This is a genomic window from Pseudomonas sp. SORT22 (assembly GCF_018417635.1).
Classification (GTDB): domain Bacteria; phylum Pseudomonadota; class Gammaproteobacteria; order Pseudomonadales; family Pseudomonadaceae; genus Aquipseudomonas.
The window spans coordinates 57,672-168,746 of sequence record NZ_CP071007.1 but is presented as its reverse complement, the minus strand read 5'-3'; the positions used below and the strand labels follow the sequence as shown (position 1 = coordinate 168,746).

General features: G+C 61.9%; 111 protein-coding genes and 1 pseudogene (2 of these 112 running past the window's edge). 52 read left to right on the top strand and 60 right to left on the bottom strand.

Translation table 11 applies throughout. The features are described from left to right. From atpA to rpmH, 15 genes are all read right to left on the bottom strand, one after another. A protein-coding gene (atpA, locus tag JYG36_RS00765) for a F0F1 ATP synthase subunit alpha (protein WP_010222735.1) crosses the window boundary here: on the bottom strand, positions 1 to 1,067 show its 5' portion. Its footprint begins 478 nt before the window's first position; the window shows 1,067 of its 1,545 coding nt (coding positions 1-1,067); its start codon is at positions 1,065 to 1,067; the stop codon falls past the left edge of the window. A 21-nt stretch (positions 1,068 to 1,088) separates the two neighbouring features. Further along, the gene (locus JYG36_RS00760; protein WP_045199409.1) at positions 1,089 to 1,625 is read right to left on the bottom strand and encodes a F0F1 ATP synthase subunit delta; all 537 of its coding nucleotides are present in this window, start codon (positions 1,623 to 1,625) and stop codon (positions 1,089 to 1,091) included. 12 nt (positions 1,626 to 1,637) lie between these two features. Further along, positions 1,638 to 2,108, bottom strand: a complete 471-nt coding sequence (locus tag JYG36_RS00755; RefSeq protein WP_010222733.1) for a F0F1 ATP synthase subunit B — start codon at positions 2,106 to 2,108, stop codon at positions 1,638 to 1,640. 57 nt (positions 2,109 to 2,165) lie between these two features. Continuing rightward, the gene (gene atpE / locus JYG36_RS00750) at positions 2,166 to 2,423 is read right to left on the bottom strand and encodes a F0F1 ATP synthase subunit C (RefSeq protein WP_003097235.1); all 258 of its coding nucleotides are present in this window, start codon (positions 2,421 to 2,423) and stop codon (positions 2,166 to 2,168) included. 143 nt (positions 2,424 to 2,566) lie between these two features. Beyond that, complete coding sequence (gene atpB / locus JYG36_RS00745; protein WP_045199403.1) at positions 2,567 to 3,436, bottom strand: F0F1 ATP synthase subunit A; 870 nt, start codon at positions 3,434 to 3,436, stop codon at positions 2,567 to 2,569. A 16-nt stretch (positions 3,437 to 3,452) separates the two neighbouring features. Beyond that, on the bottom strand, positions 3,453 to 3,860 hold the full coding sequence (locus JYG36_RS00740; protein WP_010222722.1) for a F0F1 ATP synthase subunit I: 408 nt from the start codon (positions 3,858 to 3,860) through the stop codon (positions 3,453 to 3,455). Between the two features lie 149 nt (positions 3,861 to 4,009). Beyond that, positions 4,010 to 4,882: a ParB/RepB/Spo0J family partition protein gene (locus JYG36_RS00735; protein WP_045199401.1), complete on the bottom strand. Its 873-nt coding sequence runs from the start codon at positions 4,880 to 4,882 to the stop codon at positions 4,010 to 4,012. A gap of 9 nt (positions 4,883 to 4,891) precedes the next feature. Then, the gene (locus JYG36_RS00730; protein WP_010222720.1) at positions 4,892 to 5,683 is read right to left on the bottom strand and encodes a ParA family protein; all 792 of its coding nucleotides are present in this window, start codon (positions 5,681 to 5,683) and stop codon (positions 4,892 to 4,894) included. An 18-nt stretch (positions 5,684 to 5,701) separates the two neighbouring features. Then, positions 5,702 to 6,346, bottom strand: coding sequence for a 16S rRNA (guanine(527)-N(7))-methyltransferase RsmG (gene rsmG, locus JYG36_RS00725; RefSeq protein ID WP_045199399.1), 645 nt, complete (start codon positions 6,344 to 6,346; stop codon positions 5,702 to 5,704). Then, complete coding sequence (gene mnmG / locus JYG36_RS00720; RefSeq protein ID WP_213602836.1) at positions 6,343 to 8,235, bottom strand: tRNA uridine-5-carboxymethylaminomethyl(34) synthesis enzyme MnmG; 1,893 nt, start codon at positions 8,233 to 8,235, stop codon at positions 6,343 to 6,345. Before mnmG ends, rsmG begins: the two co-directional genes overlap by 4 nt. 518 nt (positions 8,236 to 8,753) lie before the next feature. Next, positions 8,754 to 10,124, bottom strand: a complete 1,371-nt coding sequence (gene mnmE / locus JYG36_RS00715) for a tRNA uridine-5-carboxymethylaminomethyl(34) synthesis GTPase MnmE (protein WP_093377774.1) — start codon at positions 10,122 to 10,124, stop codon at positions 8,754 to 8,756. Positions 10,125 to 10,207: 83 nt separating this feature from the next. Next, positions 10,208 to 11,890, bottom strand: coding sequence for a membrane protein insertase YidC (gene yidC, locus JYG36_RS00710; protein WP_213602835.1), 1,683 nt, complete (start codon positions 11,888 to 11,890; stop codon positions 10,208 to 10,210). Between the two features lie 2 nt (positions 11,891 to 11,892). Then, the gene (gene yidD, locus JYG36_RS00705) at positions 11,893 to 12,138 is read right to left on the bottom strand and encodes a membrane protein insertion efficiency factor YidD (RefSeq protein ID WP_080764817.1); all 246 of its coding nucleotides are present in this window, start codon (positions 12,136 to 12,138) and stop codon (positions 11,893 to 11,895) included. Next, positions 12,131 to 12,535: a ribonuclease P protein component gene (rnpA, locus tag JYG36_RS00700; RefSeq protein WP_213604342.1), complete on the bottom strand. Its 405-nt coding sequence runs from the start codon at positions 12,533 to 12,535 to the stop codon at positions 12,131 to 12,133. The genes yidD and rnpA overlap by 8 nt, the downstream gene beginning before the upstream one ends. A gap of 13 nt (positions 12,536 to 12,548) precedes the next feature. Continuing rightward, positions 12,549 to 12,683: a 50S ribosomal protein L34 gene (gene rpmH / locus JYG36_RS00695; protein ID WP_002551315.1), complete on the bottom strand. Its 135-nt coding sequence runs from the start codon at positions 12,681 to 12,683 to the stop codon at positions 12,549 to 12,551. Between the two features lie 592 nt (positions 12,684 to 13,275). Between rpmH and dnaA the strand changes: the two genes are divergently transcribed. From dnaA to gyrB, 4 genes are read left to right on the top strand one after another with little or no spacing between them, the layout of a single operon-like run. Beyond that, the gene (dnaA, locus tag JYG36_RS00690; protein ID WP_093377769.1) at positions 13,276 to 14,793 is read left to right on the top strand and encodes a chromosomal replication initiator protein DnaA; all 1,518 of its coding nucleotides are present in this window, start codon (positions 13,276 to 13,278) and stop codon (positions 14,791 to 14,793) included. Positions 14,794 to 14,833: 40 nt separating this feature from the next. After that, a complete protein-coding gene (dnaN, locus tag JYG36_RS00685; RefSeq protein WP_038997897.1) occupies positions 14,834 to 15,937 on the top strand; it encodes a DNA polymerase III subunit beta in 1,104 nt (367 codons plus the stop codon). A gap of 19 nt (positions 15,938 to 15,956) precedes the next feature. Further along, positions 15,957 to 17,060 (top strand): DNA replication/repair protein RecF, encoded by a 1,104-nt coding sequence (gene recF, locus JYG36_RS00680; RefSeq protein ID WP_010222707.1) that lies wholly within the window; start codon positions 15,957 to 15,959, stop codon positions 17,058 to 17,060. A 4-nt stretch (positions 17,061 to 17,064) separates the two neighbouring features. Further along, the gene (gene gyrB, locus JYG36_RS00675) at positions 17,065 to 19,482 is read left to right on the top strand and encodes a DNA topoisomerase (ATP-hydrolyzing) subunit B (protein ID WP_045199388.1); all 2,418 of its coding nucleotides are present in this window, start codon (positions 17,065 to 17,067) and stop codon (positions 19,480 to 19,482) included. Positions 19,483 to 19,572: 90 nt separating this feature from the next. On the opposite strand, the gene JYG36_RS00670 is transcribed toward gyrB, so the two are convergent. The 3 genes from JYG36_RS00670 to JYG36_RS00660 all read right to left on the bottom strand — a co-directional run bounded on the left by JYG36_RS00670 (position 19,573) and on the right by JYG36_RS00660 (position 23,449). Further along, positions 19,573 to 20,463 (bottom strand): DUF2950 domain-containing protein, encoded by an 891-nt coding sequence (locus JYG36_RS00670; RefSeq protein WP_213602834.1) that lies wholly within the window; start codon positions 20,461 to 20,463, stop codon positions 19,573 to 19,575. A 14-nt stretch (positions 20,464 to 20,477) separates the two neighbouring features. Beyond that, complete coding sequence (locus JYG36_RS00665) at positions 20,478 to 21,983, bottom strand: DUF3300 domain-containing protein (protein ID WP_093377754.1); 1,506 nt, start codon at positions 21,981 to 21,983, stop codon at positions 20,478 to 20,480. A gap of 152 nt (positions 21,984 to 22,135) precedes the next feature. Beyond that, positions 22,136 to 23,449, bottom strand: a complete 1,314-nt coding sequence (locus JYG36_RS00660; protein WP_093377751.1) for a sigma-54 interaction domain-containing protein — start codon at positions 23,447 to 23,449, stop codon at positions 22,136 to 22,138. A gap of 239 nt (positions 23,450 to 23,688) precedes the next feature. On the opposite strand from JYG36_RS00660, the gene JYG36_RS00655 reads away from it, so the two are divergent. The 3 genes from JYG36_RS00655 to JYG36_RS00645 are packed head-to-tail and all read left to right on the top strand — an operon-like array spanning position 23,689 to position 26,702. Then, positions 23,689 to 24,573, top strand: a complete 885-nt coding sequence (locus tag JYG36_RS00655) for an MBL fold metallo-hydrolase (protein ID WP_045199380.1) — start codon at positions 23,689 to 23,691, stop codon at positions 24,571 to 24,573. Between the two features lie 36 nt (positions 24,574 to 24,609). Next, entirely contained in the window at positions 24,610 to 25,887 is a 1,278-nt protein-coding gene (locus JYG36_RS00650) for an NAD(P)/FAD-dependent oxidoreductase (RefSeq protein WP_213602833.1), read from the top strand. Then, the gene (locus JYG36_RS00645; RefSeq protein ID WP_213602832.1) at positions 25,884 to 26,702 is read left to right on the top strand and encodes a sulfite exporter TauE/SafE family protein; all 819 of its coding nucleotides are present in this window, start codon (positions 25,884 to 25,886) and stop codon (positions 26,700 to 26,702) included. Before JYG36_RS00650 ends, JYG36_RS00645 begins: the two co-directional genes overlap by 4 nt. Positions 26,703 to 26,706: 4 nt before the next feature. Here the strand turns inward: JYG36_RS00645 and JYG36_RS00640 are convergent, their stop codons facing one another. Further along, positions 26,707 to 27,594: a LysR family transcriptional regulator gene (locus tag JYG36_RS00640; RefSeq protein WP_045199374.1), complete on the bottom strand. Its 888-nt coding sequence runs from the start codon at positions 27,592 to 27,594 to the stop codon at positions 26,707 to 26,709. Positions 27,595 to 27,731: 137 nt separating this feature from the next. Between JYG36_RS00640 and JYG36_RS00635 the strand changes: the two genes are divergently transcribed. Then, positions 27,732 to 29,381 (top strand): GMC family oxidoreductase, encoded by a 1,650-nt coding sequence (locus JYG36_RS00635; RefSeq protein ID WP_213602831.1) that lies wholly within the window; start codon positions 27,732 to 27,734, stop codon positions 29,379 to 29,381. 100 nt (positions 29,382 to 29,481) lie between these two features. Beyond that, positions 29,482 to 31,104 carry an MFS transporter gene (locus tag JYG36_RS00630; RefSeq protein ID WP_045199370.1) on the top strand — a complete coding sequence of 541 codons (1,623 nt, stop codon included), beginning with the start codon at positions 29,482 to 29,484 and terminating at the stop codon, positions 31,102 to 31,104. Positions 31,105 to 31,278: 174 nt separating this feature from the next. Here JYG36_RS00630 and JYG36_RS00625 read toward each other — a convergent pair whose 3' ends face one another. From JYG36_RS00625 to glyQ, 4 genes are all read right to left on the bottom strand, one after another. Continuing rightward, positions 31,279 to 32,049, bottom strand: a complete 771-nt coding sequence (locus tag JYG36_RS00625) for a lysophospholipid acyltransferase family protein (RefSeq protein ID WP_045199369.1) — start codon at positions 32,047 to 32,049, stop codon at positions 31,279 to 31,281. Positions 32,050 to 32,110: 61 nt separating this feature from the next. Beyond that, a complete protein-coding gene (gene gmhB, locus JYG36_RS00620) occupies positions 32,111 to 32,644 on the bottom strand; it encodes a D-glycero-beta-D-manno-heptose 1,7-bisphosphate 7-phosphatase (protein WP_213602830.1) in 534 nt (177 codons plus the stop codon). Between the two features lie 3 nt (positions 32,645 to 32,647). Next, on the bottom strand, positions 32,648 to 34,702 hold the full coding sequence (gene glyS / locus JYG36_RS00615) for a glycine--tRNA ligase subunit beta (protein ID WP_045199365.1): 2,055 nt from the start codon (positions 34,700 to 34,702) through the stop codon (positions 32,648 to 32,650). Next, complete coding sequence (glyQ, locus tag JYG36_RS00610; RefSeq protein WP_045199646.1) at positions 34,699 to 35,646, bottom strand: glycine--tRNA ligase subunit alpha; 948 nt, start codon at positions 35,644 to 35,646, stop codon at positions 34,699 to 34,701. Before glyQ ends, glyS begins: the two co-directional genes overlap by 4 nt. Before the next feature lie 82 nt (positions 35,647 to 35,728). Between glyQ and JYG36_RS00605 the strand changes: the two genes are divergently transcribed. Together JYG36_RS00605 and JYG36_RS00600 are read left to right on the top strand one after the other, a co-directional pair. Beyond that, complete coding sequence (locus JYG36_RS00605; protein WP_045199362.1) at positions 35,729 to 36,280, top strand: DNA-3-methyladenine glycosylase I; 552 nt, start codon at positions 35,729 to 35,731, stop codon at positions 36,278 to 36,280. Positions 36,281 to 36,319: 39 nt separating this feature from the next. Continuing rightward, positions 36,320 to 37,207, top strand: a complete 888-nt coding sequence (locus JYG36_RS00600) for a lysophospholipid acyltransferase (protein WP_093377718.1) — start codon at positions 36,320 to 36,322, stop codon at positions 37,205 to 37,207. Between the two features lie 75 nt (positions 37,208 to 37,282). Here JYG36_RS00600 and JYG36_RS00595 read toward each other — a convergent pair whose 3' ends face one another. The 5 genes from JYG36_RS00595 to def are packed head-to-tail and all read right to left on the bottom strand — an operon-like array spanning position 37,283 to position 41,804. After that, positions 37,283 to 37,594 carry a tetratricopeptide repeat protein gene (locus JYG36_RS00595; protein ID WP_213602828.1) on the bottom strand — a complete coding sequence of 104 codons (312 nt, stop codon included), beginning with the start codon at positions 37,592 to 37,594 and terminating at the stop codon, positions 37,283 to 37,285. Positions 37,595 to 37,607: 13 nt separating this feature from the next. Continuing rightward, positions 37,608 to 38,981, bottom strand: coding sequence for a Trk system potassium transporter TrkA (gene trkA / locus JYG36_RS00590; protein ID WP_010222685.1), 1,374 nt, complete (start codon positions 38,979 to 38,981; stop codon positions 37,608 to 37,610). A gap of 19 nt (positions 38,982 to 39,000) precedes the next feature. Further along, entirely contained in the window at positions 39,001 to 40,311 is a 1,311-nt protein-coding gene (rsmB, locus tag JYG36_RS00585; protein WP_213602827.1) for a 16S rRNA (cytosine(967)-C(5))-methyltransferase RsmB, read from the bottom strand. Next, positions 40,308 to 41,240 (bottom strand): methionyl-tRNA formyltransferase, encoded by a 933-nt coding sequence (gene fmt, locus JYG36_RS00580; RefSeq protein ID WP_195885363.1) that lies wholly within the window; start codon positions 41,238 to 41,240, stop codon positions 40,308 to 40,310. Before fmt ends, rsmB begins: the two co-directional genes overlap by 4 nt. A 57-nt stretch (positions 41,241 to 41,297) precedes the next feature. Next, positions 41,298 to 41,804, bottom strand: a complete 507-nt coding sequence (def, locus tag JYG36_RS00575) for a peptide deformylase (RefSeq protein WP_038605133.1) — start codon at positions 41,802 to 41,804, stop codon at positions 41,298 to 41,300. Positions 41,805 to 42,045: 241 nt separating this feature from the next. Between def and dprA the strand changes: the two genes are divergently transcribed. Both dprA and tsaC read left to right on the top strand, forming a co-directional pair. Continuing rightward, complete coding sequence (gene dprA / locus JYG36_RS00570; protein WP_213602826.1) at positions 42,046 to 43,146, top strand: DNA-processing protein DprA; 1,101 nt, start codon at positions 42,046 to 42,048, stop codon at positions 43,144 to 43,146. A gap of 37 nt (positions 43,147 to 43,183) precedes the next feature. Further along, entirely contained in the window at positions 43,184 to 43,741 is a 558-nt protein-coding gene (gene tsaC / locus JYG36_RS00565) for an L-threonylcarbamoyladenylate synthase type 1 TsaC (RefSeq protein WP_045200754.1), read from the top strand. A 90-nt stretch (positions 43,742 to 43,831) separates the two neighbouring features. On the opposite strand, the gene JYG36_RS00560 is transcribed toward tsaC, so the two are convergent. Then, positions 43,832 to 44,809 (bottom strand): NADPH:quinone reductase, encoded by a 978-nt coding sequence (locus tag JYG36_RS00560; protein WP_213602825.1) that lies wholly within the window; start codon positions 44,807 to 44,809, stop codon positions 43,832 to 43,834. 131 nt (positions 44,810 to 44,940) lie between these two features. On the opposite strand from JYG36_RS00560, the gene hemF reads away from it, so the two are divergent. After that, complete coding sequence (gene hemF, locus JYG36_RS00555; protein ID WP_045200751.1) at positions 44,941 to 45,867, top strand: oxygen-dependent coproporphyrinogen oxidase; 927 nt, start codon at positions 44,941 to 44,943, stop codon at positions 45,865 to 45,867. 54 nt (positions 45,868 to 45,921) lie between these two features. Further along, on the top strand, positions 45,922 to 46,746 hold the full coding sequence (gene aroE, locus JYG36_RS00550) for a shikimate dehydrogenase (RefSeq protein WP_213602824.1): 825 nt from the start codon (positions 45,922 to 45,924) through the stop codon (positions 46,744 to 46,746). On the opposite strand, the gene JYG36_RS00545 is transcribed toward aroE, so the two are convergent. Then, a complete protein-coding gene (locus JYG36_RS00545) occupies positions 46,743 to 48,314 on the bottom strand; it encodes a SulP family inorganic anion transporter (protein WP_213602823.1) in 1,572 nt (523 codons plus the stop codon). The two genes, aroE and JYG36_RS00545, sit on opposite strands and share 4 nt — an antisense overlap. Positions 48,315 to 48,379: 65 nt before the next feature. Then, positions 48,380 to 48,997, bottom strand: a complete 618-nt coding sequence (locus JYG36_RS00540; RefSeq protein ID WP_045200745.1) for an NAD(P)-dependent oxidoreductase — start codon at positions 48,995 to 48,997, stop codon at positions 48,380 to 48,382. A gap of 77 nt (positions 48,998 to 49,074) precedes the next feature. On the opposite strand from JYG36_RS00540, the gene JYG36_RS00535 reads away from it, so the two are divergent. Beyond that, positions 49,075 to 49,404 carry a DOPA 4,5-dioxygenase family protein gene (locus JYG36_RS00535; RefSeq protein WP_045200742.1) on the top strand — a complete coding sequence of 110 codons (330 nt, stop codon included), beginning with the start codon at positions 49,075 to 49,077 and terminating at the stop codon, positions 49,402 to 49,404. Between the two features lie 105 nt (positions 49,405 to 49,509). Here the strand turns inward: JYG36_RS00535 and trpA are convergent, their stop codons facing one another. Together trpA and trpB are read right to left on the bottom strand one after the other, a co-directional pair. Then, a complete protein-coding gene (gene trpA, locus JYG36_RS00530; RefSeq protein ID WP_045200740.1) occupies positions 49,510 to 50,322 on the bottom strand; it encodes a tryptophan synthase subunit alpha in 813 nt (270 codons plus the stop codon). Beyond that, positions 50,319 to 51,536, bottom strand: a complete 1,218-nt coding sequence (gene trpB, locus JYG36_RS00525) for a tryptophan synthase subunit beta (RefSeq protein WP_045200738.1) — start codon at positions 51,534 to 51,536, stop codon at positions 50,319 to 50,321. The genes trpA and trpB overlap by 4 nt, the downstream gene beginning before the upstream one ends. Positions 51,537 to 51,645: 109 nt before the next feature. On the opposite strand from trpB, the gene JYG36_RS00520 reads away from it, so the two are divergent. Further along, complete coding sequence (locus JYG36_RS00520) at positions 51,646 to 52,542, top strand: LysR family transcriptional regulator (RefSeq protein ID WP_176794201.1); 897 nt, start codon at positions 51,646 to 51,648, stop codon at positions 52,540 to 52,542. Here the strand turns inward: JYG36_RS00520 and JYG36_RS00515 are convergent. Beyond that, positions 52,539 to 52,865 (bottom strand): ElaB/YgaM/YqjD family protein, encoded by a 327-nt coding sequence (locus tag JYG36_RS00515; protein WP_045200734.1) that lies wholly within the window; start codon positions 52,863 to 52,865, stop codon positions 52,539 to 52,541. The genes JYG36_RS00520 and JYG36_RS00515 overlap by 4 nt on opposite strands. Before the next feature lie 153 nt (positions 52,866 to 53,018). Here JYG36_RS00515 and JYG36_RS00510 point away from each other — a divergent pair, with 153 nt between their 5' ends. After that, the gene (locus tag JYG36_RS00510; protein ID WP_213602822.1) at positions 53,019 to 53,234 is read left to right on the top strand and encodes a dodecin; all 216 of its coding nucleotides are present in this window, start codon (positions 53,019 to 53,021) and stop codon (positions 53,232 to 53,234) included. Between the two features lie 104 nt (positions 53,235 to 53,338). Further along, the gene (locus JYG36_RS00505) at positions 53,339 to 53,563 is read left to right on the top strand and encodes a DUF1161 domain-containing protein (protein WP_093377672.1); all 225 of its coding nucleotides are present in this window, start codon (positions 53,339 to 53,341) and stop codon (positions 53,561 to 53,563) included. Positions 53,564 to 53,664: 101 nt separating this feature from the next. On the opposite strand, the gene JYG36_RS00500 is transcribed toward JYG36_RS00505, so the two are convergent. Continuing rightward, on the bottom strand, positions 53,665 to 54,669 hold the full coding sequence (locus JYG36_RS00500; protein ID WP_093377667.1) for an LLM class flavin-dependent oxidoreductase: 1,005 nt from the start codon (positions 54,667 to 54,669) through the stop codon (positions 53,665 to 53,667). A gap of 186 nt (positions 54,670 to 54,855) precedes the next feature. Here JYG36_RS00500 and JYG36_RS00495 point away from each other — a divergent pair, with 186 nt between their 5' ends. Together JYG36_RS00495 and JYG36_RS00490 are read left to right on the top strand one after the other, a co-directional pair. Continuing rightward, positions 54,856 to 55,281, top strand: a complete 426-nt coding sequence (locus JYG36_RS00495; RefSeq protein WP_213602820.1) for an OsmC family protein — start codon at positions 54,856 to 54,858, stop codon at positions 55,279 to 55,281. A gap of 73 nt (positions 55,282 to 55,354) precedes the next feature. After that, entirely contained in the window at positions 55,355 to 55,588 is a 234-nt protein-coding gene (locus tag JYG36_RS00490) for a DUF1161 domain-containing protein (protein WP_045200726.1), read from the top strand. Positions 55,589 to 55,591: 3 nt separating this feature from the next. On the opposite strand, the gene JYG36_RS00485 is transcribed toward JYG36_RS00490, so the two are convergent. Together JYG36_RS00485 and JYG36_RS00480 are read right to left on the bottom strand one after the other, a co-directional pair. Further along, positions 55,592 to 56,005, bottom strand: a complete 414-nt coding sequence (locus JYG36_RS00485; protein ID WP_045200724.1) for a PA0061/PA0062 family lipoprotein — start codon at positions 56,003 to 56,005, stop codon at positions 55,592 to 55,594. Positions 56,006 to 56,058: 53 nt separating this feature from the next. After that, the gene (locus JYG36_RS00480) at positions 56,059 to 56,472 is read right to left on the bottom strand and encodes a PA0061/PA0062 family lipoprotein (protein ID WP_213602818.1); all 414 of its coding nucleotides are present in this window, start codon (positions 56,470 to 56,472) and stop codon (positions 56,059 to 56,061) included. A 66-nt stretch (positions 56,473 to 56,538) separates the two neighbouring features. Here JYG36_RS00480 and JYG36_RS00475 point away from each other — a divergent pair. After that, positions 56,539 to 57,615 (top strand): annotated as a pseudogene (locus tag JYG36_RS00475) (aminopeptidase); the annotation flags it as partial. 56 nt (positions 57,616 to 57,671) lie between these two features. On the opposite strand, the gene JYG36_RS00470 reads toward JYG36_RS00475, so the two are convergent. The 3 genes from JYG36_RS00470 to JYG36_RS00460 all read right to left on the bottom strand — a co-directional run bounded on the left by JYG36_RS00470 (position 57,672) and on the right by JYG36_RS00460 (position 60,076). Then, positions 57,672 to 58,601, bottom strand: a complete 930-nt coding sequence (locus JYG36_RS00470; RefSeq protein WP_213601769.1) for an IS110 family transposase — start codon at positions 58,599 to 58,601, stop codon at positions 57,672 to 57,674. A gap of 246 nt (positions 58,602 to 58,847) precedes the next feature. Continuing rightward, positions 58,848 to 59,498, bottom strand: coding sequence for an HAD family hydrolase (locus JYG36_RS00465; RefSeq protein ID WP_213602816.1), 651 nt, complete (start codon positions 59,496 to 59,498; stop codon positions 58,848 to 58,850). Positions 59,499 to 59,527: 29 nt separating this feature from the next. After that, positions 59,528 to 60,076 (bottom strand): gamma carbonic anhydrase family protein, encoded by a 549-nt coding sequence (locus JYG36_RS00460; RefSeq protein ID WP_045200720.1) that lies wholly within the window; start codon positions 60,074 to 60,076, stop codon positions 59,528 to 59,530. A gap of 91 nt (positions 60,077 to 60,167) precedes the next feature. Between JYG36_RS00460 and prlC the strand changes: the two genes are divergently transcribed. From prlC to JYG36_RS00435, 5 genes are all read left to right on the top strand, one after another. Further along, positions 60,168 to 62,219 carry an oligopeptidase A gene (prlC, locus tag JYG36_RS00455; RefSeq protein WP_045200718.1) on the top strand — a complete coding sequence of 684 codons (2,052 nt, stop codon included), beginning with the start codon at positions 60,168 to 60,170 and terminating at the stop codon, positions 62,217 to 62,219. Continuing rightward, a complete protein-coding gene (locus JYG36_RS00450; RefSeq protein WP_045200716.1) occupies positions 62,216 to 62,494 on the top strand; it encodes a YheV family putative zinc ribbon protein in 279 nt (92 codons plus the stop codon). Before prlC ends, JYG36_RS00450 begins: the two co-directional genes overlap by 4 nt. A 97-nt stretch (positions 62,495 to 62,591) precedes the next feature. Further along, on the top strand, positions 62,592 to 63,653 hold the full coding sequence (locus JYG36_RS00445; RefSeq protein ID WP_213602815.1) for a PA0069 family radical SAM protein: 1,062 nt from the start codon (positions 62,592 to 62,594) through the stop codon (positions 63,651 to 63,653). Positions 63,654 to 63,898: 245 nt separating this feature from the next. Beyond that, entirely contained in the window at positions 63,899 to 64,618 is a 720-nt protein-coding gene (locus tag JYG36_RS00440) for a carbonic anhydrase (RefSeq protein WP_045200712.1), read from the top strand. A gap of 189 nt (positions 64,619 to 64,807) precedes the next feature. Next, a complete protein-coding gene (locus JYG36_RS00435; RefSeq protein WP_249744386.1) occupies positions 64,808 to 66,340 on the top strand; it encodes a SulP family inorganic anion transporter in 1,533 nt (510 codons plus the stop codon). Positions 66,341 to 66,352: 12 nt separating this feature from the next. On the opposite strand, the gene JYG36_RS00430 is transcribed toward JYG36_RS00435, so the two are convergent. Next, entirely contained in the window at positions 66,353 to 67,000 is a 648-nt protein-coding gene (locus tag JYG36_RS00430) for a hypothetical protein (RefSeq protein WP_213602813.1), read from the bottom strand. A gap of 368 nt (positions 67,001 to 67,368) precedes the next feature. Here JYG36_RS00430 and coxB point away from each other — a divergent pair, with 368 nt between their 5' ends. Genes coxB through JYG36_RS00410 form a run of 4 tightly spaced genes read left to right on the top strand, consistent with a single transcriptional unit; the run spans position 67,369 to position 71,634 of the window. Continuing rightward, a complete protein-coding gene (gene coxB, locus JYG36_RS00425; RefSeq protein WP_213602812.1) occupies positions 67,369 to 68,496 on the top strand; it encodes a cytochrome c oxidase subunit II in 1,128 nt (375 codons plus the stop codon). A 52-nt stretch (positions 68,497 to 68,548) separates the two neighbouring features. Beyond that, complete coding sequence (ctaD, locus tag JYG36_RS00420; protein ID WP_045200704.1) at positions 68,549 to 70,138, top strand: cytochrome c oxidase subunit I; 1,590 nt, start codon at positions 68,549 to 68,551, stop codon at positions 70,136 to 70,138. Between the two features lie 25 nt (positions 70,139 to 70,163). Further along, a complete protein-coding gene (locus tag JYG36_RS00415) occupies positions 70,164 to 70,733 on the top strand; it encodes a cytochrome c oxidase assembly protein (protein ID WP_038997842.1) in 570 nt (189 codons plus the stop codon). Between the two features lie 13 nt (positions 70,734 to 70,746). After that, positions 70,747 to 71,634, top strand: a complete 888-nt coding sequence (locus tag JYG36_RS00410) for a cytochrome c oxidase subunit 3 (RefSeq protein ID WP_045200702.1) — start codon at positions 70,747 to 70,749, stop codon at positions 71,632 to 71,634. Between the two features lie 6 nt (positions 71,635 to 71,640). On the opposite strand, the gene JYG36_RS00405 is transcribed toward JYG36_RS00410, so the two are convergent. Then, on the bottom strand, positions 71,641 to 71,844 hold the full coding sequence (locus tag JYG36_RS00405; protein ID WP_045200700.1) for a twin transmembrane helix small protein: 204 nt from the start codon (positions 71,842 to 71,844) through the stop codon (positions 71,641 to 71,643). Between the two features lie 63 nt (positions 71,845 to 71,907). Here JYG36_RS00405 and JYG36_RS00400 point away from each other — a divergent pair, with 63 nt between their 5' ends. The 5 genes from JYG36_RS00400 to JYG36_RS00380 are packed head-to-tail and all read left to right on the top strand — an operon-like array spanning position 71,908 to position 75,812. Next, entirely contained in the window at positions 71,908 to 72,648 is a 741-nt protein-coding gene (locus JYG36_RS00400; RefSeq protein WP_093377631.1) for an SURF1 family protein, read from the top strand. After that, positions 72,614 to 73,207, top strand: coding sequence for a PA_0111/PP_0108 family redox-active disulfide protein (locus tag JYG36_RS00395; protein ID WP_093377627.1), 594 nt, complete (start codon positions 72,614 to 72,616; stop codon positions 73,205 to 73,207). Before JYG36_RS00400 ends, JYG36_RS00395 begins: the two co-directional genes overlap by 35 nt. Positions 73,208 to 73,216: 9 nt before the next feature. Further along, on the top strand, positions 73,217 to 74,299 hold the full coding sequence (locus tag JYG36_RS00390) for a COX15/CtaA family protein (RefSeq protein WP_045200695.1): 1,083 nt from the start codon (positions 73,217 to 73,219) through the stop codon (positions 74,297 to 74,299). Then, positions 74,284 to 75,183: a heme o synthase gene (gene cyoE / locus JYG36_RS00385; RefSeq protein ID WP_195885379.1), complete on the top strand. Its 900-nt coding sequence runs from the start codon at positions 74,284 to 74,286 to the stop codon at positions 75,181 to 75,183. Before JYG36_RS00390 ends, cyoE begins: the two co-directional genes overlap by 16 nt. Further along, positions 75,180 to 75,812: an SCO family protein gene (locus JYG36_RS00380; RefSeq protein WP_045200691.1), complete on the top strand. Its 633-nt coding sequence runs from the start codon at positions 75,180 to 75,182 to the stop codon at positions 75,810 to 75,812. Before cyoE ends, JYG36_RS00380 begins: the two co-directional genes overlap by 4 nt. Positions 75,813 to 75,891: 79 nt before the next feature. On the opposite strand, the gene JYG36_RS00375 is transcribed toward JYG36_RS00380, so the two are convergent. From JYG36_RS00375 to JYG36_RS00365, 3 genes are all read right to left on the bottom strand, one after another. Next, complete coding sequence (locus JYG36_RS00375; protein ID WP_093377617.1) at positions 75,892 to 76,662, bottom strand: MetQ/NlpA family ABC transporter substrate-binding protein; 771 nt, start codon at positions 76,660 to 76,662, stop codon at positions 75,892 to 75,894. Positions 76,663 to 76,724: 62 nt separating this feature from the next. Further along, entirely contained in the window at positions 76,725 to 77,396 is a 672-nt protein-coding gene (locus JYG36_RS00370) for a methionine ABC transporter permease (RefSeq protein WP_045200686.1), read from the bottom strand. Next, complete coding sequence (locus tag JYG36_RS00365; RefSeq protein ID WP_045200684.1) at positions 77,396 to 78,403, bottom strand: methionine ABC transporter ATP-binding protein; 1,008 nt, start codon at positions 78,401 to 78,403, stop codon at positions 77,396 to 77,398. Before JYG36_RS00365 ends, JYG36_RS00370 begins: the two co-directional genes overlap by 1 nt. A gap of 231 nt (positions 78,404 to 78,634) precedes the next feature. On the opposite strand from JYG36_RS00365, the gene katE reads away from it, so the two are divergent. Then, a complete protein-coding gene (gene katE, locus JYG36_RS00360; RefSeq protein ID WP_213602811.1) occupies positions 78,635 to 80,773 on the top strand; it encodes a catalase HPII in 2,139 nt (712 codons plus the stop codon). A gap of 37 nt (positions 80,774 to 80,810) precedes the next feature. On the opposite strand, the gene JYG36_RS00355 is transcribed toward katE, so the two are convergent. From JYG36_RS00355 to zur, 4 genes are all read right to left on the bottom strand, one after another. After that, positions 80,811 to 81,524 (bottom strand): PA5502 family lipoprotein, encoded by a 714-nt coding sequence (locus tag JYG36_RS00355; protein WP_045200680.1) that lies wholly within the window; start codon positions 81,522 to 81,524, stop codon positions 80,811 to 80,813. 132 nt (positions 81,525 to 81,656) lie between these two features. Continuing rightward, positions 81,657 to 82,439, bottom strand: a complete 783-nt coding sequence (gene znuB / locus JYG36_RS00350) for a zinc ABC transporter permease subunit ZnuB (RefSeq protein WP_038997827.1) — start codon at positions 82,437 to 82,439, stop codon at positions 81,657 to 81,659. After that, positions 82,432 to 83,211, bottom strand: a complete 780-nt coding sequence (znuC, locus tag JYG36_RS00345) for a zinc ABC transporter ATP-binding protein ZnuC (protein WP_213602810.1) — start codon at positions 83,209 to 83,211, stop codon at positions 82,432 to 82,434. The genes znuB and znuC overlap by 8 nt, the downstream gene beginning before the upstream one ends. Next, on the bottom strand, positions 83,211 to 83,693 hold the full coding sequence (gene zur, locus JYG36_RS00340; protein ID WP_045200675.1) for a zinc uptake transcriptional repressor Zur: 483 nt from the start codon (positions 83,691 to 83,693) through the stop codon (positions 83,211 to 83,213). The genes znuC and zur overlap by 1 nt, the downstream gene beginning before the upstream one ends. Positions 83,694 to 83,759: 66 nt before the next feature. Here zur and JYG36_RS00335 point away from each other — a divergent pair, with 66 nt between their 5' ends. Then, positions 83,760 to 84,677 (top strand): zinc ABC transporter substrate-binding protein, encoded by a 918-nt coding sequence (locus tag JYG36_RS00335; protein ID WP_045200771.1) that lies wholly within the window; start codon positions 83,760 to 83,762, stop codon positions 84,675 to 84,677. A gap of 64 nt (positions 84,678 to 84,741) precedes the next feature. On the opposite strand, the gene JYG36_RS00330 is transcribed toward JYG36_RS00335, so the two are convergent. Beyond that, positions 84,742 to 85,692 (bottom strand): homoserine kinase, encoded by a 951-nt coding sequence (locus JYG36_RS00330; RefSeq protein WP_045200673.1) that lies wholly within the window; start codon positions 85,690 to 85,692, stop codon positions 84,742 to 84,744. Positions 85,693 to 85,756: 64 nt separating this feature from the next. Next, on the bottom strand, positions 85,757 to 86,047 hold the full coding sequence (locus JYG36_RS00325) for a DUF2782 domain-containing protein (protein ID WP_045200671.1): 291 nt from the start codon (positions 86,045 to 86,047) through the stop codon (positions 85,757 to 85,759). A 74-nt stretch (positions 86,048 to 86,121) separates the two neighbouring features. Here JYG36_RS00325 and polA point away from each other — a divergent pair, with 74 nt between their 5' ends. Next, the gene (gene polA / locus JYG36_RS00320) at positions 86,122 to 88,884 is read left to right on the top strand and encodes a DNA polymerase I (protein WP_213602808.1); all 2,763 of its coding nucleotides are present in this window, start codon (positions 86,122 to 86,124) and stop codon (positions 88,882 to 88,884) included. 302 nt (positions 88,885 to 89,186) lie between these two features. Here polA and yihA read toward each other — a convergent pair whose 3' ends face one another. Beyond that, positions 89,187 to 89,819 carry a ribosome biogenesis GTP-binding protein YihA/YsxC gene (gene yihA / locus JYG36_RS00315; protein ID WP_045200667.1) on the bottom strand — a complete coding sequence of 211 codons (633 nt, stop codon included), beginning with the start codon at positions 89,817 to 89,819 and terminating at the stop codon, positions 89,187 to 89,189. 193 nt (positions 89,820 to 90,012) lie between these two features. Here yihA and JYG36_RS00310 point away from each other — a divergent pair, with 193 nt between their 5' ends. The 7 genes from JYG36_RS00310 to JYG36_RS00280 all read left to right on the top strand — a co-directional run bounded on the left by JYG36_RS00310 (position 90,013) and on the right by JYG36_RS00280 (position 97,190). After that, entirely contained in the window at positions 90,013 to 90,315 is a 303-nt protein-coding gene (locus tag JYG36_RS00310) for a c-type cytochrome (protein ID WP_045200664.1), read from the top strand. A gap of 33 nt (positions 90,316 to 90,348) precedes the next feature. Beyond that, entirely contained in the window at positions 90,349 to 90,966 is a 618-nt protein-coding gene (locus JYG36_RS00305; RefSeq protein WP_045200661.1) for a c-type cytochrome, read from the top strand. Between the two features lie 167 nt (positions 90,967 to 91,133). After that, complete coding sequence (gene dsbA / locus JYG36_RS00300; protein WP_213602806.1) at positions 91,134 to 91,763, top strand: thiol:disulfide interchange protein DsbA; 630 nt, start codon at positions 91,134 to 91,136, stop codon at positions 91,761 to 91,763. Positions 91,764 to 91,775: 12 nt separating this feature from the next. Beyond that, on the top strand, positions 91,776 to 92,630 hold the full coding sequence (locus tag JYG36_RS00295; RefSeq protein WP_045200657.1) for an endonuclease/exonuclease/phosphatase family protein: 855 nt from the start codon (positions 91,776 to 91,778) through the stop codon (positions 92,628 to 92,630). 27 nt (positions 92,631 to 92,657) lie between these two features. Further along, positions 92,658 to 94,655 (top strand): GGDEF domain-containing protein, encoded by a 1,998-nt coding sequence (locus JYG36_RS00290; protein WP_213602804.1) that lies wholly within the window; start codon positions 92,658 to 92,660, stop codon positions 94,653 to 94,655. A 62-nt stretch (positions 94,656 to 94,717) separates the two neighbouring features. Then, complete coding sequence (locus JYG36_RS00285; RefSeq protein ID WP_045200653.1) at positions 94,718 to 95,494, top strand: N-acetylmuramoyl-L-alanine amidase; 777 nt, start codon at positions 94,718 to 94,720, stop codon at positions 95,492 to 95,494. Positions 95,495 to 95,570: 76 nt separating this feature from the next. Then, on the top strand, positions 95,571 to 97,190 hold the full coding sequence (locus JYG36_RS00280) for an EAL domain-containing protein (RefSeq protein ID WP_045200651.1): 1,620 nt from the start codon (positions 95,571 to 95,573) through the stop codon (positions 97,188 to 97,190). A 12-nt stretch (positions 97,191 to 97,202) separates the two neighbouring features. Here the strand turns inward: JYG36_RS00280 and JYG36_RS00275 are convergent, their stop codons facing one another. Beyond that, on the bottom strand, positions 97,203 to 98,990 hold the full coding sequence (locus JYG36_RS00275; protein WP_249744385.1) for a KinB sensor domain-containing domain: 1,788 nt from the start codon (positions 98,988 to 98,990) through the stop codon (positions 97,203 to 97,205). Beyond that, positions 98,987 to 100,333, bottom strand: a complete 1,347-nt coding sequence (gene algB / locus JYG36_RS00270; protein ID WP_038997810.1) for a sigma-54-dependent response regulator transcription factor AlgB — start codon at positions 100,331 to 100,333, stop codon at positions 98,987 to 98,989. The genes JYG36_RS00275 and algB overlap by 4 nt, the downstream gene beginning before the upstream one ends. Positions 100,334 to 100,540: 207 nt before the next feature. Between algB and JYG36_RS00265 the strand changes: the two genes are divergently transcribed. The 6 genes from JYG36_RS00265 (at position 100,541) to JYG36_RS00240 (ending at position 105,964) form a co-directional block, all read left to right on the top strand. Then, entirely contained in the window at positions 100,541 to 101,377 is an 837-nt protein-coding gene (locus JYG36_RS00265) for a BON domain-containing protein (protein ID WP_213602802.1), read from the top strand. Positions 101,378 to 101,550: 173 nt separating this feature from the next. Then, positions 101,551 to 101,835 (top strand): hypothetical protein, encoded by a 285-nt coding sequence (locus tag JYG36_RS00260; protein WP_093377582.1) that lies wholly within the window; start codon positions 101,551 to 101,553, stop codon positions 101,833 to 101,835. 45 nt (positions 101,836 to 101,880) lie between these two features. Continuing rightward, positions 101,881 to 102,045, top strand: coding sequence for a DUF1328 domain-containing protein (locus JYG36_RS00255; RefSeq protein WP_010222609.1), 165 nt, complete (start codon positions 101,881 to 101,883; stop codon positions 102,043 to 102,045). A 2-nt stretch (positions 102,046 to 102,047) separates the two neighbouring features. Next, positions 102,048 to 102,518 (top strand): inhibitor of vertebrate lysozyme family protein, encoded by a 471-nt coding sequence (locus JYG36_RS00250; RefSeq protein WP_213602800.1) that lies wholly within the window; start codon positions 102,048 to 102,050, stop codon positions 102,516 to 102,518. 748 nt (positions 102,519 to 103,266) lie between these two features. Next, positions 103,267 to 104,598 (top strand): glutamate/aspartate:proton symporter GltP, encoded by a 1,332-nt coding sequence (gene gltP / locus JYG36_RS00245; protein WP_195885386.1) that lies wholly within the window; start codon positions 103,267 to 103,269, stop codon positions 104,596 to 104,598. 136 nt (positions 104,599 to 104,734) lie between these two features. After that, positions 104,735 to 105,964 carry a spore maturation protein gene (locus tag JYG36_RS00240; protein ID WP_093377573.1) on the top strand — a complete coding sequence of 410 codons (1,230 nt, stop codon included), beginning with the start codon at positions 104,735 to 104,737 and terminating at the stop codon, positions 105,962 to 105,964. On the opposite strand, the gene JYG36_RS00235 is transcribed toward JYG36_RS00240, so the two are convergent. The 6 genes from JYG36_RS00235 to JYG36_RS00210 form a co-directional block, all read right to left on the bottom strand. Then, positions 105,946 to 106,569, bottom strand: coding sequence for an ABC-type transport auxiliary lipoprotein family protein (locus JYG36_RS00235; protein ID WP_213602798.1), 624 nt, complete (start codon positions 106,567 to 106,569; stop codon positions 105,946 to 105,948). The two genes, JYG36_RS00240 and JYG36_RS00235, sit on opposite strands and share 19 nt — an antisense overlap. Further along, on the bottom strand, positions 106,566 to 107,504 hold the full coding sequence (locus JYG36_RS00230; RefSeq protein WP_213602796.1) for an MlaD family protein: 939 nt from the start codon (positions 107,502 to 107,504) through the stop codon (positions 106,566 to 106,568). Before JYG36_RS00230 ends, JYG36_RS00235 begins: the two co-directional genes overlap by 4 nt. Before the next feature lies 1 nt (position 107,505). Then, complete coding sequence (locus JYG36_RS00225) at positions 107,506 to 108,300, bottom strand: ABC transporter ATP-binding protein (protein WP_176794308.1); 795 nt, start codon at positions 108,298 to 108,300, stop codon at positions 107,506 to 107,508. Positions 108,301 to 108,305: 5 nt separating this feature from the next. Further along, entirely contained in the window at positions 108,306 to 109,451 is a 1,146-nt protein-coding gene (locus JYG36_RS00220; RefSeq protein WP_045200628.1) for an ABC transporter permease, read from the bottom strand. 38 nt (positions 109,452 to 109,489) lie between these two features. Continuing rightward, positions 109,490 to 110,509, bottom strand: a complete 1,020-nt coding sequence (locus JYG36_RS00215) for a DUF5924 family protein (protein WP_045200627.1) — start codon at positions 110,507 to 110,509, stop codon at positions 109,490 to 109,492. Between the two features lie 72 nt (positions 110,510 to 110,581). Beyond that, positions 110,582 to 111,075: the 3' end of a M16 family metallopeptidase gene (locus JYG36_RS00210; protein ID WP_195885388.1), read on the bottom strand. The gene runs 883 nt beyond the window's last position; only the last 494 of its 1,377 coding nucleotides appear in the window; the start codon falls outside the window, past its right edge; the stop codon is at positions 110,582 to 110,584.

The window sequence follows — 111,075 nt, the reverse complement described above, 5'->3', positions numbered from 1 at the left end:
AGGAAGATCTGACCGTCGGTGATGGAAATCACGTTGGTCGGAACGAACGCGGAAACGTCGCCAGCCTGGGTTTCGATGATCGGCAGTGCGGTCAGGGAACCGGTCTTGCCAGTTACAGCACCGTTGGTGAACTTCTCGACGTACTCTTCGGAAACGCGCGATGCACGCTCCAGCAGACGGGAGTGGAGATAGAACACGTCACCTGGGTACGCTTCACGTCCTGGTGGACGGCGCAGCAGCAGGGAGATCTGACGGTAGGCAACGGCCTGCTTGGACAGGTCATCGTATACGATCAGCGCGTCTTCACCGCGGTCACGGAAGAACTCGCCCATGGTGCAACCGGCGTATGGCGCCAGGAATTGCAGTGCGGCGGATTCCGAAGCACTGGCAACCACCACGATGGTGTTGGCCAGGGCGCCGTTTTCTTCCAGCTTGCGAACGATGTTGGCAACGGTGGAACGCTTCTGGCCGACAGCAACATAAACACAGAAAATACCGGAGTCTTTCTGGTTGATGATGGCGTCGATCGCCATGGCGGTCTTACCGATCTGACGGTCACCGATGATCAGCTCGCGCTGGCCACGGCCGACCGGGATCATGGCGTCGACGGATTTGTAGCCAGTCTGTACAGGCTGGTCTACCGACTTACGCCAGATCACGCCCGGAGCAACTTTCTCGACCGCGTCGGTCTCGGTGTTGCCCAGTGGGCCTTTGCCGTCGATTGGGTTGCCCAGTGCGTCAACAACGCGACCCAGCAGTTCCTTACCAACTGGAACTTCGAGGATGCGGCCGGTGCACTTGGCGCTCATGCCTTCAGCGAGGGTGTCGTAGGCGCCCAGGATTACCGCACCAACGGAGTCTTGCTCCAGGTTGAGGGCCATACCGAACACGCCACCTGGAAACTCGATCATTTCGCCGTACATGACGTCGGCCAGACCGTGAATCCGCACGATACCGTCAGAAACGCTGACGACGGTACCCTCGTTGCGGGCTTGGGAGGTCACGTCGAGTTTCTCGATGCGACCCTTGATGATTTCACTAATTTCGGAAGGATTGAGTTGCTGCATTGCTCTGCTGCCCCTTCAAACTCAAGATTTCAATGCTTCGGCCAGTTTCGCGATTTTGCCGCGAACCGAGCCATCGATTACCAGGTCGCCGGCGCGGATCACGACACCACCGATAAGGGAGGCGTCCTCCGTCGCATGCAGGCGCACTTCCCGGCTGAGCCGTGCACTGAGAACCTTGGCGAGTTTGTCTTGCTGTTCTTGGTCCAACGCAAAAGCACTAGTGACTTCCACGTCCACGGATTTCTCTTGTTCAGCCTTGTACAGGTCGAACAAAGCCGAAATCTCCGGCAACAGCAGGAGACGGTCGTTTTCCGCGGCAACATGAATGAAATTCTGTGCCTGTGCATCGAACTTGTCACCGCACACGTCAATAAACGTGGCGGCCTTTTCTGCGCTCGTCAGTCGCGGGGCCTTGAGCAGGCGCTGCATCGTGTCGTCTTCCGACACTGCAGCAGCCAGGCCGAGCATGGCTGACCAATTGGCCAGTTGCTGATGGGCCTGGGCGTGCTCAAAGGCCGCCTTAGCGTAAGGTCGGGCCAACGTGGTCAGTTCTGCCATGATCGCCCTCGCTTAAATTTCAGCGGCCAGTTTATTAACCAGCTCCGCATGCGCGTTTTGATCGATTGTGGCGCCAAGGATCTTTTCAGCACCGCCGACAGCCAGCAGACCCACTTGGGCACGCAGGGCGTCTTTGACACCGTTAATTTCCTGTTCGATCTCGGCCTGAGCCTGAGCCTTCACACGGTCAGCTTCGACGCGGGCCTGATCACGGGCTTCCTCGACGATCTGAGCACCGCGCTTCTTGGCTTGCTCAATGATTTCGGCTGCCTGAGCTTTCGCTTCGCGCAGTTGCTGACCCGCTTTGTCTTGGGCCAACTCCAGGTCGCGAGCTGCTCGGTTGGCAGCGTCCAGTCCATCCGCGATCTTCTTCTGACGTTCTTGCAATGCCGCGATGACCGGAGGCCACACGAACTTCATGCAGAACAGCACAAAAATGAAGAACGCAACGGACTGACCAATCAGGGTTGCATTAATGTTCACGCCAACACCTCGCTCGTTCTTTGTCCATCACACCAAACCACTCGAGAATTCGAGTGATTAGCCGGCGATTTGACCAACGAAGGGATTAGCGAAGGTGAAGAACAGAGCGATACCAACACCGATCATGGTTACGGCGTCGAGCAGACCGGCAACGATGAACATTTTAACTTGCAGCATTGGAACCATCTCTGGCTGACGAGCAGCGCCTTCCAGGAACTTGCCGCCCAGCAGGCCGAAACCAATGGCGGTACCCAGAGCACCCAGGCCGATCAGCAGAGCAACAGCGATAGCGGTAAGACCAACTACAGTTTCCATCTTTCCTCCCGACTTTTACGTCGTATTGGTTAGGTTTTTTAGTTTGAAGCGGTAAAACAAAATCGTTTGGTACAGCTGCCCTTGCGGACTTTTTCGACCCTCCCCCGTGCTGGCGGAAGGGTCATCAGACACGCCAGGCGGTCTTAATGGTTATCTTCGTGAGCCATCGACAGGTAGACGATGGTAAGCATCATGAAGATGAACGCTTGCAGGGTGATGATCAGGATGTGGAACACAGCCCACGCCCACTGCAGCACCACGCCCAGGCCGCTGAGCCAGAGCAGGCCGCTGCCGAACATCACGGCAATCAGGATGAACACCAGCTCGCCGGCATACATGTTGCCGAACAGACGCAGGGCCAGCGAGATTGGCTTGGCAATCAGGGTGACGAATTCGAGCAGGAAGTTGACCGGAATCAGCAGGATCTGAACGAAGATGTTCTTGCTGCCGAACGGGTGCAGGGTCAGTTCGCCGAGGAAGCCGCCGATGCCCTTGACCTTGATGCTGTAGAAAATGATCAGGGCGAACACGCTGAAGGCCATGGCCAGGGTCGCGTTCGGGTCGGTGGTCGAAACGGCACGGAACGGAATGTGCGGATCACCGGAGATCAGGATGGCCAGCTGTGGAATCCAGTCGACCGGGATCAGGTCGACGGCGTTCATCAGGAAGACCCAGACGAAAATGGTCAGCGCCAGTGGGGCGATCACCGGGCTGCGGCCGTGGAAGCTGTCCTTGACGCTGCCGTCGACGAACTCAACCAGCACTTCTACGAAGTTCTGCAGGCCGCCAGGCTGGCCGGAAGTCGCCTTCTTGGCTGCCATGCGGAACAGGAATACGAACAGCAGACCCAGTGCGACCGACCAACCCAGGGTGTCCAGGTGGAAAGCCCAGAAGCCCATTGCCTTGGCTTCTGCTGCGGAATGGGCAAAGCCCCAACCGCCGTCTGGTAGTTGACCGAAGGTCAGGTTCTGCAAGTGGTGCTGGATATAGCCCGAAGCGGTTTCTGCTGCCATGGTTGCCTCAAACGCCCTAAGGTCTCGAAAGTCTTATATTCATCAGCAGGGGCGCGAACCAGCTGACCAACTGGGTCAGCAGAAAGACACCGAAGACTGCTAACGGCGCCAATGGCTTCACTCCTGCAAACGTCAGTGCAAAAAGCACTGCCGTCAAAATCAATTTGCCTGCCTCGCCAGCGTAGAACGACTTGACGATGGCCTGCGCTGCCCTGGCTCCGGTATACCGAAAAGCCTTCCAGGCGAAATACACATTCGGCAGCCAGGCAATCAGCCCTCCGCAGAGTGCCGAATATCCACTGACCGCCCCGTGCCACTGCCACAACGCCAAAGTTGCCAGCAGAAACACGACACATTGAGCCAACAGTACCGGAAAAACCGCCCAGCGATGGAAAGGCAAGCGGTTTGGCGTGCGGGTTTCCATCACAACTGCTCCTCGAAAGTCGACCAACCAGTCAGCTATGACTTGGCATAATTTGTGCCGACAAAATGCGCGCAGAGTATAGGGGCGGTTTAACCCCTATTCAACTGCCGGGTAGTGATTTCCGACTGCGCGCTACAAAAGGAATTGTTTCAGCGGATGTGAGCAAGGACACCTTGCAACTCATCTAGTGAGTTGTAACGGATAACTAACTGGCCCTTGCCCTTGTTGCCGTGGCGAATCTGTACGGCCGAGCCCAGACGCTCTGCCAGACGCTGTTCAAGGCGGGTGATGTCCGGGTCCGGCTTGGCAGGTTCTGCAGCCTCAGGCTTGCCGTTGAGCCACTGGCGAACCAGTGCTTCGGTCTGGCGTACGGTCAGGCCGCGTGCGACAACGTGACGCGCCCCGTCGACCTGCTGTTCATCCGGCAATCCGAGCAATGCCCGGGCGTGACCCATCTCCAGGTCGCCGTGGGACAGCATGGTCTTGATCACTTCCGGCAACGAGATCAGGCGCAGCAAGTTGGCCACAGTAACCCGCGACTTGCCCACGGCATCGGCGACCTGTTGCTGGGTCAGCTGGAACTCCTGCTGCAGGCGCTGCAGGGCAATGGCCTCTTCCACCGGGTTGAGGTCTTCGCGCTGGATGTTCTCGATCAGGGCCATGGCGATGGCCGCTTCATCGGGCACATCGCGGACCATGGCCGGGATGGTGTCCATGCCGGCCTGCTGGCTCGCGCGCCAGCGGCGTTCACCGGCGATGATCTCGAATTTGTTGTCGGCGATCGGGCGCACCACGATCGGCTGCATCACGCCCTGGCTCTTGATCGAGTGGGCGAGTTCTTCCAGTGCCTGCGGGTCCATGTCCCGGCGCGGCTGGTACTTGCCGCGCTGGATCAGGTCGAGCGGCAGGTGTTGCAGTTCCTTTTGGTCGACCTGGACAGCCTGCTCTTCGAGCGCGCTGACGGTCGGACCACTGAGCAGTGCATCCAACCCACGTCCGAGACCCCGTTTCTTAACGGCCATGCGGATTCCTTACGTTGTCTGTGCAGTGCGGGTTTGACGACGTTGGCGACGAACCAGTTCCCCGGCCAGGGCCAGGTACGCCAGGGCGCCACGCGATTGCTTGTCGTAGGCCAGGGCCGGCATGCCGAAGCTCGGAGCCTCGGCCAGGCGGATGTTGCGTGGAATCACGGTGTCGTACAGCTGGTCGCCGAAGTGTTCCTTGAGCTGCGCGGACACATCGTTGATCAGGCTCAGGCGCGGGTCGTACATGGTCCGCAGCAGGCCTTCGACCTTGAGCTGCGGGTTCAGACGCTCGCCGATCCGCTTGATGTTATCCACAAGGTCGCTCAAGCCTTCCAGGGCAAAGTATTCACATTGCATCGGAATGATCACGCCATCGGCAGCGACCAGGGCGTTGAGGGTCAGCATCGACAGCGACGGCGGGCAGTCGATCAGGATGTAGTCGTAATTCTCGCGGATCGGCGCCAGCGCGGTGCGCAGGCGGCTCTCCTTCATCTGCATTTCCAGCAGAACCACTTCGGCAGCGGTCAGGTCGCGGTTGGCCGGCAGCAGTTGATAGCCGCCGTGCTCGGAGAAGTGCATGGCCTGGGCCAGGTCGCATTCGCCGATCAACAGGTCATAGACCGAATGTTCCAGGACGTGTTTATCCACACCGCTACCCATGGTGGCGTTGCCCTGTGGATCGAGATCGATCAGCAGCACGCGGCGCTTGGTTGCCACCAGCGATGCTGCGAGATTGATACAGGTGGTGGTTTTGCCCACACCACCTTTCTGGTTCGCGATAGCGAATACCTTAGCCATTCTTGCTTGTGTTCCCAATCATGCCGTGCGGCGCAGTATCAGCAGATGGCGTTGGCCTTGGCAACCCGGAACGGTCAAGGCCTGCTCGCTATCCACTCTGAAATCTGCCGGCAATGCTACCAGCTCATCGGCAGGATGCAGCCCTTTCATTGCCAGCCACTGCGTCTGGGCGTCGCCGAGGTGGCGCGTCCAGTTGGTGAAGTTCTCCATGCTGCTGAAAGCACGGGAAACAATTCCGGTGAAAGGCAGCTCCGGTTGGAACTCCTCGACCCGCTTGTGGATAACTGTGAGGTTATCCAGTTTGAGCTCCAGCTTTACCTGGGTCAGGAAGCGGGTTTTCTTGCCGTTGCTGTCGAGCACCGTGACTTGCTTGTGCGGATGCAGGATAGCCAATGGAATGCCCGGCATGCCACCGCCGCTGCCGACATCCAGCCAGCGCTCGCTGTGGATAAACGGCATGACGCTGAGGCTGTCGAGCAGATGGCGGGACACCATTTCGTCCGGATTGCGCACGGCGGTCAGGTTGTAGGCCTTGTTCCACTTGATCAGCAAGGCCAGGTAGGCCAGCAGTTGTGCATGCTGGGCCTCGCTCAGCTCGACACCGAGCTGGCGGGCGCCTGTGGACAACTCTTCGGCGTGTTGAGGGGTGACCTGAGAACTCAAGCGCTTTGCTCCAACTCGCGGCCTGCGCCGCGTTTTTTCAGATGAATCAGCAACAGGGAAATCGCCGCCGGGGTCACGCCGGGGATACGCGAAGCCTGGCCCAGGGTCTCGGGCCGGGTCTGGCCGAGCTTGCCCTGGATTTCCTTGGACAACCCGGAAATACCGCTGTAGTCGATATCGTCGGGCAGGCGGGTGTCTTCGCTGGCGCGCAGCCGGGCGATTTCTTCCTGTTGCCGGTCGATGTAGCCGGCGTATTTGGTTTTGATCTCGACCTGTTCGGCGACTTGCTGGTCGATATCCGAGCCGCCGGTGACTTCCATCAGCCCGGCGTAATCGATTTCCGGACGGGTCAGCAGGTTGAGCAGGTTGTATTCATGGCTCAACGGCGTGCCAAATTTTTCGGCAATTGCCTGGCCTTGCGCGGTGTCTGGGCGTACCCAGGTGGACTTCAGGCGCTGCTCTTCCAGGGCAATGCCTTCGCGCTTGGCGCTGAATGCGGCCCAGCGCGCGTCATCGACCAAGCCCAGCTCGCGGCCTTTTTCGGTCAGGCGCAGGTCGGCGTTGTCTTCGCGCAGGATCAGCCGGTACTCGGCCCGCGAAGTGAACATACGGTAGGGCTCCTGGGTACCCAGGGTAATCAGGTCGTCGACCAGCACACCGATATACGCCTCGTCGCGACGCGGGCACCAGCTTTCACGGCCCTGGGCGCGCAACGCGGCGTTGGTCCCGGCAAGCAAACCCTGGGCGCCGGCTTCTTCGTAACCGGTGGTGCCGTTGATCTGGCCAGCAAAGAACAGGCCGCCGATGACCTTGGTTTCCAGGCTGTACTTGAGATCACGCGGATCGAAGTAGTCGTACTCGATGGCATAGCCCGGGCGCACGATGTGGGCGTTTTCCATGCCGCGGATCGAACGCACGATCTGCAACTGCACATCGAACGGCAAGGATGTGGATATCCCGTTCGGGTACAGCTCGTGGGTGTTCAGGCCTTCCGGCTCGATGAACACCTGGTGGCTTTCCTTGTCGGCAAAGCGGTGGATCTTGTCTTCGATCGACGGGCAATAGCGCGGGCCGATGCCTTCGATGACGCCGGAGTACATCGGCGAACGATCGAGGTTCGAGGCAATGATCTCGTGGGTACGGGCGTTGGTATGGGTAATCCAGCAGCTGACCTGACGCGGGTGCTGTTCCTTGGAGCCCATGAACGACATCACCGGAATCGGCGTATCCCCCGGTTGCTCGGTCATGACCGAGAAATCCACCGAGCGACCATCGATGCGTGGCGGCGTGCCGGTTTTCAGCCGGCCAACACGCAGCGGCAATTCCCGCAGGCGGCGCGCCAGGGCAATCGAGGGTGGATCGCCGGCACGGCCACCGGAGTAATTCTGCAAACCGATGTGGATAAGTCCGCCAAGGAAGGTGCCGGTGGTCAATACCACGGAGTCGGCGAGAAAACGCAGACCCATTTGTGTCACGACGCCGCGTACCTGGTCCTGCTCGACAATCAGGTCGTCGCACGACTGCTGGAATATCCACAGGTTGGGCTGGTTCTCGAGAATCTCGCGCACCACCGATTTGTAGATGGCGCGGTCGGCCTGGGCGCGAGTAGCGCGCACGGCCGGGCCTTTGCGGTTGTTCAACACACGGAACTGGATACCGCTCTTGTCAGTGGCCAGTGCCATGGCACCGCCGAGCGCATCGATTTCCTTGACCAGGTGGCTCTTGCCGATGCCACCGATGGCTGGGTTGCAACTCATATGACCGAGGGTTTCCACGTTGTGGGTCAGCAGCAGGGTTTTTACACCCATGCGTGCAGACGCAAGCGCAGCCTCGGTACCGGCATGGCCGCCGCCGATGACGATCACTTCAAAACGGGAAGGGAAATCCACCACGCACCTCGTGCCTGTTTCGGGAATAGATAGGGATAACGCACAAGTATAGGGACTTACCCCCCTCTAAAGGAACCTTTTGCACAAAATTTAACCAGGCTGTGGATGAATGGCGTGCAATAGAAATTAAAAGAGAGAAATTTATTAAAGCTTTGTTTTTATGTTTATTCTTAGTCAGCCACCTTTCTGTGGATAAGGTTCTACAGGCCTTTATTTATCTTATGTACAGAGATTCAAAACCCTGTGGTCTACCGGACATGAGCGTTCTGGATAAGCGCTTTAAGCCTGTGGATTAAATGGCCAGTTACCCACAAGCGCAGTTATCTCCAGCTTTGAAGGCCAGTTATCAACGGAGCTGAAGGTGGGTTTTCCACAGGGCTTATTTCAGAGAATTGTGGATAGACACGCAGGAGTGAGTACAGCGCGAGCACTGTGGCTGTACTGACCAGGAGAGAGGATTGGTGAAAATTTGATGCTGCAGCCGGGTCCGTTGCAGACCCGGCTGTGGATAACGACCTTTACTTGCCGATGCAGAAGCTGGAGAAGATTCGCCCGAGCAAGTCATCGGAGCTGAAAGCCCCGGTAATTTCACCCAAGGCCTGTTGTGCCTGGCGTAGATCCTCTGCCAGCAGCTCACCCGCACCGGCCAGGGTCAACTGCGCACGACCGTGCTCCAGGTGCGCGCTAGCCTGGCGCAATGCCTCCAGATGGCGCCTGCGGGCGCTGAAGCTGCTTTCGGCAGTCTGTTCATAACCCATGCAGGCCTTCAGGTGCTCGCGCAGCAGCTCCAGGCCCATGTCGCTGTCCTTGGCACTGAGGGTAATGGTGACGTGGCCATCTTCGCTCTGCTCCATGGCAATGGCTTCGCCGCTCAGGTCAGCCTTGTTGCGAATCAGCGTGACCTTGGCCGGATCCGGACGCAGATCGAGGAATTCCGGCCACAGGGCAAACGGATCACTGGCTTCCGGCGCTGTGGAATCCACCACCAGCAACACCCGGTCGGCTTCGTTGATGGCCTTGAGGGCGCGCTGCACACCGATCTTTTCCACATGATCGTCGGTGTCGCGCAACCCGGCGGTGTCGACCACATGCAGCGGCATACCGTCGATGTGGATATGTTCGCGCAGGATGTCGCGGGTGGTACCGGCGATATCGGTGACAATCGCTGCCTCGCGACCCGCCAGTACGTTAAGCAGGCTCGACTTGCCGGCATTCGGCCGGCCGGCAATCACCACTGTCATGCCGTCACGCAGCAAGGCGCCCTGCCCGGCTTCACGCTGCACTGTGGATAAATTATTGCGCACGTCATCGAGCATGCTCAGTACATGACCGTCGGCGAGAAAGTCGATTTCCTCCTCGGGGAAGTCGATCGCAGCTTCCACGTAGATGCGCAGGCTGATCAATTTCTCCGTGAGGTTATCCACACGACGGGAAAATTCGCCCTGCAGCGAGCGCAAGGCATTACGCGCCGCCTGTGTAGAACTGGCTTCGATCAGGTCGGCGATTGCCTCGGCCTGGGCCAGGTCGAGTTTGTCATTGAGGAACGCACGCTCGCTGAATTCACCCGGGCGCGCCAGGCGGCAACCCAGTTGTACACAGCGCTGCAGGAGCATATCGAGCACCACCGGGCCGCCGTGGCCCTGCAGCTCCAGCACGTCTTCACCGGTGAAAGAGTTGGGCCCGGGGAAAAACAGCGCGATGCCTTCATCCAGCACCAGGCCATCTTCCGCGCGGAACGGGCCGTAATGGGCGTGCCGCGGTGTTAGCGGTTTTCCACAGATGGCCAGCCCGGCTTGTTTGGCCAGAGGCCCGGATAGCCGCACGATCCCCACACCCCCACGTCCCTGGGCGGTAGCGATGGCGGCAATGGTTTCACGCACAGTGTTCATGCTCGAAGGCCTCACGACAAAAACGACAGATAGCAAAACGCCCCACGAGGGGGCGTTTATCCACAGGTTAGCTGGCTAACCCGTCAAGCAGCGGCTTTCTTGGTAGCCTTTTCGATGCTGCGGGTGATGTACCACTGCTGTGCGATCGACAGGCAGTTGTTCACAACCCAGTACAGCACCAGACCTGCAGGGAACCACAGGAAGAAGAAGGTGAAGATGATTGGCATCAGCTTCATCACCTTGGCCTGCATCGGATCCGGCGGAGTCGGGTTCAGTTGCTGCTGGATGAACATGGTTGCGCCCATGATGATCGGCAGGATGAAGAACGGATCCTTGATCGACAGGTCAGTGATCCAGAACATCCACGGCGCCTGACGCATCTCGACGCTTTCCAGCAGAACCCAGTACAGCGAGAGGAAGACCGGCATCTGCACCAGGATCGGCAGGCAGCCGCCCAGCGGGTTGATCTTCTCTTTCTTGTACAGCTCCATCATGGCTTGCGACATTTTCTGCCGGTCATCGCCATGCTGCTCTTTGAGGATTGCCAGTTTCGGCGCAACGGCACGCATGCGCGCCATCGAACGGTAGCTGGCAGCCGACAGCGGGAAGAACAGACCTTTGATCAGCATGGTCAGGACGATGATCGACCAGCCCCAGTTGCCGAGCAGGCTGTGGATATGTTGCAGCAGCCAGAAGATTGGCTGGGAAATGAACCACAGGATGCCGTAGTCGACGGTCAGTTCCAGACCTGGGGACAACTCTTTGAGCTTCTCCTGGATCTTGGGACCGGCGTACAGCATGGTGCTGGTTTCGCCTTTGCCACCAGCGGCAACGTTCAGTGCCGGGCCGGTGAAACCGATGATGTAGTTGCCCTGGCTGTCTTTACGGGTCTGAACGATGTTGTTGTCAGACTTGTTTGGAATCCAGGCAGTTACAAAGTAGTGCTGCAGCCAGGCAACCCAGCCGCCGGTAACATTTTCTTTCAGATTTCCCTTGTCGATGTCTTTCATCGACACCTTTTTGTAGGGCTCCGAACTTGTCCACAGGGCCGCACCGAGATAAGTCGCGGTACCGGTTGCGGTGCTCGAGGAAGGATCCGAGCTCGCGTCGCGCTTGAGTTGCGCGAACAGGTTACCGGTCCAGGGCTGGGCGCTCTGGTTGTCGATCAGGTAGGTGACGGTCAGGTCGTACTCACCGCGCTTGAAGCTGAAGCGCTTGATGTAGTTGACGCCGGCATCGCTGAACTTCAGGTCGACGACCAGTTGGTCCTGACCATCGGCCAGTTGGAAACTTTTCTGATCAGCGGCATACAGCGGACGGCCGGACGAACGCGCATCCGGGCCGTTGGCGCCAGTCAGACCGCTCTGTGCCAGGTAAGTACGCTCGCCACCGTTGTCGAACAACTGGAACGGAATGTCCGGATGATCCTGGCGGCGTGGGTATTTCGGCAGCGTCAGCTGGGCGATATCACCACCGTTTGGATCGATAGCCAGATCGAGGACATCAGTCTTGACCCGAATCAGGTCCTTGCTGACCACTACCGGGGCAAGTTCTGCTGGGCTGGATTCAGCGTTGGCGCTCGGTACATCGGCGCTGGCGCCAGTGTTACCGGCCTGCGCGGTGTCCGGCAGGGCCGGGGCAACGTTGCTGGCAGCAGTATTCTGAGTCGGCAGGGCAGCCTGGCCATAGTCCTGGTTCCAGTTAAGGACCATGACGTAGGACACGATTGCCAGGGCGACGATCAGGATCGTGCGTTTAATATCCATGATTACTCGGCTATCGAAGAAGTACGGGAAGAGGAGGCAGGTGGAACCGGGTCAAAACCACCGGCATTCCACGGATGACAACGCCCCAGGCGACGAACGGTAAGCCACCCGCCGCGTAAAAGGCCATGTGTTTCGATGGCTTCGTACGCATAGCAGGAGCAACTGGGGTAGAAACGACAGTGACTGGCCATCAGTGGACTAATGGCATAGCGGTAAAACTGGATCGGAACGAGCGCCAGTTTACGCATCTTGACTGTCTACCCCCACAGAGTCGGTGTTAACCACTGGAGCGGGCCGACTGCGTGCAAGGCGCTTCCAGAGCTTGCCAAAATGTTGGTGCAATTCTGGGTTTTCAATCTCGCCCAACCCTTTGCGCGCGACGATCACGATATCCCAACCAACAAGCGAATGCTGGTTCAGGCGAAACGAATCGCGCATCAGGCGTTTCAGGCGATTGCGTTGAACGGAGAGCTTGACGCTCTTTTTCCCGATCACAAGCCCCAGGCGGGGATGATCAAGACCGTTCTCGCGAGCAAGGATCAGCAGGCATTTCCCTGGAACCTTGCCGGTTGGGGAGTCGAAGACCGCTTTGAAGTGTCGGGGAACAAGCAGACGCTTTTCCCGACTGAAGTCCTGACTCACCACCAGTGCCGAAAAATCAAACTGCCAGGCGCTTACGGCCTTTGGCACGGCGACGCGACAGAACGGCACGACCGTTCTTGGTGGCCATACGGGCACGGAAACCGTGAGTGCGAGCGCGCTTGATGGTGCTTGGTTGGAAAGTACGTTTCATGGCGTGTTACCTGGTTCGTCGACAACGGGCCGGAATGGCCCCCGTTTTAAGAGACCGGCGATTCTAGAGAAAGCAGGGCCGTAGGTCAATTTCCAACCAGCTTTTCCTTATGGACGGAAAATCGGCTTCGTTCCAGGCACCGCTCGGGGTGTGCTGACAGGTTGCGAGTAACGGATCACTTAAACATAGAAAAAAAGAGAGGACTTATTTAAAGCTTTTTAGTGAATCTTATAAAGCTTATGTGGAAGATTTCTGTGGATAACACGCTACAGCCCTTTAAATATCGTATGTACAGAGAAAAGAAACTCTGTCGAGAAGAGGTGCTCTGACTGTGCTGTAGCCTCGGAAAAGCTGTGGATCAAATGGCCTGTTATCCACAGGCGGGTTATCCACCGATTTCGACCCCCAGTTGTGCAAAGACCTCAGGGTCGGTTATCCACAGGGCTTATTCACAAGCTCAAAACGACATTTTGGTCACTAAACTGCTGATTTATCGCCATCCTCAACGCAGCTGCATGTGGATAACTGCGCTGGCGCTGGGTACAATGGGCGCTTGTTTTTGCCTCACCGGCTTTCAACTCAGGGGATATCCGTGTCAGTGGAACTTTGGCAGCAGTGCGTGGAGCTTCTGCGCGATGAACTGCCTGCCCAGCAATTCAACACCTGGATCCGTCCGCTACAGGTCGAAGCCGAAGGCGACGAGTTGCGCGTCTATGCGCCTAACCGTTTCGTTCTCGACTGGGTCAATGAAAAGTACCTGAGCCGTCTGCTCGAACTGCTGGGTGAACACGGCAACGGTATTGCGCCTGCCCTTTCCTTATTAATAGGCAGCAGACGCAGTTCGGCACCACGTGCCGCACCCAATGCGCCGCTGGCTGCAGCCGTCGCCGCCTCGCAGGCCCAGGCTGCCCAAACCGCGGTGGTCAGCGAACCGGTCGCCGCACCTGTTGCAGCGCCGGCACCGGTGGCAGAAGTCGAGCAAGCGCCTTCGCGTGACAGCTTCGATTCCATGGGCGAGGCCAACGCCGCGCCAGCTCCAAGTGGCCGCACCGAACAACGCACCGTGCAGGTCGAAGGTGCGCTCAAGCACACCAGCTACCTGAACCGCACCTTTACCTTCGAGAACTTCGTCGAAGGTAAGTCCAACCAGCTGGCCCGCGCCGCGGCCTGGCAGGTTGCCGACAACCCCAAGCATGGCTACAACCCGCTGTTCCTGTACGGCGGCGTGGGCCTGGGTAAAACGCACTTGATGCATGCTGTGGGTAACCACCTGCTCAAGAAGAACCCGAATGCCAAGGTGGTGTACCTGCACTCCGAGCGTTTCGTCGCCGACATGGTCAAGGCGCTGCAGCTCAATGCCATCAACGAATTCAAGCGCTTCTACCGTTCGGTCGACGCGCTGCTGATCGATGACATTCAGTTCTTTGCCCGTAAAGAGCGTTCCCAGGAAGAGTTTTTCCATACCTTCAACGCCCTGCTCGAAGGCGGCCAGCAAGTCATTCTGACCAGCGACCGTTATCCGAAGGAAATCGAAGGCCTGGAAGAGCGCCTGAAGTCGCGCTTTGGCTGGGGCCTGACCGTTGCGGTAGAGCCTCCGGAGTTGGAAACCCGGGTAGCGATCCTGATGAAGAAGGCCGACCAGGCCAAGGTCGACCTGCCCCACGATGCGGCTTTCTTTATCGCCCAGCGTATTCGCTCGAACGTGCGTGAACTCGAAGGCGCCCTGAAGCGGGTGATTGCACATTCACACTTCATGGGCCGCGACATCACCATCGAGCTGATTCGCGAATCGCTCAAGGATCTTCTGGCACTGCAGGACAAACTGGTGAGTGTGGATAACATCCAGCGCACCGTTGCCGAGTACTACAAGATCAAGATCTCCGATCTGTTGTCCAAACGTCGTTCCCGTTCGGTAGCCCGTCCGCGGCAGGTCGCCATGGCCTTGTCCAAAGAGCTGACCAACCACAGCCTGCCGGAGATCGGCGACGTATTCGGCGGCCGCGATCACACCACCGTGTTGCATGCGTGCCGCAAGATCAACGAACTCAAGGAATCCGACGCGGATATCCGCGAGGACTACAAGAACCTGCTGCGGACTCTGACGACTTGATGAACGTCAGCGCAGCTTATTAAAGGCAAGGGACTAGACCATGCATTTCACCATTCAACGCGAAGCCCTGTTGAAACCCCTGCAACTGGTCGCAGGCGTCGTCGAGCGCCGCCAGACCTTGCCGGTACTGTCCAACGTACTGCTGGTGGTACAGGGTCAGCAATTGTCGCTGACCGGTACTGACCTGGAAGTGGAACTGGTTGGCCGCGTGCAACTGGAAGAGCCGGCCGAGCCAGGCGAAATCACCGTGCCTGCGCGCAAGCTGATGGATATCTGCAAAAGCCTGCCCAACGACGTGCTGATCGACATCAAGCTCGATGAGCAGAAGCTCGTGGTCAAGGCTGGCCGTAGCCGCTTCACCCTGTCGACCCTGCCGGCCAATGACTTCCCGACTGTCGAAGAAGGCCCAGGCTCGCTGACCTGCAACCTGGAGCAAAGCCGTCTGCGCCGCTTGATCGAGCGCACCAGCTTCGCCATGGCCCAGCAGGACGTACGCTACTACCTCAACGGCATGCTGCTGGAAGTGTCCACCGACACCCTGCGCGCTGTCGCCACCGACGGTCACCGTCTGGCCATGTGCTCGATGCGTGCCGATATCGGCCAGGCTGATCGTCACCAGGTCATCGTGCCGCGCAAAGGTATCCTCGAACTGGCGCGCCTGCTTACTGAGCCGGATGGCATGGTCAGCATCGTGCTGGGTCAGCATCACATTCGTGCTACTACTGGTGAGTTCACCTTCACCTCGAAGCTGGTCGATGGCAAGTTCCCGGACTACGAGCGCGTGCTGCCCAAGGGCGGTGACAAGCTGGTCGTCGGTGACCGCCAGGCACTGCGCGAGGCCTTCAGCCGTACCGCGATTCTGTCCAACGAGAAGTACCGCGGCATCCGTCTGCAACTGGCCAATGCCCAGTTGAAGATCCAGGCCAACAACCCTGAGCAGGAAGAAGCGGAAGAAGAAATCAGCGTCGAGTACAACGGTAGCTCGCTGGAAATCGGCTTTAACGTCAGCTACTTGCTCGACGTCCTGGGTGTCATGACCACTGAGCAGGTTCGTCTGATCCTGTCGGACTCCAACAGCAGCGCCCTGCTGCAGGAAGCTGACAACGACGACTCCGCTTACGTTGTCATGCCGATGCGTCTGTAATTTGTCCAGCAGACTCTAGATGTCCCTCAGTCGCGTTTCTGTCACCGCGGTGCGTAACCTGCACCCGGTGACCTTCTCTCCCTCCCCCCGCATCAATATCCTGTACGGCGCCAACGGCAGCGGTAAAACCAGCGTGCTGGAAGCCGTTCATCTGTTGGGCCTGGCCCGTTCGTTTCGCAGCACCCGCCTGACACCGGTGATTCAGTACGAGCAATTGGCTTGTACTGTGTTCGGCCAGGTCGAGTTAAGTGAAGGCGGTTCCAGCAACCTGGGGATTTCGCGGGATCGGCAAGGTGAGTTCACCATTCGCATCGATGGGCAGAATGCTCGCAGTGCAGCCCAGTTGGCAGAGATTCTGCCCCTGCAACTGATCAATCCGGACAGCTTTCGCCTGCTCGAAGGCGCGCCGAAAATACGCCGGCAGTTCCTCGATTGGGGGGTGTTCCACGTGGAACCCCGCTTCATGGCCACTTGGCAACGCCTGCAGAAGGCTTTGCGGCAGCGGAACTCATGGTTGCGGCATGGTACACTTGACGCTGTTTCGCAAGCGGCCTGGGACCGGGAACTGTGCCTGGCCAGCGCGGAAATAGATGAATACCGTCGCAACTACATCAAGGCCTTGAAGCCAGTCTTTGAGCAAACCCTGAGCGATTTGGTCGAGCTCGAAGGGCTGACCCTGAGCTATTACCGTGGCTGGGACAAGGATCGCGAACTCAGTGAAGTGCTCGCCTCCTCCCTGCAACGTGATCAGCACATGGGCCACACCCAGGCCGGCCCACAACGTGCAGACCTGCGCCTGAGACTCGGCGCCCATAACGCGGCTGACATTTTGTCTCGCGGCCAGCAGAAGCTGGTGGTCTGTGCATTGCGTATTGCTCAAGGCCATCTGGTTAGCCAAGCGCGTCGCGGCCAATGTATTTATCTGGTGGATGACTTGCCGTCGGAACTCGACGACCAGCACCGCCGCGCACTTTGTCGCTTGTTGGAAGACTTACGCTGCCAGGTGTTTATCACCTGTGTAGATCAAGAATTATTGAGGGAAGGCTGGCAGACGGAAACGCCAGTTGCTTTGTTCCACGTGGAACAGGGCCGTATCACCCAGACCCACGACCATCGGGAGTGAAGGCATGAGCGAAAATCAAACGTACGACTCCTCCAGCATTAAAGTGCTGAAAGGGCTAGATGCCGTGCGCAAGCGTCCCGGTATGTACATTGGCGACACCGATGATGGTAGCGGCCTGCACCACATGGTGTTCGAGGTGGTCGATAACTCGATCGACGAGGCACTCGCCGGCCACTGCGATGACATCACCGTAATTATTCACCCAGACGAATCCATCAGTGTTCGCGACAACGGTCGCGGCATTCCGGTCGACGTGCACAAAGAGGAAGGCGTATCTGCTGCCGAGGTCATCATGACCGTCCTCCACGCCGGCGGTAAGTTCGATGACAACTCCTACAAAGTATCCGGCGGTCTGCACGGTGTAGGTGTGTCGGTGGTTAACGCCCTTTCCGAGCAGTTGATCCTCACCGTTCGCCGCAGTGGCAAGATCTGGGAACAGACTTACGTCCACGGTGTTCCACAAGCGCCGATGAAAATCGTTGGCGACAGTGAAACCACCGGTACCCATATCCACTTCAAGCCGTCGGCTGAAACTTTCAAGAACATCCACTTCAGCTGGGACATCCTGGCCAAGCGGATTCGCGAACTGTCCTTCCTCAACTCCGGCGTCGGCATCCTGCTGAAGGACGAGCGCTCCGGTAAAGAAGAACATTTCAAATACGAAGGCGGTCTGCGTGCGTTCGTCGAGTACCTGAATACCAACAAGACCCCGGTCAACCAGGTCTTCCACTTCAGTGTTCAACGCGAAGACGGCGTGGGCGTGGAAATCGCCCTGCAGTGGAACGACAGCTTCAACGAGAACCTGTTGTGCTTCACCAACAACATTCCGCAGCGCGACGGTGGTACCCACCTGGTCGGTTTCCGTTCGGCGTTGACCCGTAACCTGAACAACTACATCGAGCAGGAAGGCCTGGCCAAGAAGAACAAGGTTTCGACCACCGGCGACGACGCCCGTGAAGGTCTGACCGCGATCATCTCGGTGAAGGTACCTGATCCGAAGTTCAGCTCGCAGACCAAAGACAAGCTGGTGTCCTCGGAAGTGAAAACAGCCGTAGAACAGGAGATGGGCAAGTACTTCTCCGACTTCCTGCTGGAGAACCCGAACGAAGCCAAGGCCGTTGTCGGCAAGATGATCGACGCCGCGCGTGCTCGTGAAGCTGCTCGTAAAGCGCGGGAAATGACTCGCCGCAAAGGTGCGCTGGACATCGCCGGCCTGCCGGGCAAACTGGCGGATTGCCAGGAGAAGGACCCTGCCCTTTCCGAACTGTACCTGGTGGAGGGTGACTCCGCGGGTGGTTCGGCCAAGCAGGGTCGTAACCGCAAGACCCAGGCGATCCTGCCGCTCAAGGGCAAGATCCTCAACGTCGAGAAAGCACGCTTCGACAAGATGATCTCGTCCCAGGAAGTGGGCACGCTGATCACCGCGCTGGGCTGTGGTATCGGCCGCGAAGAGTACAACATCGACAAGCTGCGCTATCACAACATCATCATCATGACCGATGCTGACGTCGACGGTTCGCACATTCGTACCCTGCTGCTGACTTTCTTCTTCCGTCAGCTGCCGGAACTGGTCGAACGTGGCTACATCTACATTGCCCAGCCACCGCTGTACAAGGTCAAGAAAGGCAAGCAAGAGCAGTACATCAAAGACGACGACGCCATGGAAGAGTACATGACCCAGTCGGCTCTGGAAGATGCCAGCCTGCACCTGGACGAATCCGCACCACCTGTTTCCGGCGTCGAGCTGGAGCGTCTGGTCAACGAATTCCGCACCGTGATGAAGACCCTCAAGCGCCTCTCGCGCCTGTACCCGCAGGAGCTGACCGAGCACTTCGTCTACCTGCCGGCGGTATCGCTGGAGCAGTTGGGCGACCACGCTGCCATGCAGGAGTGGCTGGGCAAATTCGAAGAGCGTCTGCGCACCAGCGAGAAGTCCGGCCTGCTGTACAAGGCCAGCCTGCGCGAAGACAAAGAGCGCAATGTCTGGCTGCCGGAAGTGGAAATCACCTCTCACGGCCTGGCCAGCTACGTCACCTTCAACCGTGACTTCTTCGGCAGTAACGACTACCGCACCGTCACCGCCCTCGGTGCACAGCTGAGCACCCTGCTGGGTGAAGGCGCCTACGTGCAACGTGGCGAGCGCAAGAAAGCCATCACCGAGTTCAAGGAAGCACTGGACTGGCTGATGACCGAAAGCACCAAGCGCCACACCATCCAGCGATACAAAGGTCTTGGTGAGATGAACCCGGATCAGCTGTGGGAAACCACCATGGACCCAACCGTGCGCCGCATGCTCAAGGTGACCATCGAAGACGCGATCGCTGCCGATCAGATCTTCAACACCCTGATGGGCGACGCCGTTGAGCCACGTCGTGAGTTCATCGAGAGCAACGCCCTGGCGGTGTCCAACCTGGACTTCTGATCAGCTGTAGGTTCAAAGTAAAGCAACATCATCAAGCCCGCTCACGCGGGCTTTTTGTTGTGCTGTTTTTCCTGTGTTGAGCTGTTCGGTTCAGCGCCCCTCTTCCTCGTCCTTTACTTCGCTCCAACTGCTGTCGGGGTCGAAACGGGTAATCGCGGCAGCGCGCTTGGCGCTGTCGCGGCCGAGGTCTTTCTCGAACAGTCCGCCGTCGTGGCTGATCATGAAGCTCATCACGCCCGTGTCGCCATAGTCCGCCGGCCAGGCGATCACGGCAAAGCCGCGGGTCATGTGATTACCGATCTTGTAGTCATAGGCGCCGCCCGGCGCCGAAGGGCCTTGGCCAGTGAGGATGCGATAGTGGTAGCCGTGCCAATCATCGCCCTTTGCGGTATCACCAAAAAGCGGTCCGAGCGGACTTTCTTCAACGCCCTCCTCTTGCGGCCAGTACAAACCGTCGAACTGCCCGTCGCTGCTGATGAGTTTCTGCGCGTACTCGAGTATCCCATCGTCATTGCGATCAACCTCGGCGTAATCCATCTGCGCGTCGTGATAGGCGCGCACTGATTGAATGGTCGCCAGCTCGTTGCGTCCGATGCGGCGCAGGCGGATTTCCGCGGCGCCGGCTTTGGTGTCGAATGCCCAACCGTCAGTACTGTGTCTGATGGGAATCGGGAACACCCAGGGCGTGTCGCCGACGACCAGATGTGCACGCTTCGGGTTGTCGGACTGAACCTGATGTTTTTCCTTGTAGAGGGCGAGAAAGGCATCGACATCTTTGCGATCGATGTTCTTGGTCGGGATGTAACTCTCCCAGTCGTTGCCAAGCAATTTCGCCAACAGTTGGCTATCGGCCTTTTCGCTACCAAGCGCCTGCACCAGTGCTTCGCCGGCGGCTTCGGGGTGTGGGAAATGTTCCTGAGCGTAGCTGCTGGACGTCCAGCACAGCAGCAGAATCAGCACAATTCGGCTAGCAGCATTCATGACTGATTCTCCTCTCAACGGCGACGGCCGCCACCGCCGGATTGCATCCGCGCGGGTCGTTGTACCTGGTGGCCCGCAGCGGCTGCAGATGGTCGGCTGGCGCTGCGTTGGCTGAGCTGGCCACGATTGCTTGCGATGCGTGACTGCGAAGGGTTGCGCACACCGGCCAACGCATTGTTGCGCGGTGCCTGGGCGCTAACATGTTGCTGACGAGCTTGCTGGCGTACTTGTTGGTTGCGCCCCGTTTGCTGAGGCTGGCGGTTGTTCTGCGGCGCCTGTGCTCGCTGGCGGGCCTGACCGTCATTTTTCAGTTGGCGGTCGGCAACCTGAGCGCGCTCGCGTGCGTTGCCGGACGGGTTGATGCCCTGTTTTTCCAGGCGCTGTTGGGCGCGCTCGCGGTCGGCACTCTGCACCCGTTGGCGGGCTTCAAGGTTGCTGGTTGCCGGTGCTTCGATGCCGCGCTGTGCCAGGGTTTCACGGGCTCGTGCGCGATCTTCGACCCGGGCCGGGGTGTCACCGCGGTAGGCTGTGCGCTCTGCACTGCCGGGTAAGCGTCGGTCGAACTGGGCTCGACTGGCCTGGTCGCGGTACGGGACGCCGTCGCGATACGCAGGATTATGGCGCCAGGTGTTCTGGTTGGCATCGAGCCTGCGGTTGACGTTGTTGATATTGTTGTAGCGATTGACGTTGATATCGACGTCATGATCGTCCCAGTCGCAATCCCCCCAGAGTGAATTGACGATTGCGACGCCTGCACCAAAAGCCAGGCCGGAGGCTAACGCCGTGCCGATGGCATACCCCGGTGGCGGCGGATAATACGCGGGTGGGTAGGACGGCGAGGACCAACTGCCGTACACCACGGAGGGGTTGTAGCTTGGTACGTATACAACCTGCGGGTTGGTAGGCTGGATAACGATAGTCTGTGCTGGCGCGGCACCTTGTACCACCGTTGTCGTGCCGCCTGCGGGGGCGCTTGATGGTTGCACGATAACCGTCTGCTGTTCGTTGGACTCCAGGTGCCCGGCAGCCTTGGCCTTGGCGCGCAGGCGCTGCACCGAGTTCATCACCGCGTCGGGCTGGGCGAGAAAGGCATCGCCGACGCGCTGCACCCAGACCGGGTCCTGGCCAAGTGTCGCCAGCACCTGCGGGAAAGCCACCAAGGATTGCACGCTGGGGTCCCACGGCTGCTCGGCGACCTGCTTGACCGCGGCATCACCGCTGACGTTCGGATGCGCCTTGGACCAGGCAACCGCGTCGGCGACATTGCCTGGATAGGTGGTGGCCATCAGCACCTGTGCGAGTAAAGCGTCCGGATACAACGCCAACGGTGCGAGCATTTGATCGAGCTGTTCGGTGCTGAACACCGCCTCGCTCGGCGCCGCCGGCGCGGCTGGTGTAGCCGGTGCAGCCGCTGCGGGTGCCGTAGCCGTGGCCTTGGGTTGCGCGTCCTCTTCGAAACAACCAGAAAGCGCGAGCATGGCGATGCTGAGCAGGATCGCCCGGTGAAGGCAGGAAGACATGACGATGCTCCTGTGGCAGAAAAGACAGAGCGGAACGTCAGGCGTCCTGGCACCTGGTTACCGACTCGGCAATCGACGCATGGAACGCTCTGCGGTGGGTGAGCAGTTTCAGCGTAGAAGAAAAAGCCGCAGTTGGTTGTCTTGCGTCAGTCTCAAAGACCCAGTTCGCGCAGGCGCCGGTACAAAGTGCGTTCACTCATGCCCAGGTGACGCGCCAGCTCGCTGCGTGATCCATTGAAGCTGTCCAGGGCCTGGGCCAGTTGCCCGAGGCTGTCTTTGCTGCGGCGGCTGATGCTTGGCGTCGGCTCAAGTCTCGAACCGAGCTCAGCAGGCAGGTGCTCGGCACGGATCAGTCCGTCGTCGGCGAACAGCCGCGCTCGTTCGAGGATATTACGCAGCTCGCGAATGTTGCCAGGATAGGCGTACAAGCTCAGTCGATTCATCGCATCTGGGTTGACCTTCGGTGCCGCCGCCCCTGCCATCCGTTGCAACAGGCTCTCGATCAACAACGGCAGATCGTCGACCCGTTCGCGCAATGCCGGCAAGCGGATCGGAAAACCGCTGATGCGGTAATACAGGTCTTCACGGAAGGTGCCCGCTGCAGCCATTTCCTTGAGCGGTTTGTGGGTCGCCGAGACCAGCCTGAAGTCGGAGTGAACCGTACGCAGGCTGCCGACCGGGCGAAAGCTGCCAGACTCGATCAGGCGCAGCAGTTTGACCTGCATCGCCAACGGTACTTCGCCGATTTCATCGAGGAACAAGGTGCCGCCATGGGCCGCTTCCGCCAGGCCGATCTTGCGCTGATGGGCGCCGGTAAAGGCGCCCTTCTCGTAACCGAATAGCTCGCTCTCGAATAACGACTCAGTCAGGCCGGTGCAGTCGACCACCACCAGTGGGCCGCTGGCCCGAGGGCTGCCCAGGTGCAGAGCGCGCGCAAACAACTCTTTGCCGGTCCCGGATTCACCCTGGAGCAACACCGGAATTTGCGCAGGTGCCGCGCGCTGCAGGCTGGCCAGTGCGTCCTGGAACGCCGCTGAGCGGCCGACCAAGCCTTGTTGCTGGGGCTGCGCCGAGGCGACGGTGATGCTGGTCAGGCGCTCGACGAACGCCACCACCTCACCTTGCTCATCGAGGATCGGGCGCAACTCGACATCCACATGTTCCGGCCCGCGCGGGGTGTGGTGCACATGCAGAACACGCTCGGGGACACGGCTGTCCCAGGCCTTGCGCATCGGGCAGTGTTCGCCGGCCTGGTCGCAAGGCACGGCGTAGTGATGGGACACCCGGTGGCACTTGGCGCCGATGGGCGGTTGGCCGTCGATGCCGAACTGGCGTCGGTAGGCGCCGTTGGCGGCAAGAATGTTGTAGTCGGTGTCCAGCACGATGGTCGGCTGGGCGTCGTGTTCGAGGTAGGACACCAGGGCCTGCACGGCAGGATGAGGAACAACAGTGGACGAGAAGGACATGGCGACACCTGGGCAAACTCGGGCGAAGCTTAACTGAAGCTGCCAGGGACTGCCAAAAACTGCCAACTGCTGCCATGTCACTGCCAACTATGCTGACAGTCTGGCAGTGTTTTTCCCTACGCAGCCCGCGAACATTGGGAAACAGCCTACCGGTTCGATGGCACATATCTTGATGACAGCCTGTCCATTGCCAGCAAGGCTTGATAGTTGGCACCTGTGATGAATTCGGAGCGTGGTAAATGATCATCGGCGGCAACTTGTATGTGGAGGCACTGTTCGACAGTGTCACCTCGACCATCAGCTATTTGCTGATGGACCGGAGCAGTGGCGACTGTGCCTTGATCGACAGTGTGCTGGATTACGATCCGAAGTCCGGACGCACCAGCAGTGCTTCGGCAGACAAGCTGATCGAGCGGGTGACTGAACTGGGCGGCAAGGTCCAGTGGATTCTCGAAACCCACGTGCACGCCGATCACCTGTCGGCGGCGGCTTACCTCAAGCAGGCGCTGGGCGGCCAGATTGCCATTGGCAGCCAGATCACCCAGGTGCAGAAAGTCTTCGGTGCGCTGTTCAATGCCGATGGCGGCTTCGCCCGCGATGGCAGCCAGTTCGATGTGCTGTTCGACGACGAGCAGCCCTTCACCATCGGCAACCTCAAGGCACGTGCCCTGCACACGCCCGGCCACACGCCGGCGTGCATGACCTACGTGGTGGAGGTCGACGGACAAAGCATCGCCTTTGTCGGCGACACGCTGTTCATGCCCGATTACGGCACCGCCCGTTGCGACTTCCCTGGCGCCAGTGCGCGCACTTTGTATCGCTCGATCCAGCGCATCCTTGCCCTGCCCGCCGAGACGCGCCTGTTCATGTGCCACGACTACCTGCCGGGTGGCCGCGAACTGCGCTACATGACCACGGTGGCCGAACAGCGCGCCAGCAACATCCACATCCGTGAAGGCATCAGCGAAGACAGCTTCGTCAGCATGCGCGAAGCCCGCGACGCCACCCTGGAGATGCCGGTACTGATCCTGCCTTCGGTGCAGATCAACATGCGCAGCGGCCAACTACCTGAACCTGAAGACAACGGAGTGCGCTACCTGAAGATCCCGCTCAACGTGCTCTGAGTTTCACCCCAGAATTTTTATTAGAAGGACCCTGCCATGCTTGCTCAACCCTCCCCTGCCGAGGTGCCGAAAGGCGACCACCATAAAGTGCTGATCGTCGGTGCCGGTGCTGCCGGTGTCGCTGCCGCCTCCAGCTTGATCTGCCGCGACCCTTCGCTGGATGTCGCGATCATCGACCCGGCCGATGTGCACTATTACCAACCGGGCTGGACCATGGTCGGCGCCGGTATCTTCCAGGCGCCTTCGACGGCGCGCACCATGGCCTCGACCATTCCCGGCGGCGTGCAGTGGATCAAGGCGCGGGTCGAGAGCTTTGATCCACAGGCGCAAACGGTGACGCTGAATGACGGGCGACTGCTCAGTTACGAACAGCTGGTGGTCTGCCCTGGGCTGAAGCTCGACTGGGATGCCATCGAGGGCTTGAGCGAAACCCTTGGGCGTAACGGCGTGACTTCCAACTACCGCTATGACCTGGCGCCCTACACCTGGCAACTGGTGCAGAACCTGCGTGAAGGCCGGGCGTTGTTCACCCAGCCGCCGATGCCGATCAAATGTGCCGGCGCACCGCAAAAGGCCCTGTACCTGTCGTGTGACCACTGGCTGCGCAACGGTCGGCTGGGCAACATCCAGGCGCAGTTTTTCAATGCCGGTGGCGTGCTGTTCGGGGTGCCTGACTATGTGCCGGCCTTGATGGAGTACATCGACAAGTACGCGGTAGACCTGCAGTACGCGCATCGCCTGGTGGCGGTCGATGGCCCGGGCAAGCGCGCTACCTTTGTGCGCTCCTTGCCCGATGGCAGCAGCGAAACCCGGGTGCAGCCTTTCGACATGCTGCATGTGGTGCCGCCGCAGGTTGCCCCTGATTTTATTCGCAACAGCCCACTGGCTGACCAGGCCGGCTGGATCGATGTCGACCCGGCTACCCTGCGTCATAAACGCTATGGCAACATCCACGCCTTGGGCGATGGCATCAACACCAGCAATGCCAAGACTGCAGCGGCTGCGCGCAAGCAAGCGCCGGTGGTGGCCAACAATGTGCTGGTGGCGCTGGGGCGCCTGCCCAACCTCGCCCACTACGATGGTTATGGCTCCTGCCCGTTGACTGTCGAACGCGGCAAGATCGTGCTGGCCGAATTTACCTATGGCGGCAAGCTGGCGCCGAGCTTCCCGCGTTGGCTGCTCGATGGTCGCCGGCCAACGCGCCTGGCTTGGCTTCTGAAGGCGCAGATCCTGCCACCGCTGTACTGGCGGTGCATGCTCAAGGGCCGTGAGTGGCTGGCCAAGCCGCGGGTTGCCGCCGAGGGCCTGCGGTGATCGAGCATCAATTTCTTGCGGCTGGGCTGGGCGCGATCATTGGTGCGGTGCTGGCGCTGACTGGCGCCGGTGGCGGCATTCTGGCCGTACCCTTGCTGGTATTCGGTCTGGGCTTGTCGATGGTCGAGGCGGCGCCAGTCGGCTTGCTCGCCGTCGGCATGGCGGCGGCGGTGGGTGCCCTGTTGGGCCTGCGCCAAGGTCTGGTGCGTTATCGTGCGGCGTTGTTTGTGGCGGTGATCGGCATTGCGATTGCGCCCTTCGGCTTGATGCTTGCCCATCGCTTGCCGAACGGGCCGTTGGCTCTGACTTTCGCCGTGGTGCTGGTCTATGCCTGTGCACGCATGCTGCTCAAGGCGCACCGCGAACTCCGTGGCCAGCCACCACTGGGCCAACGCATGGTCATGCCCTGTGTGCTCAACCCCTTGCAGGGGCGGCTGCGCTGGACCCTGCCCTGCGCACGCGCCCTGGCGTTTACCGGCGCGATGTCCGGATTGCTGTCGGGGTTGCTCGGGGTTGGCGGCGGCTTTGTGATCATTCCGGCGCTGAGCCGTTACACCAACCTGGACATGAAGAGCATCGTTGCCACTTCGCTGGCGGTGATCGCCCTGGTGTCGACCGGCAGCGTGGTCAGCGCCACGGTTGGCGGCGTCATGCATTGGTCTGTGGGCGCGCCGTTTGCCGGCGGTGCGGTGCTCGGGCTGCTGCTGGCGCGTCAGGTCGCCAGCAAACTGGCCGGGCCACGACTGCAGCAGATGTTTGCGACCGTGGGTATCTTTGCGGCAGTGCTGTTGGCGGCGAAAACCCTGGGCGGCTGAGGCCCTACTCCGCCAGCAAGGCGTCCTGCTCCTGCGCGCACAGGGCCAGGAGAAAATCCCAGACCACGCGCAGGCGCACCGACTTGTGCAGCTCACGGCGGGTACAGATCCAGTAGCTACGCTGGATGGTCTCGCTGGGCAGCACCCGCACCAGCGCCGGATCGTGGCGGGCCATGTAGTTGGGCAACACGGCAATGCCCAGGCCGGCGCGGGCCGCTTGTTGCTGGGCGATCACGCTGGTGCTGCGAAACACCACGTTGGGTGCCCGGCAGAAGCTGTTCAAAAACAGCAGCTCCTGGCTGAACAGCAGGTCGTCGACGTAGCCGATCCAGCTGTGCTTGGCCAGGTCTTCGCGGTGATTGAGCGCTGGTGCCTGGGCCAGGTACTCGGGGCTGGCGTACAGCGCCAAGCGGTAATCGGTAAGTTTGCGGGTTATCAACAGGTCGGCGTTGGGCCGCTCCAGGTGAATGCTGATCTCCGCTTCGCGGTTGAGGATGCTGACAAACCGCGGTACCGCCACCAGCTCCACCTCAAGGCCTGGGTAGCGTTCGAACAGGCTGCCCATGCGCGGGGTGAAGAACATGATGCCGATGCCTTCGGTGACTCCCAGGCGAATCTTGCCCAGCGGGGTGATGGCCTGGGTGATTTCTTCCTGGGCCAGCAGGGCGACGTTTTCCATGGCTTCGGCGTGCTTGAGCAGGGCCTGGCCGGAGGGCGTCAGTTCGTAGCCCTGGGCGTGCTGGACGAACAAGGCGGTACCCAGGCTCTGTTCGATATTGTCGATATGCCGGGCCACGGTGCTGTGGGTGGTGTTCAGACGTTTGGCCGCAGTCAGCAGCCGGCCGCTGCGCTGCAACTCGAGAAAAAACCGCAGATCATTCCAGTCGAACATGCTTTTCCTTGTGAATCAGGTGTTCACGGACGTTGTGTTAAAACGCACAGCACTTGAGTGAAATCTAACGTTTTCATCCCGAAATTAATCAATAACATGGGCTGGGACAAGAATAATAATCAGGCGCGAGGTTGCCCATGCCATCAGCCGATCCTGTCTACGACTATGTGGTGGTTGGTGCCGGTCCTGCCGGGTGCCTGCTAGCCAATCGCTTATCCGCCGACCCAGGCTGCCGGGTGCTGTTGCTCGAAGCGGGTGGGCGCGACAACTACCCCTGGATTCACATTCCGGTGGGTTACCTCTACTGCATCGGCAACCCACGCACCGACTGGTGCTTCAAGACCGAAGCGCAACCCGGCCTCAATGGCCGTGCCCTGGGTTATCCACGGGGCAAGGTGCTCGGTGGCTGTTCTTCGATCAACGGCATGATCTACATGCGTGGCCAGGCGGGCGATTACGATCGCTGGGCCGAGCAGGGCAATGCCGGTTGGGCGTGGAAGGATGTGCTGCCACTGTTCAAGGCCAGCGAAAACCACTTCGGTGGCGCCAGCGAAGCCCATGGCAACGAAGGCGAGTGGCGGGTCGAGCAGCAGCGCTACTCCTGGCCGATCCTCGATGCCTTCCGCGAAGCCGCGGCGCAGAGTGGCATCCCTAACGTTGCTGACTTCAACACTGGGGATAACCAGGGCTGTGGATACTTTCAGGTCAACCAGCGTTCCGGCATTCGCTGGAACTCGGCCAAGGCGTTTTTGCGCCCGATCCGTAAGCGCCCCAATCTGACGGTACTGACCGATGTGCTGGTTGACCAGGTGGTGCTGGTAGAAGGCCGCGCTTCGCAGGTACGTGCTCGCTGGCAAGGCAATTGGCAGAACTTCAGCGCACGCCGGGAGATTATCCTGTGTGCCGGCTCCGTGGGTTCACCCGGTATTCTCCAGCGCTCGGGCATCGGCCCGCGTGGCTTGCTCGAGAGCCTGGGGATAACTGTTAGCCACGAATTGCCCGGGGTTGGCGGCAACCTGCAGGACCATCTGCAACTGCGCCTGATCTACCAGGTTACCCAGGCGCGCACCCTCAACCAGGTTGCCAACAGTCCCTGGGGCAAGCTCGGCATGGGCCTGCGTTACCTTTACGATCGCAGCGGCCCGCTGGCGATGGCGCCGAGCCAGTTGGGGGCGTTCGTGCGCTCCGGTCCGGAGCAGGCTTCGGCCAACCTGCAGTACCACGTGCAGCCCTTGTCGCTGGAGCGCTTTGGCGAGCCGCTGCACCGCTTCCCGGCGTTTACCGCCTCGGTGTGCAACCTGCGCCCGGCCAGCCGCGGGCGTATCGATATCCGCTCGGCCAACCCGGACGACGCGCCACTGATCGACCCCAACTACCTGAGCGACCCTGAAGACCTGCGCGTCGCCGCCCAAGCCATTCGCCTGACCCGCAAGATCGTCCAGGCCCCTGCCCTGGCGGCGTTCAGCCCGCGTGAGTATCTGCCAGGCCCCGACCTGCAAAGCGAACAGCAGTTGCATGAAGCCGCCGGGCAGATCGGCACTACCATTTTCCACCCGGTAGGCACCTGCCGTATGGGCAACGGGCCGCTGGATGTGGTCGACGACCAGTTGCGCGTGCACGGCGTGCCGGGGTTGCGGGTTGCCGACGCCTCGATCATGCCGCAAATCGTCTCCGGCAATACCTGCTCCCCTACCCTGATGATTGCCGAAAAGGCGGCGCAATTGATTCGCCGGGAAAGCTTATCCACAAGCCGCATCGATAAAAAAAACGCAGTACCGACGCCCTGACCAGGGTGCGTAGCAACAACGACACCGGACGCAGTCTGCCGGCGTCGACAGTGGAACAACAAGAATAATCACTGGGGCCTGCAGGCCGAGGACAGCAACGATGTCGGATTACATTCAAGAGCAGGGCGCTGCAACGGCGAGCACCAGCCGCCGGGAAGAACGCAAGATCATTTTCGCGTCATCCCTCGGGACAGTTTTCGAGTGGTATGACTTTTTTCTTTATGGGGCATTGGCCGCGGTCATCAGCAAGCAGTTCTTTGCCGGGGTGAACGACACCACTGCCTTTATCTTTGCCTTGATGGCCTTTGCCGCCGGCTTTCTCGTGCGGCCCTTCGGCGCGCTGGTGTTCGGCCGCCTGGGCGACATGATCGGGCGCAAGTACACCTTCCTGGTGACCATCGTGCTGATGGGCTTGTCGACCTTTGCCGTCGGCCTGTTGCCGACCTACGCCAGCATCGGCATTGCTGCACCGATCATTCTGGTGGTGTTGCGCATGCTGCAGGGCCTGGCGCTGGGTGGTGAGTACGGCGGCGCGGCGACTTACGTTGCCGAACACGCACCACCTGGCAAACGCGGCTTCCACACCGGTTTTATCCAGTCCACCGCGACCCTCGGCCTGCTGCTGTCGTTGTTGGTGGTGCTCGGCAGCCGTTACATCAGTGGCGACCAGTTCGAAGTCTGGGGCTGGCGCCTGCCGTTCCTGCTGTCGATCGTGCTGTTGGGGATTTCCACCTGGATCCGCATGAGCATGCACGAGTCGCCAGCCTTCGTGAAGATGAAGGCCCAGGGCAAGGCCAGTAAAGCGCCGATCCGTGAATCGTTCGGCTCCTGGCCCAACCTCAAAGTGGTACTCACTGCCCTGTTCAGCATCAACGCCGGGCAAGCGGTGACCTTCTACACCGCGCAGTTCTATGTGCTGTTCTTTCTTACCCAGATGCTCAAGATGGACCCGGCCCAGGCCAACACTTTGCTGATTATCAGCGTGGTGATCGGCGCGCCGTTCTTCGTGTTCTTCGGTTGGTTGTCGGACCGGGTCGGGCGCAAGCCAATCCTGATGCTCGGCTTGCTGCTGGCCACGGTACTGTACTTCCCACTGTTCAAGGCTCTGAGCCATTACGCCAACCCGCAGATCGACGCCGCCAGCCGCCAGGCCCCGATTGTGGTGATGGCCGATCCGCAAGGCTGCACCTTCCAGTTCGATCCGGTGGGCAAGGCGCGTTTTGACAGCCCCTGCGACAAGGTCAAAACCTTCCTGGTCAAACAGGGCCTGCCCTACAGCTCGGCTGAAGCGGCTGCTGGTGCCGAAGTGGTGGTGAGCATTGGCGAGCAGAAGATCAATGGGTTTGACGAAGCAGCCCTGCGTGCAGCGATCGAAAAAGCCGGCTACCCGGCCAAGGCCGATCCAGCCAGCGTCAACCAGCCGATGGTGGTGGTGCTGATCGTCGCCATGATCCTGATCGCGACCATGACCTACGGCCCGCTGGCGGCGGTGATGGTCGAGCTGTTCCCAACGCGTATCCGCTACACCTCGATGTCGCTGCCCTACCACATTGGCAACGGCTGGTTCGGCGGCTTCCTGCCCACCGTGTCCTTTGCCCTGGTGGTGTACACCGGCGACATCTTCTACGGGCTCTGGTACCCGGTACTGATCACCGGTATCAGCCTGGTGGTGGGGCTGTTCTGCCTGAAAGAAACCCGTGATGTGGATATCGACAAGGTGTGAGGATTTACAGGCATAAAAAAAACCGGCGTAAGCGCCGGTTTTTTTATGCCGCGAAAAAACTTATGCACGATTTTCAGAAAACAGTCATACAGAGAAATAAGTAGCTAAATTAATCACTTAGCGCATTTTTCGTTAAGAAATCCAAATACTGTACACAAGTTATCCACAGATCGGTCAGGCCACGCCCTGCGCCGCGTTCGGCGCCGCTGCAGGCAGTGAGCCGAGCTCGCGCTGGGTCTGTTCATTCCAGGCTGCAGCACGATCGTTTAACTCGGCAATCGCCCGTGGGCCGCTGCCTTCGGCAAACATCGGGGCGCCAATTACCACCTCGATGGTGCCGGCACGTTTGCCCCAGCCCTGCTTGGGCCAGAACTTGCCGGCGTTGTGGGCGATCGGCAGTACCGGTAGGCCAGCGTTGACCGCCAACGCGGCCCCGCTGCGCGAGAACTTGCCAATCTGGCCGAACGGCACACGGGTGCCTTCGGGGAAGATCAGCACCCAGACGTTCTCCTTGAGCAATTTATCGCCCTTGCTGGCGACTTGCTTCAAGGCTGCCTTGGGGTTATCGCGGTCAATGGCGATCGGCCGCAGCATGGCCATGGCCCAGCCGAAGAACGGCACGTACAGCAGTTCACGCTTGAGCACTTGGCTCAAGGGCGAGAAATAGGCGGAAAGGAAAAAGGTTTCCCAGGTGCTCTGGTGGTTAGAGAGGATCACACAGGGTTGCTTGGGGATGTTTTCAGCCCCGGTGACCTTGACCTTGATGTTGAGAAACACCCGTACCAACACCAGCGCAAAGCGGCACCAGTAGACGTTGATGAAGCGGTAGCGGGCGCTGAAAGGCAAAAACGGCGCGATAAAAAAGCTCAGGGTGCACCACAGCAAGGAGCTGGTACCCAGCAGCAGGTAAAAAAGAAAAATTCTGATCGCCTGCAAGATCGACATAGCGGCATGTACCGTTGCGGGCTTGCCCGCCTAGTAAAAGTGCGCCTGTTATGCAGACGCGCTATTTGTGGATAAGTTCTCTGGCGATGGCTGCCAGATCATCGAAAATCAGCGTGTTTTCTGGAATTCCCTTGCTCAGGGTCTTCTCGCCTTTTCCGGTTTTTACCAGAACTGGTTGAGCATCGACGGCCAAAGCGGCTTCCAGGTCACCCTTACTATCACCGACAAACCACACGCCGGCCAGATTCACGCCGTAGTGCGCGGCAATGGTGGTGAGCATGCCCGGCTTGGGTTTGCGGCAGGCGCAGCCCTCATCGGGCCCGTGCGGGCAATAGACGATCAGCCCGACCTCGCCGCCCTGCTCGGCCACCAGCGTGCGCAATTGCGCGTGCATGGCCTCGAGGGTCGGCAGGTCGTAGTAGCCACGGGCAATGCCGGACTGGTTGGTGGCAACCGCCACCGTCCAGCCGGCTTTGCTCAACTGCGCAATCGCTTCGATCGAACCCGGGATCGGAATCCACTCGTCCAGCGACTTGATGTAGGCGTCGGAGTCCTGGTTGATCACCCCGTCCCGATCGAGAATCAGCAGCTTCAAGACTTACCCCAGCAGCGAAATGTCGGCCACGCCCAGGAACAGACCGCGCAGGCGGCTGAGCAGGGCATAACGGTTGGCGCGGACATTGGCGTCGTCGGCATTGACCATCACCGCCTCGAAGAAGGCGTCGACCGGTTCACGCAGAGCGGCCAGGCGTGCCAGCGATTCGCTGTACTGGCGCGCCGCAGCCATTGGCTGAACGGCCTGGTCGGCTTGCTGGATCGCCGAGTACAGGGAGAACTCGTTGGCGTTGTCGAAGTACTTCGGCTCGACCGTGGTGGCGACAGCGCCTTCGGCCTTGCTCAGCAGGTTCGACACGCGCTTGTTCACCGCGGCCAGGGCAGCGGCTTCCGGCAGCTGGCGGAAGGCCTGTACGGCCTGCACGCGCTGGTCGAAGTCCAGGGCCGAGCCTGGCTTGAGGGCACGCACCGACAGGTAGGTGGCAACGTCAATGCCTTCGTCTTCGTAACGGGCACGCAGACGATCGAAGACGAATTCCAGCACCTGCTCGGCCAGGCCTGCGGCCTTGACCTTGGCACCGAACTGGCTGACGGCGAAGTTCACTGCTTCGTTCAGGTCCAGGTCCAGCTGCTTCTCGATCAGGATGCGCAGTACGCCCAGCGCTGCACGACGCAGGGCATACGGGTCTTTGCTACCGGTCGGGAGCATGCCGATACCGAAGATACCGACCAGGGTGTCGAGCTTGTCGGCAATCGCCACGGCCGCGCCGGTCAGGGTCGACGGCAGTTCGGCACCGGCACCGCGCGGCATGTATTGCTCGTTCAGGGCCAGGGCGACGTCTTGCGGCTCGCCGTCGTTGAGGGCGTAGTAGTAACCGGCAACACCCTGCATTTCAGGGAATTCACCGACCATCTCGGTGGCCAGGTCGCACTTCGACAGCAAACCTGCACGCGCCGCGCGCTGGGCGTCGCCGCCGATGCGCTGGGCGATGAAGGCGGCCAGTTTGGCAACCCGCTCGGCCTTGTCGAAGACGCTGCCCAACTGGGCCTGGAACACCACGTTCTGCAGGCGCTCGTTGAAGCTTTCCAGCGGCTGCTTCTTGTCTTGCTTGAAGAAGAACTCGGCGTCGGTCAGGCGCGGGCGCACGACCTTCTCGTTGCCTTCGACGATCTGCTTCGGATCGCGGCTCTCGACGTTGGCCACGGTGATGAAGCGCGGCAGCAGCTTGCCGTCGGCATCCAGCAGGCAGAAGTACTTCTGGTTGTCCTGCATGGTGGTGATCAGCGCTTCTTGCGGCACTTCCAGGAAGCGCTCTTCGAACGAGCACACCAGCGGCACAGGCCATTCAACCAGGGCGGTCACTTCATCGAGCAGGGCTGGCGGCACGATGGCGCTGCCTTCCTGCTGCAGGGCGAGTTCGGCGGTACGCTTGCTGATCAGCTCGCGGCGCTCGGCAAAATCGGCCAGCACGTAGGCCTTGCGCAGGTCTTCCTGGTAATTGGCCGGGGCGCTGATGCGCACGTTTTCCGGGTGGTGGAAGCGGTGGCCACGGGATTCGCGACCGGCTTTCTGCGCCAGCAAGGTGCAGTCGACCACCTCGTCACCGAGCAGCATCACCAGCCACTGGGTTGGACGCACGAACTCTTCCTTGCGCGCACCCCAGCGCATGCGCTTGGGGATCGGCAGGTCGTTGAGCGAGTCTTCGACGATGGTTGGCAGCAGGCTGGCGGTGGCCTTGCCCGGAATGTGCTGGGAGAAGCGCAGCTTGGCGCCGCTCTGGTCGATATCCGACAGCTCTACACCGCACTTCTTGGCAAAACCCAGGGCGGCCTGGGTCGGGTTGCCGTCAGCGTCGAAGGCGGCCTGACGCGGCGGGCCGTCGAGGTTGACGCTGCGGTCCGGCTGCTGGGTGTCGAGGTTGCGGATGAGTACGGCCAGGCGGCGCGGCGCGGCGAACACCTGCTTGTCGGTGTAGTTCAGGCCAGCGGCCTGCAGGCCTTTCTCGATACCGGCGAGGAAGGCGTCACCGAGGCTGCTCAGGGCCTTGGGTGGCAGTTCTTCGGTGCCCAGTTCAACCAGGAAATCTTGAGCACTCATTGTGCAGCCTCCAGCTTAGCCAACACTTCATCACGCAATTCAGGGGACGCCATCGGGAAGCCCAGCTTGGCGCGGGCTTGCAGGTAGCTCTGGGCCACGGCCCGGGCCAGGGTCCGTACGCGCAGGATGTAACGCTGACGCTCGGTCACCGAGATGGCGCGACGGGCATCGAGCAGGTTGAAGGTGTGCGAGGCCTTGAGGACCATTTCATAGGTCGGCAGCGGCAGTTCCAGCTCGATCAGGCGGTTGGCTTCGCTTTCGTAGAAGTCGAACAGTTCGAACAGCTTCTCGACGTTGGCGTGCTCGAAGTTGTAGGTCGACTGCTCCACTTCGTTCTGGTGGAACACGTCGCCGTAGGTCACCGTGCCGAACGGGCCGTCGGTCCAGATCAGGTCGTAGACCGAATCTACGCCCTGCAGGTACATGGCCAGGCGCTCCAGGCCGTAGGTGATTTCACCAGTGACCGGGAAGCATTCGATGCCGCCCACTTGCTGGAAGTAGGTGAACTGCGTGACTTCCATGCCGTTGAGCCAGATTTCCCAACCCAGACCCCAGGCGCCGAGGGTCGGCGATTCCCAGTTGTCTTCGACGAAACGGATGTCGTGCACCAGCGGGTCGAGGCCGATGGCTTTCAGCGAGCCCAGGTACAGTTCCTGGAAATTCGCCGGGTTCGGCTTGAGGACCACCTGGAACTGATAGTAGTGCTGCAGGCGGTTCGGGTTTTCGCCATAACGGCCATCCGCCGGACGACGGCTAGGCTGCACATAGGCGGCGTTCCAGGTTTCCGGGCCGATGGCGCGCAGGAACGTGGCAGTATGGAAAGTGCCGGCGCCTACTTCCATATCGTAGGGCTGAAGCACCACACAACCTTGCTCGGCCCAGTAGTTCTGCAGGGCGAGGATCAAGTCTTGGAAGGTACGCACGGCTGGCGTAGGCTGGCTCACGAAATTCACCTGTTTCTAGGGCTGCGAATATAAAGAGCGGGAGTATAACCCGATTCGCGCAGGCCTCTACCCTTGGAGCCTTATGCCACGTTGCTTTTGGTGTACCGACGATCCGCTTTACCAGGCGTACCACGACCAGGAATGGGGCACGCCGCAGCGCGATCCGCGCCAGCTGTTCGAGATGCTCCTGCTCGAAGGCTTCCAGGCCGGGTTGTCGTGGATTACCGTGCTGAAAAAGCGCGAACGCTACCGCCAGGTGCTGTTCGGCTTCGACCCAGAGCGTCTGGCGCAGATGAGCGACGACGAAATTGAAGAGCGCATGCTTGATCCGGGCATCATCCGTAACCGCCTCAAGCTCAACGCCGCGCGGCGCAATGCGCGGGCCTGGCTGGCGCTGGAAAACCCCGGGCAATGGCTCTGGTCGTTCGTCGGCGGCGCGCCGAAGATCAATCATTTCGTCCAGCGCAGCGAGGTGCCGGCGGTCACCGACGAGGCCAAGGCAATGAGCAAGGCGCTGCAGAAAGCTGGCTTCACCTTTGTCGGACCGACCATTTGCTATGCCTTCATGCAGGCCACCGGCATGGTCATGGACCACACCACCGATTGTGATCGCTACGCCGCTCTGCTGCGCTGAGGGTTACAATGGCCGGCTTGCAGAAAGAGGAACCAGCCTGTGGATAAATTCAAGGGCGCCTTGATGGTCGGGGCGTTGCGGTTGTTTGCCAAGCTCCCCTGGGGCGCGGTACAGCGGGTCGGCGCGGCCATCGGCTGGATCATGTGGAAGGTGCCGAACAGTTCGCGCAACGTGGTGCGCATCAACCTGGCCAAATGCTTCCCGGAAATGGACCCGGTTGCCCGTGAGCAACTGGTGGGCCGGACCCTGATGGACATCGGCAAGTCCTTTACCGAAAGCGCCTGCGCCTGGATCTGGCCGGCCCAGCGTTCGCTCGACCTGGTGCGCGAGGTCGAAGGCCTGGAAGTGCTTGAGGCGGCCCTGGCATCGGGTAAGGGCGTGGTTGGCATCACCAGCCACCTGGGCAATTGGGAAGTGCTCAACCACTTCTATTGCAGCCAGTGCAAACCGATCATTTTCTACCGCCCGCCCAAGCTCAAGGCGGTCGATGACCTGCTGCGCGAACAGCGCGTGCAATTGGGCAACCGCGTCGCGGCGTCGACCAAGGAAGGCATCCTGAGCATCATCAAGGAAGTGCGCAAAGGCGGTCAGGTGGGCATTCCGGCCGACCCGGAGCCGGCCGAGTCGGCGGGTATCTTCGTGCCGTTCTTCGCCACCAAGGCGCTGACCAGCAAGTTCGTGCCGAACATGCTCGCTGGCGGCAAGGCGGTAGGGGTGTTCCTGCATGCCTTGCGCCTGCCGGATGGTTCGGGCTTCAAGGTCATCCTGGAAGCCGCGCCCGAGGCGATGTACAGCGAAGACACCGAGACCTCGGCGGCGGCCATGAGCCAGGTGGTCGAGCGCTATGTGCGGGCGTATCCGAGCCAGTACATGTGGAGCATGAAGCGCTTCAAGAAGCGCCCGCCGGGCGAGCCGCGCTGGTATTGAAAGCCCTATCGCGGGGCAAGCCCGCTCCCACAGTTATCCACAATCCCTGTAGGAGCGGGCTTGCCCCGCGATGGCTCAACCAGCCTTATCGAGCTTCTTCAGAAACACCGTCATCTCTTTCTCTGCCTGCTTGTCGCCGTGCGCGCGAGCCGCTTCCAGCCCCTGCTCCCAGGCCTTGCGCGCAGCTGCCAGGTCACCCTCGAGCTGATGCGCCTTGCCCAGCAGCTTCCACGCCGCCGAATACTTCGGGTCCTGCTCGACGCAGCGCTGTAAATGCACGGCCGCCTCGGCGCCGTTGCCTTCATCGAGCCAGGCCTTGCCCAGGCCAAAGCGCAACAGGGCGTTATCCACACCCTTGGCCAGCATCTTTTCCAGTGATTCGCGCATTCCAGCTCCCTCTTTAGAAGAAGCTCAACCCTACATGGAAGAGCTTCTCGACGTCACGGATGTACTTTTTATCCACAACGAAGAGGATCACGTGGTCGCCCGCTTCGATCACCGTGTCGTCATGGGCGATCAGCACTTCTTCGTCGCGGATGATTGCGCCGATGGTGGTGCCTGGTGGCAGGGCGATGTCTTCGATGGCCTTGCCGATTACCTTGCTCGACTTCGAGTCGCCATGGGCGATCGCCTCGATGGCCTCGGCCGCACCGCGGCGCAGTGAGTGCACGCTGACGATATCGCCGCGGCGCACGTGGGCCAGCAAGGTGCCGATGGTGGCCAGCTGCGGGCTGATGGCGATGTCGATTTCGCCGCCTTGGACCAGGTCGACGTAGGCCGGGTTGTTGATGATGGTCATCACCTTGCGCGCGCCCAGGCGCTTGGCCAGCAGCGAGGACATGATGTTGGCTTCGTCGTCGTTGGTCAGGGCCAGGAAGATGTCGGCTTCGGCGATGTTCTCTTCAAGCATCAGGTCGCGGTCCGAGGCACTGCCCTGCAACACCACGGTGCTTTCCAGGGTGTCGGACAGGTGCCGGCAACGGGCCGGGTTCATCTCGATGATTTTCACCTGGTAGCGGCTTTCGATCGCCTCGGCCAGGCGCTCGCCGATTTGCCCGCCGCCAGCGATGACCACGCGCTTGTTGGTTTCGTCGATGCGCCGCAACTCACCCATCACCGCGCGGATGTGCGCCTTGGCGGCAATGAAGAACACTTCGTCGTCGGCTTCGATGACCGTGTCGCCCTGCGGCAGGATCGGCCGGTCGCGGCGGAAGATTGCCGCTACGCGGGTGTCGACATTGGGCATGTGCGCGCGGATCTGGCGCAATTGCTGGCCCACCAGCGGCCCGCCGTAGTAGGCCTTGACGGCTACCAGCTGGGCCTTGCCCTCGGCGAAGTCGATCACCTGCAGGGCGCCGGGGTGTTCGATCAGGCGCTTGATGTAGTGGGTGACCACCTGCTCGGGGCTGATCAGCACGTCGACCGGAATGGCGTCGTTGTCGAACAGCCCGGCGCGGGTCAGGTAGGCCGATTCGCGCACCCGGGCGATCTTGGTCGGGGTGTGGAACAGGGTATGGGCAACCTGGCAGGCGACCATGTTGGTCTCGTCGCTGTTGGTGACCGCCACCAGCATGTCGGCATCGTCGGCGCCGGCCTGGCGCAGCACGGTCGGGAAGGAGGCGCGGCCCTGCACGGTACGGATGTCGAGGCGGTCGCCGAGGTCGCGCAGGCGGTCGCCATCGGTGTCGACCACGGTGATATCGTTGGCTTCGCTGGCCAGGTGTTCAGCCAGCGTGCCGCCGACCTGCCCTGCGCCGAGGATGATGATCTTCATCCGCTGTTCCTTTCTCTTGTTATCCGCGCGCGGCGGCGATTTTGATCAGCTTGGCATAGTAGAAGCCGTCGTGTCCGCCTGCCTGGGCCAGCAACTGGCGGCCATGGGGCTGGCGGATACCGGCCTGGGTCGCCAGGTCCAGCTCACGGGCGCCGGGAGTGCGGGCGAGGAAGGCCTCGATCACTTCGGTGTTTTCCGTCGGCAGCGTCGAGCAGGTGGCGTAGAGCAGGATGCCGCCGACCTCAAGGGTTGGCCACAGGGCGTCCAGCAGCTCGCCTTGCAGGCTGGCCAGGGCGGCAATGTCATCGGCCTGGCGGGTCAGCTTGATGTCCGGATGGCGGCGGATTACGCCGGTGGCCGAGCACGGCGCGTCGAGCAGGATGCGCTGGAAGCCCTTGCCGTCCCACCAGCTGGCGGTGTCGCGGGCGTCGCAGGCGATCAACTGGGCGTCGAGGCCGAGACGATCGAGGTTCTCGCGCACGCGGGTCAGGCGCTTGGCTTCCAGGTCGATGGCGACCACGGCGTCGAGCCCGGTCTGGGCTTCGAGCAGATGGCAGGTCTTGCCGCCCGGGGCGCAGCAGGCGTCGAGCACGCGCTGGCCGGGGGCCAGGTCGAGCAAGTCGGCGGCCAGTTGTGCGGCTTCGTCCTGGACGCTGATCCAGCCCTGGTCGAAACCGGGCAGGCCACGTACATCGCAGGCTTCAGCGAGCAAGATGCCGTCGCCGCTGAACTGGCACGGCGCCGCTTCAAGGCCGGCTTCACCCAGCAGTTCGAGGTAGGCATCACGGCTGTGATGGCGTCGGTTGACCCGCAGGATCATCGGCGGGTGGGCATTGTTGGCGGCGCAGATGGCCTCCCACTGCTCGGGCCAGAACGCCTTGAGCGACTTTTGCAGCCAGCGCGGGTGCGCGGTGCGCACGACCGGGTCGCGCTCAAGCTCGGCGAAGATATCGCCGCTTTCGCGTTGCGCACGGCGCAGCACGGCGTTGAGCAAACCCTTGGCCCAGGGCTTTTTCAGCTTGTCGGCGCAGCCGACGGTCTCGCCGATGGCGGCGTGGGCGGGGATGCGCGTGTAGAGCAACTGGTACAGGCCGACCAGCAGCAGCGCCTCGACGTCGGCATCGGCGGCCTTGAACGGTTTTTGCAGCAGGCGTTCGGCCAGGGCCGACAGCCGTGGCTGCCAGCGCGCAGTGCCGAAGGCCATGTCCTGGGTCAGGCCACGGTCACGCACTTCGACCTTGTCCAGCTGGCTTGGCAGCGAGCTGTTCAGCGACGCCTTGCCACTGAGTACTGCCGCCAGGGCGCGGGCGGCTGCCAGACGTGGATTCATTGGCCAAGCACCGTGCCGGTGGTGAATTTCTCGCGGCGGCTGTTGAACAGGTCGCTGAAGTTCAGCGCCTTGCCACCCGGCAATTGCAGGCGGGTCAGGCACAGCGCCTGCTCGCCGCAGGCGACGATCAGGCCGTCCTTGCTGGCAGAGAGGATTTCACCCGGGTTGCCGGAGCCTGTGGATAAGTTCGCGCCGAGCACCTTCAGCGCTTCACCGTTGAGGGTGCTGTGGCAGATCGGCCACGGGTTGAAGGCGCGAATCAGGCGCTCCAGCTCAACGGCCGGGCGGCTCCAGTCCAGGCGCGCTTCGTCCTTGTTCAGCTTGTGTGCATAAGTGGCCAGGCTGTCGTCCTGGACTTCACCCTGCAAGGTGCCCGCGGCGAGACCGGCAACGGCCTCGAGCACGGCCGGCGGGCCCATTTCGGCCAGGCGGTCGTGCAAGCTGCCACCCGTGTCGTTGGCGCTGATCGGGGTGCTGACCTTGAGCAGCATTGGCCCGGTGTCCAGGCCTGCTTCCATGCGCATCACGGTGACGCCGCTTTCGCTGTCACCAGCTTCGACCGCGCGCTGGATCGGCGCTGCGCCACGCCAGCGCGGCAGCAGCGAGGCGTGGCTGTTGATGCAGCCCAGGCGCGGAATATCCAGGACCGCCTGGGGCAGGATCAGGCCATAGGCGACCACTACCATCAGGTCCGGCTTGAGCGCCGCCAGCTCCGCTTGGGCCTCGGCATTGCGCAGGGTCGCTGGTTGCAGCACCGCAATGGCGTTATCCACAGCCAATTGCTTGACCGCGCTGGGCATCAGTTTTTGCCCACGACCGGCCGGACGGTCCGGTTGGGTGTAGACCGCTACCACTTCATAGGGGCTGGCGATCAGGGCCTTGAGGTGTTCGGCGGCAAACTCTGGGGTGCCTGCGAAGACAATGCGCATGGAGTTCTCGCTTAAAAAGAAAAAGGCTTGCCGGAGCAAGCCTTTGGGAAGAGCAGATCAAGCTTGCTGGCGATGCTGTTTTTCCAGCTTCTTCTTGATCCGGTCGCGTTTGAGCGTCGACAGGTAATCAACGAACAGCTTGCCGTTGAGGTGATCGCATTCGTGCTGGATGCACACCGCCAGCAGGCCTTCGGCGATCAGCTCGTACGGCTTGCCGTCGCGGTCCAGCGCCTTGACCTTGACCCGCACCGGGCGGTCGACGTTCTCGTAGAAGCCGGGCACCGACAGGCAGCCTTCCTGATACTGGTCCATTTCGTCGGTCAGCATCTCGAGCTCGGGGTTGATGAACACCCGTGGCTCGCTGCGATCTTCGCTCAGGTCCATGACCACGATGCGCTTGTGCACGTTGATCTGGGTAGCGGCAAGGCCGATGCCAGGGGCTTCGTACATGGTTTCAAACATGTCATCGATCAACTGGCGAACGCCGTCGTCGACTTCGGTCACCGGTTTGGCGATGGTGCGAAGGCGCGGGTCCGGGAATTCGAGGATGTTCAGAATGGCCATAAGCGTATGAGCTGCACTGTGCGATGAATTACAAACATGAGTACACATAATAAAGGGATTCGGCGCATTCGGCACCTGGCAAAGGTCAGCTAAGGTTTCAGGGTGCTTTTCCACCCATGGCGCCAAGCCTGAAAGAATGCCGCCGAGGGAAATCCGTCAACCGGTTGTCAAAGTATTATCAACAGAGTTATCCACAGCTTGTTCACGGCTGGCCCAAGCTTCCCGATCAAGGATGATCGTCATGTCGCAACCCTTATCGCCGGCGTGTTCTCCCGCCGAACTCGAAGCGCGATTGCGCCTTCACTTGCTGCCGTCCCTAGGGCCGCGGCGTTTTCACACATTGATCCAGGCCTTTGGCAATGCCTCGGCAGCGCTCAGTGCGCCGGCCACGGCCTGGCGTACGCTGGGCGTACCCGCAGACAGCAGCGATGCCCGGCGCAGCCTTGAAGTACGCGAAGGCGTCGCTGCGGCAATGCGCTGGCTAGAGGCCCGCGACCAGCATTTACTGATGTGGGACGACCCTGGCTATCCAGGTTTGCTGGCGGAACTGGGCGACGCCCCACCGCTGCTGTTCATCGCCGGCAACCCGGCGATTCTGGAAAAACCCCAGCTGGCGATCGTCGGCAGCCGCAGGGCATCGAGGCCGGCGCTCGATACGGCTGCGGCCTTCTCGCGCAGCCTCGCTCGGGGTGGTTTTGTCATTACCAGCGGCCTGGCCCTGGGCGTCGATGGCGCCGCACACCAGGCTGCCCTGGACGCTGGCGGGCAGACCATCGGCGTGCTCGGCACAGGGCTGCAAATACTTTATCCACAGCGGCACAGAGCGCTGGCGGCGGCGATGATCGAGCAAGGTAGCGCGGTGGTCTCCGAGTTTCCGCTGGATGCCGGGCCCGTTGCGGGCAACTTTCCCCGGCGTAACCGGATCATCAGTGGCCTGTCGCTGGGTGTATTGGTGGTCGAGGCGAGCCTTGCCAGTGGCTCGCTGATCACCGCGCGTTTGGCGGCCGAGCAAGGCCGCGAGGTATATGCCATTCCGGGTTCGATTCATCACCCGGGCTCCAAGGGGTGTCACCAGTTGATTCGCGACGGCGCCTTGCTGGTGGAGACTGTCGATCAGATCGTCGAAACCCTGCAGGGTTGGCAACGCTTGCCGCCGTTGCAGGTGGACGCCATTGCCGGCCATGAACTGGTCGATCTGTTGCTGGCCGCACCGCAAACTACCGAGGGCCTGGCCAGCAGCAGCGGCTGGCCGTTGCCCCGGGTGCTGGCGGCGCTGACCGAGCTGGAACTGGCTGGAAGGGTCTGTAGTGAAGCCGGACGTTGGTTTGCCCGGCCCGGCTAAGTACACTGCTCATCTGCCTTTATGCGGAGTGAAAACAATGGTGAGCAGTTGGCGTGTGCAACAAGCCGCGCGTGAAATTCGGGCCGGTGCGGTGATTGCCTATCCGACCGAGGCGGTCTGGGGCCTGGGCTGTGACCCATGGAACGAAGAGGCGGTGGATCGCCTGCTGGCGATCAAGTCGCGTTCGGTCGATAAGGGTCTGATCCTGATCGCCGACAATATCCGCCAGTTCGACTTCCTTTTCGAGGATTTCCCTGAAACCTGGCTCGACCGCATGTCTGCCACCTGGCCGGGGCCGAACACCTGGCTGGTGCCACATCAGAACCTGCTGCCCGAGTGGATAACCGGGGTGCACGACACCGTGGCGTTGCGCGTTAGCGATCACCCGGTGGTACGTGACCTTTGTGCATTGGTCGGCCCGCTGATTTCCACTTCAGCCAACCCGCAAGGTCGCCCGGCAGCCAAGACCCGCTTGCGCGTCGAGCAGTACTTCCGTGGACAGTTGGACCTGGTGCTCGGTGGCGCTTTGGGCGGGCGGCGTAACCCGAGTGTGATTCGCGATTTGGCGAGCGGTGAGGTTGTGCGGGCTGGTTGAGGCCAATCGCGGGACAAGTCGGGTCGCCGCACCGCCGCTCCTAGCGACTGTGTAGGAGCGGGCTTGTCCCGCGATCAATTGACTACTGTTTCAAGGCAGCAACACCGTCGACCCCACTGTCCTGCGCGCCGACAGCTCGCTCTGCGCCTTGGCTGCCTCGCTCAGTGGATAACGCTGGTGGATATCCACAGCCAGCTTGCCGCTGGCGATCATCGCAAACAGGTCGTCGGCCATGGCCTGGGTGTTCTCGGCGTTGTTGGCGTAGCTGGCCAGGGTTGGCCGGGTGACATACAGCGAGCCCTTCTGCGCCAGTATTCCCAGATTGACCCCGCTCACCGCCCCTGAGGCATTGCCGAAGCTGACCATCAGCCCGCGCGGCGCCAGGCAGTCCAGTGAGGTCAGCCAGGTGTCCTGGCCAACGCCGTCGTACACCACCGGGCATTTCTTGCCGTCGGTCAGTTCCAGCACTCGCTGGGCGACGTCTTCCCGGCTGTAGTCGATAGTTGCCCATGCGCCCAGGGCCTTGGCCCGCTCGGCTTTCTCGGCAGAACTGACAGTACCGATCAACCTGGCGCCCAGGGCTTTGGCCCATTGGCAGGCCAGGGAACCGACGCCACCGGCGGCGGCGTGGAACAAAATGGTCTCGCCCGGCTGCACTGCGTAGGTCTGCTTGAGCAGGTACTGCACGGTCAGGCCCTTGAGCATCACCGCCGCCGCCTGCTCAAAGCTGATGCTGTCGGGGAGTTTGACCAGATTGGCTTCGGGCAGCACGTGCACTTCGCTGTAGGCTCCGAGCGGGCCGCCGGCGTAGGCGACGCGATCGCCAACCTTGAGCCGGCTGACCTGCTCGCCTACCGACTCGACCACCCCGGCGCCTTCGGTACCCAGCCCGGAGGGCAGCGACGGCGGAGCATAGAGGCCGCTGCGAAAGTAGGTGTCGATGAAGTTCAGGCCGATCGCCTGGTTTCGCACGCGAACCTGCTGCGGGCCGGGCGCTGCCGGCTCGAAGTCGACCAGGGTCAGGACTTCGGGGCCGCCATGCTGGCTGAACTGGATACGCTTGGCCATCTGCACTCTCCTGAAGCTAGCGGGAAAACCCCTATCGGACGCCTTTGCTTGATCGCCGTCAACTGCGGCCAGCCCGCCGCCGGTGGTATGCTACGCGCCGAATTTGCCTTAGCCCGCTTCCAGGTGACCTGATGACTAGCCGCACCGAGGCCGTGAAAGCCTACCTGCTCGACCTGCAAGACCGTATCTGCACCGCCCTCGAAAACGAAGACGGCGGCGCCCGTTTTGTCGAGGATGCCTGGACGCGCGAGGCCGGCGGTGGCGGGCGGACCCGGGTGATCGGCGACGGCAAGGTCATCGAAAAAGGCGGTGTGAACTTCTCCCACGTATTCGGCAGCGGGTTGCCGCCGTCGGCCAGTGCTCATCGACCAGAACTGGCCGGGCGCGGTTTCGAAGCCCTGGGGGTGTCGCTGGTGATCCACCCGCACAACCCGCATGTGCCGACTTCCCACGCTAACGTGCGGTTTTTCATCGCCGAGAAAGAAGGCGAAGAAGCGGTCTGGTGGTTTGGCGGCGGCTTCGACCTGACCCCCTACTACGGCAACGAAGAAGACTGCGTGCACTGGCACCAGGTCGCCGAGCGCGCCTGTGCGCCGTTCGGTGCCGATGTTTATCCGCGCTACAAGGCCTGGTGCGACCGCTATTTCCACCTCAAGCACCGTGGCGAGCCACGCGGCATCGGCGGTCTGTTTTTCGATGACCTCAACGAGTGGGACTTCGACACCTGCTTCGCTTTCATCCGCGCCATCGGCGATGCCTATGTCGAGGCCTACCTGCCGATCATCCAGCGCCGTAAAGACCAGCCCTATAGCGCCGAGCAGCGTGAGTTCCAGGAATACCGACGCGGCCGTTATGTCGAGTTCAACCTGGTTTACGATCGTGGCACGCTGTTCGGCCTGCAATCGGGCGGGCGAACCGAATCGATCCTCATGTCGCTGCCACCGCAGGTGCGTTGGGGGTACGATTGGAAGGCCGCGCCAGGCAGCGAAGAAGCGCGCCTGACCGAGTATTTCCTGCAGGACCGTGACTGGCTTGGTGAGGCCAAGGCCAGCCACTGAGCCGTTGTGGATAACTTTCCGGCCCTGCCCGACCTTGACCCAGGAACCGCCTGAATGGACCAGTACGTTGTATTCGGCAACCCGATCGGCCACAGCAAATCGCCGCTGATCCATCGCCTGTTCGCCGACCAGACCGGCCAGCAACTGGAGTACAGCACCCTGCTGGCGCCGCTGGATGACTTCAGCATGTGCGCCCAGGGCTTTTTCAAGCAGGGCCTGGGTGCCAACGTCACCGTGCCGTTCAAGGAAGAAGCCTATCGCCTGGTCGATAGCCTGACCCCACGGGCCCAGCGCGCGGGGGCGGTAAATACCCTGAGCAAGCTCGCCGATGGCACCTTGCAGGGCGACAACACCGATGGCGCCGGCCTGGTCCGCGACCTTACCGTCAATGCCGGGGTGCCACTGACTGGCAAGCGCATCCTGTTGCTCGGCGCCGGCGGTGCCGTGCGCGGGGTGCTGGAGCCATTGCTGGCGCACAACCCGGCTTCGCTGGTAATCGCCAACCGCACGGTGGAAAAAGCCGAGCAACTGGCCCGTGAATTCGCCGACCTGGGGCCGGTGGCTGCCAGCGGCTTCGACTGGCTTGAAGAGCCGGTCGACCTGATCATCAACGCCACCTCGGCGAGCCTTGCCGGCGAGCTGCCGCCGATCTCCCCTAGCCTGATCGAGCCCGGCAAGACCGTGTGCTACGACATGATGTATGGCAAGGAGCCTACGCCCTTCTGCCGTTGGGCCGGCGAGCACAAGGCGGCCAAGGTCCTCGATGGCTTGGGTATGCTTGCCGAGCAGGCCGCCGAGGCGTTCTACATCTGGCGCGGCGTGCGCCCCGACACCGCGCCGGTGCTCGACGAACTGCGCCGTCAACTGGCGCGCGGCTAATCTTCGAAGCGGATCGGGCAGTGCGCTGCCCCCTCCAGCTTGTGCAACTCCTCGATCACTTGCGCCCGCGCCCGGCGCAGCGTCAGGCTGCCGCCAGCACGACCCAGGCGACGCGCTTCGCGATGAAGCATGTCGACCCCGGAATAATCGATGAAGTTGATCTGCCGGGCATCGATCACCACCTGCGGCCCTGGGCAACGCTGCAAGCGCACCTGCAGGTAGTGGCTGGCGCCGAAGAAGATTGACCCTCCCACCCGCAACACGTCGGCATCCCCTTCGCGGGACTGCTGCACCCGTGGCCGTGAGGTGCGTTTGAGGTAAAAGAACAGCGACGCCAGCACCCCGGCGTAGATCGCCGTTTGCAGCTCGAGCAACAGTGTTGCTGCTGCCGTTAGGGCCATCACCAGGAATTCCGAACGGCTGACGCGAAACAGCGCGCGGATCGCCCGATGATCGACCAGGCCCCAGCAGATCAGCAGGATGCTGCCGGCCATGGCCGGGATCGGAATATGCGCGATCAGCCCCGCCCCTGCTACTGCAAACAACATTACCCACAGGGCGGAAAACACCCCGGCCAGGGGCGAGCGGGCGCCGGCCTCATAGCTGAGCCCGGAGCGGGTGAAGGAACCGGATGACAGGTAGCCGGAGAAAAATCCCCCGACCATGTTTGAAAGGCCCTGGGCGCGGATTTCCTGGTTGGCATCGATCAGTTGCTCCGAGCGCGCTGACAGCGAGCGGGCAATCGACAGGCTGGTAACCAGGCCAAGCATGCCGACCGCCACGGCGCTGGGTAGCAGACGCAAAATCAGCTCCAGGTCCAGCAGCGGCAAGGGGCTTATCGGTGGAAGCTGACCGATGAAACCGGGCACCAACTGCACATGGCCGAAAACGCCTGGGAGCAGCCAGACCAGCACGCTGGCCACCGCCAGAGTTATCAACAGGCCCGGCCAGCGCGGCTGCAATAGCTTCAACGCAATACCCAGCAGCAGCGTACCCAGCCCCAGCAACAACGAGGGCCAATCCACCTCCGGGGCATGCGCCAGCAGGTTTTGCACGGTCTTCAGGGCGGTGGCCTGGCTGGGCAAGTCGATACCCATCAGGTTGGGCAATTGCCCGAGGGCAATGACCAGCGCAGCACCGAGGGTGAAACCCAGCACTACCGACTGCGAGACGAAATTGACCAGCGCGCCGAAGCGCAGCAGCCCCAGCAACCACTGAAACACCCCGGCGAGGAAGGTCAGCAGCAGGATCAGGGTGATGTAGTCACTGCTGCCCGCAACTGCCAGGGGGCTGATGCTGGCATAGAGGACAATCGAGATTGCCGCCGTCGGCCCGCAGATCAGGTGCCAGGACGAGCCCCACAGGCAGGCGATGATCACCGGTACGATCGCTGCGTACAGCCCGTACTCGGCCGGCAGCCCGGCAATCAGGGCATAGGCGATTGATTGCGGCAGGGCCAGGATCGCCCCGCTCAGGCCCACCAGCAGATCGCGACGCACGCTGGCCCCGGTCTGGCGCGCCAACCAGGTGAGAAACGGCAGCAGTCGGTGGCGGTCAGGCCAGGCCATGGCACTCTCTATTGCAGGCGGAAGCTGTTCAGGGTGCGATGTCGGGCGCTCGGGTGCAAGCCGCGTCAGAAAACAAAGTTCACATGCTCGCCGTGGTGCAGCTTGAGCTCCAGGGCATCGACCATGGCCGCTGCCACTCGGGCCAGGCGTTGCAGTGGTTCGGCCAAACCCGGCTCGAGGGTGCCATGGGTCTGGTGAAAGTGCTCGATGCCCAGGCCGGCAACTTGCTGCGGGGTGTTGATCAGGGTCCAGTGCAGCGGGCTGCGCTGCAACAGGTCGACGATCCGTTCGGCGCAGGCCCGTTGCTGCCGATTGTGCCCCTCGCTTTGCTCCAGTACGGTGAAATCGCCCACCAGCAATAGCCGGCGTATAGTGGTGCGGGACATGCCGGCGATCAGCGCCTGGCTCATGCGCAGTTGCGTGGCAAAGTCATCGGGCGCCAGTGCTGGCAACAGGCAGACCACCGCCGAGCCGCCGGCCACGCTTTGTTCGGCCTGATCGGCAGTATCGAGGCCGCCGGTCTTGAAGTGCAGGCCGGGGCGCGGTGCCAGGGTATTGAGATCATCGACCACGGCGATCACCTCATGCTGGCGCTTGAGCAATTCGGCCATCAGGGCGCTGCCCAGGCTGCTTAAACCTCCAAGCAGGACCAGTTTGAACACTGGGGTTTCGGCATTTTTCACCAGATCACTCCATTGGCAACGGGTGATCGTTTGACCCGCGTAGCCAGGCGCAGGTTCGTTGCGATTAAGGAGTTTTCGTGCAAAGGATCAAGGGCTATCACGCGCATATCTACTATGACGCCAGCACCCTGGAGCAGGCTCGCCAGTTGTGCGAAGAAGCCGCTCGGCTGTTTCCGGTGACCATGGGGCGCATGCATCAGAAGCCGGTCGGGCCGCACCCGGACTGGAGCTGCCAGTTGGCCTTCGGGCCTGAAGTGGTGGGGGTGGTGCTGCCCTGGCTGGCGTTATATCGCCAAGGGCTGGTGGTGTTTCTGCATCCGTTGACTGGTGACGAGCTGGCCGATCATCGTGATCATGCGATCTGGATGGGGGCGGTGCGGCCGCTGGATCTGACGATTTTCAAGTAGTTTACAGCTCCGAGGTAGGAGCGGGCTTGCCCCGCGATTGCGATCTGTCTGATGGACCGCAATCGCGGGGCAAGTCGAGGCGTCGCACCGCCGCTCCCACAGGGATCAGGCCTTGCGTGCACCCCGCACACCCTGGGCCAGCGCCGAGCACAGCTCGAGCACATCACCCACAGCCTGCTCGGCAGTGGCCGCATTGGCTATCTTGTCGACCAGCGCCGAACCGACCACGACGCCATCCGACAGCCTAGCAATCGCCGCAGCCTGCTCTGGCGTGCGGATACCGAAGCCGACGCTGATCGGCAGGTCGGTGTGCCGGCGCAGGCGCTTGATGGCGCTGCTGACGTGTTCAGTGGTCGCAGAACCGGCACCGGTAACACCGGCAACCGACACGTAGTAGACGAAGCCCGAGCTGCGTTCCAGCACGCGCGGCAGGCGCACGTCGTCGGTGGTCGGGGTGGTCAGGCGAATGAAGTCGATGCCCGCGGCCTGGGCCGGGGTGGCCAGCTCGGCGTCGTGCTCCGGCGGCAGGTCGACGATGATCAGGCCATCCACGCCCACTTTCTTGGCTTCAGCCACGAAGGCCTCGACGCCAAAGCGGTGAATCGGGTTGTAGTAGCCCATCAGCACGATCGGCGTGGTCTGGTTGTCGACGCGGAACTCGCGAACCATTTGCAGGGTTTTCGCCAGGGTCTGACCGGCGTCCAGGGCGCGCAGGGTGGCGAGCTGGATTGCCACGCCGTCGGCCATCGGGTCGGTGAACGGCATGCCCAGTTCGATGACGTCGGCGCCAGCATCCGGCAGGCCTTTGAGGATCTGCAGCGAAGCGTCGTAGCCAGGGTCGCCTGCGGTGATGAAGGTGACCAGTGCCGAGCGGCCTTCGGCCTTCAGTTCGGCGAAGCGTTGTTCAAGACGGCTCATGCCTGTTTCTCCTGGGCGGCCATATGGCTCATCACGGTTTGCATGTCTTTGTCGCCGCGCCCGGACAGGCACACCACCATCAGGTGATCCTTGGGCAGGGTCGGTGCGCGTTTGATCGCTTCGGCCAGGGCGTGGGAGGTTTCCAGGGCCGGAATGATGCCTTCCAGGCGGCAGGTAGTGTGGAACGCGGCCAGGGCTTCGTCGTCGGTGATGCTGACGTACTCGACGCGTTTCACTTCGTGCAACCAGGCGTGTTCCGGGCCGATGCCGGGGTAGTCGAGGCCGGCGGAAATCGAGTGGGCGTCGGTGATCTGGCCGTCGGCATCCTGCAGCAGGTAGGTGCGGTTGCCGTGCAGCACGCCCGGTACGCCACCGTTGAGGCTGGCGGCATGCTTGTCGGTGTCGACCCCGTGGCCACCGGCTTCGACGCCGATGATTTGCACACTGGCGTCATCGAGGAAGTCGTGGAACAGGCCCATGGCGTTGGAGCCACCGCCGACGCAGGCGATCAGGCTGTCGGGCAGGCGCCCTTCCTTGGCTTGCAGCTGTTCACGGGTCTCTTTGCCGATGATCGACTGGAAGTCGCGGACCATTGCCGGGTACGGGTGCGGGCCCGCTACAGTACCGATCAGGTAGAAGGTGTCGTCGACGTTGGTGACCCAGTCGCGCAGGGCCTCGTTCATCGCGTCCTTGAGGGTGCCGGTGCCGGCGGTGACCGGAACGATTTCTGCGCCCAGCAGCTTCATGCGGAACACGTTGGCTTGCTGGCGCTCGATGTCGGTGGCGCCCATGTAGATCACGCAAGGCAGGCCGAAGCGCGCGGCGACGGTGGCAGTGGCCACGCCGTGCATGCCGGCGCCGGTTTCGGCGATCAGGCGTTTTTTGCCCATGCGCTTGGCCAGCAGCACCTGGCCGATGCAGTTGTTCACCTTGTGCGCGCCGGTGTGGTTGAGCTCTTCACGCTTGAAGAAGATCTTTGCACCGCCGCAGTGTTCGCTCAGGCGTTCGGCGAAGTAGAGCGGGTTCGGGCGGCCGATGTAGTCGCGCTGAAAGTACGCCAGTTGCTCGAGAAATTCCGGGTCGGCTTTGGCTGCTTCATATTCGCGGGCAAGGTCGAGCACCAGCGGCATCAGGGTTTCTGCCACGTAGCGGCCGCCGAATGCGCCAAACAGGCCATTGGCATCGGGGCCGGCGCGGAAGTTGGTCTGGGTCATGGGTCGCTCCAGGGCGGTAGTGAAGTCGGGAATGGCTTTACTCTAACCACGACACGCGCAACTGAAAACCGATAAGATTGCGACAACCTGTCAGGAAAACTCACACGTCATGCGCCAGGACCTGCCCCCACTCAATGCCCTGCGGGCCTTTGAAGCCACTGCCCGGCTCAATAGCGTCAGCCAGGCGGCCGAACAGCTACACGTTACCCACGGCGCGGTCAGCCGGCAATTGAAGGTGCTCGAAGAACACCTTGGGGTGGCCTTGTTCGTTAAGGAAGGACGTGGCCTTAAACTCACAGATGCCGGGGTGCGTTTGCGCGATGCCAGTAGTGATGCCTTCGAGCGCTTGCGCGGCGCGTGTGCGGACATCAGCCAGAGCGGCGCCGATGCGCCGTTCGTCCTCGGTTGCTCCGGCAGCCTGCTGGCGCGCTGGTTCATCCCACGGCTGGGGCGATTAAAAGCGGATTTGCCGGAACTGCGCCTGCACCTGTCGGCCGGTGAAGGTGATCTCGACCCGCGTCGCCCAGGGCTGGATGCCTTGCTGGTGTTTGCCGAGCCGCCCTGGCCTGCGGATATGCAAGTGCATGTGCTGGCGCAGGAGTGTATTGGCCCGGTGCTCAGCCCGCACTTTGCCGGGTTCAGCCGCTTGCAGCAGGCGCCAGCCGAGGCGTTGCTGACGCAAACCCTGTTGCAGACCACTTCGCGCCCGCAAGCCTGGCCAAGTTGGGCGGCGCAGCAAGGTATCGACCCGCAGGCGCTGCGTTACGGGCAGGATTTCGAGCATTTGTATTACTTGCTGGAGGCTGCAGTGGCAGGGTTGGGCGTGGCGATTGCGCCGCAACCGCTGGTAGCCGACGACTTGCGCGCCGGGCGCCTGGCGGCGCCATGGGGTTTTTGCGAAACCCAGGCCGCGCTGGCCCTGTGGGTGCCGCGACGCGCCGCAGACGGGCGCGCCGAGCAATTGGCCGGCTGGTTGCGCGCGGAGCTTGCGCGCCAGGCCGCTTAGTTACCGCGTTTGCACATCAGGTAGGCGGCCAGCAGGCCGAGGGCGCCAACGGCGACACCGGCGGTGGTCCACGGGTGTTCCTGGGCGTAATCGCGGGTGGCCAGGCCAGTCTCGCGGGTCTTGGTTTTTACTTCTTCGTAGGCATCGCTGAGCAGGCTGCGCGAATGGCGCAGGGCATTCTCGGCGTTGCCCTTGAGCGTCTTGAGGGTTTTGCGCGACTCATCCGAGGCATCGTCCTTGAGGCTTTCCAGTGACTTGAGCAGGCTTTCGATTTCCGCTTCCATGCTTTGCAGCGAAGCTTTACGCAGCGAGGTGTTGGCCATGGTGACTCTCCTTCGAGGTTGAGTTGAGCTGTGTAGGTTCCGACTACAGGCTGCTGGGAAAGTGCAGTCGAACTTTTAACGGCATTTACCCCTCGCAGGTAAAACAGCCCGGCGCTGCTAGGCTCTATCTCACATTAAAAAAGGAGATTGCTTATGTCTGATCATCACACCTACAAGAAAATCGAACTGGTCGGCTCGTCGCCCACCTCTATCGAAGAGGCGATCAACAATGCCCTGGCCGAAGCAGGCAAGAGCATCAAGCACCTTGAGTGGTTCGAAGTGGTCGACACCCGAGGCCATATCAAGAACAACAAGGCCGCGCATTTTCAGGTCACGCTCAAAGTGGGCTTTCGCATCGTCAACAGCTGATGCGGCGACACTGGCTTGTGCGGGTCAATTGCGTTACACAGTCCTGAGGCGCCCGGCCTTCCTGGCGCCCTTCTCTATTTTGATCTGAACAAGGAAAGCGATCGATGAAGAAGTTGGTAGTAGCGATAGGTTTGATGACGCTGGCCGGTACCGCGCTGGCAGCCGGCAAGCCATGTGAAGAGCTCAAGGGCGAAATAGCAGCCAAGCTGGACGCCAAGGGTGTCAGCGGCTATTCGCTAGAGATCGTCGATAAAGGCGCTGCCGCAGACGGCAAGGTCGTGGGTAGCTGCGAAGGCGGCACCAAGGAAATCGTCTACAAGCGCGGCTGATCGATATTGAATCCATCGCGGGGCAAGTCGAGTCGTCGCACCGCCGCTCCTACATGTGGGAGCGGCGGTGCGACGACTCGACTTGACCCGCGATGGGGCCCTCAGCTGCGCAAAACCGTCTGCGCCAGCAGCTCATAAGAGCGTATGCGGTCGGCATGCTCATACAGGTCGCAGGTGAAGATCAGCTCATCCGCCTCGGTCTGCTCCAGCAACACCTCCAGTTTGGCGCGGATTTTCTGCGGGCTGCCGACCATCGCCAGGCCCAGGAAGCTGCCCACCGCTTCCCGCTCATGCGGCAGCCACAGGCCGTCCATGGTCTCCACTGGCGGGCGTTGCACCAGGCTTTGCCCGCGCATCAGGGCGAGGATGCGCTGATACACCGAGGTGGCCAGGTAGTCGGCCTGTTCATCGGTCTCGGCCGCCACCAGTGGTACGCCAAGCATCACATAAGGCTTGTCGAGCACCGCCGAGGGCTGGAAGTGGTTGCGGTACACGCGAATCGCCTCGTGCATGTAACGTGGAGCGAAATGCGAGGCGAAGGCGTAGGGCAAACCGCGCATGCCGGCCAGTTGTGCACTGAACAGGCTCGAACCCAGTAGCCAGATCGGCACTTCGGTACCGTAACCCGGCACGGCAATGACCTTCTGCTCCGGCGTGCGCGGGCCCAGGTAGCGCATCAGTTCTTCGACGTCATCGGGAAAGTCGTCGGCACTGCCCGAGCGTTCGCGGCGCAGGGCGCGGGCGGTCATCTGGTCGGAGCCCGGCGCGCGGCCCAGGCCCAGGTCGATTCGCCCGGGATACAGGCTGGCGAGTGTGCCGAACTGTTCGGCGATCACCAGTGGCGCATGGTTGGGCAGCATCACCCCGCCGGCGCCAACACGAATGGTTGAGGTACCACCGGCCAGGTAGCTGAGCAGCACCGAGGTTGCGGAGCTGGCGATACCATCCATGTTGTGGTGCTCGGCCACCCAGAAGCGGTTGTAGCCAAACTTCTCGACGTGTTGCGCTAGGTCCAGTGAGTTGCGCAGGGACTGCGCCGGGCCGCTGTCGGCGCGTACTGGCACCAGGTCGAGGGTGGAAATCTTGATATCGGCAAGTTGCTTCATGGGCGTTGGCGCCTCCTGGGCAGTCGAGTGGCCGCAAACAATCCAACGGCCTTTCTAGCTCTGTATGGGCACATCTGCAGGAATCAATGCCGGGGCTTGTAATCCTTCTGAACTTGCCTGCGTCAGGGCTCTCTGAAATTAAGGCAAGGCGCGATATCCCGCGCCCCAGGGAGCTCAGGAGGCTTTATGAAAAAGACAGCATCAGCTATCTGGCAAGGTGGCTTGAAGGATGGCAAGGGCCTGCTTTCCACTGAAAGCGGCGCTCTCAAGCAGAACCCTTATGGCTTCAATACCCGCTTCGAAGGCCAGCCGGGTACCAATCCGGAGGAACTGATTGGCGCGGCGCATGCAGGCTGCTTCTCCATGGCCCTGTCGATGATGCTCGGTGAAGCGGGCATGACCGCCGAGCGCATCGATACCATCGCCGAAGTGACCCTCGACAAACTGCCGGATGGCTTTGCCATTACTGCCGTGAACCTGATCCTCAAGGCCAAGGTCCCCGGGGCTAGCGAAGCGCAGTTTCTTGAGATCGCCAACAAGGCCAAGGCCGGTTGCCCGGTGTCGAAAGTGCTCAACGCGAAAATCAGCCTGGATGCGACGCTGCTGAGTTAAGGCAGAACCGGGGCGCGCTTCTTGTGGTCAAATGAGGGTCGGTAGAACGACTGCCGCCACAAGGAGCTGTCCCATGATCCGTGTTGCAATCGCTGTGCTGGCTTCGCTGCTGGCAACCGCTGCGCTGGCCGCGCCGAAACCCTGTGAAGAGCTCAAGGCCGAGATCGAAGCCAAGATCCAGGCCAACAACGTGAGTTCCTACACCTTGGAAATCGTCAAGAATGACGAGGTCCACGACCAGAACATGGTGGTCGGCAGCTGTGAAGGCGGCACCAAGAAGATCATCTACCAAAAGAACGATCGCTAGGCCTCAGGGGGTGCAGAAGACGTCGTTGGACTCTTCGGCGACCATCTTGCGCTGGGCATCATAGAGGTAGGCGCTGGGCTGCATGGCCGGGGCCCGGGCTTCCAGGCGATAGCGCTGGCCGGCCTTGAAATGCGCGAACTTGATGGTCAGGTAGCAGGTGCGCTCGGTCGGGTCGGTACTGAATCCACCGGAGTAGATCTCGTAGTCGAACCGCACCACCAACTCGTGGGCACCGGGCGTCACCTGAAAGAACCGGCCATCGGTCAGGCGTTTGCCATCGAGCCGTTCGGCCATCAGTGTCTTGCCCGGCGTGATGGTGTAGAGGTCGACCCAGGCCTGTTTGTTATCCACAGGTGGCAGGGGGCTAACGCAAGCTCCAAGGGTACTGATTGCGAGCAGCATCACAGGCTGGCGCATGGCGAACTCCGACGTGCGGGTTACAAAGCATAAGCATAGCGCCATTCACGCCTTTAGGTACGCTGGCAGCCCGCCGGCTGGCCTTTGCCGACCACTTTGCGCTGTTCGTCATAGAGCTTGGCCCAGGGGCGGAAGCCGATGCTACCGGCTTCAAGCTGGTAGCGCTGGCCAGCACTGAAATCCTTGAATTTCACATTGAGCTGGCAATCGCGCCACAGTGGCTCGTTGACCGGGCCGATATTGCTTGGCGTAACCGCAAACAGATAGCGCACGGTCAGCTCATGGCTGCCTGGCGGTACTTCGAAATAGCGTTTGTCGGCCCAGGCGCGCTCGTCTACTTCGACGGCGTGCAAGGTGTCGTCCTCACCAGGGGCAAGGTCGATCCAGGCCTGGTTGGGGTCAGGCGCAGGAAGGCCGGCGCAGCCGGACAGAAGCACAACAGTGCTGACGACGAGCAGTGTACGCATGGCAAAACTCCAGCCGGGCAGGATAGTCTTGAAGCGGATGAGTACTTGAGCGGATACAGGACACCAATGCTTCGACTATTTCTTTTGTTGCGCTCAAGTCATGGGGCACTCGACCGTCTTTTTCGCTACTTGGTTCCCTTGTTGGCCATCGGGCTGCTGAGCGGTTGTGCCAGTGTCAGTTACTACGGGCAACTGGCCAGCGGTCAGTGGCAGCTGTTGCGGGCGCGCCAGCCGGTTGCCGAGCTGGTAGCAGACCCGGCCACCGACAGTAAATTGCGCCAGCAGTTGCTGCACGCCGAGCAAGCTCGCGCCTTCGCCAGCGCGCAGCTGAAGCTACCGGACAACCGCAGCTATCGGGTTTATGCCGATATCGGTCGGCCCTTCGTGGTCTGGAACGTATTCGCCACACCCGAGTTGTCGCTGGAGCCGCAGACCCATTGCTTCCCCATTGCCGGCTGTGTTGCCTACCGTGGTTATTACAACCAGGGCGCCGCGCGCGGGGCGGCTGCGCTGCAGAAACAGCAAGGGCTGGATGTCTATGTCGGCGGTGTCGAAGCCTATTCGACCCTGGGCTGGTTCGACGATCCGATCCTCAGCTCCATGCTTGGCTGGGGTGATGAACGCCTGGCCACGGTGATCTTTCATGAGTTGGCCCATCAACGCGTCTATGTCCAGGACGACACTGCGTTCAACGAGTCCTTCGCCACATTCGTCGAGCAGGAAGGCACTCGCCAATGGCGCGCGGCGCGGGGCCTGCCAACGCTGATCGAAGATGGCAGCCAACAGCGCGAGCAGTTCGTCGCCCTGGTGCTGGCCAGTCGCGAACGGCTCAAGGCGTTGTATGCGGCGCCGCTCACCGAACCCGCCAAGCGTGCGGGCAAGCAGGCCGAATTCGAACGCTTGCGCCGTGAATACCGGGCCTTGCGCGATAACCAGTGGGGCGGTGTCGGACGCTATGACGCCTGGATCAATGCGCCGATGAACAATGCCAAGTTGTTGCCGTTTGGTCTGTACGACCAGTGGGTGCCGGCGTTTGCCCAGCTGTTTGCCGAGGTGGGCGGCGATTGGCAGGTGTTTTATCAGCGAGTAGAAGCATTCGGGCGGCTACCCCTTGAGCAGCGTCAGCAGGCGCTGAAAAGCATTGCGGGGCAAGTCGAGTCGTCGCACCGCCGCTCCTACAGTGGGAGCAACTGTCTTGATCAGGCTGTTTGCACTCGCCAAGGGGTATTGTCCCGCAGCATTGCATTCAGCCTGACGATCAGCACCCGCATACAGGCCACGAGGGCTACCTTGGCACACTTGCCACGCTCCCGAAGTGCTTCGTAGCGTGCTTTAAATTCCGTATTGTGGCGGATGATGATCCAGCTCGACATGTACAGGACTCGCCTTACATGCGCCCGGCCACCCCATATCTGGCGGTGCCCTTGATGGCTACCGCTATCGTTGTTGTAAGGCGCTACGCCCACTAGCGCGGCGATCTGACGGCGGTCCAATTGCCCCAGCTCTGGCAGTGAGGCGAGCAGATTTGCGGCGGTTACCCGACCAATTCCGCTCACCGCCAACAACTGACGCGCCCTGGTGTCGTCCAGTTGCACCATCGCCTGGTCAATTTCTTCGTCGAGGCGTTTGATCAGCACTTTCAGCTGCTCGATGTGCTCATCAAAGTGGGCCATCACCATTGCCGAGCGGCATTGCAGGCGACGCCGTTTGTAGTCATCACGGCTCTGCACAAATTGGGCGCGCTGCTTCACCAACTCGCGCAGTTCTTCGCGTTCCGGGCTGATCGGTTGGCCTTGAGGAGCGCTGAGGTGTGCTGCGAAGTCCGCAAGGACCTCGGCGTCGATCTTGTCGGTTTTGGCTTTTTTACCCATCGCCTCGGCGAATTTCCGCGCACGGGCTGGGTTGATGCAGATGGTTTCGAAACCCGCCGAGCGCAATGCAATCAGCACTTCTTTCTCGTAGCCGCCGGTCGCTTCAATCAACACTCTGCTGATCTTGAAGTCCTTCAGTCGCCCGATCAGCACATCAAAGCCCGGGCGCTCATTGATTACTTCGAAGCGGATTTTCTGAGGTTTGATGCAGATTTCCAACGTGGCTTTGGCAGTGTCGATTCCAACAGAAGACAACATGGCTGAACCCTCTTACACTCAGTTGTGAGAGCGCTCTGGCTTGGCCCACGCTTGTGATTCGAGAGGCGCTCAATCAACTGTTCGGGCTCGGGCCAGAGTGGAGAGGTGAATGGCAGCTTTGCTCCCACACGTGCTTTAAGCACTACCGGCGTACAGCTTGCCATTCACCGCTCTCACTTCTGATTCTATTCCAACCTCAAGACACAAGCGGCGGTGCGGCGACCCGACTTGCCCCGCGATAGGGTCTCAGCCGCGCTGGAACGCCTGGTGCAGTTGCGCCAAGGTCGCAAAGTGGTAGGCCGGCTGCTCCGCCGTCAACTCTTCATGGCTACCAAAGCCATACCCCACCGCTACCGCTTCCAGGCCGTTGCTGCGGGCGCCGATCAGGTCGTGCTTGCGGTCGCCGATCATCAGGGTGTGCGCAGGGTCCAGGGCTTCTTCGGCCAGCAGGTGGCGGATCAGCTCGACCTTGTTGGTGCGGGTGCCATCCAGCTCGCTGCCGTAGATCACCTTGAAGTACTTGGCGAAGTCGAAATGGCGGGCGATCTCGCGGGCAAACTCCCAAGGTTTGGAGGTGGCGATATACAGGGTGCGGCCCTGCCCTTGCAGGGTTTCGAGCATTTCGCTGACGCCGTCGAACACCTGGTTTTCGTATAGGCCGGTGACCTTGAAGCGTTCGCGATAGAAATTCACCGCGTCCCAGGCCTTGGCCTCATCAAAATCATAGAACTGCATGAAGGCCTGCAGCAGCGGCGGGCCGATGAAGTGTTCCAGGCGCGTCAGGTCCGGCTCGTCGATGCCCAGCTTGGCCAGTGCGTACTGGATCGAGCGGGTGATACCCAGGCGCGGGTCGGTCAGGGTACCGTCGAGGTCAAAGAGGATGTTTTGCTGGTGCATGGCGGTCTCGAATAAGGCGGTGGACAGGTTCACTCGGGCAGGTGATAGCCTTCGGCCAGGTGCTGGTCCTTGAGTTTGACGTAGTTGCCGGCGCTGTAGGGGAAGAACGCGCGCTCCTTCTCGCTCAGGGCGCGGGCCTGCTTGACCGGGCTGCCGACGTACAGAAACCCGCTTTCCAGGCGCTTGCCCGGCGGTACCAGGCTGCCAGCGCCGATGATCACTTCGTCTTCGACGACGGCGCCATCCATGATGGTACTGCCCATGCCGACCAGGATGCGGTTGCCCAGGGTGCAGCCGTGGAGCATGACTTTGTGACCAATGGTTACCTCATCGCCAATCAGCAGCGGGAAACCGTCCGGGTTGAACGGCCCGGCATGGGTGATGTGCAGCACGCTGCCATCCTGCACGCTGGTGCGCGCACCGATGCGGATGCGGTGCATATCGCCGCGGATCACCGTCAATGGCCACACCGAGCTGTCGGCACCGATCTCGACATCACCCAGTACCACGGCACTGCGGTCGACAAAGGCGCGTTCGCCAAGCCTGGGAGTGTGATGCTGGAAGCTACGGATGGCCATGATAGGAATTCTCTTTGGTATGGATAGGGCTGCGGTCGGCGTCGATTGTAATTAAGATGGGGAAGTGTTTCTTCTGCCAAGGTGTTTAACCGTGAGTGCGAACAACCCGCTTCTGCAGTCTTATGACTTGCCGCCCTTCTCGGCGATCCGTGCCGAGCATGTGCAGCCGGCGATTGAACAGATCCTGGCCGACAACCGTACAGCCATTGCCGACATCCTCAAGGCCCAGGGCAAGAGCCCGAGCTGGGCCGGCCTGATCCTGGCCATGGACGAACTCAACGACCGCCTGGGCGCCGCCTGGAGCCCGGTCAGCCACCTCAATGCCGTGTGCAACAGCGCCGAACTGCGCGAAGCCTACGAGGCTTGCTTGCCGGCGTTGAGCGCGTATGCCACCGAAATGGGCCAGAACCGCGAGCTGTTTCAGGCCTATGAGGCATTGATCGCCAGCCCCGAAGCTGCCGGTTTCGATGTGGCACAAAAAACTATTCTTGAACACGCCCTGCGAGACTTCCGCCTGTCGGGTATCGACCTGCCGGCCGAAAAGCAGCAGCGTTACGCGCAAGTGCAGAGCAAGCTCAGCGAGCTGGGCAGCCGTTTCTCCAACCAGCTGCTAGACGCCACCCAGGCCTGGACCAAGCATGTCAGCGACGAAGCGGCGCTTGCCGGCCTGACTGATTCGGCCAAAGCACAAATGGCCGCCGCGGCGCAGGCCAAGGGCCTCGACGGCTGGCTGATCAGCCTGGAGTTCCCCAGCTACTACGCGGTAATGACCTACGCCGAAGACCGCGCCCTGCGCGAAGAAATCTACGCCGCCTACTGCACTCGCGCCTCCGACCAGGGCCCGAATGCCGGCCAGTTCGACAACGGCCCGGTGATGGCCGAGATTCTCGACCTGCGTCAGGAGCTGGCCGAGCTGCTCGGTTACGCCAACTTCGCCGAGCTGAGCCTGGCGACCAAGATGGCCGAGTCCAGCGACCAGGTGCTGAGCTTTCTGCGTGACCTGGCCAAGCGCAGCAAACCGTTTGCCACCCAGGACCTGGCCCAGCTCAAGGCCTATGCCGCCGAGCAGGGTTGTCCGGACCTGCAGAGCTGGGACAGCGGCTTCTACGGGGAAAAACTCCGTGAACAGCGCTACAGCGTTTCCCAGGAAACCCTGCGCGCCTACTTCCCGATCGACAAGGTGCTGAGCGGCCTGTTTACCATCGTCCAGCGCCTGTACGGCATCGAAATTGCCGAACTCAAGGGCTTCGACAGCTGGCACCCGGACGTGCGCCTGTTCGAAATCAAGGAGCACGGCCAGCACGTCGGGCGCTTCTTCTTCGACCTCTATGCCCGCGCCAACAAGCGTGGCGGTGCCTGGATGGACGGCGCCCGCGACCGTCGCCTGACCGCTGACGGCCAGCTGCAGAGCCCGGTGGCCAACCTGGTGTGCAACTTCACCCCGGCCGCCCCCGGCAAGCCGGCGTTGCTGACCCACGACGAAGTCACCACCCTGTTCCACGAATTCGGCCATGGCCTGCATCACCTGCTGACCCGCATCGAGCATGCCGGTGTCTCCGGTATCAACGGCGTGGCCTGGGACGCGGTCGAGCTGCCGAGCCAGTTCATGGAAAACTGGTGCTGGGAGCCTGAAGGCCTGGCGCTGATTTCTGGCCACTACGAAACTGGCGCAGCCCTGCCCCAGGATTTGCTGGAGAAGATGCTGGCGGCGAAGAACTTCCAGTCCGGGCTGATGATGGTTCGCCAGCTGGAATTCTCGCTGTTCGACTTCGAACTGCATGCCAGCCACGGCGACGGCCGCAGCGTGCTGCAAGTGCTCGAAGGCGTGCGCGACGAGGTTTCGGTCATGCGCCCACCGGCGTACAACCGCTTCCCTAACAGCTTTGCGCATATCTTTGCCGGTGGCTACGCAGCCGGTTACTACAGCTACAAGTGGGCGGAAGTACTGTCGGCCGACGCCTTCTCGCGCTTCGAAGAAGAAGGCGTGCTCAATGCCGACACCGGCCGCGCCTTTCGCGAAGCGATCCTGGCCCGTGGCGGTTCCCAGGAGCCGATGCTGCTGTTCGTCGACTTCCGTGGCCGCGAGCCGTCAATCGATGCACTCTTGCGCCACAGTGGCCTGAGTGAGGAAGTGGCGGCATGAGTGATGGGCCTGTGGTAACGAAAAAGCGCTTTATCGCCGGGGCGGTCTGCCCGGCGTGCAGCGAGCCGGACAAACTGATGATGTGGAGTGAAGACAGCGTTCCGCACCGGGAATGTGTGGCCTGCGGTTTTTCTGACACCCTTAACGAGCAAGGGCTGTCGGTGCCCAAGGAACTGGGTACGCGGGTCAACAAGGTCGAGGTGAAACCTGCCGCGACCACGGTGCAGACGGTGCAGTTCTTCCCCAATCCGAAGTTGAAGAAGACAACCGAGTAAACGCGCCAGCGCCAGCATTTTCGGCTGGCGCCCAGCGGTACTGGAATCGAACACTAGCCCCGTGTACTGTATATAAAAACAGTATCCGGGGTTTTTCATGTTCAATCCTCAAGGGCCGGTGCGGGGTCGTGGCACCGCGAGCAATCCCCATAACCGCTTCGCCCCGAATCGCTCGGTGGCCGAGGATGACGGTTGGTACCAGGAAGTGCCCCTGACCCAGGGTACCGAAGTACGCATCGAAACCGCCAAGACCATCATCACCCGCAACAACTCGCCCGACCTGCCCTTCGATCGCTCGATCAATCCTTATCGCGGCTGCGAGCACGGCTGTATCTACTGCTATGCCCGGCCCAGCCACGCTTATTGGGATCTGTCGCCGGGGCTCGACTTCGAAACCAAGCTGATTGCCAAGACCAACGCTGCCGCCGTGCTCGAACAGCAACTGAGCAAGCCTGGCTATGTGTGCGCACCGATCAACCTGGGCTCCAACACCGACCCCTACCAGCCCATTGAACGCGAGCAACAACTGACCCGGCGCCTGCTCGAAGTGCTGCTGCGCTACCGGCACCCGGTTACCATCGTCACCAAGGGCTCACTGATTCTGCGCGACCTGGACCTGCTCGCCGAGCTTGCCCGGCAGAATCTGGTACAGGTGATGATCAGCCTGACCACCCTGGACGACGAGCTCAAGCGTACGCTGGAGCCACGGGCAGCGGCGCCCAAGGCACGTCTGCGGGCGATCCGGGTGCTGGCCGAGGCCGGTGTGCCGGTGGGTGTGCTGTGTTCGCCGATGATCCCGATGATCAACGACAGCGAGCTTGAGCACTTGCTCGAGGCGGCCAAGGCCAGCGGCGCCCTGAACGCGGCCTACATGATGCTGCGCCTGCCACTGGAGGTGGCACCGCTGTTCGAGCAATGGCTGCAGGACCATTACCCGCAACGGGCCAATCATGTACTGAGCCTGATCCGCCAGAGCCGCGGTGGTGAGTTGTACGACAGCCGCTTCGGTGCGCGCATGCGCGGCGAGGGGGTATTTGCCGAGTTGCTGGCGCAACGCTTCAGCAAGGCGATCCGCCGCCTGGGGCTGAATCGGCGCGAAGGCTACGCGCTTGATTGCACAGCGTTTTGTCCTCCAGGCGGGCAGATGTCGCTGCTCTGATTTCATTAATGGGTATTGGCCATTAATGTTTTTTTGCTATTATCCAGACACCTCTTTGAATCTCTGGAACGCCCGTTCTAGAGCCTCGCAATTCAGTTTGAGTTAAGTTTCGCCGAGTAGCGTAGGAATTCAGTCAACAACTGATGTGATGGTTGGCGCGCGTATTTCATCCAACTGTCATACGCCGTTTGAATCATCAACCCGGTAAAATGGACTTAACCCAAAACCGTCAAAGAGGATGAATCATGCCCGTCAAGGACCCATCCAAGGTTGTCCCGCAAGCCCCAGCCGAGAGCGCCGATGCCGCTCTGAAGCATATCGTCGACGGCTTCCTGCGCTTCCATCATGACGTTTTTCCCGAGCAGCAAGAGCTGTTCAAGAAACTCGCCACCGCGCAAAAGCCCCGTGCGATGTTCATCACCTGTGCCGACTCGCGCATCGTACCCGAGCTGATTACCCAGAGCTCCCCTGGCGACCTGTTCGTGACCCGCAACGTCGGTAACGTCGTGCCTCCCTACGGGCAGATGAACGGCGGTGTGTCCACCGCCATCGAATATGCGGTGCTGGCCCTGGGTGTTCACCACATCATCGTCTGCGGTCACTCCGATTGCGGCGCCATGCGTGCGGTGCTCAACCCGCAGAGCCTGGAGAAAATGCCGACGGTCAAAGCCTGGCTGCGCCATGCCGAGGTCGCCCGCACGGTGGTCGAAGACAACTGCTCCTGTGGCAGCGAGCATGAAAGCATGCAGGTGCTGACCAAAGAAAACGTCATCGCCCAGCTGCACCACTTGCGCACTCACCCGTCGGTGGCTTCGCGCCTGGCAGCCGGCCAGCTGTATATCCATGGCTGGATCTACGACATCGAAACCAGCCAGATCGAGGCCTATGACGCCGCCAGCGACAGCTTCCTGCCGCTAGCCCAAGGCCAGCCGATCCCCTGCGCCACCCCCAAAGGCCGCTACTAAGCGTCCCTGACACCCCCGCGAATCGCTGATTGACGGCTGCACCTGCCTGGTGCGGCCTGGTCATCGACTGCCTTGAATCTCCCTGATTGCCGTGCCGGCGCCCGCTGGCGGTATGCGGCTGCGCGTAAGTCAGGGGTTGTGCCAGCGGCCATTGGAATGGCCATGAAACGTGAGAGAAGGAGTAACAGGGTGAACAAGACACAAGTGAAAGCGGCCTTGCCGCGTGAATTACTGGCGTCAGTAGTCGTGTTTCTGGTCGCCCTGCCCTTGTGCATGGGCATCGCTATCGCCTCGGGCATGCCACCGGCCAAGGGCCTGATCACCGGGATCATCGGCGGTATCGTCGTTGGTTGGCTGGCCGGCTCGCCGTTGCAGGTCAGCGGTCCGGCCGCCGGCCTGGCGGTGCTGGTGTTCGAACTGGTGCGCCAGCATGGCGTGGCGATGCTCGGCCCGATCCTGCTGTTGGCCGGCCTGCTGCAACTGCTCGCCGGCCGTTTGCGCCTGGGCTGCTGGTTCCGGGTCACGGCGCCGGCGGTGGTGTACGGCATGCTCGCGGGTATCGGCGTGCTGATTGTCTTGTCCCAGGTGCATGTGATGTTCGACAGCGCCCCGCAACCTTCGGGCCTGGCCAACCTGCTGGGCTTTCCGGCGACCCTGGCCCAGGCGTTGCCGCTAGAAAGCCCGGGCAACGGCTGGCAGGCCGGTGCGCTCGGGCTCGGCACCATCGCCATCATGTGGGGGTGGGAGCGCTTGCGCCCGCAGTCGCTGCGCTTCGTGCCTGGGGCTTTGCTAGGCGTGGCCTTGATGACCGCGATCAGCATCTGGCTGGCATTGCCGGTGAACCGCGTCGAAGTGCCGGCTAACCTCAGCGAAGCCATCGATTGGCTGAGCCCGGCCGACCTGCTCCACCTGGCCGACCCCAACCTGCTGGTCGCCGCCTTTGCCCTGGCCTTTATCGCCAGCGCCGAAACCCTGCTATCTGCAGCCGCTGTCGATCGCATGCACAACGGCCAGCGCTCGGACTTTGACCGCGAACTGTCGGCCCAGGGCCTGGGCAATATGCTCTGTGGCGTTCTGGGGGCACTGCCAATGACCGGGGTTATCGTGCGCAGCTCGGCCAACGTCCAGGCCGGGGCGCAAACGCGCCTGTCGGCGATCCTGCATGGGGTCTGGTTATTGGCTTTCGTGGTGGTGCTCAGCAGCGTGCTGCAGCAGATTCCGGTGGCTAGCCTGGCGGGTGTGCTGGTCTACACCGGGATCAAGCTGGTCGACTTCAAGGCCTTTCGCGGGCTGGGGCGGTATGGCCGGATGCCGATGTTCACCTATGCGGCGACAGCGTTGGCGATCATCTTCACCGACCTGCTGACCGGCGTACTGCTCGGTTTTGCCCTGACCCTGCTGAAGCTTGCGCTCAAGGCCGCACGCCTGAAAATCAGCGTGGCCAGCCTTGATCAACCGGGCCATATGCAACTGCGCCTGAGCGGTGCGGCGACCTTTCTCAAGGTGCCGGCACTGGCCCAGGTGCTGGAAGGCATTCCGCCCGGGACCACCCTGCACGTGCCGTTGGCCAACCTCAGCTACATCGACCACTCCTGCCTGGAGCTGCTCGAGGACTGGGGCCGGGCCAATTCCGGCAAGGGCTCGCGGCTGCTGATCGAGCAGCGGCGGCTCAAGCGCCGGGTCGAAGGGCGGGTGCGGACAACCGCCGGGTTGGGGGCTTGAACCGAATCAGCCTTAAGCCGACTGATCCAGCTCCAGGCCCACACCCAGCTGACGCGACAGGCACGGCCAGCGCTTCCAGGCTTCGCCGGTGTTCGGGCTGCTGAGCTTGTCGCGGTACTGCTCGACCGACTCCAGGGCAAAGCTTTCTTCGTTGAGCATCTCGTCCACCGAGTGGTGCACCACTTCATCCAGCTGGTTGGCAAACTGCTCGCCGATCAGCTGGTGGGCGATCAGGTTGGCCACAGTGGTGTCGAGCGGGATCAGCGGCTGGTTGAAGTGCTTGATGTACAAGTCGTTAACTTCTTCCACCAGGCGATGGGCCAGGTAGGCCTCATCCAGCAGGCAGCCCAGGCCGAGGTGGGTATCGGTGATGGCGGGCGGTTGCAGGAAGTACTGCTCGGCGATTTTCAGCACCGGTTTGATCTGCGACTCGATGCCGGCTTCGCGGGCAACCTCGTTGGCCGCCTCCAGCAGTTCCGGTACCTGATCGATATAGGCGTCGACGAAGCGCACCAGGGCGCCTTGGGCATCGGCCTCTGGCAGATGGATCGAAGGGTGCAGGTGGGGTAGCTGGTTTTCCAGTTGAGTTTTCAGTTGGCCGGTTTCGGTCTCATGTTGACGGGCACGGGTAATCTGCTCGCGCAAAGCGGCGATGTTCATGACAACTCCAGGGTAAAGGCGTGACAAACGGAAGACATAAGGTAGCTCGGTTCTGAAAATGCCTAAGACGCATTTGGCATAACCATTAACAACTTAATATTCGCCAATTATATCTAAATGCCATCATTGTGCCTCAAGCCAGGTAATTAGCGGCTTTGCGCGCAAACGTTCAACTTCTGCCGATGTTTTCCCTGTGCGCATTGCGGCGCCGGGGTCGCTGTCTATACTCCGGTTTGAAAGTGATTCGCTGATGAGGCCCGACTGCAGTTCGCAGGGGCTCGGTCGTCGAAGTTCGCAGTCTTGGCCGCCGTACCCTTAGCCGTAGGTCCACGCCTCCGGGATAACAAGAACGATAAGGGGAACCCGCAATGATGCGACATCCACATGTCTGGATGGGCCTCCTGTTGTGGTCGGTATTCGGTCAGGCGCACGCCGCCTGGACCGTGAACATGGCGCCAGGGGCGACTGAAGTCAGCAACGCAGTGTTCGACCTGCACATGACCATTTTCTGGATTTGCGTGATCATCGGCCTGGTGGTCTTTGGCGCAATGTTCTGGTCGATGATCATCCACCGTCGTTCCACCGGCCAGCAGCCCGCGCATTTTCACGAGCACACCTGGGTCGAGATCATGTGGACGGTGGTGCCGTTCCTGATCCTGGTGGCCATGGCCATTCCGGCGACCAAGACCCTGATCGATATCTACGATGCCAGCGAGTCGGACGTCGATATCCAGGTCACCGGCTACCAGTGGAAATGGCATTACAAATACCTGGGCCAGGATGTCGAGTTCTTCAGCAACCTGGCTACCCCCGCCGATCAAATCCACAACAAAGCGCCCAAGGACGAGCACTACCTGCTCGAAGTCGACCAGCCGCTGGTGCTGCCGGTGGGTGCCAAGGTGCGCTTCCTGGTCACCGCCGCCGACGTTATCCATTCCTGGTGGGTGCCGGCCTTTGCGGTCAAGCGCGATGCCATTCCAGGCTTCGTCAACGAAGCCTGGACCCGGGTCGAGAAGCCCGGCATCTACCGCGGCCAGTGCACCGAGCTGTGCGGCAAGGACCACGGCTTCATGCCGGTGGTGGTCGAAGTCAAGTCCAAGGCCGACTACGACACCTGGCTCGGCGAGCGCAAGGCCGAGGCGGCCAAGCTCAAGGAGCTGACCAGCAAGGAATGGACCCTGCAAGAGCTGGTCGAGCGCGGCGACAAGGTTTACCACACCACCTGCGTGGCCTGTCACCAGGCCGAAGGTCAGGGCCTGCCGCCGATGTTCCCGGCGCTCAAGGGCTCGAAAATTGCCACCGGACCCAAGGAAGATCACCTGAGCCTGGTCTTCCACGGCAAGCCGGGCACGGCCATGGCCGCCTTCGGCAAGCAGCTCTCGGAAGTCGATATCGCCGCCGTAGTGACCTACGAACGTAATGCCTGGGGCAACAACAAGGGCGATATGGTCACGCCAAAAGACGTGCTGGCGCTCAAACAGGCAGAAAGCAAATGAGCCGGGTTGATGCCTATCCGCGCCCCCGCCACCGGACTGCAGGAGACAGGACATGAGCGCAGTGATCGACGACCACAGCCACGGTCATGAGCACGCCCACGGGCCGGCCAAGGGCCTGATGCGCTGGGTGCTGACGACCAACCACAAAGACATCGGCACCATGTACCTGTGGTTCAGTTTCATGATGTTCCTGCTCGGCGGCTCGTTCGCCATGGTCATCCGCGCCGAGCTGTTCCAGCCCGGGCTGCAGATCGTCCAGCCGGAGTTCTTCAACCAGATGACCACCATGCACGGCCTGGTGATGGTCTTCGGCGCGGTGATGCCGGCCTTCGTTGGCCTCGCCAACTGGATGATCCCGCTGATGATCGGCGCGCCGGACATGGCCCTGCCACGCATGAACAACTTCAGCTTCTGGCTGTTGCCGGCCGCGTTCCTGCTGCTGGTCTCGACCCTGTTCATGCCCGGTGGCGGACCGAACTTCGGCTGGACCTTCTACGCCCCGCTCTCAACCACCTACGCGCCGGAAAGCGTGACCTTCTTCATCTTCGCCATCCACCTGATGGGCATCAGCTCGATCATGGGCGCGATCAACGTCATCGCCACCATCCTCAACCTGCGTGCCCCGGGCATGACCCTGATGAAAATGCCGCTGTTCGTCTGGACCTGGCTGATCACCGCCTTCCTGCTGATCGCGGTGATGCCGGTACTGGCGGGCGTGGTGACCATGATGCTGATGGACATCCACTTTGGCACCAGCTTCTTCAGCGCTGCCGGCGGTGGTGACCCGGTATTGTTCCAGCATGTGTTCTGGTTCTTCGGCCACCCCGAGGTGTACATCATGATCCTGCCGGCCTTCGGCGCGGTCAGCTCGATCATCCCGGCGTTCTCGCGCAAGCCGCTGTTCGGCTACACCTCGATGGTCTATGCCACCGGCGCGATTGCCTTCCTGTCGTTTATCGTCTGGGCCCACCACATGTTCGTGGTCGGCATTCCGGTGGTCGGCGAGCTGTTCTTCATGTACGCGACCATGCTGATCGCGGTGCCCACCGGGGTGAAGGTGTTCAACTGGGTGAGCACCATGTGGGAAGGCTCGCTGACCTTCGAGACCCCGATGCTGTTCGCCATCGCCTTCGTCATTCTCTTCACCATCGGCGGCTTCTCCGGATTGATGCTGGCGATTGCTCCGGCGGACTTCCAGTACCACGACACCTACTTCGTGGTGGCTCACTTCCACTACGTGCTGGTGCCCGGGGCGATCTTCGGCATCTTCGCCTCGGCCTACTACTGGCTGCCGAAGTGGACCGGGCACATGTACGACGAAACCCTGGGCAAGCTGCACTTCTGGTTGTCGTTCATCGGCATGAACATGGCCTTCTTCCCCATGCACTTCGTCGGCCTGGCCGGCATGCCGCGCAGGATCCCCGACTACAACCTGCAGTTCGCCGACTTCAACATGATCTCCTCGATTGGCGCCTTCACCTTCGGCGCCACGCAGATCTTCTTCCTGTTCATCGTCATCAAGTGCATTCGCGGCGGCGCTCCGGCGCCGGCCAAACCCTGGGATGGCGCCGAAGGGCTGGAATGGTCGGTGCCGTCACCGGCGCCTTACCACACCTTCCAGACTCCACCGGAAGTGAAATGAACCGCTTCGGCCTGAGGATGCAGCCATGAGTGAAGGGACCTCGCTCAAGCGCCTGGTGTGGCGGCTGATGCTGCTGACCGTGGTGATGTTCGCCTTCGGTTTTGCCCTGGTGCCGATCTACGACGTGATGTGCAAGGCGTTCGGCATCAACGGCAAGACCGGCGGCCAGTACGAAGGCACCCAGGTCAGCGACCTGAACCGCACGGTGAAGGTGCAGTTCATGTCGACCAACGCCAGCGACATGGTCTGGGATTTTTATTCAACCGCCGACCAGATCGACGTCAACCCGGGGGCGGTCAACCAGATGGTGTTCATCGCTCGCAACCCGACCGACAAACCCATGAGCGCCCAGGCCATCCCCAGCATTACCCCAGCCGAGGCGGCGGCGTATTTCCACAAGACCGAATGCTTCTGCTTTACCCAGCAGGTGCTGCAGCCGGGGGAGCGCATCGAAATGCCGGTGCGTTTCATCGTTGACCGTGACCTGCCCAAGGATGTGAAACACCTGACGCTGGCTTACACGCTGTTCGATATCACCGCTCGCCACCCGCCGGTCGCACACCTGGCGGACCCGGTTGCACAGGGCGCCCGATAAGGAGAACACCACGATGGCTTCCCATGAGCATTATTACGTACCGGCGCAAAGCAAGTGGCCGATCATTGCCACGGTCGGCATGTTCATCACTGTGTTCGGCCTCGGCACCTGGTTCAACGACCTCAAGGCCGGGCGGCCGGAGTCCCACGGGCCGTGGATCTTTTTCTTCGGTGCCTTGTGCCTGGCCTACATGTTGTTCGGCTGGTTCGGCGCGGTGGTCAAGGAAAGCCGCGCCGGGCTCTACAGTCCGCAGCTGGACCGCTCGTTCCGCTGGGGCATGTCGTGGTTCATCTTTTCCGAGGTGATGTTTTTCATCGCCTTCTTTGGCGCGCTGTTCTACGTGCGCAACCTGGCCGGGCCCTGGCTTGGTGGCGACGGCGCCAAGGGCGTGGCGCACATGCTGTGGCCGAACTTCGAGTTCTCCTGGCCGCTACTGAACACGCCAGACCCGAAACTGTTTCCGCCGCCCAAAGACATCATCGACCCCTGGCACTTGCCGCTGATCAACACCATTTTGCTGGTCAGCTCCAGCGTCACCATCACCATCGCCCACCATGCCCTGCGCAAGAACCATCGCGGGCCACTCAAGGCCTGGCTGGCGCTGACCATCCTTCTTGGCTTGTCGTTCCTGGTGCTGCAGGCCTACGAGTATCACGAAGCCTATACCGAACTGGGGCTGACCCTGGGTTCGGGTATCTATGGCGCAACCTTCTTCATGCTCACCGGGTTCCACGGCGCCCACGTGACCATGGGCACCCTGATTCTGATCGTGATGCTGGTGCGCATCCTGCGCGGGCATTTCAACGCCGACAAACACTTCGGTTTCGAGGCGGCCAGCTGGTACTGGCACTTCGTCGATGTGGTCTGGGTGGGGCTGTTTATCTTCGTTTACGTGCTGTAGCCGGGTTCAGAACGGCGCGTGGGAAACCAACTGGCCGCTGTAGAAACCCCAGGTCACCAGGGCCAGGGTCAAGGCGGCCAGGGTGACACGAATAGTCAGGGCTTTGAGCAGGCGAGTCGACTGTCCGTCGTCCTTGACCAGAAAGAACAGGCCGCTGAACAGGCTGGCGATGGTCGCCAACAGCATCAGGACAATCGCGGCTTTGAGCATGGCGAAACTCCGGGGGGATGCAGTGATGAGTACAAGTATAGCGACTGACCTTTCGAGGGCCCGGTGAAGCGCTTTCGCCCCGGCATCGTGCCGACCCTGGTGGTGCTCCTGCTGCTGCCGGGATTGATCGCACTGGGCTGCTGGCAGCTGGCACGCGCCGAGCAGAAGCGCCAGCTGCTGCAGGTGTATGCCGAACGCAGTGCCGGCGACGCGGTGGGCAGTACGCAGTTGCTGCAGATCGCCGATCCGGCCTATCGCCGGGTGCACCTGTACGGCCAGTTCGATAGCCAGCACAGCTTGTTGCTGGATAACCGCATGCGCGATGGCCAGGTTGGCGTCGAGCTGCTGCAACCCTTTCTCGACCAGGCCAGCGGCCTGTGGCTGTTGATCAATCGCGGCTGGCTGCCGTGGCCGGACCGGCGCATCCCGGTGCAGTTCAGCACCCCTGGGCAAGCCTTGAGCCTGGACGCCTCGGTGTATGTCGCCCCGGGCACCACCTTCCAGCTGCATGCCGACCCGCAAGGCGGCAGCTGGCCGCGGCTGATCACGGCGATTGACGCCGGCGCGCTGTGGCCGCAACTGGGCCGCGAAGGTTTTGCCCATGAATTGCGCCTGGAACCGGGCCCGGCCAGCTACCGGCTGGACTGGCCGGTGGTCGCCTTGGGCCCGGAAAAACACCTGGGTTACGCCGTGCAGTGGTTTGCCCTGGCGTTGGCCCTGGTGCTGCTCTACCTCTACTTCGGCTGGCATAACAACAAGGAGAAACAGCATGGGAGCCGCCACAAGTCCACTCAACATGTCTGAGGGCAGGCAACCGCGCAATCGTGCGCGTGGACGCCTGCAACTGTTGCTGATCCTGCTGGTGGTCCTCGGCCCGATGATCCTCGCCACCAGCATGTACAAACTCAAGTTCTGGGTGCCCGACAGCCGCAGCTACCACGGCGAAATGATTGGCAACGGCCAGACCCTCGCCGACCTCGGCGTCAGCGCTGAGGAAGGACGCTGGCAACTGCTGGTGAGCACGCCCAAAGAGTGCGGGCTGGACTGCCAACAGTTGGTGTACCTGGCCCGGCAGATCCAGATCGGCCTGGGCCGCGATGCCAGCCGTGCCAGCCATGCCCTGGCCACCGCCCAGCCACTGACGGCGGACTACCAGGCCAAGCTCGAGCGCGAGTACCCGCAACTGCAACGCTACCCCCTGGACCTGTCGCGCTATGGCGCGCTCAGCCAGGGCAAACAGGATGCCCAGCTGTGGATCGTCGACCCGCACGGCAACCTGGTGCTGCGCTACGACGCCAGGGTCAAGGGCAAGGACTTGCTCAATGACCTGCGCCACCTGCTGAAGCTGTCCAATATCGGGTAGGACATTGCCATGGCCAGACCTGGATTTCGCCTCGCTGTCTTCGCCACCCTGCTGGCACTGGTTGTCGTGTTGCTCGGTGCCTACACCCGTCTCACCCATGCCGGCCTGGGCTGCCCTGACTGGCCCGGCTGCTATGGCTTTATCAGCGTGCCCAAAACTGAAGCACAGCTGGCCCACGCCGAGTTGCACTTTCCCGACACTCCGGTGGAAGCGCACAAAGGCCGCAACGAAATGGTCCATCGCTACTTTGCCGGCACCCTGGCCCTGGTGATCACCCTGCTCGCCCTGCAGGCCTGGCGCCGCCATGGCCGCGACGGCCAGCCCTATCGCCTGCCGCTGTTGTTGCTTGGCGTGGTGTTCGCCCAGGCGGCTTTCGGCATGTGGACGGTGACGCTCAAGCTGTGGCCGCAGGTGGTCACGGCACATCTATTGGGCGGCTTTGCCACCTTGAGCCTGTTGTTTTTGCTCAGCCTGCGCCTGTCACGGGCCTTTGCGCCGTTGCCCAAGCTGCCTTTGAGCGTGCGCCGGGTGGCGGCGCTGGGCTTGCTGGTGGTGATCGGCCAGATCGCCCTGGGCGGTTGGGTCAGCGCCAACTACGCGGCAGTGGCCTGCATCGACCTGCCGACCTGCCATGGCCAGTGGTGGCCGCAGGCAGACTTCGCCAACGGCTTCCACCTGACCCAGCATATCGGCCCCAATTATCTCGGTGGCCAGCTCGACAGTGACGCGCGCACGGCGATCCATATGAGTCACCGCCTGGGCGCTTTGCTGGTGACGGCGGTCATGCTGGTCTTGAGTTGGAAGCTGCACCGGCATGGTTTGAGCCGGCTGGCCGGGTTGGTATTGGCGGCGCTGGCGCTGCAGGTGAGCCTGGGCATCAGCAACGTGCTGTTCCATCTGCCGCTGGCCGTGGCCGTGGCCCATAACGCCGGTGGCGCGCTGCTGTTGCTGAGTATGGTGCTGGTCAATTACCGCATTCGCCTGGTTGCCCAGGCCAAGGTCCGCCGGGTCAGCCAGGGCTGGCGCCTGACCCCGCTGGCGAGCGGCGGAGTCGTTCATTATCTGGGAGATAATTCATGGCGACGCTTCTGAGCGAGCGCAGGCTGCAGGCAGGCTGGCGCGATTACCTCGAACTGACCAAACCCAAGGTGGTGGTGCTGATGCTGATCACCTCGCTGGTCGGCATGTTCCTCGCCACCCGTGCCGGGGTGCCGTGGACCATCCTGCTGTTCGGCAACCTGGGCATTGCCTGTTGCGCCGGTGGTGCGGCAGTGGTCAACCATGTGGTCGACCGGCGCATCGATGCCTTGATGGCGCGTACCCATAAACGCCCGATTGCCGAGGGCCGCGTGGCACCGGCGGCGGCGCTGACCTTTGCCCTGCTGCTGGCGACCCTGGGCATGGCATTGCTGCTGGTGTTCACCAACGCCCTGACCGCCTGGCTGACCCTGGCCTCGCTGCTCGGCTACGCGGTGATCTACACCGGCTTTCTCAAGCGCGCCACGCCGCAGAACATCGTTATCGGCGGCCTGGCCGGCGCTGCGCCGCCGTTGCTGGGCTGGGTGGCGATCAGCGGGCACATCAGCGCCGAGCCATTGCTGCTGGTGCTGATCATCTTCGCCTGGACCCCGCCGCACTTCTGGGCCCTGGCCATTCACCGCAAGCAAGAGTACGCCAAGGCTGATATTCCGATGCTGCCGGTGACCCACGGCGAGCACTACACCAAGGTGCATATCCTCCTGTACACCCTGGTGTTGCTGGCGGTCAGCCTGTTGCCCTACGCCATCCACATGAGCGGGCCGTTGTACCTGGCCTGCGCCCTGGCCCTGGGCGGGCGCTTCCTGCAGTGGGCCTGGGTGTTGTACCGTGGCAGTCGGCCGCACGCGGCGATCAAGACCTTCAAGTACTCTATCTGGTACCTGTTGCTGCTGTTCATCGCGCTGCTTGTTGACCACTACCTACTGTTGAACCTATGACTCGAACCCAGAAAACCGTCTTTATTCTCGTTGCCCTGGTCGCCGTGATCCTCGGGCTTACCGTCAACAAGGTGCTCAATGGCCGCAGCGAAGGCAACCCGACCGAGCTGATCGATGCCGGCATCATCCTGCTGCCGCAGAGCCGCACCGTGCCTGCCGTGCAAATGACCGACGAACAGGGCCAGCCTGTGGTGATGGACGAGCTCAAGGGCAAGTGGTCGCTGCTGTTCTTCGGCTACACCTTCTGCCCGGACATCTGCCCGACCACCCTCGCCCAGCTGCGCCAGGTGAAAAGCGAGCTGCCCAAGGAAGCGGTAGACCGTTTGCAGGTGGTGTTGGTCAGCGTCGACCCGAACCGCGACACCCCGGCGCAGCTAAAGCAGTACCTGGGTTATTTCGACAAGGATTTTCGCGGGGTGACCGGCTCGCTGGAAAACATCCAGAAGCTGGCCAATGCGGTGAGCATTCCGTTCATTCCGGCCGATACCAGCAAGCCGAACTACACGGTCGATCACAGCGGCAACCTGGCGCTGCTGGGGCCGGACGGCAAGCAGCGCGGGTTTATCCGCGCGCCGTTCAACAACCAGAAGCTGGTTGCGCAGTTGCCTGGGCTGGTTAAGCGCGACTAAAAGCATCGCGGGTCAAGCCCGCTCCCACAGAGATCACCTGACCTGTGAGAGTTGGCTTGACCCGCGATAGGTCTTTGAATCAGAACGCCGGCTTGACCGCGCCCTTGTACTTCTCTTCGATGAACTTCTTCACCTCAGGCGAGTGCAGCGCAGCCGCCAGCTTCTTCATGTCTTCCGAGTCCTTGTTGTCCGGACGGGCAACAAGGATGTTCACGTAAGGCGAATCGCTGCCTTCGATGACCAGTGCGTCCTTCTCAGGGTTGAGCTTGGCTTCCAGCGCGTAGTTGGTGTTGATCAGCGCCAGGTCGACCTGGGTCAGCACCCGCGGGATGGTTGCCGCTTCCAGTTCACGGAACTTCAGGTTCTTAGGGTTCTCAACGATGTCTTTGACGCTCGAGAGGATGTTGCTGTTGTCTTTGAGCTTGATCACACCGGCCTTGTCCAGCAGCAGCAAGGCGCGACCGCCGTTGGTGGCGTCGTTGGGGATGACCACGGTAGCGGTCGACGGCAGCTCGTCGAGCTTCTTGTACTTGCTCGAGTAGGCGCCCAGCGGCTCCAGGTGCACGCCGGCAACGCTGACCAGATGGGTGCCCTTGGCCTTGTTGAACTCATCCAGGTACGGCTGGTGCTGGAAGAAGTTGGCGTCCAGGCGCTTCTCGGCCACTTGCACGTTCGGCTGGATGTAGTCGGTGAACACCTTCACCTTCAAGTCCACGCCTTCTTTGGCCAGGGCCGGTTTGACGAACTCGAGGATCTCGGCGTGCGGCACCGGGGTGGCGGCGACGGTCAGGGTCTCGGCCTGGGCCGAGAAGGCCGCGACGGCGGCGACAACAGCAAGCAGCTTTTTCATCAAATCACTCCTTGTGAGGGCCAGTCCGGCCCCCGGTGCGTCGGCAGTGCCGACCCATGGGGTTACTTACGGGAAAAATGCACAACCAGTTTGTCGCCCACGCTCTGCAGGACTTGAACCAGTACCAGCAGCAGGACCACGGTGACCACCATCACGTCGGTCTGGAAACGTTGGTAACCGAAGCGGATCGCCAGGTCACCGAGGCCGCCAGCGCCCACCACACCGGCCATCGCGGTGTACGACACCAGGGTAATGGCGGTGACGGTAATGGCCGCGAAGATGCCCGGACGGGCCTCGGGCAGCAAGGCATTGGTGATGATCTGGCGAGTGGTGGCGCCCATCGACTGGGTGGCTTCGATGATGCCGCGGTCGACTTCACGCAGCGCGGTTTCCACCAGGCGCGCGAAGAACGGCGTGGCTCCGACCACCAGGGGCGGGATGGCCCCGGCGACGCCCAGCGAGGTGCCGGTGATCAGCACGGTGAACGGAATCATCACGATCAGCAGGATGATGAACGGCAGCGAGCGCAGGACGTTTACCACCAGCGACAGCAGCGCGTACACGCCTTTCTGTTCGAACAGCTGGCGCGGGCCGCAAAGAAACAGCAACACGCCCAGCGGCAGGCCGAGCAGCACGGTGAAGAACAGCGAGCCGAACAGCATGATCATGGTGTCGATGGTAGCCAGCCAGATTTCGGCCCAGTCGACGTTGGCAAAGAAACTCAAGGCGTCCATCAACGCAGTACCTCCATATGAACATCAGCCGCAGTGAAGCGGGCGAACGCCGCTTCCATGTCGCCGCCAGTGACGGCCAGGGTCAGCTGCCCATACGGGGTGTCCTTGATGCGATCGATGCGGCCAGCGAGGATGCTGTAGTCCACACCGGTTTCCCGGGCGACGGTGCCCAGCAGCGGCGCGTAGGTCGAATCGCCCTGGAAGGTCAGGCGCACGATGCGTCCTGGCACATGGGCGAAGTCGTCGCGCTGTTCGTTTTCGTCGATCTGCTCGTCTTCCTGGACGAAGCGCTTGGTGGTCGGGTGCTGCGGGTGCAGGAATACATCGGCCACCGGGCCGTGCTCGACAATCTGCCCGGCATCCATCACCGCCACGCGGTCGCAGACCCGGCGGATCACGTCCATTTCGTGGGTGATCAGCACGATGGTCAGCTTCAGTTCGCGGTTGATCTCGGCCAGCAGTTGCAACACCGAGGCGGTGGTCTGCGGGTCGAGGGCGCTGGTGGCTTCGTCACACAGCAGGATCTTCGGCTTGGTGGCCAGGGCGCGGGCGATGCCGACGCGCTGCTTCTGGCCGCCGGAAAGCTGTGCCGGGTATTTTTTCGCGTGATCGGCCAGGCCGACGCGGGCCAGCAACTCGTTGACGCGGGTGTCGATTTCCTTGCGTGACAGCTCGCCGGCCAGGGTCAGCGGCAAGGCTACGTTATCGGCAACGGTCTTGGAGGCCAGCAGGTTGAAGTGCTGGAAGATCATCCCGACTTGCTGGCGGAATCGACGAAGATCGTTGGCGTTGAACCCAGTGACGTCTTCGCCGTCGACGATGATCTTGCCGCCGCTTGGCGCTTCAAGGCGGTTGATCAGGCGCAGCAGGGTACTTTTACCGGCGCCGGAATGGCCGATCAGCCCGAACACCTGGCCGTCTTCGACGCTCAGGTTGGTCGGGTGCAGTGCGGGGATATCCCTACCGGCTACGCGGTAGGTTTTATGAACATTTTGAAACTCGATCACGTAGCGAACCTTGTGGGGCGCATGGGAATGGGGTCAGCGGTTAGCCGGGCGCGCATTTTAGCCTGTTCGTATAGAGGTTCTTAGCATTTATTTCGCAATTGACCAATGCTACTGGAATAACGCGATCAGTGGTCAATCCGAAGGAACGCCTGCAGGGGCCATCAGTCACTACTGAATAGGGCCCGCCGTGGGGTCGAACCGTAGGACTGATTGAGTGAGGAGAGCACACTGATGCCCAGCAAGAAGAACCCACCCAAGGAAAGCCAACTCGCCGGTACCCAGACCCCGGACCGCGCCAATACCAACGCCAAGCTGCAAAGCCTGGAAACATTTCGCAGTGACGCCACCGGCCAGGCGCTGCGCACCAACCAGGGGGTCAAGGTTGCCGACAACCAGAACACCCTTAAAGCCGGTGACCGTGGCCCGTCGCTGCTGGAAGACTTCATCATGCGTGAAAAGATCACGCATTTTGACCATGAGCGCATCCCCGAGCGCATCGTCCATGCCCGCGGTACCGGGGCCCATGGCTACTTCCAGGCCTATGAATCGCATGCCGCGCTGACCAAGGCCGGTTTTCTCCAGGACCCGGAGAAAATCACCCCGGTGTTCGTGCGCTTTTCCACCGTTCAGGGCCCGCGTGGCTCGGGTGATACCGTGCGCGATGTGCGCGGTTTTGCCGTGAAGTTCTTCACCGACGAAGGCAACTTCGACCTGGTCGGCAATAACATGCCAGTGTTTTTCATCCAGGATGCGATCAAGTTCCCCGACTTCGTCCATGCAGTAAAACCTGAACCGCACAACGAAATGCCCACCGGCGGCTCGGCCCACGACACCTTCTGGGACTTCGTCTCGCTGGTGCCGGAGTCGGCGCACATGGTGATCTGGGCGATGTCCGACCGCGCCATTCCTAAAAGCCTGCGGACCATGCAGGGCTTCGGCGTGCATACCTTTCGCCTGATCAATGCCGAGGGCAAATCCAGCTTCGTCAAATTCCACTGGAAGCCCAAGGCCGGCGTGTGTTCGCTGTTGTGGGACGAAGCGCAGAAGCTGGCGGGCAAAGACACCGATTACCACCGCCGCGATCTGTGGGAAGCGATTGAAACCGGTAATTACCCGGAATGGGAGTTCGGCGTGCAGATCGTCGCCGAAGAAGACGAGCACACGTTCGACTTCGACTTGCTCGACCCAACCAAGATCATCCCCGAAGAGCTGGTACCGGTGACGCCGCTGGGCAAGATGGTGCTTAACCGCAACCCGGACAATTTCTTTGCTGAAACCGAACAGGTTGCCTTCTGCCCTGGGCATATCGTCCCCGGCATCGACTTCTCCAACGACCCGCTGCTGCAGGGCCGGTTGTTTTCCTACACCGATACCCAAATCAGCCGGCTAGGCGGGCCGAACTTTCACGAGATCCCGATTAACCGTCCGCTAGCCCCTAACCACAACGGCCAGCGCGATGCGCAGCACCGCACCACGCTGGACAAGGGCCGTGCCTCTTACGAGCCCAACTCGATCGACGGTGGCTGGCCCAAGGAGACTGCGCCGGCAGCCAGCGATGGTGGTTTCGAGTCGTATCCGGAGCGCATCGAGGCGCACAAAGTGCGCCAGCGCAGCCCGTCGTTCGCCGACCATTTCTCCCAGGCGCGATTGTTCTTCCAGAGCATGAGCCCGACCGAGCAGGAGCACATCATCAGCGCCTACAGCTTCGAACTGGGCAAAGTTGAGCGGGAGTACATCCGCGCCCGTGAGGTCAATGAAATTCTTGCCAACATCGACCTCACGCTGGCGGCGCGAGTGGCTGCCAATCTTGGCCTGCCGGCGCCGAAGAAAGGTACGGTGGATGTGCCCCAAACCAGCCTCAAGGAGTCACCGGCGTTGAGCCAGATGAACCTGCTCGGCGAAGGCATCAAGGGCCGCAAGGTTGCAGTGCTGGTGGCTGATGGCGTGGATGGCGACAGTGTCGATAGCCTGGTCAAGGCGCTGGAAGCCGAGAGCGCGCAGATCAAGATCCTTGGCCCGAGCTCGGCGCCGGTAAAAACCGCCCAGGGCAAGGCGCTGGCCGTGGATGCCTCGATGGAAGGCATGCCGTCGGTGATCTTCGATGCGGCCTGGGTGCCGGGCGGCAAGGCTTCGCTACAAGCCCTGGCCGGTGATGGTGTGGCGTTGCACTTCCTGCTCGAAGCCTACAAGCACCTCAAACCCATTGGCCTGGCCAGCGAGGCGCAAGCCGTGTTCGACAAGCTGGGGCTCAAAGCCGACAGCGGTTTGCTGCTGGGCAATGATGACAAAACCTACAAGGCCTTCATCACGGCAATCAGCAAACATCGGGTGTGGGAGCGTGAGGCCGCGGCGAAAGCCATTCCGGCGTGAGGCACAAACAGGGTGCCCATCAGGGCACCCTGTTTCGTCATGGGCGGCGTGGGATCAGCACCGCCTGGGCAGGTTGGTTGCGGTGAATCTCGTGGCTTTGCTGCAAGGCAAAATCACCGTCGAGTTTTTTAACGCGTTTGCCCAGCAAGGTTTGCAGCCAGGGTGCATCCTGCTTGCGCGGCACCTGGAACACCACATCGCACTGGTAATTGATCACATCACTGGCGATGTCATCGAGTTGCTTGCGCATTTCGCGAATATTGGTGGTTTTCAACGCAACCACGGTGCTTGGCGCGGTCGGGTCGATCAGCTTGGCGGCAGGGCGGGCTTCGGCGGCTTTCAGGGCGGCCTCGGCTTTGTCGAGCTCGGCCTTGCGCGCCTGGGCGATAGCACCGTTGACGCCGCCCGTCAGCGCCGGCGCCTTGGGCATCAGCGCACGGGCGCGGGCCAGGGCGGTGGCCGCCGCGTTCACATCGCCCTTTTGCAGGACGATCTGGCTGCGTTGCAGATAGGCTTCGGCCAATTGACGCTGGTACTGCTCGATCCGGCTGTCATTCGGCGCCTGGCTTTGCAGGGTGGCGAGTTGATCTTCGGCAGTGGCCAGCTCGCTGCTGGCGATGCTTTGCTCCAACTGCTGCCAGGCATCAGGCTGGGCAGGCACGGCAGCGTTGTCGGCCGGGGTGCTGGAGCACGCGGCGAGGATCAGTGAAAACGCGGCAAGGAGCAGATAACGGGAGGCGAACGGCTTCATTCCTGCGACTCTCTATTTGCGCAAAAAGCGAGCAAGTCTACACCCAGTCCGCAGACTCGAAAATAACTCTTCAGGACCCCGCGCGTTTTTAAATGTCGCAGGGTGCAACCGCTTTGGCTGCACCCCACGTCTTCAGCGCCGGGGCAGTGCCAGGCTCAGCAAGAATAGCACTGCGGCGCAGACCACGATGGACGGCCCGGCCGGCGTGTCCTTGAACCACGACAACGCCAGGCCGCCGCACACCGCGGTAACCCCCAGCAGGCTGGCGCCCAGGGCCATTTGTTCCGGCGAGCGGGCGTGACGTTGCGCCGCAGCGGCGGGAATAATCAATAGCGAGGTAATCAGCAGGACGCCGACGATCTTCATCGCCACGGCAATCACCACTGCGATCAGTAGCATCAGCGCCAGGCGCAGCGCGGCGACCGGCAAACCTTCGACCATGGCCAGTTCTTCGTGCACGGTGACTGCCAATAGCGGGCGCCACAGCACCACCAGCAACAGCAGCACCGCAGCGCTGCCGCCGAGAATCCAGGCCAGATCCCCCGGGCTGATCGCCAGCAGGTCGCCGAACAGGTAGGCCATCAGGTCGATGCGCACATCGTGCATGAAGCTCAGCACCACCAGGCCAAGGGAAAGCGTGCTCGGTGCCAGAATCCCCAGCAGAGTGTCGGAGGCCAGCGGCTGGCGTTGTTGCAAGGTCACCAGCAAGATCGCCAGCAACAGGCAGCCGACAGTCACCGCCAGCGCCGGGCTGACATCCAGCACGAAACCCAGGGCGACGCCGAGCAACGCAGCGTGGGACAGGGTGTCGCCAAAATAGGCCATGCGCCGCCAGACCACGAAGGATCCCAGAGGGCCGGCGACCAGTGCCAGGGCCAAACCTGCGAGCAGGGCGTAAAGCAGAAAATCAGCCATGCTTGCAGTGATCTCCATGAACGTGGCCGCCTTTGGCCGGGGCAACCACCGAGCCGTGCAGGTCGTGGGCGTGGTCGTGATGGTGGTGATAGATCGCCAGGCTCGGCGCGTTGCTGCCGAACAGCTCGACGAACGCCGGGTCGCCGCTGACCTGCTCGGGGTGGCCGGAGCAGCAGACATGGCGGTTGAGGCAGACCACCTGGTCGGTGGTGCTCATGACCAGATGCAGGTCATGGGAAACCATCAGCACGCCGCAGCCATGGCGGTCGCGCAGACGGGTGATCAGGCTGTACAGCTCGGACTGGCCGGCGACGTCGACGCCCTGCACCGGCTCATCGAGCACCAGCAGCTCGGGCTCGCGCAGCAGTGCGCGGGCCAGCAGCACGCGCTGCATCTCGCCGCCGGAAATCCCCTGGATCGGGCTGTCGATGACCTTTTCGGCGCCGACTTCCATGAGTGCCGACAACGCTGCGGCGCGATCAACGCCGGGCACCAGGCGCAAGAAGCGCAGTACCGAAAGCGGCAAGGTGGCATCGACCTGAAGCTTTTGCGGCATGTAGCCGATGCGCAGCCGCGGCTTGCGCCAGACCATACCGGTATGCGGCTTGAGCAGGCCGAGCACGGCGCGCACCAGGGTGGTCTTGCCGGCACCGTTGGGGCCGATCAGGGTGACGATCTGCCCCGGTTCCACGGCCAGGTCGATGCTGTCGAGCACCGCTTGGCCGGCGAAGCTCACGCCCACCTGCTCGAGGCGAATCAGCGCATTGCTCATCAGGCGCTCCGGCAGTTGCTGCACAGGCCGACCACTTCGACCGTTTGTGCTTCGACGCTGAAGCCGACGTCTTTAGCGCTGGCGACGATGGCGTCGCTGATGCTGCGCTGCTCAAGCTCGATGGCCACGTGGCATTCGCGGCAAATCAGGAACTGGCCCTGGTGCGCGTGCTCGGGGTGGCTGCAGCCGATAAAGGCGTTGAGCGAGGCAATGCGGTGCACCAGGCTGTTTTCCAGGAGGAAATCCAGCGCCCGGTACACGGTCGGCGGCGCGGCCCGGCGACCGTCCTGCTCGCTCAGCACGGCGAGGATGTCGTAGGCGCCCAGCGGCTTGTGGCTCTGCCACACCAGCTCCAGCACGCGGCGGCGCAAAGCGGTCAGGCGCACACCCTGGCGTGCGCACAGCGCATCGGCCTCGGCCAGGGCGCTGTGTACGCAATGGGAGTGGTCGTGGGGGCGGTTGGCCAGCGGGGTTTTAGGCATGAGCGGCGACGGTTCTGATTGGAGACGTTATTATGTTACCTGTTTCAGCCCCTGTGAGTGGTCATCGTGTCCCGAATTTTTGCCCTTTTTGTCGCTTTTATCGCCACTCTGGTGATGGCCCAGGCACAGGCCGAAGTGCGTGTGCTGACCAGCATCAAGCCCCTGCAACAGATCGCTGCGGCGGTTCAGGACGGCGTCGGTACGCCTGAAGTGCTGCTGCCGCCAGGCGCCTCGCCGCACCATTACGCCCTGCGTCCTTCCGACGTACGGCGGGTGGCCGACGTCGACCTGCTGTACTGGATCGGCCCGGACATGGAGGGCTTTCTGCCGCGTGTGCTCAAAGGCCGCAGCAAGCCAAGCGTTGCCGTGCAGGAACTGCCCGGCCTGCACCTGCGCCATTTTGGCGAAGATAGCCACTCCCATGACGAAGATGGCGACGATCATGACCATGATCACCGCCCCGGCAGTCTCGATGCCCACCTCTGGCTGTCATCGGTCAACGCCCGGGTGATCGCCGCCAGGATCGCCGCAGACCTCAGCACTGCCGATCCGGCCAATGCCGCGCGCTACCAGAGCAACCTCAAGGCCTTCGGCGAGCGTCTGGATGCGCTGGACGGGCGCCTGAAAAAGCGCTTGAGCGGTGTCAGCGGCAAACCGTTCTTCGTTTTTCACGAGGCATTTGACTACTTCGAGTCGGCCTATGGTCTGAAACACACCGGGGTGTTCAGCGTGGCCGCCGAAGTGCAGCCGGGTGCCCAGCACGTGGCGGCGATGCGCAAGCGCCTGCAGGAAGTGGGCAAGACCTGTGTGTTCAGCGAGCCGCCACTGCGCCCACGTTTGGCTGAGACGCTGACGGCGGGGCTGCCGGTGACCCTGGCGGAGCTGGACGCGCTGGGTGGTACGGCGCCGGCCAGTGCCCAGGGCTACGAGCAGTTGCTGGAGACGCTGGGGAATGATCTGGCGGGGTGCCTGGAGAAGTTGTGACGCCCCGATCGCAGGGGCAAGCCCGCTCCAACCTATTGTAGGAGCGGGCTTGCCCCGCGATGTTTCACAGCGCGAACGGCAACGCTATCTCTACCTGCTGGCGCGCCGCCAGGCGTACTTCGAAGTCGGCCGGGTCGTGAATCAGCACGTCCATCCCGGCAAACGATTCGGCGGCAATCAGGCGCGACAGCCAGAAGCGCACGCAGGCAATGCGCAGCATCACCGGCCACAGGTTGGCCTCGGCCGAGGTGAACGGTCGCAGCGCTGCATAAGCGCCGAGCAACGCCCGCGCCCGTGGGCCGTCGATGATGCCGGCGTCGTCGCAGCACCAGTCGTTCAGGGTAATCGCCAGGTCGTAGAGCATCGGCCCCGAGCAGGCGTTGTAGAAGTCGATCAGGCCGGTCAGGTGGGTGCCTTCGAACAGCACGTTGTCGCGGAACAGGTCGGCATGCAGGTTGGCCCGCGGCAGGGCCATGATCTGCGCCTTGTGCTCGACAACTTCGTCCAGGCACGCCTGCAGCAACTGGCGTTGTTCGGCGTTCAGGCGCGGCATCAGTTCGGCGCCGGTTTCCAGCATCCAGTCCAGGCCGCGGTCGGTCTTGCGTTCCAGGACCTTGTCGCGGGTGGCCAGGTGCAGGTGCCCGAGCAGTTCGCCAACCTGTACGCAGTGCTGATTATTGGCGCTCTTGATGTGCTTGCCCGGCAGCCGTGGTTGCAGCAGCGCAGGTTTGCCGGCCAGTTCGCGCAGGGCTACGCCGTCGTTGCCACGCAAGGCGTAGGGCACCGGCAGGTCGGCCTCATGCAGTACGTCGAGCAGTTCGATGAAGAACGGCAGGTCCTGGATCGGCCCGCGTTCGACCAGCGTCAGCACGTACTCGCCCTGTTCCAGACTGACAAAGAAGTTGCTGTTCTCGGTACCGGCGGCAATGCCCTGGAAGTCCCGCAGGCGGCCCAGGCCGTACGGCGCCAGAAAGGTTTCCAGCTCAGGCCGGGTCAGGGGGGTGAAGACTGACATGATCAAAAATTGCCCATACGGGCACTTCAGCAGGGAAGTGCCAGGTTGATGTAAAGGGTACGGCCTACTTCCACTCGAAGATTTTCCACGACGGGATCAGCATGTCCGGCTGGTCGGAGCGGACGAAATTGCCGTCCGAGCCATCGGCACGTACCAGGAAATAAGGTTTGCCGCCTTTGGGCGTCACCTTGATTGCATACAGGAAGCCATTTTGCCGGTATTCCTGGATGGTTTTGTCGCCTTCCGTGCGAATGGTTACCTCTGGATCAGCCGATGGCGCGTCATCCGCTGCCACGGCGACGACCGGAGTGACTGCCAACAGGCTGAGCAGCAACAGGCGATTTAGTGTACGCATGATAACCTTGTCCCTTTGTCGTCAATGTTCCGGACATTCTAGCGCCGGGCCCGTCGAAAAGGTTGATTCTGCACATGAGCCAAGCTCCCCTCGTCCTGGTGGACGGTTCCTCGTACCTGTACCGCGCCTTTCACGCGCTGCCACCACTGACTACCTCCAAGGGCCTGCCGACCGGCGCGGTCAAGGGCGTGCTGAACATGCTCAAGAGCCTGCGCAAGCAGTATCCGGACAGCCTGTTCGCGGTGGTCTTCGACGCCAAGGGCGGCACTTTCCGCGACGAAATGTTCGCCGAATACAAAGCTAACCGGCCGAGCATGCCCGACGACCTGCGCGTGCAGATCGAGCCGCTGCACGCCAGCGTACGCGCCCTGGGCTATCCGCTGCTGTGCGTCGAAGGCGTAGAAGCCGACGACGTGATCGGCACTCTGGCGCGCAGCAGCGCCGCGGCCGGGCGCCCGGTGATCATCTCCACCGGCGACAAGGACATGGCCCAGCTGGTCGACGGCCACATTACGCTGGTCAACACCATGACCGGTACCGTGCTCGACGTCGCTGGCGTGCACGAGAAATTCGGCGTCGGTCCTGAACACATCATCGACTTCCTCGCCCTGATGGGCGACAAGGTCGACAACATCCCAGGCGTGCCGGGCGTGGGTGAAAAGACCGCGGTGGGCCTGCTGACCGGTATCGGTGGCGGCCTGAGCGACCTGTACCAGAACCTCGACAAGGTGCCGACCCTGGCCATTCGCGGCGCCAAGACCCTGCCGGCCAAGCTGGAAGAACACCGCGACGCGGCGTTCCTGTCCTACGAGCTGGCCACCATCAAGATCGACGTGCCACTGGACGTCGAAGTCGATGCGCTGGTGTGCGGCGAGCCTGATCGTGACGCGCTGCTGGCGCTGTACACCGAGATGGAGTTCAAGAGCTGGGTCGACGAAGTTCAGCGCGACGCCAAGCGTGCCGGCCAGGAAGTGGTGGTCGAAGCGCCGCAGGAAGTGGTCGAGGCCCAGTACGAAACCATCCTCGACCAGGCCCGTTTCGATGCCTGGCTGGAGAAGCTGCGCCAGGCGCCGCTGTTTGCCTTCGACACCGAAACTACCGGCCTCGATGCCCAGCAGGCGCAACTGGTCGGTGTGTCGTTCGCGGTCCAGGCCCATGAAGGCGCTTATGTGCCGCTGACCCACTCCTACATGGGCGTGCCCGAGCAGCTTGACCGCGACAGCGTGCTGCTGGCGCTCAAGCCGCTGCTGGAAGACCCGGCCAAGGTCAAGGTGGCGCAGAACGCCAAGTACGACATGAACATCCTGGCCAACTGCGCCATCGGTGGCGACATTGCCAATGGCATCCAGATGCAGGGCGTGGCCTACGACACCATGCTCGAGTCCTACGTGCTTGACTCCACCGCCACCCGTCACGACATGGACAGCCTGGCGCTCAAGTACCTGAACCACACCACCATCGGCTTTACCGACATCGCCGGCAAAGGTGCCAAGCAACTGACCTTCGATCAGATCAGCCTGGAGCAGGCCGGCCCCTATGCCGCCGAAGACGCCGACGTCACCCTGCGCCTGCACCAGACCCTGCAGCAGAAGCTGGCGAGCATTCCGAGCCTGCAGTCGGTACTGACCGACATCGAAATGCCGCTGGTGCCGGTGCTGGCCGAGATCGAGCGCCAGGGTGCGCTGGTCGATGCCAAGCTGCTGGGCGTGCAGAGCATCGAGTTGGGCGAGAAAATGGCCGAGCTGGAGCGCCAGGCCTTCGAAATCGCTGGCGAAGAATTCAACCTCGGTTCGCCCAAGCAGCTTGGTGTGATCCTCTACGACAAGCTCGGCATGCCGGTGCTCAACAAGACCGCCAAGGGCCAGGCTTCCACTGCCGAAGCGGTGCTGGCGGAACTGGCCGACATGGACTTCCCGCTGCCCAAGGTGCTGATGCAGTACCGCTCCCTGAGCAAGCTCAAGAGCACCTACACCGACCGCCTGCCGGAGCAGATCAACCCGCGCACCGGGCGTATCCACACCTCCTACCACCAGGCGGTGGCGGCCACCGGGCGCCTGTCGTCCAGCGACCCGAACCTGCAGAACATCCCGATCCGTACCGCCGAAGGCCGGCGTATTCGCCAGGCCTTCGTCGCTGCGCCGGGCTACAAACTGCTGGCGGCGGACTATTCGCAGATCGAACTGCGGATCATGGCCCACCTGGCCCAGGACGAAGGCCTGCTGCACGCGTTTCGCAACGACCTGGACGTGCACCGCGCCACCGCTGCCGAGGTTTTCGGCGTCGAGCTGGAGCAGGTCACCATCGACCAGCGCCGCAGCGCCAAGGCCATCAACTTTGGCCTGATCTACGGCATGAGCGCCTTTGGCCTGGCCAAGCAGATCGGCGTCGACCGCAAACAGTCCCAAGCCTACATCGATCGTTACTTCGCCCGTTACCCGGGCGTGCTGGCCTACATGGAGCGCACCCGCGCCCAGGCTGCCGAGCAAGGCTATGTCGAAACCCTGTTTGGCCGGCGCCTGTACCTGCCGGAGATCAACGCCAAGAACCCGGCCCTGCGCAAAGGTGCCGAGCGCACGGCGATCAACGCGCCGATGCAGGGCACGGCAGCCGACATCATCAAGCGCGCGATGGTCGCTGTGGATAACTGGCTGAGCGATTCGGGGCTGGATGCCCGGGTGATCCTCCAGGTGCACGACGAATTGGTGCTGGAGGTGCGCGAAGACCTGATTGAGCAAGTGCGCGAGCAAATTCGTCCACACATGAGCGGTGCCGCGCAGTTGGACGTTCCGCTGCTGGTTGAGGTCGGTGTGGGGTCAAATTGGGACGAAGCACACTAAAAATGCGCTGAAATTCGGGGAAAAGCTGCGGCATATCGTCGCGGCTTTTTAGCTGGCCTGATGCCATTAGCGCCGGAAATTTCCCATCTATCGCAAATAGTTTTTAAACGTCAGGAACTAAACCGGTGAACTGCGACTCAGAGTAACTGAATGGCTGGTGAAGCCCTTCGATGCTCCTATGTTGTGTTAAGTGTTGGCAGATATCTGGACCCCGCCCTAGCGGTCCGGAACTTGGACCCCGAACTTCCCCCTCCCCATACGAAGTCCGGGGTTTTTTTTGCCCGGCGTTTGCCGGGCAGCCCTTATTCTGCGGGCTTGTCCGCCAGTTCCATCCAGCGTGCCAAAACGCCGTAAGCCTCTTCCAGGCCCTGGCGCTTGGGCGCCGAGAACAGCTGGATCGAGACGCTGTCGCCCCAGCCTTTGCGAATTTCCGCCTGCACCTTGAGCAGGGTGTTCTTGGCCGCGCCGAAGGTCAGTTTGTCGGCCTTGGTCAGCAGGATATGCATCGGCATGCCCGAAGCGCGCGACCAGTCGAGCATCATCATGTCGAAGTCGGTCATCGGATGGCGCACGTCCATCATCAAGATCAAGCCCTTCAAGGCCTCGCGGCTGCCCAGGTAGGCCTCCAGGTGGCGCTGCCAGTGCTGCTTGAGCGGGATCGGCACCTTGGCATAACCGTAGCCCGGCAAGTCGACCAAACGCCGTTCATCGTCCAGACTGAAGAAGTTCAACAGCTGGGTGCGCCCCGGGGTTTTCGAGGTGCGCGCCAGGCTGGCGTGGGTCAGGGTGTTCAGGGCACTGGACTTGCCAGCGTTGGAGCGGCCGGCAAAGGCCACTTCATAGCCCTGGTCGGGCGGACACTGGTCGACCTTGGCAGCACTGATGGCGAATTTGGCCTGTTGGCAGAGGCCGAGGATGGGGTTTTTGACTTGCATGGGATATCCGGTGTGGGCGTTGCCAGAGGCGGGCTCGGCAAGCGGTGTCGTTTCCGTTTCAGTAACGGGAGTATATAATGCCCCAGATTTTGTGTGCGCATTATCCCAGCGTAGGAGGATGTGCACGGGGGCATCGGATTCAAGCTTGCGCATTAGAACGCAGTGCAGCCCCCAACCCTGAAAGGTCGTTCGCATGACGAAATGGCTGCTTGTTGTCGGTGTCTTGATACCGTTATTCAGCGCTCAGGCTACACAGGATCCCGAGGCGTTGTACAACCGCACGTGTGCGGCTTGTCACGCCGGGCAGCTGCCACAGGCACCGAAAGCGGGTGATCGTGCGGCTTGGGAGCCAAGACTGGCGAAGGGTATGGAGATACTGGTGGTGCATGTCACCCAGGGTTTCAAGGCTATGCCAATGCGTGGATTGTGCATGGACTGCAGTGCCGAGGACTACCAGGCGATCATCCAGTGGATGAGCCGGAGTCCCGATACATAACTCTTTCACCCTTAGCCGTAGTTGGATTAGCTGATGAACAAACTACTCGTGAGTCTGCTGTTGACCTTGGGCATCACCGGTGCAGCCAATGCCGCAGAGCCTATCAAAGGGGATGCCGCTGCTGGTCAGGCCAAAACTGCTGTATGTGGCGCTTGTCACAATCCGGACGGCAATAGCCTGGCGCCGAACTTCCCGAAACTTGCAGGCCAGGGTGAGAAGTACCTGGAAAAACAATTGCACGACATCAAGTCGGGCAAGCGCACCGTGCTGGAAATGACCGGCATGTTGGCCGCCTTCAGCGACCAGGACCTGGCCGACATCGCCGCCTACTTCTCCAGCCAGAAAGGCAGCGTTGGCGCGGCTGATCCGAAGCTGGTCGAGCGCGGTCGCGCGCTGTTCAATGGCGGCGACGTCGAAAAAGGCCTGCCGGCCTGCACCGGCTGCCATTCGCCTAATGGCGCAGGCATCGCCCTGGCCGGTTTCCCGCACCTGGGTGGCCAGCACTCCAGCTACGTAGCCAAGCAGCTGACCGACTTCCGCGAAGGCAACCGCACCAACGATGGCGATGCCACGACCATGCGCACCATCGCCGCCAAGCTGAGCAACAAGGACATCGAAGCACTGTCCAGCTACATCCAGGGTCTGCATTGATCCGTGCTTTAACGCTGGGTTAATACTGCGGCGCAAAGATGAAAAGGGTGGCTTCGGCCGCCCTTTTTTGTGCCCGCTGCCGTTACACTAACGAACTCGGGCCAGCCTCGGCCTGTCCTACGACCGGTCGCGCCAAGGCGACTCAATAGACTGCTCAGGAGTAAAGCATGCGTAATCTGATTCTCGGCGCCGCGCTGGTCACCGCCAGCCTCTTCGGCATGACTGCCCAGGCCGCCGAACCGGTAGCCTTCGACCAGTATACCGAGCTGAGCAACCCGGTTCCGGTGTCGGTCCCTGGCAAAATCGAGGTGGTCGAGCTGTTCTGGTATGGCTGCCCGCACTGCTACAGCTTCGAGCCAGTGGTCAACCCGTGGGTCGAGAAGCTGCCGAAAGACGTCAACTTCAAGCGCATTCCGGCCATGTTCGGCGGCCCTTGGGATGCTCACGGGCAAATGTTCCTGACTCTCGAAGCCATGGGTGTCGAACACAAGGTTCATGCTGCCGTGTTCGAGGCGATCCAGGTTCAGCGCAAGCGCCTGACCAAGCCGGAAGAGATGGCTGACTTCCTCGAAACCCAAGGCGTTGATCGCGCCAAGTTCCTCGCCACCTTCAACTCTTTTGCCATCAAGGGCCAGGTGAAGCAGGCCAAGGACCTGGCGAAGAAGTACGGCATCACCGGCGTACCGAGCATGGTCGTCAACGGCAAGTACCGCTTTGACCTGGGCACCGCCAAAGGTCCGCAGGGCGTGCTGAATGTCGCTGACTACCTGATCGCCAAGGAGCGCGCCGCTAAGTAAGCGGCGCCAGCCATGCGCCGCTGGAGAACCGAGCGAGGCGTTGGCCTGTGTGATCCGCAGGTCAATGAACATCACCTGCAGGCTAACGGCCTGCCAGAGGACGGCCGGCTGCGGCTGCTCAGTTTCAACATCCAGGTCGGCATCAGCACCGAGCGTTACCGCCATTACCTGACCCGTGGCTGGCAGCACCTGCTGCCGCACACCGGGCGGGCCGGCAACCTGCAGAAAATCGGCGACCTGCTCGCCGACTTCGACCTGGTTGCCCTGCAAGAGGCCGATGGCGGCAGCCTGCGCTCAGGCTACGTCAACCAGGTTGAGCACCTGGCCCAGCTCGGCGCCTTCCCTTACTGGTACCAGCAGCTCAACCGCAACCTCGGGCGCCTGGCCCAGCACAGCAACGGTGTGCTCAGCCGCCTGAAGCCGCAACTGCTTGAGGACCACCCGCTACCCGGCCCGGCTGGCCGCGGGGCGATCCTGGTGCGTTTCGGCGAGGGTGAAGACGCCCTGGTGGTGGTAATGATGCACCTGGCCCTGGGTTCCAAGACCCGCGCCCGGCAGCTTGCCTACATTCGCGAACTGATCGGCGGCTACCGCCATCAGGTTTTGATGGGCGACATGAACACCCATGCCACCGACCTGCTAGAGCACTCGCCGCTGCGCGACCTGGGCCTGATCGCGCCCCAGGTTCAAGCCACCTTCCCCAGTTGGCGGCCGCAACGCTGCCTTGATCATATTCTGCTCAGCCCGAGCCTGACCCTGGAGCGGGTCGAGGTTCTGGCCCAGCCTATTTCCGATCATCTACCGGTCGCGGTTGAGATTCGTTTGCCTGATGCCCTTGCTGTGGATACGCTGCCCGCTTTGAGCTAATTGCCATTACCCTCTGCGGACCCAGGCATGACCGACGAAGCCCAGCGCTGGAAAGAAAAATACCTCAAGAGTATCGAACAGCAAGAGAAGCTGGAGCGCCGTTGGGAGGCTCGTCTCGACCTGTTGCGCCGTGGTCTGGTGCGCAGCACGCTGGCCGCCGAAGGCAGTGACCGCGCGGTGGACCAGTGCATGAAGGAAATGCGCGAGGTGATCCGCACCGACAACATGGACGCCGCCCTCGCAGGCTTGATCCCGCGCCTGGAAAAGGCCGTGCTCGATTCCGAGCAGCGCCGGGAAACCCGAATCGCCCAGGTCACCACCGCCCTCACCTCACTGGTCAGCCAACTGCAAACCCTGCCCTTGCCCAGCGACGTCAGCCGGCCGCTGAAAAAGTTCGCCAAGCAGGTCGAGGCCCGCGCCAGCCAGTCGCGCGAGATGCCCCTGCTGCTGGGAGAGTTGAGCGGCTTGCAGGGCCAGGCGCTGTCGGCGCTGGAGCGGCCTGAAGAAGCGCAACGCCCGGGTTTGTTGCAGCGCCTGTTCGGTAATCGCGACGGCGAGCCGGAGGAAGCCCTGCAACCGGCTCTCGCCGTTGCGGTACCGGCGGCAACTGAGGTCAGAGAACAGCCCGTGGCCGTGGCGCCCGAACCCGCCGCTGTCGATGTTGATGAGCTGCAGCCCTTGCCGGTTGCTGCAGAGGTCGTTGCCGAGGCGTATGAGTCTGCAGCCGTGGAGCCCCAAGCCAGCGCGCAGCCGCAGTTTGAAGGTACATCCGAGCCTGAGCCGGTTGCCGAGCTGCCAATCGAGCCAGCAGCTGAAGCTGAACTGCCAGCGCTAGCCGAGCCGGTCACACTGGACTCCGAGCAGGATGTACTGGCCTTGCTCGAGCACAGCCCGGACGAGCCGCAGGCTGACCTGGCAGAAGCAGAGCCGGTAGATGACGAAGAGGCCCAGTTCGCCCTGCCCGACGGCACCGAGCCCACCTATAGCTCGGTTGCGGCGCATATCGAAGACACCCTGCTCGGCCTGCTCGACGACCTGACCCTGCCCGAACGCCACAAGGCCCAGGCGCAGTCGATGCGCGAGCGCCTGGAGCACGGCCTGAACTGGTACGAGCTGCTGCCGGTGCTGGATGACCTGGCGGTGCTGATGCTGGCAATCAACGACAGCGGCCAGCACGAGTTCGAAGCCTACCTGCAGCAACTCAACGAACGCCTGGAGTCATTCCAGAGCCACCTGCACGAAGCCAGCGCAGGCCATGCCGACAACACCTCGGCCGCCCGCGACCTCGACAGCCAGCTGCGCGAGCAGGTCGATGGCCTGCAAAGCAGTGTGCAGGGCGCGGCCGACCTGGGCAGCCTCAAGCACATCCTGGAAAACCGCCTCGAAGGTTTGCTCGGCACCATGGACGAGCACCAGCAGCAGCGTGACCAGCGCGAGCAGGACATGGCCAGCCGTCTGCAAGGCTTGGCCGAGCGGGTGGCGAGCATGGAGCAGGAAGCCCTGGGCTACCGCGAGCACCTTGAAGAGCAGCGCCAGAAAGCCCTGATTGATCCGCTCACCGGGCTGCCCAACCGCGCCGCCTGGTCGGAGCGGGTCGATCAGGAAGTGCTGCAATGGCAGGAAAGCGGCGGCCATCTGTTGATGGCGATCCTCGACCTCGATCATTTCAAGCGTATCAACGACAGCTACGGCCACCTGGCCGGTGACAAGGTTTTGAAAATTGTCGCCAGCGTGCTGCGCAAGCGCCTGCGCAGCCAGGATTTCATCGCCCGCTTTGGTGGTGAGGAGTTTGTTTTGCTGATCCCGCAAACCTCGCTGCCAGCTGGCTGTCAGCTGGCGGAAGCTCTGCGGGCAGCCATCGAAGCCTGCCCGTTCCACTTCAAGGGCGAGCGGGTGACCATTACCCTGTCCATAGGCATCAGCGCGTTTCGCAGCGGTGAGCGCAGCGAGGTGGTGCTCAAGCGGGCAGACGAAGCGCTGTACCGGGCGAAACATCTTGGTCGAAATCGCGTCGAACAGGGCTGAGTGGCAAGGGCGAGGATACGTTAAGCTTACGCTTTGCAGACTCTCATCACAGTGCCCTCTTCATGAAAGCGTTTTTCACCGCCCTCCTGCTGCTGACGCTGGCAGGTTGCACCAGCGGTTTGCGGATCGACCGCAGCCATACTTCGGTCAACCAGGACGAACGCATCCAGTTCGTCGTCCTGCATTACACCAATGCTTCGCTGGAGCGTTCGCTGAACTTGCTCACCCACGGCGAAGTCAGCAGCCACTACCTGATCGGCGACTCGCCGGCCACTGTCTACCAGCTGGTGGACGAGAGCCGACGTGCCTGGCACGCCGGTGACAGCCAGTGGGATGGCCGCACCTGGCTCAACTCCACCTCGATCGGCATCGAGATCGTCAACCCCGGCTATACCGACACGCCGACCGGGCGGGTCTGGCACCCGTACACCGAGGCGCAGGTCCAGGCGCTGATCGTCCTGCTCAAGGACATCGTCAAGCGCAACAACATCAAGCCGCGCTACATCATCGGCCACAGCGACATCGCCCCGCTGCGCAAGCTCGACCCGGGGCCGATGTTCCCCTGGAAGCGCCTGGCGGACGCAGGCCTTGGGGTCTGGCCGAATGCCCAGGCCGTGGCCCAGCAGCAGGCGTACTTCAGCGTCAATCCACCGAGCATCAGCTGGTATCAGCAGCAGTTGAAGCGCTTCGGCTACGCCATCGAGCAAACCGGCGAGAATGATGTCAGCACCAAGCACGTGCTGGCAGCCTTCCAGATGCGCTTTCGCCCGCAGCGTTTCGATGGCGTGCCGGATGCCCAGACGGCGGCCATGTTGCAGGTGCTCAACAGCCGTCGTTGAGCCCCCACCGCCCAACGGGCAGGCTGACTTGACTGGCAGTTGCTATACCTCTTGGTATTCAACTGGATAATTATTGATGTCAGCTGCCCTCTCGGTGTTGCGCCATTTGCTCTATCGTCCCTGGTTACTGGCCACACTCGCGGCTACGGCCAGCGCGATCCTGCTGCTCATGGCCAGCGTCGGTGTGGCCATGCACCAGATGCAGCAAAGCGAAATCGAGCAGATGAACGCCAAGGGCGAGCGCTTTCTGGTGCGCCTGGAGCAGATCTTCGGTCAGCTGCGCGAAGGCGTCGATCAATTGCAGTCGCAACCCGTGCGCGGGTGCGATGCCAGCATGCTGACGGCTTTGCAGCAGGTCGCCTTCAATTATCGCTTCGTTTACGAAGCCGCTTACGTCGATGGTAATGTTGCCTGTTCCAACCGGGTTGGCGAGCGCACCATCAACCCGCTGCGGCCTGCGGATATCCAGGGCCCGACCTATAGCTACTGGCTTAACACTACCACCGAGCCGGATGACAACCTGGCGGCGCTGATGCTGGGCCGGGGCAAGTTCCTGGTCGCCACCTCTCGCGGGCACATCACCGACGTGGTTGACCTGCCGCCCGAAGGCAGCCTGCTGGTGGTGCTCGACAACGGCACACGGGCGGTACCGGTTCTGGGCCCGCCGCAGGTCTGGCCGCCGTCCGCCGATTGGCCGCCGGCCTCAAGTGGTTCGCTGCTGGAGCTCCCGGATCGGCTGATCTACCGCATGCCGACCAAGTCACCGGACTATCAACTGGTGCTGATCGCGCCCAGGGCCAGCATGCCGCTGAAGATGAACGGCATTCTCTGGCTGTTGTTCCCCGGTAGCCTGGTACTGGCCTGGTGCATTGGCTGGCTGGTGTTACAGCTGATTCGCCAACGTCGCTCGATGAGTTCGGAGCTGCAGGGCGCGCTGCGCCGGGGCGAATTGCAGGTGCTTTACCAGCCTATTTTCGAGCTCAACAGCCGCCGCTGTGTCGGAGCCGAAGCACTGGTGCGCTGGCGTCGCTCGGATGGCACGCTAACCAGCCCGGACCTGTTCATCCCGTTGGCGGAGAACACCGGGCAGATCCGCCAGATCACCGATTTCGTCCTGCAGCGGGTGCTCGAGCAACTCGGCCAGTTGCTGCGCGCCAACCGCCAGCTGTACATCTCGGTCAACCTTGCCGCTTGCGATGTGATGGTGCCGAGAATCGGCCGGGTGGCGGCACGCCTGCTGGCCATGCACCACGTGGCGGCCAGCCAGATTGCCTTCGAGGTTACCGAGCGTGGGTTGATCGATGTGGTGGTGGCCCGGGACAACCTGCAAGCCTTGCGCGCGGTCGGGCACCAGGTGTTGATCGATGATTTTGGTACTGGCTACTGCAGCCTGGCCTACCTGCAAACCTTGCCGGTCGACTGCCTGAAGATCGACAAGGCCTTTATCGATGCTCTGGGCCATGACGCAGCCAGCAGCGGCGTGGCCCCGCACATCATCCGCATGGCCCATGCCCTGCAGCTAAGGGTGATTGCCGAAGGCATCGAGTACGAAGACCAGGCCCTGCTGCTCAATAGCGAAGGGGTCAATTATGGCCAGGGCTGGTTGTTCGCCCATCCGCTCAATGCACGCCAGTTCATCGAGCTGATCACCCGCGGCCGGCGGCTCGGGCCCCGGCGCATCGACGACGAAGCCTGAGCCGCAGGCGATTCAGACTGGCAAGGCCATATAGAACTGAGTGCCTTGCCCGGGCCGCGAGTACACACCCATGCGCCCGCCGTGCAACTGGACAATCTCCTTGCACAGCGCCAGGCCCAGGCCGGCACCGCCCTTTTTGCGTCCGACCTGGACGAAAGGTTCGAAGATTCTGCCCTGCTGGCCGTAGGCAATGCCCTCGCCGTTGTCTTCGATGCTGATAATCACCCGCTCGGCGTGGCGGCGTGCATGCAAGCGGATGCGCCCGGCGGTTGGCGTATGGCGCACGGCGTTGTCGAGCAGGTTGTCCATGACCCGGTCCAATTGCGCCGGATCGGCCTGGATACGCGGTAGCGGCGCAGTCAGCTCGACCTGCAGCTCTATCTGTTTGTCGTTGGCCGCGGCGGCAAAGCGTTCGCAGGCCCGGCCGAGCAGTTCGTCGATGGCGCAGGGGGTCAGGTCGAGTTTTTGCAGGCCGCTCTGGTAACGAGAGAAGTTCAGCAGGTCGTTGATCAGCTGGTTCAGGCGCTGCATCTCTTCGCCGATGGTGTCGGACAGATCGGCTTCCCGCGAGCCGGGGGCAAACTTCAGACGTTCGCGCAGCAGGCCGAAGGCCATGTGCATGCCGGTCACTGGCGTGCGCAGTTCATGAGACGCGCGCAGGACGAACTCGCTGCGTACCCGTTCGAAGGCACGTTGCTCGGTGACATCGTGCAGCACCATCACCGCGCCGAGGATTTGCCCTTGTGGGTGGCATACCGGCGTCAGGCTGTAGGAAAGCAGCCGGGTTTCTTCATCTATTTCCAGGCTGAGGTCGTCAGGCACGCGGTCGAGGGTGCCGCCGCGCAGTACCAGGCGCAGTTGCTCGTCCAGCTCCGGGCGTTGCAGGGCATCGCCAAGGCCTGTGCCCAGACGCGCATCTTCCCAGCCCAGTTGGCGCTGGGCGACCGGGTTGAGATGCTCCAGATGACCCTGGCGATCGATGATCAGCAGGCCGTCGTCGATACTGTCGAGCACCGCCTGCAAGCGCTGCTGGCCGGCCAGCACTTCGTCGATGTTGGTTGCCTGATGTTTGCGCAAAGCCTCGGCCATCAGGCCAAAGCGGCGGGTCAGCTGGTTCAGCTCCAGGGCGTGGGACACCGGCAGGGTGACCTCGAAGTTACCTTGGCCGATCTGGTCGGCCGCCTTGGCCAATGCTTCGATCGGCTGGCCGACCCGGCGGGCGATACCATGGGCGGTGACAAAACCGAGAATCAATACTGTCAGGCCCACCAGGCCGAGCAAACCGCCAATCAGCAGGGCGCGGTCATGGGCTTTCTGCTCGCTTTCATTAATGTGCTGCAAAGCGCGCTTGTGCGATTCGACCAGGTCGCTGCGCAACAGGTTGAAGGCATGGCCCAGGGGCTGGTCGGCGCCCAGGCTTTTCGAGGTTTCAGCGCTGCTGCGGTAAGCCTGCAAGAAGGCCTGGTAGTCGAGGTTGGCCTTGGCAAAACCCTGGTCGCCCGGGCTTTCGTCGTCATGGTTGATGCCTTCGTCCAGTAGTTGCTGGAACTGGCGTTGCAAGGTTTCGAGGGCCGGTTTGTCCGGGGCGTCATCCAGCAGCAGGGTCAACTGCTCGCCCAGGTTCTGCCGCAGCTTCAGGCCCAGGTCGAGGGTTACCGAGTTTTCCCGCACCAGCGCCTGTTGCGCGCTGGCCATCTGCAGCACGCTGACCAGGCCCAGCAGCAAGCCGAACAGGGCGACGGTGATCAGCGCCGAAATGCTGAGGAAAAGCCGCGTGCGCAGCTTCATCGCCAGTTTCATAAGTTGTACTGCTTGCGCTTGCGGTACAGGGTCGAGGCGTCGATTCCGAGGGTCTTGGCGGCCTGGTCGAGGGTTTCGCTGGTGGCCAGCACCGCACCGATATGGGCGCGTTCCAGTTCATCCAGGCTCAGCGCCGCGCCAATGCGCGGGGCATTGCTGGCCGGTTGTTCGGCCATGCCCAGGTGGCTGATTTCGACGCGCTCCTGGGCACAGATGATGCTCGCCCGCTCGACCACGTTGCGCAGTTCGCGGATGTTGCCCGGCCAGCGGTAGTTGAGCAGCGCGGCGCGGGCCTCGTCGCTGAAGGCGCGGGCCGGGCGCGAGTATTCCTTGACGAAGCGGGCAAGGAAGCGATCGGCCAGGGTGAGGATATCTTCACTGCGCTCGCGCAGGGGCGGCAGGTGCAGGGTGATGACGTTCAGGCGGTACAGCAGGTCTTCGCGAAAGCGCCCTTCGCGGACCATGTCCTCGAGGTTGAGGTTGGTCGCGGCGAGAATTCGCACGTCGGCGCGGCGGGTCACCGGGTCGCCGACGCGCTCGTATTCCTTGTCCTGGATAAAGCGCAGCAGCTTGGGCTGCAGGGTCAGTGGGAAATCGCCGATTTCATCAAGGAACAAGGTCCCGCCGTCAGCCTGGTTGACCCGGCCCAGGGTGCTTTCGCTGGCGCCGGTGAAGGCACCACGGCTATGGCCGAACAGCTCGCTTTCCATCAGCTCGGCAGTCAGCGATGGGCAGTTGATGGTCACGCAGGCCTTGCGCGCGCGCTTGCTCCAGCCGTGAATGGCGCGGGCCAGTTCGCCTTTACCGGTTCCGGACTCACCGAGAATGAGGATGTTTGCGTCGGTGGTGGCGACCTGGCGGGCGGTTTCCAGCACCACCATCATGGCCGGGCTGTGTGAGTCGAGGCCGTCCTTGGGCTTACGCACTTCGCCTTCCAGCGCTTCGAGGCGCGCCGACAGCTGACGGACTTCCAGTTGCTTGGCGGTGGCCAGGCGCAACTGGTCCGGGCTGCAGGGCTTGACCAGGTAATCGGCGGCGCCGGCCTGGATCGCATCGACCGCTGTGTCGACCGCCGAATGCGCGGTGACGATCACCACGCGCATCCATGGCGCCTGGATACGCATCTGCGCCAAAACATCCAGGCCGTTGTCTTCGCCCAGGCGCAGGTCGAGGAAACACAAGTCGAAGACTTGCCGTTGCAGCAGGGTTTCGGCCTGCGCCGCGCTGTTGGCGGTGGCAACGCTGTAGCCTTCATCTTCAAGACAGTAACGAAAGGTTCGCAGGATGGCGGACTCATCGTCGACCAGCAGAATACGGCCTTGATGTTCCTGGGCTGACTCCATTTCCTACGCTCCTTTGAGAATGATCTAGGTTAGTGTCGGAAAAATCGGGCAAGTTGCATGGTTCATTCTGATTCATTCCGTTGCCTGCATGGTAGCCGTTCGCCCAACACTTATCTAACTCACTGAAAAATCAGCGGTTGTTTATCCGCAAGGAACTGGCACGAGTACTGCGAAGACAAAAGACTCTGAGCCCTCGGAGGTTTTCTCATGTTCGCGCCCTATCCGTTGGCAGTCGCCACTGCCCTGTTCCTGCTGCTGCCGATGGCCAGCAGCGCCGCCGAATCACCGGCTTCCAGCGTGCAGCAGGCGCGCCAGGAAGGCGCCTTGCAAACCGCCCTGGCGCTCAACCGCTTGCTCAACCCATACAAGATCGAGGTCAGGGTCGAGGGCAGTACGGCGCATTTGCGCGGCGAGGTTGAGAACCAGGTCGAGCGCCAGCTGGCCGAAGCCGTTGCTCTGGCCACCCGCGGCATCGAAGCGGTGCAGAACGACCTCAAGGTCAATGCCGAACTGGTCGAGCAACCTTTGGAGCGGCGCGCCTATGCCCAGCGCCTGGAAGACGCGACCCTCGCTTCGATCATTCGCGCGCGTCTGCTGTGGAGTACCCACACCCAGGCAGCACCTATAGAAGTCGACAGCCGTGAGGGCGTGGTGACCCTGCGCGGCCAGGTCAGTAGCGCCGAAGCCAAAGAGCTGGCGGGGGTACTGGCCAGCTCCACCGAGGGCGTTTACCTGGTCAACAACCTCATCAGCCTGAGTGCGGCCGATCTGGCCAGGCAGCGCGAAGAGCGCCAGCAACAGGTGACCGATCCGCAGCTCAGCGACGCCTGGATCAATGCCAAGGTGCAGACCAGCTTCATGTACAGCCGCAACCTCGATGGCCCGAACATCAAAGTGGCGACCCAGGATGGCGTGGTGCGGTTGTCCGGCGAGGTGGTCAGCAGCGAACAGAAGACCATCGCCATCGAGGTCGCCCGGCAGATTCGCGGCGTGCGCGGGGTGGATGCCGACATGCTCAAGGTAGCAACCAAGGTGCAGGGCTGATCATGCAAAACGCACGAACGCTTGAGCCCGATCGTGCAGGATACGTTTTAGGCTGAACCGATGTATGTACATAAGTTGTTGATTTATAAGGATAAAAAAATGTTTCAAAGGCTGGCATGCAGGCTGCAATGACTACATCAAGTCAACAATAAAAGCAGCAGGAGGAGCACGGCATGAACCGCCAAACCGCCACCCTAGTGCAGGTTTCTTCGCTTCAGCTGCGCCAGGGTCTGTTTTTCAGCCTGGCGCTGCTGCTGACCCTGATTGCCGGCCAGCTCTACAACAGCTGGGAAACCGCGCGCAGTGCCGAGCAGCTGGCTGCCCAGGCCGCGCTGGTGGCGCAGGTTCAGGCACAACGCCCGGTAGCTGCGCTGCAGGCCAGGGTCGCACTGTCTACGCCGGTGACCACTCCTGCCGTTGTCGACACTGCTGCACCACGTGATCGCTGGGTGTTTTAACCGAGCACCCAAGGACCTCTTCCAAAAACGGTAAGGAGAATCACCATGTTGAGTTGGGCCATCACCTTCCTGATTATCGCCATTGTCGCTGCCGTGCTGGGCTTCGGTGGTATCGCCGGCGCCGCTACCGGTATCGCGAAGATTCTGTTCATTATCTTCCTGGTGCTGTTCGTGGTGTCCTTCTTCTTTGGTCGCCGCGGTAGGGGCTGAGTATGAGCACAACGCTAGGCAGAGCCCTGGTTGCCGTCCTGATCATGGGCGGCAGCGCAGCGGCAATGGCGGCCAATGACGGCCAGGTCCGGGCCAACCAGATTCTTGGCTCGGACCCCGAATACCGGGAAACCTGGCAGGACGTGGTCAAAAACGAAGAACGCTTGCCCGAATGGGTCCTCAACCTGAGTGGTACTTCCGAGCAACAGATGTCGGCGGTTGAGGAAGATGGCGACAAGTATCTGGTCGGACCGTTGTGCGAATCCGAGCGGAAGTGCCTGAACAAGCGTCTGATTGTCGCCTTCAGTTGGGACAAGGACGAAGCCTACGGAATGCTGGTAGAAGTGCCCGAAGGCCTGCCGTCCGACAAGTCGCCCACACGCCACGCCGACTACCGTTGGCTGGGCAAGCCGGACGAAGGCATGCAGGCCCTGCTCAAGGAACAGCTCAAGCGTGATCCGAACTGGTACTGAGGTGTTGCTCACACTTCTGTACATATATAGAAGCTGAACCTTTTTTCATTTCAGGCTTCTATGCTGCGCCGCCCGAGGAAGGCAGGCGCATGACCAGGGGGCCGGGCTGCTCTGATTGTTTCAGGATCGGAGGGGCCTAGGGGTACAGGGAGTACCTCCGATGAGGGCCGGGTCAGGTGAAGCGGTAGCGGAAGTTGCGGGTCGGACAACTGCCTTCAGGCAGAGGTGTCCGACCGGACTTCCGTAGCGCTCTTTACGGCGATCGCTTTTTCCCCCGCAACAAATTCGTTTTTCCTACCGAAGCTGTCGACGCATATTTTTGCCCGACCGTACATCGATATTTTTTCGCCTCGCCGTCCTGGCAAAGTCGCTGCGATTTCACCCATTCGGATTGTCGAACAAAGCCCTTTGTCACTCGGGCGCATACCTCTATATCGGCCGGATTATGGCGCTTTGGCCATCGTCGGATTTCCGAACGGTAGGCGAATAACCCATTGTGACGTACGTTTTGGCCGATAAACCTCATGCCGATTCGGCATGGGGTAGTCGTTTACGGCATTAGACGGAGCCCCCCCACGTGGGAATAGTTGCGCCTTTTTTCGCTGGCCTGAGCGTTCCTACGCTCGCTTGCGGTGACCTTTTACGGTGCCATCGGTAGATAACAAGAAACGATACGGATTGCTGGCAACAGCTCTGGGTCGCGGTTATCAGCCTGGTGGCCGTTTCCACTTGAAGAAAAGGTAACGACATGAAGAAGGCAAAGCTAAGCCTCGCCTGGCAGATCCTCATCGGTCTGGTACTGGGGATTGCAATCGGCGCTTTACTGAACCATTTCAGTGCAGAAAAGGCATGGTGGATCAGTAACGTCCTGCAACCTGCCGGTGACATCTTCATTCGCCTGATCAAGATGATCGTCATCCCGATCGTGATTTCGTCGCTGATCGTGGGTATCGCCGGGGTTGGCGATGCGAAAAAACTCGGCAGTATCGGCCTCAAGACCATTATCTACTTCGAGGTGGTGACTACCATCGCCATCGTCGTCGGCCTGGTCCTGGCCAACCTGTTCCACCCGGGCGCCGGCATCGACATGAGTACCCTGGGTACCGTCGATATCTCCAAGTACCAGGCCACGGCGGCCGAGGTTCAGCATGAGCATGCGTTCATCGAAACCATCCTCAACCTGATCCCGTCGAACATCTTCGCAGCGCTGATGCGCGGTGAGATGCTGCCGATCATCTTCTTCTCGGTGCTGTTCGGCCTGGGCCTGTCGAGCCTGCAGGCAGACATCCGCGACCCGCTGGTGAAAACCTTCCAGGGCGTCTCCGAAGCCATGTTCAAGGTCACTCACATGATCATGAACTACGCGCCAATCGGTGTGTTCGCGCTGATCGCGGTGACCGTCGCCAACTTCGGCTTCGCCTCGCTGCTGCCGCTGGCCAAGCTGGTGCTGCTGGTGTACTTCGCCATCGCCTTCTTCGCCTTCATGGTCCTTGGCCTGATCGCCCGCCTGTTCGGCTTCTCGGTGATCAAGCTGATGCGCATCTTCAAGGACGAACTGGTCCTGGCCTACTCCACCGCCAGCTCCGAGACCGTGCTGCCGCGCGTGATCGAGAAGATGGAAGCCTACGGTGCGCCGAAAGCCATCTGCAGCTTCGTGGTACCGACCGGCTACTCGTTCAACCTTGACGGTTCGACCCTGTACCAGAGCATCGCGGCGATCTTCATCGCCCAGCTGTACGGCATCGACCTGTCGCTGAGCCAGCAGCTGCTGCTGGTGCTGACCCTGATGGTTACCTCCAAAGGCATCGCCGGTGTACCGGGCGTGTCCTTCGTGGTCCTGCTGGCCACCCTGGGCAGCGTCGGTATCCCGCTGGAAGGCCTGGCCTTCATCGCCGGTGTCGACCGCATCATGGACATGGCCCGTACTGCCCTGAACGTAATCGGCAACGCCCTCGCGGTTCTGGTTATCGCTCGTTGGGAAGGCATGTACGACGATGCCAAAGGCCAGCGCTACTGGAACTCGCTGCCGCACTGGCGCAGCAAGGAAGCCGTACCGGCTGGCAAAACTGCCAGCAAGTAAGCGCTAACCTGGCTGTACGAAAAGCCCCGACCTGGTCGGGGCTTTTTTGTTGGCTACATCGGGAGTAACTCGACGTTTATGGCGCGAAGCCAACCCGGCCCGCTATCATTTGCGCCATCTTTGGGGGGAACAACGGATGCTCAACGGCCTTTGGCTTGGTTTTTTCATTGTCGCGGCCATTTCGGCCATGGCCCAATGGCTGGTGGGCGGTAACGCCGGGATCTTCGCGGCAATGGTCGAAAGCATCTTTGCCATGGCCAAGCTTTCGGTCGAGGTCATGGTCCTGCTGTTCGGCACCCTGACCCTGTGGCTGGGCTTTTTGAAGATTGCCGAAAAAGCCGGCATCGTCGAATGGCTGGCCAAGGTCCTCGGCCCACTGTTTGCCCGGTTGATGCCGGAAGTCCCGCCCGGCCACCCGGCCCTGGGCCTGATCACCCTCAACTTCGCCGCCAACGGCCTGGGCCTGGACAACGCCGCCACGCCCATCGGCCTCAAGGCCATGCGCGCGCTGCAGGAGCTCAACCCCAGCTCGACCACGGCCAGCAACGCGCAGATCCTCTTTCTGGTGCTCAACGCCTCGTCGCTGACCCTGCTGCCGGTGACCATCTTCATGTACCGCGCCCAGCAGGGGGCGATGGACCCGACCCTGGTGTTCCTGCCGATCCTGCTCGCCACCAGCGCCTCGACCCTGGTCGGCCTGCTGTCGGTGGCGGTAATGCAGCGCCTGCGCCTGTGGGACCCGGTGGTGCTGGCGTACCTGATTCCCGGTGCGTTGCTGCTGGGCGGTTTCATGGCGTTTCTCGGCACCCTGTCGGCTACCGCGCTGGCGGGGCTGTCGTCGATTCTCGGCAACCTGACCCTGTTCGGCCTGATCATCCTGTTTTTGGTGGTCGGCGCGCTGAAGCGGGTGAAGGTCTATGAAACCTTCGTGGAAGGCGCCAAGGAGGGCTTTGACGTCGCCAAAAGCCTGTTGCCCTACCTGGTTGCCATGCTCTGCGCCGTCGGCGTGCTGCGCGCCTCAGGGGCGCTGGAGCTGGCTCTGGATGGTATCCGTCATGCAGTCGCGTGGCTGGGCTGGGACACGCGCTTTGTCGAGGGCCTGCCCACCGCGCTGGTCAAGCCGTTCTCCGGCAGTGCGGCGCGAGCAATGCTGATCGAAACCATGCAGACCCACGGCGTCGACAGCTTCGCGGCCCTGGTGGCAGCGACCATCCAGGGCAGCACCGAAACCACTTTCTATGTGCTGGCGGTGTATTTCGGCGCCGTCGGCATCCAGCGCGCCCGCCATGCGGTGGGTTGTGCGCTGCTGGCCGAGCTGTCCGGGGTGATCGCGGCGATCTTCGTCTGCTACTGGTTCTTCGCCTGAAGCTGATCGGCCTGGTTTACCGTCCAGTCGACCAGTTGCTTCATCAACTGGTCGCTGGCTGAGCCGAAGCCGCTGACTACCGCGGCTACCTGCTTGTCGCTCAACGGCTGGCGTACTTCGAAGCGCTGGCTGGCAAGGATGCGCTGGCTACGGCCCTGCACCAGGCGGGCGTCGTAGCGGATCACCACAGCCAGGCCGTCGGCGCTGTACTCGCTCTGGAAGGCCTGCAGTTCGCCGGCAATTTCATAATCGCTTTGCAGGTTGCTGTCGTCGGCGCTCAGGCGCTGCACGCGGTCGTCACGCTGGAAGGCATCGAGCATGCGGTTGCGCAGCAGGGTCGGTGCCGGGTCGCTCCAGCGCGCGCCCTTGTAGCTGCTGATCAGGTTGCCCTGCGGCACCACGGCGATGCGCGGGCTGTTCAAGGCATCACTGGCGATTGGCTTATTGATCCGCAGCGACCACGGCGCGCTCTGTGTCAGCGAGCGGGTGCTTTGCGCCGAAGGCAGGCGATAAACATCGGCAGGCTCGGCCTGCGGCAGGATCGAGCAGGCGCTGCCCAGGCTCAGTGCAGTGGCCAGGGCCAGGTAGCGACAGGTACGGCTCATGGCTCGAACTCCTTGTTTTTGTCACGGCCCAGCAGGTAGCCGCTGGGGTTGGCTTCCAGGCGCTGGGAAATGCCCTTGAGCGAGGTCAGGGTGTCGCGCAGCTCGCGGATGGCCGGCGCCAGCTGGTTGAAGCCCTGGGCGCCGCCATCGATGGCTTCGCGGTTGTCATTGAGCAGCTTGTTGATGGTTTCGGTGCTTTGCGCCAGCGACTGCATGGCTTGTTCGGCACTGCCGAACATCTGCTTGCCCTGGTTGCTGAGCAGTCCGTTGGCGTTGCGCATCAGCTCGCTGGTCTGTTCGAGCATGGCGCCGGCCTGCTTGCCGACCTGGGCCAGTTGCTGGATGCCCTCGCGAATGTCGCCACGCTGGTCGTTGAAGGCGCCGGTGGTCTGTTCAAGGTTGCTCAGGGTGTTGCTCAGGCGGGTGACGTTGTCTTCGGAGAACAGCTGGTTGGCGTTGTGCACCAGGGCGTTGATGTTGGTCATCAGGTCGCTGCTGTCGTCCAGCAGTCGGGCAATCGGCGATGGCGAGGCGACGATAACCGGCAGTTTGCCGTCCTTGCCCTTGAGCTCCGGGCTTTGCGGCGTGCCGCCACTGAGCTGGATGAACGAGGTGCCGGTGATGCCGGTCAGGGTCAGCTTGGCCAGGGTGTCTTCCTTGACCGGCGTATCGGCGCTCAGGCGCACCTGGGCCAGGACCCGGCGCGGGTCGTTGGGGTCCAGGCGCAGGCTGGTGACGTCGCCAACCTTGATACCGCTGTACTGCACCGAGCTGCCCCGGGACAAACCGGACACGGCCTCGTTGAACACTACTTGGTAGTCCTTGAAGGTGCTGTCGACACTCGACTTGGTCAGCCACAGGCCGAACAGCATGGCGCCGGCCACCACCAGCACGGTGACCAGGCCGATCAGGACATGATGTGCACGGGTTTCCATCTCAGAGCTCCTTGGGCGCTGTAGCGGCCTGATACGCCGCGCGGCCACGCGGGCCATGAAAATAATCGTGAATCCAGGCGTCGTCGGTGTCTTCGACCTCGGCGATAGGCCCGGCCACCAGCACCTTCTTCTGCGACAGCACGGCGACGCGGTCGGTGATGGTGTAAAGGGTGTCCAGGTCGTGGGTGATCAGGAACACGCTCAAGCCCAGGGCGTCGCGCAGGGTCAGGATCAACTGGTCGAAGGCCGCTGCGCCAATCGGGTCGAGGCCGGCGGTGGGTTCGTCGAGGAACAGGATGTCCGGATCCAGCGCCAGCGCCCGGGCCAGGGCCGCGCGCTTGATCATGCCGCCGGACAGCGACGAGGGGTATTTGTCTGCCGCCGAAATCGGCAAGCCGGCCAGCGCCAGCTTGACCCCGGCCAGGTGCTCGGCATCGGCGCGGCTCAGGCCTGCGTGTTCGATCAGCGGCAAGGCGACGTTCTCGGTGACAGTCAGCGACGAGAACAACGCGCCCTTCTGGAACAGCACGCCGAAACGCCGCTCGACCAGCGAGCGTTGCTCGTCGCTGGCGCTGCTCAAGTCCTGGCCGAACACTCGCACCTGGCCTTCGTTGGGTCGGCGCAGGCCGACGATGCTGCGCAGCAACACCGACTTGCCGCTGCCCGAGCCACCGACCACGGCGAGGATCTCGCCGCGGTAAAGGTCCAGGTCGAGCTGCTCGTGCACGCTCTGGGTACCGAAGCGGTTGCAGATGCCGCGGGCCTCGATCACCGCTTCACGTGGCTTTGTGTGGATCTCGCTCACCAGCCCATCTCCATGAAGAACAGCGCCGCCACGGCATCCAGGACTATGACCACGAAGATCGACTGGACCACGCTGGAGGTGGTGTGGGCGCCGACCGATTCGGCGCTGCCACTGACCTTGAAGCCCTCAAGGCAGCCGATGGCGGCGATCAGGAAGGCGAAGAACGGGGCTTTGACCAGGCCGACCAGAAAGTGCTGCACGCCGATATCGCTTTGCAGCAGCGACAGGAACATCGCCGGCGAGATACCCAGTGACAGCGCGCAGACCACCGCGCCGCCGATAATGCCGCAGAGCATGGCGACAAAGGTCAGCAACGGCAGTGCGATCAGCAGTGCAAGCACCCGCGGCACCACCAGCAATTCAACCGGGTCGAGGCCCAGGGTGCGGATGGCGTCGATCTCTTCGTTGGCCTTCATCGAGCCAATTTGCGCGGTGAAGGCACTGGCGGTGCGCCCGGCCATCAGGATGGCGGTCAGCAGCACGCCGAATTCCCGCAGGAACGAGAATGCCACCAGATCGACGGTAAAGATGCTCGCGCCAAAGCTGGCCAGCACCGTGGCGCCAAGAAAGGCCACCACCGCCCCCACCAGAAAGGTCAGCAAGGCAACAATGGGCGCGGCGTCCAGGCCAGTCTGCTCGATATGCGCAACCACCGAGGTGACCCGCCAGCGCTTGGGCTGGAACAGGCGCAGGAACAGGGTTTGCAGGATCAGGCCGACGAAGCCGAGGATCTGCAGGGTGTCTTGCCACAGGGTGTCAACTGCGCGGCCGATGCGGGTGAGCAGCTGGATCAGTACCGAGCGCTCGGGTTGTTTTTCCGGGATGCAGAAGTCTTGCACCGAGCAATACACGGTCTTGAGCAGCGCCTGGCTGGCGGCGGGCAAGTGCGTGGCGGTTTCGGTCAGCCGCGCCAGGCGTTCGGCGCCCAGCAGCTCGACCAGCAACGCCGCACCGGCGGTGTCGAGCTTGCCGAGCTGGTCGAGGTCGACCTCGGTAGAGGCGTCGTACTGGCCGGCCAGGCTGTCGCTGCTGCGCTTGAGGCTGGTGTAGTTGGCCAGGGTCCAGTCACCGACGATCCGCAGCCGTGGCGGGCTGCTTGCAGTGTCCAGGGTGGCGCTGGCGTGTGTAGTCATAGGCTCCATGCAGTCCGACCAACGGTTCGCAGCCTCAGAGCATAGCGTTACTCGGCCGCGGGTGCTTGACCATCGTCAACCACCTTGAAGCGCAGTACACCGATGACCTGGCCGTCTTCGGTGAGCACCCGCACCTGCCAGCGCCCCACCGGGTTGCCGGGGAAGTTCTGCTTGTGGGTCCAGGCGCGGTAGCCTTCCTTGCGCCCGCCATGGATGTCCAGGGCGATGCGGTCAACCTCTTTGCCCTCGAATTGCCAGACGTGGTAAATCCGCTCGTTCAGCCCGCGTGGGGCGTTGATCGCGGTGAAGGCATAGAGGCCTGCGCGTATTTCACTGGCTTTGATCTGCTCCAGGCTCTTGCCCGGGGTGCGGTTCTCGACCTGGGTGCTGACTGCCACTTCGGTCATCCACAGGGTTGCCGGCGGCACCCAGGAACGCAGCATCCAGCCGCCGGCGCCGACGGCCAGGGTCATCACCACCAGCATGATCCCCCGGCGCCAGTGGCTGATCGGGAAGCTGCTGGCAAGGCTTGGGAACGACAGCAGCATGGCGATGCCCAAGGCCAGCTTGAAGCTCTGCGAGGTGGTCAGGTGGAGGATGATCGGCAGCGCGGTGAGCAGCGCGGCAAACAGCGTCAGGGTATGCAGCGCCAGGTACAGCCAGCGCCGCGGGGCCAGCCACTTGTAGTACAGCGGGTCGATGATCGAGATCAGCCCGGCGGCGGCGAGAATGCCGGTGAACACCAGTTGGCCGCTGTTCCAGGTGGTGGTGACGAAGAAAAACGGCAGGACGAAGAACAGGCTTTCCTGGTGGATCATCTGCGTTGCGTAGCGCAACAGCGGCTGGGGGATTTCGCGCTTGAAGACTTTGGCGAAGACCTTGGTGAAGGTGTTCTCGAGCATCAGCCAGATCCAGCTGATGAGCATGACGATGGCAATCCAGCTGGCCAGGCTTTCCTGGCGATCGACCAGGATGAAGCTGCCGACACCGGAGATGAAACCGCCGAGGGCGATGACCCCGGGATAGCGCTTGATCAGCTCGATCAAGCGCTGGAGGTAAAGAGGCATGAAGGTGTTCGCAAGGTCAGGTAAAAACCTGCACAGGATACTCTGTAGGAGCGGGCTTGCCCCGCGATGATTTCAGCGCGAACGCCGCCGCCCCCAGATAAGCACCCCGGCCAACAACACCCCCACCGCCAGCGCCACCCAGCCATATAGCTCGTCGTAGCTGAGCAGTGGCTTCTCGATCCGCACATAGCCGGGCTCGGCCAGCAACTGCTGCAGGGCCTGGTTGGCATCTTCCAGGCTGATCCGGCGCAAGGCCCGCGCCGGATCGGCAAAGCGCCCTTCGTCAAAGTCGTTCAAGGCGCCCCAGTAGTAATCGGCCAGGGCGCTGTTGCCCTGGGTTGACCAGGCTTCGCGGTCGATGGCAGCCTGCTTGATACGCTGGAAGGTTGCCGGGTCCAGGCCGTTTTTGCGCAGGCGCTCGAGCATGGCCGCCAGGGCTTGCTCGGCAGCATCGACATCGGCGCGGTCGAGGTCGGCGTTGAGTACCATCAGCCCGGTATCGCCGAAGCTCTCGCGCTGGCTGAACGGGCCGTAGGAAAACCCGTGCTTGAGCCGCAATTCGTCGT

Excerpts from the sequence above, each read along its gene's own strand:
- JYG36_RS00665 (WP_093377754.1), bottom strand. The coding sequence starts at position 21,983 with ATGTCTTCCTGCCTTCACCGGGCGATCCTGCTCAGCATCGCCATGCTC.
- algB (WP_038997810.1), bottom strand. The coding sequence starts at position 100,333 with ATGGAGTCAGCCCAGGAACATCAAGGCCGTATTCTGCTGGTCGACGAT.
- JYG36_RS00260 (WP_093377582.1), top strand. The coding sequence starts at position 101,551 with ATGAACCGCCAAACCGCCACCCTAGTGCAGGTTTCTTCGCTTCAGCTG.
- JYG36_RS00355 (WP_045200680.1), bottom strand. The coding sequence starts at position 81,524 with ATGAAGCCGTTCGCCTCCCGTTATCTGCTCCTTGCCGCGTTTTCACTG.
- JYG36_RS00500 (WP_093377667.1), bottom strand. The coding sequence starts at position 54,669 with ATGAAGCAACTTGCCGATATCAAGATTTCCACCCTCGACCTGGTGCCA.
- JYG36_RS00460 (WP_045200720.1), bottom strand. The coding sequence starts at position 60,076 with ATGGCCATCCGTAGCTTCCAGCATCACACTCCCAGGCTTGGCGAACGC.
- polA (WP_213602808.1), top strand. The coding sequence starts at position 86,122 with ATGAGCCAAGCTCCCCTCGTCCTGGTGGACGGTTCCTCGTACCTGTAC.
- rpmH (WP_002551315.1), bottom strand. The coding sequence starts at position 12,683 with ATGAAACGTACTTTCCAACCAAGCACCATCAAGCGCGCTCGCACTCAC.
- trkA (WP_010222685.1), bottom strand. The coding sequence starts at position 38,981 with ATGAAGATCATCATCCTCGGCGCAGGGCAGGTCGGCGGCACGCTGGCT.
- JYG36_RS00390 (WP_045200695.1), top strand. The coding sequence starts at position 73,217 with ATGGCCAGACCTGGATTTCGCCTCGCTGTCTTCGCCACCCTGCTGGCA.
- JYG36_RS00595 (WP_213602828.1), bottom strand. The coding sequence starts at position 37,594 with ATGCGCGAATCACTGGAAAAGATGCTGGCCAAGGGTGTGGATAACGCC.
- JYG36_RS00230 (WP_213602796.1), bottom strand. The coding sequence starts at position 107,504 with ATGGAAACCCGTGCACATCATGTCCTGATCGGCCTGGTCACCGTGCTG.
- JYG36_RS00730 (WP_010222720.1), bottom strand. The coding sequence starts at position 5,683 with ATGGCTAAGGTATTCGCTATCGCGAACCAGAAAGGTGGTGTGGGCAAA.
- JYG36_RS00495 (WP_213602820.1), top strand. The coding sequence starts at position 54,856 with ATGAAAAAGACAGCATCAGCTATCTGGCAAGGTGGCTTGAAGGATGGC.
- JYG36_RS00370 (WP_045200686.1), bottom strand. The coding sequence starts at position 77,396 with ATGGACGCCTTGAGTTTCTTTGCCAACGTCGACTGGGCCGAAATCTGG.
- JYG36_RS00290 (WP_213602804.1), top strand. The coding sequence starts at position 92,658 with ATGACCGACGAAGCCCAGCGCTGGAAAGAAAAATACCTCAAGAGTATC.
- JYG36_RS00220 (WP_045200628.1), bottom strand. The coding sequence starts at position 109,451 with ATGGAGCCTATGACTACACACGCCAGCGCCACCCTGGACACTGCAAGC.
- katE (WP_213602811.1), top strand. The coding sequence starts at position 78,635 with ATGCCCAGCAAGAAGAACCCACCCAAGGAAAGCCAACTCGCCGGTACC.
- dsbA (WP_213602806.1), top strand. The coding sequence starts at position 91,134 with ATGCGTAATCTGATTCTCGGCGCCGCGCTGGTCACCGCCAGCCTCTTC.
- JYG36_RS00375 (WP_093377617.1), bottom strand. The coding sequence starts at position 76,662 with ATGAAAAAGCTGCTTGCTGTTGTCGCCGCCGTCGCGGCCTTCTCGGCC.
- JYG36_RS00735 (WP_045199401.1), bottom strand. The coding sequence starts at position 4,882 with ATGGCCGTTAAGAAACGGGGTCTCGGACGTGGGTTGGATGCACTGCTC.
- znuC (WP_213602810.1), bottom strand. The coding sequence starts at position 83,211 with ATGAGCAATGCGCTGATTCGCCTCGAGCAGGTGGGCGTGAGCTTCGCC.
- tsaC (WP_045200754.1), top strand. The coding sequence starts at position 43,184 with ATGGTGAGCAGTTGGCGTGTGCAACAAGCCGCGCGTGAAATTCGGGCC.
- JYG36_RS00305 (WP_045200661.1), top strand. The coding sequence starts at position 90,349 with ATGAACAAACTACTCGTGAGTCTGCTGTTGACCTTGGGCATCACCGGT.
- JYG36_RS00445 (WP_213602815.1), top strand. The coding sequence starts at position 62,592 with ATGTTCAATCCTCAAGGGCCGGTGCGGGGTCGTGGCACCGCGAGCAAT.
- yidD (WP_080764817.1), bottom strand. The coding sequence starts at position 12,138 with ATGCGTAAACTGGCGCTCGTTCCGATCCAGTTTTACCGCTATGCCATT.
- JYG36_RS00505 (WP_093377672.1), top strand. The coding sequence starts at position 53,339 with ATGAAGAAGTTGGTAGTAGCGATAGGTTTGATGACGCTGGCCGGTACC.
- JYG36_RS00235 (WP_213602798.1), bottom strand. The coding sequence starts at position 106,569 with ATGAGCCGTACCTGTCGCTACCTGGCCCTGGCCACTGCACTGAGCCTG.
- JYG36_RS00430 (WP_213602813.1), bottom strand. The coding sequence starts at position 67,000 with ATGAACATCGCCGCTTTGCGCGAGCAGATTACCCGTGCCCGTCAACAT.
- JYG36_RS00545 (WP_213602823.1), bottom strand. The coding sequence starts at position 48,314 with ATGGCCTGGCCTGACCGCCACCGACTGCTGCCGTTTCTCACCTGGTTG.
- JYG36_RS00465 (WP_213602816.1), bottom strand. The coding sequence starts at position 59,498 with ATGCACCAGCAAAACATCCTCTTTGACCTCGACGGTACCCTGACCGAC.
- JYG36_RS00410 (WP_045200702.1), top strand. The coding sequence starts at position 70,747 with ATGGCTTCCCATGAGCATTATTACGTACCGGCGCAAAGCAAGTGGCCG.
- aroE (WP_213602824.1), top strand. The coding sequence starts at position 45,922 with ATGGACCAGTACGTTGTATTCGGCAACCCGATCGGCCACAGCAAATCG.
- JYG36_RS00760 (WP_045199409.1), bottom strand. The coding sequence starts at position 1,625 with ATGGCAGAACTGACCACGTTGGCCCGACCTTACGCTAAGGCGGCCTTT.
- mnmE (WP_093377774.1), bottom strand. The coding sequence starts at position 10,124 with ATGAACACTGTGCGTGAAACCATTGCCGCCATCGCTACCGCCCAGGGA.
- JYG36_RS00330 (WP_045200673.1), bottom strand. The coding sequence starts at position 85,692 with ATGTCAGTCTTCACCCCCCTGACCCGGCCTGAGCTGGAAACCTTTCTG.
- JYG36_RS00515 (WP_045200734.1), bottom strand. The coding sequence starts at position 52,865 with ATGGCCAACACCTCGCTGCGTAAAGCTTCGCTGCAAAGCATGGAAGCG.
- def (WP_038605133.1), bottom strand. The coding sequence starts at position 41,804 with ATGGCCATTCTGAACATCCTCGAATTCCCGGACCCGCGCCTTCGCACC.
- zur (WP_045200675.1), bottom strand. The coding sequence starts at position 83,693 with ATGCCTAAAACCCCGCTGGCCAACCGCCCCCACGACCACTCCCATTGC.
- JYG36_RS00635 (WP_213602831.1), top strand. The coding sequence starts at position 27,732 with ATGCCATCAGCCGATCCTGTCTACGACTATGTGGTGGTTGGTGCCGGT.
- JYG36_RS00510 (WP_213602822.1), top strand. The coding sequence starts at position 53,019 with ATGTCTGATCATCACACCTACAAGAAAATCGAACTGGTCGGCTCGTCG.
- JYG36_RS00280 (WP_045200651.1), top strand. The coding sequence starts at position 95,571 with ATGTCAGCTGCCCTCTCGGTGTTGCGCCATTTGCTCTATCGTCCCTGG.
- cyoE (WP_195885379.1), top strand. The coding sequence starts at position 74,284 with ATGGCGACGCTTCTGAGCGAGCGCAGGCTGCAGGCAGGCTGGCGCGAT.
- JYG36_RS00640 (WP_045199374.1), bottom strand. The coding sequence starts at position 27,594 with ATGTTCGACTGGAATGATCTGCGGTTTTTTCTCGAGTTGCAGCGCAGC.
- JYG36_RS00265 (WP_213602802.1), top strand. The coding sequence starts at position 100,541 with ATGTTCGCGCCCTATCCGTTGGCAGTCGCCACTGCCCTGTTCCTGCTG.
- yihA (WP_045200667.1), bottom strand. The coding sequence starts at position 89,819 with ATGCAAGTCAAAAACCCCATCCTCGGCCTCTGCCAACAGGCCAAATTC.
- JYG36_RS00560 (WP_213602825.1), bottom strand. The coding sequence starts at position 44,809 with ATGGCCAAGCGTATCCAGTTCAGCCAGCATGGCGGCCCCGAAGTCCTG.
- JYG36_RS00650 (WP_213602833.1), top strand. The coding sequence starts at position 24,610 with ATGCTTGCTCAACCCTCCCCTGCCGAGGTGCCGAAAGGCGACCACCAT.
- rsmB (WP_213602827.1), bottom strand. The coding sequence starts at position 40,311 with ATGAATCCACGTCTGGCAGCCGCCCGCGCCCTGGCGGCAGTACTCAGT.
- JYG36_RS00480 (WP_213602818.1), bottom strand. The coding sequence starts at position 56,472 with ATGCGTACACTGCTCGTCGTCAGCACTGTTGTGCTTCTGTCCGGCTGC.
- fmt (WP_195885363.1), bottom strand. The coding sequence starts at position 41,240 with ATGCGCATTGTCTTCGCAGGCACCCCAGAGTTTGCCGCCGAACACCTC.
- gyrB (WP_045199388.1), top strand. The coding sequence starts at position 17,065 with ATGAGCGAAAATCAAACGTACGACTCCTCCAGCATTAAAGTGCTGAAA.
- dprA (WP_213602826.1), top strand. The coding sequence starts at position 42,046 with ATGTCGCAACCCTTATCGCCGGCGTGTTCTCCCGCCGAACTCGAAGCG.
- JYG36_RS00520 (WP_176794201.1), top strand. The coding sequence starts at position 51,646 with ATGCGCCAGGACCTGCCCCCACTCAATGCCCTGCGGGCCTTTGAAGCC.
- JYG36_RS00310 (WP_045200664.1), top strand. The coding sequence starts at position 90,013 with ATGACGAAATGGCTGCTTGTTGTCGGTGTCTTGATACCGTTATTCAGC.
- JYG36_RS00250 (WP_213602800.1), top strand. The coding sequence starts at position 102,048 with ATGAGCACAACGCTAGGCAGAGCCCTGGTTGCCGTCCTGATCATGGGC.
- ctaD (WP_045200704.1), top strand. The coding sequence starts at position 68,549 with ATGAGCGCAGTGATCGACGACCACAGCCACGGTCATGAGCACGCCCAC.
- JYG36_RS00470 (WP_213601769.1), bottom strand. The coding sequence starts at position 58,601 with ATGTTGTCTTCTGTTGGAATCGACACTGCCAAAGCCACGTTGGAAATC.
- JYG36_RS00625 (WP_045199369.1), bottom strand. The coding sequence starts at position 32,049 with ATGTCGATCTTGCAGGCGATCAGAATTTTTCTTTTTTACCTGCTGCTG.
- JYG36_RS00670 (WP_213602834.1), bottom strand. The coding sequence starts at position 20,463 with ATGAATGCTGCTAGCCGAATTGTGCTGATTCTGCTGCTGTGCTGGACG.
- hemF (WP_045200751.1), top strand. The coding sequence starts at position 44,941 with ATGACTAGCCGCACCGAGGCCGTGAAAGCCTACCTGCTCGACCTGCAA.
- gltP (WP_195885386.1), top strand. The coding sequence starts at position 103,267 with ATGAAGAAGGCAAAGCTAAGCCTCGCCTGGCAGATCCTCATCGGTCTG.
- dnaN (WP_038997897.1), top strand. The coding sequence starts at position 14,834 with ATGCATTTCACCATTCAACGCGAAGCCCTGTTGAAACCCCTGCAACTG.
- JYG36_RS00450 (WP_045200716.1), top strand. The coding sequence starts at position 62,216 with ATGAGTGATGGGCCTGTGGTAACGAAAAAGCGCTTTATCGCCGGGGCG.
- JYG36_RS00255 (WP_010222609.1), top strand. The coding sequence starts at position 101,881 with ATGTTGAGTTGGGCCATCACCTTCCTGATTATCGCCATTGTCGCTGCC.
- JYG36_RS00240 (WP_093377573.1), top strand. The coding sequence starts at position 104,735 with ATGCTCAACGGCCTTTGGCTTGGTTTTTTCATTGTCGCGGCCATTTCG.
- JYG36_RS00485 (WP_045200724.1), bottom strand. The coding sequence starts at position 56,005 with ATGCGCCAGCCTGTGATGCTGCTCGCAATCAGTACCCTTGGAGCTTGC.
- JYG36_RS00285 (WP_045200653.1), top strand. The coding sequence starts at position 94,718 with ATGAAAGCGTTTTTCACCGCCCTCCTGCTGCTGACGCTGGCAGGTTGC.
- JYG36_RS00295 (WP_045200657.1), top strand. The coding sequence starts at position 91,776 with ATGCGCCGCTGGAGAACCGAGCGAGGCGTTGGCCTGTGTGATCCGCAG.
- JYG36_RS00630 (WP_045199370.1), top strand. The coding sequence starts at position 29,482 with ATGTCGGATTACATTCAAGAGCAGGGCGCTGCAACGGCGAGCACCAGC.
- trpA (WP_045200740.1), bottom strand. The coding sequence starts at position 50,322 with ATGAGCCGTCTTGAACAACGCTTCGCCGAACTGAAGGCCGAAGGCCGC.
- atpB (WP_045199403.1), bottom strand. The coding sequence starts at position 3,436 with ATGGCAGCAGAAACCGCTTCGGGCTATATCCAGCACCACTTGCAGAAC.
- JYG36_RS00275 (WP_249744385.1), bottom strand. The coding sequence starts at position 98,990 with ATGAAACTGGCGATGAAGCTGCGCACGCGGCTTTTCCTCAGCATTTCG.
- JYG36_RS00605 (WP_045199362.1), top strand. The coding sequence starts at position 35,729 with ATGCCACGTTGCTTTTGGTGTACCGACGATCCGCTTTACCAGGCGTAC.
- trpB (WP_045200738.1), bottom strand. The coding sequence starts at position 51,536 with ATGACCCAGACCAACTTCCGCGCCGGCCCCGATGCCAATGGCCTGTTT.
- glyS (WP_045199365.1), bottom strand. The coding sequence starts at position 34,702 with ATGAGTGCTCAAGATTTCCTGGTTGAACTGGGCACCGAAGAACTGCCA.
- coxB (WP_213602812.1), top strand. The coding sequence starts at position 67,369 with ATGATGCGACATCCACATGTCTGGATGGGCCTCCTGTTGTGGTCGGTA.
- JYG36_RS00415 (WP_038997842.1), top strand. The coding sequence starts at position 70,164 with ATGAGTGAAGGGACCTCGCTCAAGCGCCTGGTGTGGCGGCTGATGCTG.
- recF (WP_010222707.1), top strand. The coding sequence starts at position 15,957 with ATGTCCCTCAGTCGCGTTTCTGTCACCGCGGTGCGTAACCTGCACCCG.
- JYG36_RS00395 (WP_093377627.1), top strand. The coding sequence starts at position 72,614 with ATGGGAGCCGCCACAAGTCCACTCAACATGTCTGAGGGCAGGCAACCG.
- JYG36_RS00655 (WP_045199380.1), top strand. The coding sequence starts at position 23,689 with ATGATCATCGGCGGCAACTTGTATGTGGAGGCACTGTTCGACAGTGTC.
- JYG36_RS00490 (WP_045200726.1), top strand. The coding sequence starts at position 55,355 with ATGATCCGTGTTGCAATCGCTGTGCTGGCTTCGCTGCTGGCAACCGCT.
- JYG36_RS00740 (WP_010222722.1), bottom strand. The coding sequence starts at position 3,860 with ATGGAAACCCGCACGCCAAACCGCTTGCCTTTCCATCGCTGGGCGGTT.
- JYG36_RS00325 (WP_045200671.1), bottom strand. The coding sequence starts at position 86,047 with ATGCGTACACTAAATCGCCTGTTGCTGCTCAGCCTGTTGGCAGTCACT.
- JYG36_RS00215 (WP_045200627.1), bottom strand. The coding sequence starts at position 110,509 with ATGCCTCTTTACCTCCAGCGCTTGATCGAGCTGATCAAGCGCTATCCC.
- JYG36_RS00440 (WP_045200712.1), top strand. The coding sequence starts at position 63,899 with ATGCCCGTCAAGGACCCATCCAAGGTTGTCCCGCAAGCCCCAGCCGAG.
- atpE (WP_003097235.1), bottom strand. The coding sequence starts at position 2,423 with ATGGAAACTGTAGTTGGTCTTACCGCTATCGCTGTTGCTCTGCTGATC.
- yidC (WP_213602835.1), bottom strand. The coding sequence starts at position 11,890 with ATGGATATTAAACGCACGATCCTGATCGTCGCCCTGGCAATCGTGTCC.
- JYG36_RS00405 (WP_045200700.1), bottom strand. The coding sequence starts at position 71,844 with ATGCTCAAAGCCGCGATTGTCCTGATGCTGTTGGCGACCATCGCCAGC.
- znuB (WP_038997827.1), bottom strand. The coding sequence starts at position 82,439 with ATGGCTGATTTTCTGCTTTACGCCCTGCTCGCAGGTTTGGCCCTGGCA.
- JYG36_RS00660 (WP_093377751.1), bottom strand. The coding sequence starts at position 23,449 with ATGTCCTTCTCGTCCACTGTTGTTCCTCATCCTGCCGTGCAGGCCCTG.
- JYG36_RS00380 (WP_045200691.1), top strand. The coding sequence starts at position 75,180 with ATGACTCGAACCCAGAAAACCGTCTTTATTCTCGTTGCCCTGGTCGCC.